The organism is Streptomyces sp. NPDC001717, from assembly GCF_042892775.1.
In the GTDB taxonomy this organism is placed as follows: domain Bacteria; phylum Actinomycetota; class Actinomycetes; order Streptomycetales; family Streptomycetaceae; genus Streptomyces.
The window spans coordinates 71,884-183,300 of the sequence record NZ_JBIAUK010000005.1; the positions used below are offsets into that span (position 1 = coordinate 71,884).

The window sequence follows — 111,417 nt, forward strand, 5'->3', positions numbered from 1 at the left end:
TCCGGCCCCCGGGGGGGCCGGGTCGCTGCGCCCCGGGCGGCCGCGGCGGCGGCGGGGGCGCCCCCCCCGCCGCCGGAGGCAAACCAGCCACTCCGGCGTTCGAGGAGCGGGGGTTCGGGGCCGGCCCCCCGACAGCGGCGCCGCAGACGGGTACGGGCGGGGCCCGGCGGAACCAGGGGCGCGCCGCAGGCTACGGGCGGGCCACCGGGGCCAGGACGGCGGAGGTGAGGGTGGCCAGGTCCGTGGGGGAGAGTTCGACCTCCAGGCCGCGACGGCCCGCCGAGACGCAGATCGTGGCGTGCCCCGAGGCCGAGGCGTCCAGGACCGTCGGAAGGCGGCGCCGCTGCCCCAGCGGGGAGATCCCGCCCCGCACGTAGCCCGTGGTGCGCTCGGCCAGCGCCGGGTCCGCCATCGCGGCCCGCTTGCCGCCCACCGCCGCCGCCAGCGCCTTCAGGTCCAGCGAGCCCGACACCGGGACCACCGCCACCGTCAGCGCCCCGTCCACGTCGGCGACGAGCGTCTTGAAGACCTGTTCCGGCGACACGCCGAGCGCCTGCGCCGCCTCCTCGCCGTACGAGGGGTGCGACGGGTCGTGCTCGTACGCGTGCGTGGTGAAGGACACCCCGGCCGCCGTCAGGGCCACGATCGCCGGGGTGCCGGACGCCTGCTTCGGCTTCTTCGCCATCAGCTCGCCATCAGTTCGGGCTCGTCGGCGAGCGGGTCAGGTCCACCGCCGGGAGCGACGGGAGGTGGCGGATCACCGCGGTCTCGGTACGCAGGAGCTTGAGCTCCTCCGCGAGGCGGGTCGCCGTGTCGGGGGCCTGGAGCAGGCGCTGCTTCGCCGGGATGTCCAGCACCGCCGCCGCTGCCACCAGATAGGAGACCACCGACGGCTCGTCGGGTAGTTCCGCCCCCGTCAGGGACCGCTCGCGGGCGCCCGCCAGCCGCTTCTGGTAGGTGCGGAAGGCCCTCAGCACCCCCTCGGCCAGCGCACCCGCCCCGTCCCCGGCGTCCTCGGGGAGCTCCTCCAGCTCCGCCACCAGGAACGGGCCCGACGCGTCCACCGACAGCAGGCGTACGCGCGTCGTGCCCGTCGCCAGGACCTCGAAGCTGCCGTCCTCCCGCTCCCGGATCGTCGCCGCGTCCGCGATGCAGCCCACCCGGTGGAAGGCCTGGATCGGGTCCGCGCCGAAGCCCGCCGCCGGGCCCCGCTCGGGAACGGCGGTCTGGTCCGGCAGGCCGGGAGCGGTCGGGGCCACCTCGCGGCCGTCGCGGATCGCCACGACGGCGAACCGGCGCGGCTCGTCCGAGCTCCCCTTGAGCAACTCGCGCATCATGGCGCGATAACGCTCCTCGAAGACGTTCAGCGGGAGGACGAGTCCCGGGAACAGCACCGAGTTCAGCGGGAAGAGTGGCAGGCGAACGGTGGTCACGAGGCACAGGGTAATGGCCGCGGGCCCGGCCCCGTCACCCCCGCCTCAGCAGCCGGGAGGCCCCCGCGGCCACCGTGGTGGCCAGGATCCACCCGAGGAGGATCAGCGCCGTGGCCCCCCACTGCCAGCCGCCCGTCACCATCCACTGGTCCTGCTGGCCCAGGTCGATCACCGGGAGCAGCAGGTCCAGGGCGTACAGGGCGGCGTTCCACTGCGGGTGCTCGTCCGCCTTGATCGGCGGCGGGTGCAGCTGCGAGAACAGCAGCGTCCCCGCCGCCCACAGCACCGCCATCCACAGTGCGGCCCGGCCCGGGCGGTAGCCGTAGACCACCGTCCAGTCCTGGAGGTAGCCCCAGGCCCGTTGCCCCGCCGGCAGCGTGGCCCGGCGCCGGCGCTGCTTGGCCAGCAGCACCTCGCGGGCGTCGGCGTCCTCCCCGCCGGCCCGCAACACGGCCGCCAGTCGCTCGTACGGCTCCGGCGAGTACTCGGGCGTCGCCGCCTCCAGCCACTCCAGCCGGCGCGAGAGCGGGAAGTGGCCCCGGGGCGCGAGGTTCTCGTAGACGAAGCCCTCGATCGACACACCGCCCGGGCCCGGCCAGCTCGTGGAGGTGTCCACCAGCTTGACCACCTTGGCCCCCGACACGACCACCCGCCCGCGCTCCGGCCGCTCGCCCACGAAGCGGAACTCGGGCGTCTGGATCCGGCGCAGCGACAGCTCCTGATCGGCGGCGAGCACGAACCGCGCCCCGTAGAAGTCGATGGCGTCACCGAACCGGCCGTCGTCCAACCGCAGCCCGCCGCGGCACTCGAAACGCTGCGCCCGCCGGCCGCGCACCGGCGTCGGCCCCAGCCCGTACGGGGGAGTGGAGGAGAGCGCACCGGTCGCGTAGTCCAGGGCGATCGACGTCAGGTACAAGGTGCGCTCGACGGTCAATTGCGGCGCGTTCAGCGCGTACCGGCCGTTCGGGTTGCGCAGCCGGGCGCCGCGCAGGTTCATCGACACGCCGACCTTCGCGCCGCGCAGGCTCACCTCCCCGTACGTCTCCAGCAGCTCGCCCTGGAAGTCCTGCGCGACCGACATCCCGTCGGCGGCGATCGCCCGCCCCTTGGAGTCGCGCTGCAGCACGGCCTGGCTGATCAGCAGGTCCGTGCCGATCTGCGCGTCCGTCAGCCGGATCCCGCGCGCCACCCGGCAGCGCGGCAGGTGCAGATCGCCCTCCGTGTGCAGGCGCGCCGCCTCCAGCCGCGGTATCGCGCAGTTGACCAGCCGCAGCGTGCCGAACCGGGCCTCGGACAGCTGGATCTCGCTGTCGAAGCGGCAGGACTGGAGTTCCACGTACGGGCCGACCGCACCACCGGACAGATCGAGCCGCCCGACGATCCGCACCCCGCGCAGCTTCAGCGAGGCAACCCGGCCCGGCACCGGTGGCGGCCCGTGGAGCAGCAACAGCGCGACCACCCGGGCGCGGACGCTGCGCTCGGGGCCCCACACGTGGTCGCCGTGCGGGTCGTCCCGGTCGGCGGCGCGGGCGCTCAGATCGCAGACGCTGCCCATGCGGAACGCCTCCCACATGCGTTGCTCGGCGGCGGAAAGATCCGCCGGTGCGTCGTCCGCGCGTGCCTCGGTCATGGCGGCCCCCCTCCGCTCGTACCCCGTGCGGTTCGAAAACCGCTGTGATCAACGCTATCGGGGCCCGTGACGTCCGGGGCGTGTATCAGCCAGTGATACGGGCGAACGGTGGATCGAGACGGTCTGAGAGAATTGGGGGGTGATCTCTCGTATCGACCTGCGCGGTGACGCCCTCCCCGAGGGTGGCGCCCTGCGCGATCTGCTGCCCCGTGCCGAGTTCGACGTGGAAGCTGCCCTGGAGAAGGTGCGGCCCATCTGCGAGGACGTCCATCATCGTGGCACGGCGGCGCTGATCGAGTACGCGCAGAAGTTCGACGGAGTGACGCTGGAGCAGGTCAGGGTGCCCGCCGAGGCCCTCAAGACCGCTCTCGACGAGCTCGACCCGGCCGTCCGCGCAGCCCTCGAGGAGTCGATCCGGCGCGCCCGGATCGTGCACCGGAACCAGCGCCGCACCGAGCACATCACCCAGGTGGTCCCCGGCGGCACCGTGACCGAGAAGTGGGTTCCGGTGGAGCGCGTGGGGCTGTACGCCCCGGGCGGCCGCTCGGTGTACCCGTCCTCCGTCGTCATGAACGTCGTACCGGCCCAGGAGGCGGGTGTCGGCTCGATCGCGCTCGCGTCCCCGCCGCAGAAGGAGTTCGGCGGCCTGCCGCACCCCACGATCCTCGCCGCCTGTGCGCTGCTCGGCGTGGACGAGGTCTACGCCGCCGGCGGGGCCCAGGCCGTCGCGATGTTCGCGTACGGGACCGAGGAGTGCGCACCCGCCAACATGGTGACAGGCCCCGGCAACATCTGGGTCGCCGCCGCCAAGCGCTACTTCACCGGGAAGATCGGCATCGACACCGAGGCCGGCCCGACGGAGATCGCGGTCCTCGCGGACTCCACGGCCGACCCCGTGCACGTCGCCGCCGACCTGATCAGCCAGGCCGAGCACGACCCGCTGGCCGCCGCCGTCCTCGTCACCGACTCCGAGGAGCTCGCCGCCGCCGTCGAGCGCGAGCTGGAGCCGCAGGTCGCCGCGACCAAGCACGTCGAGGACCGGATCAAGCCCGCCCTCGCCGGCAAGCAGTCCGCCATCGTGCTGGTGCGCGACCTGGAGGACGGCCTCAAGGTCGTCGACGCCTACGGCGCCGAGCACCTGGAGATCCAGACCGCCGACGCCGCCGCTTGGGCCGCCCGGGTCCGCAACGCCGGCGCGATCTTCGTCGGCCCCTGGGCCCCGGTCTCCCTCGGCGACTACTGCGCCGGGTCGAACCACGTGCTGCCCACCGGCGGATGCGCCTGCCACTCCTCCGGCCTGTCCGTGCAGTCCTTCCTGCGCGGCATCCACATCGTCGACTACACGCGCGACGCCCTCGCCGAGGTCACCCACCACGTGGTCACCCTCGCCGAGGCCGAGGACCTGCCCGCGCACGGCGCGGCCCTCAAGGCGCGCTTCGGATGGAAGGTTCCCCAGGCGTGACCGGCAACCCCTCTGTGTCCCCTTGGGACGAACTGCCCATCCGCGAAGAGCTCCGCGGCAAGACCCCCTACGGCGCCCCGCAGCTCGACGTACCCGTCCAGCTCAACACCAACGAGAACCCGTACGAGCTGCCCGACGAGCTCGTCCGGCGCATCGCCGAGCGCGTGTCCGACGCCGCCCGCACCCTCAACCGCTACCCCGACCGGGACGCGGTGGAGCTGCGGACCGAGCTGGCCGCCTACCTCACCCGTACGGGCAAGCACCAGGTCGCCCGCGAGAACGTCTGGGCCGCCAACGGATCCAACGAGATCCTCCAGCAGCTGCTCCAGACCTTCGGCGGCCCCGGCCGCACCGCGATCGGCTTCGAGCCCTCGTACTCGATGCACGCCCTGATCGCCCGCGGCACCGGCACCGGCTGGATCTCCGGCCCCCGCCGCGAGGACTTCACGATCGACCTGGAGGCGGCGGAGCAGGCGATCGCCGAGAACGCCCCCGACGTCGTCTTCATCGCCTCGCCGAACAACCCCACGGGCACCGCCGTCGAGGCGGAGACCGTCCTCGCGATCTACGAGGCCGCGCAGGCCGCCAAGCCCTCCGTGGTGATCGTCGACGAAGCCTACGTGGAGTTCAGCCACCGGGACTCGTTGCTGCCGCTCATCGAGGGCCGCCCGAACCTGGTGATCTCCCGGACCATGTCCAAGGCCTTCGGCGCCGCCGGACTGCGCCTGGGCTACCTGGCCGCGCACCCCGCCGTGGTCGACGCCGTCCAGCTGGTGCGCCTGCCGTACCACCTGTCGGCCGTCACCCAGGCCACCGCGCTGGCCGCCCTGGAGCACACCGACACCCTGCTCGGATACGTCGAGCAGCTCAAGGCCGAACGCGACCGACTCGTCGTCGAACTGCGGGCCATCGGCTACGAGGTCACCGAGTCCGACGCGAACTTCATCCAGTTCGGCAGGTTCGAGGACTCCCACACCGCATGGCAGAAGATCCTCGACCAGGGCGTCCTGGTCCGGGACAACGGAGTACCGGGATGGCTGCGGGTCACCGCCGGCACCCCGGCCGAGAACGACGCGTTCCTGGAAGCGGTTCGCGCACTGAAGAAGGAGCAGCACGCATGAGCCGCATCGGACGGGTCGAACGGACCACGAAGGAGACCTCGGTCCTCGTCGAGATAAACCTCGACGGCACCGGCAAGGTCGACGTCTCGACGGGCGTGGGCTTCTACGACCACATGCTCGACCAGCTCGGCCGCCACGGCCTCTTCGACCTCACGGTCAAGACGGACGGCGACCTGCACATCGACAGCCACCACACCATCGAGGACACCGCGCTCGCGCTCGGCGCCGCCTTCAAGCAGGCCCTCGGCGACAAGGTCGGCATCTACCGCTTCGGCAACTGCACCGTGCCGCTGGACGAGTCCCTCGCCCAGGTCACCGTCGACCTGTCGGGCCGCCCCTACCTCGTGCACACCGAGCCCGAGAACATGGCGCCGATGATCGGCGAGTACGACACGACGATGACCCGGCACATCCTGGAGTCCTTCGTCGCGCAGGCCCAGATCGCCCTGCACGTCCACGTCCCGTACGGCCGCAACGCCCACCACATCGTGGAGTGCCAGTTCAAGGCGCTGGCGCGCGCCCTGCGCTACGCGGCCGAGTTCGACCCGCGCGCCGCCGGCATCCTCCCGTCCACGAAGGGTGCCCTCTAGCGTGAACGGGCTCAACACCATCCTGATCGTCGTCGGCCTCTTCCTGGCCGGCGGCGTCTACTCCTTCCAGAAGCAGCAGATGCCCAAGTCGGTCGTCGTCCTGCTCGCCATCGGCTCCGCGATGTGCCTGGCCGCCGGAGTCCTGCGAATCCAAGGGATCTGGGAATGAGCGCAGCCACCAAGAACGTCGTCGTCTTCGACTACGGCTTCGGCAACGTCCGCTCCGCCGAGCGCGCCCTCGCGCGCGTCGGCGCGAACGTCGAGATCACCCGCGACTACGACAAGGCCATGGACGCCGACGGACTCCTCGTCCCCGGCGTCGGCGCCTTCTCCGCCTGCATGCAGGGCCTGAAGGACGTACGCGGCGACTGGATCATCGGCCGCCGGCTCTCCGGCGGCCGCCCGGTCATGGGCATCTGCGTCGGCATGCAGATCCTCTTCGAGCGCGGCATCGAGCACGGCGTCGAGACCGAGGGCCTCGACGAGTGGCCCGGCACGGTCGGCCCGCTCAAGGCGCCCGTCGTCCCCCACATGGGCTGGAACACCGTCGAGGCACCGCAGGACAGCCAACTGTTCGCCGGCCTGGACGCCGACGCCCGGTTCTACTTCGTGCACTCCTACGCGGCGCACGACTGGACCCTGGAAGTCACCAACCCGCTGATCCGCGCCCCCAAGGTCACCTGGGCCACGCACGGCGAGCGGTTCGTCGCGGCGGTGGAGAACGGGGCCCTGTGGGCCACCCAGTTCCACCCCGAGAAGTCCGGAGACGCCGGAGCCCAGCTCCTCACCAACTGGATCGAGACCCTGTGATGACCGCTACGCCGAAGACCCTGGAACTCCTGCCCGCGGTCGACGTCCGCGACGGCCAGGCCGTCCGCCTCGTGCACGGCGTGTCCGGCAGCGAGACCTCCTACGGCTCCCCGCTGGAGGCGGCGCTCGCCTGGCAGCGCTCCGGCGCCGAATGGCTGCACCTGGTCGACCTGGACGCCGCCTTCGGCACCGGCGACAACCGCGCCCTGGTCGCGGAGATCACCCGCGCCATGGACATCAAGGTCGAGCTGTCCGGCGGCATCCGCGACGACGCCTCGCTCGCCGCGGCCCTCGCCACCGGCTGCACCCGCGTCAACCTCGGCACCGCCGCCCTGGAGACCCCCGAGTGGGCCGCCAAGGCCATCGCCGAGCACGGCGACAAGATCGCCATCGGCCTGGACGTCCGCGGCACCACCCTCAAGGGCCGCGGCTGGACCAGCGAGGGCGGCGACCTCTACGAGACCCTCGCCCGCCTGGACTCCGAGGGCTGCGCCCGCTACGTGGTCACCGACATCGGCAAGGACGGCACCCTCACCGGTCCCAACCTGGAGCTGCTGAAGAACGTCTGCGCCGCCACCGACCGGCCCGTCGTCGCCTCCGGGGGCATCTCCTCCCTCGACGACCTGCGGGACCTGTCCTCGCTGGTGCCGCTGGGCGTCGAGGGCGCCATCGTCGGCAAGGCCCTGTACGCGAAGGCCTTCACCCTGGAAGAGGCACTGGAGGTGGTCTCCGCATGAGCAACGCCTCCGCCGTACGCCGGATCTCCTCCGGCGGCCCCTACGAGGACGTGATCGCCTACTCCCGCGCGGTCCAGCTCCCCAACGGCCTCGTGCTCGTCTCCGGCTGCACCGCCGCCGACGCCGGCGGCCCGTACGACCAGGCCGTCAAGGCCTTCGAGGTCGCCTTCAAGGCGCTGGCCGAGGCCGGTCTCGGCCCCGAGGACGTCGTCCGCACCCGGATGTACCTGACGCACGCCCGGGACGTCGACGAGGTGGGCCGCGCCCACAAGACCCTCTTCGACACCGTCCGTCCGGCCGCCACGATGCTCATCGTGTCCGGCTTCGTCGACCCCGCGATGGTCGTCGAGGTCGAGGTCGAGGCCTACAAGGGAGACGCGGCATGACCCTCGCCGTACGAGTGATCCCCTGCCTGGACGTGGACAACGGCCGGGTCGTCAAGGGCGTCAACTTCCAGAACCTGCGCGACGCGGGCGACCCGGTGGAGATGGCCAAGCTGTACGACGCCGAGGGCGCCGACGAGCTGACCTTCCTCGACATCACCGCGTCCTCCGGCAACCGCGAGACCACGTACGACGTGGTGCGGCGCACCGCCGAGCAGGTCTTCATCCCGCTGACCGTGGGCGGCGGCGTCCGCACCGCGGACGACGTGGACAAGCTGCTGCGCGCCGGAGCGGACAAGGTGGGCGTCAACACCGCCGCCATCGCCCGCCCCGAGCTCATCCAGGAGATCGCGGAGCGCTTCGGCAGGCAGGTCCTCGTCCTGTCCGTGGACGCGCGCCGCACCGCCGGCGGCTCCTTCGAGGTCACCACCCACGGCGGCCGCAAGGGCACCGGCATCGACGCGGTCGAGTGGGCGCACCGGGCCGCCGAGCTGGGCGCCGGGGAGATCCTGCTGAACTCGATGGACGCCGACGGCACGAAGGACGGCTACGACACGGAGATGATCGAGGCCGTGCGGGCGCACGTCACGGTCCCGGTGATCGCCTCGGGCGGCGCCGGCCGGCTCGAACACTTCCCGCCGGCGATCGCCGCCGGTGCCGACGCGGTCCTCGCGGCCTCGGTGTTCCACTTCGGGGACCTGCGCATTTCCGAGGTCAAGGGCGCCCTGCGCGACGCCGGCCACCCGGTCCGCTGACACGGTGCGGGCCCGCCCGGTCTCCGGGCGGGCCCGTTTTCCGTCTCCGTCTTCCTCTTCCTCTCCGCCTCAGCCGCCCAGCAGGGCCAGGATCGCGTTCACCGCGTCCCTGACGGGCACGGCGGCGGTACCGATCATCGAGGCGACCCCGGCCACGGCCATCAGGGCGCCGCGGCGCTCCTGCGGGGTGCGGTCCGCGGAGCCGATCGCCCGCAGGGAGTCGTCGACGGTCCGCACGTCGCCCGGGGGAATCCGGTCGCGCAGCCCGTCGAGCAGCCGGACCAGCTCGGCGATGGCCTCCCGCTCGGCGGTGGGCAGTTGAGGGGCGATGGTCGGCGACTGGTTCTTCACGATGCCGGTGTGGTGCGAGCCGCCGTGGATGTTGACGACGTCGCCGTAGTGGTTGCCCTCGGTCATTTCTTCACCCCCGTGTGCCCGACGCCGCCGTAGATGTTCACCGTGTCGCCCACGCGCTGGACCTGGACGGCGAACTCGGCCGTCGGGTTCTCGATGGCGTGGACGATCTGCCCGACCAGCTGTCGCAGCCGCTCCCGGTCGGGCAGCGTCACCAGGGCGGTGGGCGGGCCCGAGGTCTCGACGGACAGGACGTGCTGGGGCGCCGCGAAGACCTTGGTGAGCAACACGATGACGAGGACGATCACCACGACGACGGCGAAGGTCACCAGGCCGCTCGTGCCGTCGTGCCTGTCGTAGCCCGAGCCGCTGAACACCCGCGTGTCGTTGTCCACGAGCAGGAGCAGCACCAGGCCCACCGCCGTGAAGCCGACCCCCTTCAGGAACTGGACGAAGGCCTTCCAACGGTCCGGATGAAGGTCGAAGGTGTACACGCGGGCGATGTTGTGCAGCGGATAGGCCGCGTCGTCGATCCACAGGAGCCGTCTGCTGACCCGCAGCTCCACACTGGAGCCGAGTTGCTTCGGCGGCAGCGGCGGAGCGGGTGGCGCCTGCGGCGGTGACGAGGGCGGTGGCGGTGGGACCGGAGTGGACATGTTTCCCCCGAACGCTGTCGACCGTGGACGGAGCGGGGCTTCATTAAGCACGTCGCGATCCGGCCGGACAAGCCGATTTCGGGCCGAACGGGCCGCTAAATGCCCAGCTGCGCCGTCGTCAGCTTGGCCACCGCCTCCTTGTCGCCGTCCAGGGTCACCGCGGCGGCGGCCTGGCGGCCGAAGCAGAACAGGGTCAGCTCGCCCGGCTCGCCCGTCACGGTCACCACCGGGACCCCCTTGCGGGCCACCGCCGTGCGCCCGTCGGGGCGGCGCAGGACCAGGCCCACCGGGGAGCGGCGGCCGGTCAGGCGGGCCAGCTTCTCCAGGCGGGACCAGAGCGCGTCCGTGAACACCGGGTCCAGCTCGCGCGGGGACCAGTCCGGCTGGGCTCGCCGCACGTCCTCCGCGTGGACGTAGAACTCCACCGCGTTCGCCGCTTCGTCGATCTGCTTCAGCGCGTACGGCGACAGTTTCGGCGGACCCGTCCTGATCAGCTGCACGAGCTCCTCGTACGGCTTGGCCGCGTACTCCGCCATCGCCCTGTCCAGCCGGTCCCGCAGCACCTTCAGCACCAGACCGGCCGCCGCGTCCGGACGCCGCTCGCGGACCACCACGTGCGCCGCCAGGTCCCGGCAGGTCCAGCCGTGGCACAGCGTCGGCGCCTCCGGCCCCGCGGCTTCCAACAGGTCGGCCAGCAGCAGACGTTCGCGCTTCGCATGGGTAGACATGCGCGCCAGCCTACGGCCGGAACTCGCCCCGTGCCTGCCCATCAGTCGGACAGAGATCCATTTCCCGTCCCATCTCGCGGCACAATGGCACGCATGAGTACGTCCTCCCTCGATCCCGCCATCGCCGCACGCCTCAAGCGTTCCGCCGACGGCCTGGTTCCGGCCATCGCCCAGCAGTACGACACCGGAGAGGTGCTCATGCTCGGCTGGATGGACGACGAGGCGCTGCACCGCACCCTGACCACCGGGCGCTGCACGTACTGGTCGCGCAGCCGGCAGGAGTACTGGGTGAAGGGGGACACTTCCGGCCACTTCCAGCACGTGAAGTCGGTCGCCCTCGACTGCGACGCCGACACCGTGCTCGTCAAGGTCGACCAGGTCGGGGCCGCCTGCCACACCGGGGCCCGCACCTGCTTCGACGCCGATGTCCTTCCGCTGGCCGAATAGCCGGATAGGGTCCCACGCCATGGATCTCGACACCTTCCGCAAGCTCGCGGCCGACCGCCGCGTCATTCCCGTGAGCCGCAGGCTGCTGGCCGACGGGGACACCCCGGTCGGGCTGTACCGGAAGCTGGCCGCGGAGCGCCCCGGCACCTTCCTCCTGGAGTCCGCCGAGAACGGCCGCTCCTGGTCGCGGTACTCCTTCGTCGGCGTGCGCAGCGACGCCACCCTGACCGTCCGGGACGGCCAGGCGCACTGGATCGGCACCCCGCCCGTCGGCGTGCCCACCTCCGGCGACCCGCTCGACGCCCTGCGCGCCACCGTCGAGGCCCTGCACACCCCCCGCGACCTCGCGGGCGGAATGCCGCCCTTCACCGGCGGCATGGTCGGCTACCTCGGCTACGACATCGTGCGCCGCCTGGAACGCATCGGCGACCACACCGCCGACGACCTCCGGCTTCCCGAGCTGACCATGCTGCTCACCTCGGACCTGGCGGTGCTCGACCACTGGGACGGCACCGTCCTGCTCATCGCCAACGCCATCAACCACAACGACCTCGACACCGGCGTGGACGAGGCCTACGCGGACGCAGTCGCCCGGCTCGACGCCATGGAGGCCGACCTCGCGCGGCCCGCCCCCTACACCCCGTCCCCGCTGCCCGCCTCCGAGCTGCCCGAGTTCTCCGCGCTGTGGGGCGGCGAGAAGTACCAGGTCGCGGTCGAGGACATCAAGGAGCGGATCCGGGCCGGCGAGGCCTTCCAGGTGGTGCCCTCCCAGCGGTTCGAGACCCCCTGCGAGGCCTCCGCGCTGGACGTGTACCGGGTGCTGCGGGCCACCAACCCGTCCCCGTACATGTACCTCTTCCGCTTCGAGAACGGCTTCGACGTGGTCGGCTCCAGCCCCGAGGCGCTGGTCAAGGTCGAGGACGGGCGGGCCATGGTCCACCCCATCGCCGGCACCCGGCACCGCGGCACCACCCCGCAGGAGGACAACGACCTCGCGGAGGAGCTGCTGGCCGATCCCAAGGAGCGCGCCGAGCACCTGATGCTCGTCGACCTGGGCCGCAACGACCTGGGCCGGGTCTGCGAGCCGGGCTCGGTGGAGGTCGTCGACTTCATGTCGATCGAGCGGTACTCGCACGTCATGCACATCGTGTCCACCGTCACCGGGCGGGTCGCCGAGGGCAAGACCGCCTTCGACGTGCTCACCGCCTGCTTCCCGGCCGGCACCCTCTCCGGTGCGCCCAAGCCGCGGGCCATGCAGATCATCGAGGAGCTGGAGCCCTCCCGCCGCGGCCTGTACGGGGGCTGCGTTGGTTACCTGGACTTCGCCGGGGACTCCGACACGGCCATCGCCATCCGCACCGCGCTGCTGCGCGACGGCACGGCGTACGTCCAGGCCGGCGCCGGGGTCGTCGCCGACTCGGTGCCCGAGCTGGAGGACCTGGAGTGCCGCAACAAGGCCGCAGCGGTGCTGCGCGCGGTCGGAGCGGCGAACCGCCTCCACGGGGCGTGAGGCCGTAGGGGATAGTGGGGTACGTGAGTGCCGTACCCCCGCCCCGAACCGACGCCGCCCCCGAGCCGGAGCACGACCCGGGCGCCGGCCCCGGCCACGACCAGGCGCACGAGCCCCGGTCCGAGGCTCCGGACAGCCGCCGCAGCCGCCGCAGCGTGGCCGTCGCGCTGCTGCTCGGCACGCTCGGCGCCACCGTCGTGCTGCTCGCCTCCGGCCGGGTCTGGGCCCGGGGCACCACCGCCTTCGCCGGTGACTCGCTCCGGCTGACCGCCGACGGGCAGACCGTCACCGGGCTGCCCGCGGCCCTGGCCATCGTCGGGCTGGCCGCCCTCGTCGCCGTCTTCGCGGTGCGCGGCAGGAGCAGGCTCCTGGTCTCCGGACTGCTGGCGCTCAGCGGCCTCGGCGCGGCGCTGTCGGCCGTCCTCGCCGCCGACGGGCGCAGCGCCCTCGACGCGGCGGCCGCCCGAACCACCGCGGACACCGCGGCGAAGGCGGCGGGACTGACCCATACGGCCTGGCCGTACGTCACGGCCGCCGGCGCGGCCCTGATCCTGATCGCGGGCTTGCTGGCCCTGCGCTTCGGCCGGAACTGGCCCGCGATGGGCGGCCGCTACGAGCGTGACGGCAGCCCGCGCGCCCGCAAGGCCGCCGTGGTGGATCCGGACCGGCCGGAGGATCTGTGGAAGGCTCTGGACCGGGGCGAGGACCCGACCTCCGACCAGGGGCGCTGACCGGCCCTTCGACCCCACCCCCGTGAGCGCGGCCCCGGCCGGGTGCGGGACAATGGTCACCGGGCGTTCTACACGGACCGCGCTTTCCACCGACACAGCATCGCGTCAGAGCAACGAGGAGCAACTCATGGCGGGCACTAGCCACGGACACACCCCGGCCGCCTGGACCGGTGTCATCATCGCCTTCATCGGTTTCTGCATCTCCGGTGCCTTCATGGTGCTCGCGAACCCGCTGGGCTTCTGGGCCGGCATCGTCGTCGTCGCGATCGGTGGTGTCGTCGGCATGGCGATGAAGGCCGCGGGCATGGGTGCGCCGAAGGCCGCCCACAAGGACCTCGCCGATGTGATCGCCGCCGCCAAGGTGCCCGCCAAGGTCTGACCGGTACCGGGTAACGGAAGGCGCGGCCCGTCGGGCTGCGCCTTTTGCCTTGCCGCGCCCGTGGTGCCGCGCCTCGTCGTGCCGTGGCCTTGCCGTGCTGCGGCTCGCGCGAAGATCGGAGAGAATCGGCTGGTGGACGTCTCCCGCACTCCCGAAGCCGTACCGCCGCCGTTTCCGCCCGTCCCGCCCGCCCTCCGTACCCCCGCGGTCTCCAGGGCGCGGCGGCTCGCCGTTCCGGCGATCACCCTGGCCGGGGCCGTCGCGGCCTTCGCGTACGTGGGCGTCGTGGATCCCAACGAACCCGGCCACTACCCGGTGTGTCCTCTGTTCCGGCTGACCGGAATCCTGTGCCCCGGTTGTGGCGGTCTGCGGAGCGCACACGCGTTCGCCCATGGCGATCTGATGACAGCATTCGGGGCAAATGCCCTCGCCGTCATCGGCTACTTCGTCTTCGCGGGATTCACGGCCCTGTGGCTGGTTCGCGCCTACCGCGGCGGACCCGTCCCGAGGATCACCCTGAAGCCGCTGCAATGGTGGGGGGTGGGCCTGGCGGCCCTGGTCTTCGCCGTCGTCCGAAATCTTTCCTTCGGCTCCGCACTGGCCCCCTGAGACCCTTACGGAGCCGGGATGAAGCCTCGATTCCGAATGTCCAGTTACTGGGACGGCGTCAACCGCGTGCGGAGTGCAACGCCACCTGCGGATACCATTTGATTGCCGACCTCGCAGTGGTACGTGTCTGCAAGGCGGCCGACCGTCATCGACCCGGAAGGGGGCCGCTCGCGTGAGTGTGCTCGACGAGATCATCGAAGGGGTCCGCGAAGACCTTGCCGAACGGCAGGCCCGCGTGAGCCTCGACGAGCTCAAGGAGCGTGCCGCCAAGGCGCCCCAGGCCAAGGACGGCGTCGCCGCCCTCCGCGGCGACAGCGTCAAGGTGATCTGCGAGGTCAAGCGTTCCAGCCCGTCCAAGGGCGCGCTGGCCGCGATCGCCGATCCGGCCGGGCTCGCCGCCGACTACGAGGCGGGCGGTGCGGCGGTCATCTCCGTCCTCACCGAGCAGCGCCGGTTCGGCGGCTCGCTGGCCGACCTGGAGGCCGTCCGCGCCCGCGTGGACATCCCGATCCTGCGCAAGGACTTCATCGTCACGGCGTACCAGCTCTGGGAGGCCCGTGCCTACGGCGCCGACCTCGCGCTGCTGATCGTCGCGGCCCTGGAGCAGGAGGCGCTCGTCTCCCTCATCGAGCGGGCCGAGTCCATCGGTCTCACCCCGCTCGTCGAGGTCCACGACGAGGAGGAGGTCGAGCGCGCGGTCGCCGCCGGCGCCAAGATCATCGGCGTCAACGCCCGCAACCTCAAGGACCTCAAGGTCGACCGCTCCACCTTCGAGCGCGTCGCCCCCGAGATCCCGGACCACATCGTCAAGATCGCCGAATCCGGCATCCGCGGTCCGCACGACCTCATCGCCTACGCGAACGAGGGCGCCGACGCCGTCCTCGTCGGGGAGTCCCTGGTGACCGGCCGCGACCCGAAGGCGGCCGTGGCCGACCTCGTCGCCGCCGGCGCCCACCCCGCCCTGCGCCACGGCCGGAGCTGACCCGTCCCCATGGCCCACAACCCGCCCGTCGTCACCACGCAGACCGCGCCGCCGGCATCCCGCCGCGGCCCGGTCGGCGTGCCGACGACGCACGCGCCCCTGGCGCGCGGCTGCCGCCCCCGCGGCTGCCGCGCCCCGGCCCGGCGGGTGCACGGGCGGCGGGTCCGGTACGTGATCGGCTCCGAGCCCGGTCAGGTCAACGGCATGCGATGGCGTCCCGGAGACGCGCCGTAACGAGGGCCGCCGCGGCCCGGTACGCGAGACGTGCCGCGCCGCGCCACACCCTCGTACCGCCTGCGCCCCGGGCCGGCCGGCCCCGCGCGCGGTCTCCTCGTCCCGACACACCAGCGGCCCCCGAGTAGGGCACGTGTGTCACGGGCGGGCGGCGCAATACGGTGAACCCACTCGTCGCATTCCGTAGGAGCACCGGCATGTCCAGCCAATACTTCATCCCGGACCCGGAGGGTCACGTTCCGAACGCCGAAGGCTACTTCGGTGACTTCGGAGGCAAGTTCATCCCGGAGGCGCTCGTCGCCGCCGTGGACGAGGTCGCAGTCGAGTACGACAAGGCCAAGAGCGACCCCGCCTTCGCCGCCGAGCTCAACGACCTGATGGTCAACTACACCGGCCGGCCCAGCGCCCTCACCGAGGTGCCCCGGTTCGCCGAGCACGCGGGCGGCGCACGGATCTTCCTCAAGCGCGAGGACCTCAACCACACCGGCTCGCACAAGATCAACAACGTGCTGGGCCAGGCGCTGCTCACCAAGCGCATGGGCAAGACCCGCGTCATCGCCGAGACCGGAGCCGGCCAGCACGGCGTGGCCACCGCCACCGCCTGCGCCCTCTTCGGCCTCGACTGCACCATCTACATGGGCGAGATCGACACCCAGCGCCAGGCCCTCAACGTGGCCCGCATGCGCATGCTGGGCGCCGAGGTCATCGCGGTGAAGTCCGGCTCCCGCACCCTCAAGGACGCCATCAACGAGGCGTTCCGCGACTGGGTCGCCAACGTGGACCAGACCCACTACCTCTTCGGCACGGTCGCCGGCCCGCACCCCTTCCCGGCCATGGTCCGCGACTTCCACCGGGTCATCGGCGTCGAGGCCCGCCGCCAGATCCTGGAGCGCGCCGGCCGGCTGCCCGACGCCGTCGCGGCCTGCGTCGGCGGCGGCTCCAACGCCATCGGCCTCTTCCACGCCTTCATCCCGGACGCCGACGTCCGCCTGGTCGGCTTCGAGCCCGCCGGACACGGCGTCGAGACCGGCGAGCACGCGGCCACGCTGACCGCGGGCGAGCCCGGCATCCTGCACGGCTCCCGCTCCTACGTCCTCCAGGACGAGGAGGGCCAGATCACCGAGCCGTACTCCATCTCGGCCGGCCTGGACTACCCCGGCATCGGCCCGGAGCACTCCTACCTCAAGGACTCCGGCCGCGGCGAGTACCGCGCCGTCACCGACGACGCGGCGATGCAGGCCCTGCGCCTGCTCTCCCGCACCGAGGGCATCATCCCGGCCATCGAGTCGGCCCACGCCCTCGCCGGTGCGCTGGACCTCGGCAAGGAGCTGGGCAAGGACGGCCTGCTGGTCGTCAACCTCTCCGGCCGCGGTGACAAGGACATGGACACGGCAGCCCGCTACTTCGGGCTGTACGACGGCGACAGCGCCGAGGGGGAGTCGAAGTGAGCAACGGCAAGATCCAGCTGCTGAGCGACACGCTCGCCAAGGCCAAGTCCGAGGACCGCGCCGCCCTCGTCGCCTACCTCCCGGCCGGTTTCCCGACCGTCGACGGGGCCATCGAAGCGGTCAAGGCCGTCATCGCGGGCGGCGCCGACGTCGTCGAGATCGGCCTCCCGCACAGCGACCCGGTCCTGGACGGCGCGATCATCCAGACCGCCGACGACATCGCCCTGCGCGGCGGCGTCAAGATCGCCGACGTGCTGCGCACCGTGCGCGAGGCCCACGAGGCGACCGGGGCCCCGATCCTCGTGATGACGTACTGGAACCCCATCGACCGCTACGGCGTCGAGCGGTTCACCGAGGAGCTCGCCGAGGCGGGCGGCGCCGGCTGCATCCTGCCCGACCTGCCGGTCCAGGAGTCCGCGCTGTGGCGCGAGCACGCGGAGAAGCACGGTCTGGCGACCGTCTTCGTCGTGGCCCCCAGCAGCAAGGACGAGCGCCTCGCCACCATCACGGCGGCCGGCTCCGGCTTCGTCTACGCCGCCTCCCTCATGGGAGTCACCGGCACCCGCGAATCCGTCGGCAACCAGGCCCAGGACCTCGTCCGGCGCACCCGCGCCACCACCGAGCTCCCGGTCTGCGTGGGCCTCGGCGTCTCCAACGCCGCCCAGGCCAAGGAGGTCGCCGGCTTCGCCGACGGCGTGATCGTCGGCTCGGCCTTCGTGAAGCTGCTGCTGGACGCACCGGACGAGGCGGCCGGGCTGGCGGCCGTACGGGCGCTGGCGGGCGAGCTCGCGGCAGGCGTGCGCAGGAACTGAAGCGCGGGTTCGATCGGCGAATGGGCACGCCTGAGCGGGTTCTGTAGTCCGATCGGGTGGAAGTGACGGCGGGGAGGCACGCGAGTGCCTCCCCGCTTCGTTTGGCCGAACGTGAGCGAGAAGAACGACGGTGCGAACCGCGATGCGACGAAACGATCGGCCCGGGAGCGACTCCAGATGGAGCGCGAGCGGCAGAAGACCCGGGACAAGCGCCGGCGGACCCTCGTCGTGGCGGCGGCGGTGGTCGGCGTGCTCGGCCTGGCGACCGTCGTCGGCGTGATCGCGGCCAACAGCGGCAAGGGCGACAAGGCCTCCAAGGCGGGCCCGGTGGTCGGCCCCTCCGGGGCCACGGGCAAGGACGCGCTCGCGATCCAGACGGGCAAGGACGGGGCCAAGCACACGCTGACCGTGTGGGAGGACTTCCGCTGCCCCGCCTGCAAGGCCTTCGAGGACAACTACCGCACCACCATCCACGAGCTGCAGGCCAAGGGCCTGCTCAACGTCGAGTACCACCTGGTCACCCTCATCGACGGCAACATGCGCGGCACCGGCTCGTTGAACGCCGCGAACGCGGCGGCCTGCGCGCAGGACGCAGGGAAGTTCGCGGAGTACCACGACGTCCTCTTCCAGAACCAGCCGCAGGAAGTCGACGACGCCTACGCCAAGAACGCCAAGCTCCTCGAACTGGCGGGCAAGGTCGACGGGCTGGACACGCCCGAGTTCCGCGCGTGCGTCGAGAAGGGCACCCACAACAGCTGGGTGGCCAAATCGCACGAGGCCTTCCGCGCCGGAAAGTTCCGGGGCACCCCGACCGTGCTGCTCGACGGCAAGGACATCTTCTCCGACCAGTCCAACCCGATCACTCCGCAGAAGCTGAAGGAGCAGGTGGAGGGCACGGCCGCGGGCTCCGGCGGCGGCGCGGCCAAGGCGTCCCCGTCGGCCTCGGCCTCCGGCTCCTCCTCGCCCTCCCCGTCCGCGGGGGCCAAGGCGAAGAGCTCCTCGAAGACGGGCTCGCCGACGGCCGGCGGGACGCCGAAGGGTTCGGGCACGGGCACCGGAACCGGGGCAGAAGAGGACTGAGTCACCCACCGGGGCATGTGAGGATTTGGTTTCGGCTTGCCGGGCGGGTTGCGGTCCGTACCGCCCGGCAGGGTAGCGTCATGACTGCCATGGACATTGCTTACATCCCCAGCCCGTCGACCGGCGTGGTCCACCTCGGACCGATCCCGCTGCGCGGCTACGCGTTCTGCATCATCATCGGCGTCTTCGTCGCCGTCTGGCTCGGCAACAAGCGGTGGGTCGCGCGCGGCGGCAAGCCGGGCACGGTCGCGGACATCGCCGTGTGGGCGGTGCCGTTCGGCCTCGTCGGCGGTCGCCTCTACCACGTGGTCACCGACTACCAGCTCTACTTCGGCGAGGGCCGCAACTGGGTCGACGCCTTCAAGATCTGGGAAGGCGGCCTCGGCATCTGGGGTGCGATCGCGCTCGGCGCGGTCGGAGCCTGGATCGGCTGCCGGCTGCGCGGCATCCCGCTGCCGGCCTGGGCGGACGCCCTCGCCCCCGGCATCGCACTGGCCCAGGCCTGCGGACGCTGGGGCAACTGGTTCAACCAGGAGCTGTACGGCCGCGCCACCGACGTGCCGTGGGCGCTGGAGATCAGCGAGGGCCCGAACCGGGTCGCCGGCACCTACCACCCGACCTTCCTGTACGAGTCGCTGTGGTGCGTCGGCGTCGCGCTGCTGGTGATCTGGGCCGACCGGCGGTTCAAGCTCGGACACGGGCGGGCGTTCGCGCTGTACGTCGCCGCGTACTGCTCGGGGCGGGTGTGGATCGAGTACATGCGCGTCGACGAGGCGCACCACGTTCTGGGCCTGCGGTTGAACGTGTGGACCTCGATCGTGGTCTTCGTGGCGGCCGTGGTGTACCTGGTGCTGTCGGCGAAGCTGCGGCCGGGGCGGGAGGAGATCGTCGAACCGGACACCGAGGCCTCCGGCGATGCGACCGAGGCGGATGGTGGCGCCGAGTCCGAGGACAAGCCCTCGGGCACTGCTGCCGCCGTCGGCGAGGCCGGGCAGAAGGCGGCCGTGCTGACGAAGAAGGCGCCCGCGGTCGAGGCCGCGCCGGCCCCGGAGGCCGGGAAGAGCTGACCCGTACGGTCCGGAAGGGGCGTCGCACACCGTGCGGCGCCCCTTCCGCGTACCCGGGGCGGGTGCCGGGTGCCGCTGCGCGGAGCGTGTCCCCTACCCGCCCTTCCTCCGTTCCCCGGGGCTCCGCCCCAGACCCCGCGCCTCAGACACCGGCGGGGCTGGATCTCTCAGCCCGTCCGGCGTTGGGAGGGTCCGGGCAGGGCGGTACGGCGGCTAGCGGGGGCGTCCGGCGAGGGCGAGGGTTCGGTGGGCGGCGGCGACCACGGCGGGGTCGATGAAGCGGCCGTCCGGGAGGGCCTGCGCCCCGGGCGCGGCGCGGGCCGCGGTGACGATCTCCTCCGCGGCCGTGACCTCCTCAGGCCCCGGGAGGTACGCCCGCTCGATCACCGGCAGCTGCCGCGGATGGATCGCCGCCCGCCCGAGGAAGCCGAGGGCCCGGCCCCGCGCGCACGAGGCGGCCAGCGCCTCCAGGTCCCGGATGTCCGGGAACACCGACTGCGCCGGGGGCGCCAGCCCCGCCGCGCGGGCCGCGACCACCACCCGCGAGCGCGGCCAGTCCAGCCCCGCCTCCGCGCTCACGCCAAGGTCGGCCCGCAGGTCCGCCTCACCGAGGGAGAGCCCGTGCAGGGCCGGGTGCGCGCGGGCGATCTCGTACGCCCGCTCCACGCCCAGCGCCGATTCCAGCAGCGCGTGCAGGCCGACCCCGCCGGTGCGGTCGGCGACCGCGGTGATCTGTTCCGGGGCGCTGATCTTCGGCAGCCGGAGCCCCGCGAGGCCCCGCAGGCCCGCGAGGGCCGTGAGGTCGGCGCCGCCCCACGGGGAGTCGAGGGCGTTGACCCGGACGTGGACGGGGACCGGGGGCCGCTCGGTGAGCAGTTCGGCCGTGGCGGCGCGGGCGTACTCCTTGCGGGAGACCGCCACCGCGTCCTCCAGATCCACGATCACGGCGTCCGCCCCGCGGCTCAGGGCCTTGGCGACCACCTCCGGGCGGTCGCCGGGTGCGTACAGCCAGGTAAGGATCACAGTGCCCCTTCCTCGCGCAGAGCCTTGACCTCGGCCGCGGAGAGGCCGAGCTCGGTCAGGACGGCGTCGGTGTCCGCGCCGTGCGGGCGGCCGGCCCAGCGGATCGCACCGGGGGTCTCGGACAGTCGGAAGAGGACGTTCTGCATCCGCATCGGGCCCAGCTCCGGGTCCTCGATCTCGGTGAGCGTGTCCAGGGCGGCGAACTGGGGGTCGGCCATCACGTCCCTGACGTCGTAGACCTGGGCTACGGCCGCCTCCGCCTCCTCGAAGGCGGCGACGACCTCCTCCGCCTTGTGGCGGGCGATCCAGCCGCCGACGGCCTCGTCCAGGACCTGCGCGTGGGCGGCCCGCCCGGTGCCGGTGGCGAACCAGGGCTCGGCGATCAGCTCCGGCCGGCCCACCAGCCGCATGACCCGCTCGGCGATCGACTGCGCCGAGGTGGACACCGCCAGCCAGCGGTCGTCGGCGCTGCGGTAGGTGTTGCGGGGGGCGTTGTTCGTGGAGCGGTTTCCGGTGCGCGGCTGTACGTAGCCGAGCTGGTCGTACCAGATCGGCTGCGGGCCGAGCACGGTCAGGATCGGCTCGATGATGGCCAGGTCCACGACCTGCCCGTGCCCGGTGCGGTCGCGGCCCGCGAGGGCCGTCATCACGGCGTACGCGGTGGTCAGCGCGGCGATCGAGTCGGCGAGCCCGAAGGGCGGCAGGGTCGGCGGCCCGTCCGGCTCGCCCGTGATGGCCGCGAAGCCGCTCATCGCCTCGGCGAGCGTGCCGAAACCGGGGCGACGGGCGTACGGGCCCTGCTGGCCGAAGGCCGTCACACGGGCCAGGACCAGGCGGGGGTTGGCCGCCGACAGCTCGGGCCAGCCCAGGCCCCACCGCTCCAGGGTGCCGGGGCGGAAGTTCTCGACGATCACGTCGGCGGTGGCGGCCAGGCGGAGCAGGGTGTCGCGGCCGCCGGGGGTGGACAGGTCGAGGGTGATGGTCCGCTTGTTCCGGCCGAGCAGCTTCCACCACAGGCCGACGCCGTCCTTCGCGGGGCCGTGCCCGCGGGAGGGGTCGGGGCGGCCGGGGTGCTCGACCTTCACGACCTCGGCGCCGAAGTCCCCGAGGAGGGTGGCGGCCAGCGGCCCGGCGAAGAGGGTGGCGAGGTCCAGGACGCGCAGCCCTGCCAGGGGGCCCGGCCCTTGCCGTTGCCCTGGCCGGGCGTCGGTGGGCGAGGACCGCGGCCCCGTCCCGCAATCCGGGCCGACGGCCCCGGTCCGGGTCCCGGGCGCGGACATGGTCGCGGGCCCGGGCGTGGCTTCGGTCTTGGGTGGGGGCGTGGGCGTGGCTTCGGTCTTGGGTGGGGGCGTGGGGTGGTGGTGATCGTGCCCGGTGGGCGGAGGGGCGGCCGGGGGCGTGCCGGCTGCCGTGCCCAGTGCCGCCCGGGGGTTCACGAGGAGGCTCCGTCGGGTTCGGGCCCGGAGGCGCGGCCCGGGTGCGGGTCCGGGTCCGGCCCGGGTGGCGGCCCGTTCTCCGTGTTCCGCCCGGCCAGGGCAAAGGCGTCCGTTTCCGTGCGCGTCGGCATCGAGTCCTGGGCGCCCGGGCGCTGGACGGAGAGGGCGGCTGCGTACGAGGCCCAGCGCAGTGCCTCGGGTACGGGCCTGCCCTCGCCCAGCGCCACCACGAGGGCGCCGACGAAGGTGTCCCCGGCCGCGGTGGTGTCCACTGCGCGGACCCGGGGCGCGGGCACCGTCAGCGGCTCCCGGCCGCGGGCGGCGTACAGGACGCCCGCCACGCCGAGGGTGATCACCACCTCGGGCACGTCGTCCAGCAGGGCCCCGGCCGCCTGGACCGGGTCGGTGAGGCCGGTGAGGGCGGCGGCCTCGTGCTCGTTGGGGACGAGGAGATCGACGGCCGCGAGCAGCTCGGCGGGCAGTGGCTGGACGGGGGCCGGGGTGAGGACCGTACGGACGCCGCGGGCGCGGGCGCACAGCGCGCCGGCGAGGACGGCGGACAGCGGCAGCTCCAGCTGGAGGAGGAGCGATCCGGCGCGGGCGATCCGGGCCTCGTCGCCCGCCTCCAGGCCCGTGACCAGGGCGTTCGCGCCCGGGATGACGATGATGCTGTTGCCGCCCTCGTCGTCCACGGTGATGTGGGCGGTACCGCTGGCTCCCTCGACGGTGCGCAGACCGGCCGTCTCCACCCCCGCCGAGGCGAGCGCGGAGCGCAGTCTTACGCCGAACTCGTCGGCCCCGACCGCGCCGATCATCACCACCTCCCCGCCGGATCGGGCGGCGGCGACGGCCTGGTTGGCGCCCTTGCCGCCGGGGACGGTGCGAAAGGCCCTGCCCGTGACGGTCTCGCCGAGGCGGGGGGCCTTGGGGACGTAGGCGACGAGGTCCATGTTGGTACTGCCGAGCACGGTGATGGCCGTCATGAGCGTGCTGCCTCCTGCGCGGTGAGGTGGGCGAGGGTGTCGAAGCCGATGCCGTCGAAGCCGGGGACGGTGGTGGCGAGGCGGTTCTTGAGGGGGGCCGACCAGCGGTCCGGGACCGAGCCTGCGACGAGGGCGGCGAGGGCGCCGGCGGTGGCCCCGTTGGAGTCGGTGTCCCAGCCGCCGGAGACGGCCCGGCACACGGAGTGGGTGAAGTCCCCGTCGGCGTGGGTCAGGGCGGCGGCGATCAGCGCGGTGTTGGGCACGGCGTGGACCCAGTGGTAGTGCCCGTAGCGGGCGTGCAGCCGGTCCACGACGAGGTCGAAGTCGGCGGCCTCCCCGGCCGCCCGGATGCCGAACCGGACGGCCTCGGCGAGGCGGGAGCGGGGCGGTACGAAGTCCAGCCCGCTCCGCAGCGCGGTGTGCACGTCGGCGCGGCCGGTGGCGGCGGTGGCGGTGGCCGCGGCGACGAAGAGGGCGGCGTAGATCCCGTTCGCGGTGTGCGTGAGGACGGCGTCCCGGTACGCCTGGGCCGCGGCGGCGGCCGGGTCGCCGGGGTTGGTCCAGCCGTGCACGTCGGCGCGGATGAGGGCGCCGATCCATTCGCGGAAGGGGTTGTGGTGGGTGGCGGTGAGCGGGGGTTCCAGGCCGTGGAGGAGGTTGCGGTAGGCGACGCGCTCGGCGGTGAAGGTCCGGCCCGCGGGCAACTCGTCGAGCCAGAGCCGGGCGACGTCGGCGGTGGTGAAGCCCTTGCCGTGCCGCTGGAGCAGGAGCAGGCCGAGGAGCGGGTAGTTGAGGTCGTCGTCCTCGGGCATCCCGTCGATGTTCTCGGCGAGGGAGGTGGGGGCGGAACGGCGGTTCCAGGGGTACGCGGCGAGGACCTCCGGCGGGACGCGGCGGGCGGTGAACCAGTCGCCGAGCGGCCAGTTGCCGGCGGCGCGGGCCAGGGTGCGGATGCCGTGCAGCGGCAGCTTCTCGACGGGCTTGCCGAGCAGACACCCGACGGCCCGGCCGGTCCAGGCTGCCTCCAGCCGGGCCGGGTACCCGGCGGGTGGCTCGGTGGGCGGCTCGGTGGGGTCCGGGGTCAGGCCCCCGGGCCCCGGTGTCGCGGGCGTCGTCCGCCGCGCGGACCGGGCCCCGGGGCCGCCGGGTGGGGCGGCCCCGGGGTCGGGCCAGGTGGTGGCGATGGCTTCCAGGGAGTGCGGTTCGTCCGGAGTCAGGGGGGAGGGGAGGGCGGCCAGGTCGTCCAGGAGGCGGGTGGCCAGGGCGCGGAGCCGCGGCGGGGCCGGGGTGGGGGAGGCGCCGGCCCGGGCGGGGGCCGGGTGGCCGCCCGCCGCCAGCCAGGTCCGGCGGGCGGGTTCCGCGTCCGCGTCCCGGCCGTCCTGCGCGGCCTGCCGCAGCTCGTGCCCGACCAGGTCCTCGGGCTGCGCCCAGGTGAGCCGTACCGGGTCCGGGGCGGGGTCGGGGGCGGGGTGGGTGGAGCGGGCGTGCGGGTGGGTGCGGGCGTGGGCCTGCGGCGCTGTTCCCCTACCCGCCCCTTCCCGAAACCGGGGCTCCGCCCCGGACCCCGGTCCGTGTCCGGACGCCGGTCCGTGTCCGGATGCCGGGGTGGGCCCGGAGCCCTGGTCGTGCCTGGATGCCGGGTCGCGCCCGGGGTGGTGGGCCGGTGGGGGCGGGGTGTCGGAGTCGGTGATCGGCCGGGCCGGCCGGGTGGGGGTGTCGGGATCGGAACCCCGTACGCCTCCGTCCGGGCGGTGCGGCCCGTGGGGGGCCGGTCGGGTCGCCGTTGCGGCGGGCTCCGTCGGGGGCGTGGGGCGGGGCGGGGTCATCGGGGGGCCGTGAGGGTGGCGAAGGCCGATTCGTGGGCGGCGCGGCGGGTGCGGTCGCGGGTGAAGATCTCCCGGGTGACGGCGGCCATCGACGCGGCCGGGGCGTGCAGGTCGAGGCGGCTGGCCTCCGCCACCTGCTTCGCCCAGGCCGGCGGGACCACCGCCTCCCCGCCCAGGGCTCCGGCGATCGCGCCCGCCATGGTGGCGATGGAGTCGCAGTCCCGGCCGTAGTTCACCGCCCCGAGCACGGAGGCCTCGTACGCCCCGTCCGCGATCAGCAGCATGCCGAGCGCGATCGGGAGCTCCTCGATGGAGTGGAGGCGCGAGGGGCGCCGCGCGCCGAGGGAGGGGGCCCGGTAGTCGGGGCCCACCGAGTCGTACGGGGCGACCGCCGCCCGGAGCGGGGCCAGGGCCGACTCGAAGTCACGGTGGCGGGAGGCGGTTTCCGCGACCGCCTCGATGGCGGTACGGGTGCCGTCCTTGGCCAGGGAGAGGGCGGTGTCCAGGACCGTCGAGGCCGTCGCGCCGGGCAGGCAGGCGGCCGCCACCGCCGCCGCGAACACGCCCGCGGCCTCCCTTCCGTACGAGGACTGGTGCGCTCCGGCGATGTCCAGCGCCTCCGCGTACGCCCCGGCCGGATTGCCCGCGTTGGCGATGCCGACCGGCGCCATGTACATCGCCGCACCGCAGTTGACGATGTTGCCGGAGCCCGCCTCGCGGGGGTCGACGTGGGCGTAGTGGAGACGGGTGACGATCCACTTCTCCGCCAGGAAGATCCGCTGGAGGGGCAGGGCCTCCGCCTCCAGTTCCGGGATCCAGCGGGGGTTGGTCATCAGGTCCGGGACCAGGTGCTCGGCGACGGCGTAGGCGTCGAGGTGGTCCCGTACGGCCTCGTAGACGCGGACGAGGGCGTGGGTCATCAGGGTGTCGTCGGTGACGTGCCCGTCGCCCTTGTGGTACGGGGCGATGGGGCGGGCGGTGCGCCAGTCCTCGTGCCACGGGCCGACGATCCCGTGGATGCGGCCGCCGTGCCGTTCCACGATCCGGTCCGGGGTCCAGCCCTCCACCGGGCCGCCGAGCGCGTCGCCCACGGCGGCTCCGACGAGGGCGCCGGTGGCCCGGTCCTCCAACGTGGGGTTCGTCAGCGTCATGTCCTGATCATTCCTTGGTTGTCGGGGTGGGGTGAGGTGAGTTCCGTACGGGCGAGGAGGGCCGCGAGTTCGACGAGGTCGGTGCCGGCCAGGCGGGGCAGGGCGCAGCCGGACAGGGTGCGGCAGGCCTCGCGCCAGGCGGCGGGGATCGAGTCGCCGCCGCCGAGCGCGCCGGTGAGCGCCCCGGCGAGGGCGGGGGCGGAGTCCGCGACGCGGGACAGGCAGGCCGCGGCCGGGACGGCCTCGGTGACCTTGCCGCGGGCGGCGGTCGCGAGGGCGAGGGCGACGGGGACGGTCTCGGCCGCGGCGATCCCGTAGCTGTAGACGTGGTCGACGATCTCGTGTTCGAGGGTGGGGACGATGGCGAAGGCGCCGCCGTCGCTGTGGGCGCGGGCCAGCTTGACCGCGTGGCGGGCGTTGCGGCCGATCTCGGTGGTCCCGGGGAGCTGGCCGAGCGCGGCTTCGACGGCGGCGTCCACGTCGGCGGTGGCCAGCGCGGTCGCGAGGGCGGCGGCCATGGCGCGGGCGCCGTGGACGCCGTCTCCGTCCTGGGTGTAGCGGGCGTCGAACTCGGCGAGGTCCGCGGCCGCGCGGGGGTCGCCGGGGTGGACGACGGCGAGGACGCAGGCGCGTACGCAGGCGGCGTCGTCGAAGTAGTGCGGGTTGTCGTGGCCGGTGGCGGGCGGGCGCAGGCCGGTGGCGAGGTTGCCGAGGCCGGCGCGGACGGAGATCCGGGCGCGGAGGGGGAGTACGGCGGACTCGACCTCGGGAGCGCGTTCCGCGGCGGCGGCGACCTCGCTGGCGAGGGCGTTCCAGGCGAGGTCGATGGCCGCGCGCATGCGCCTCGACCGGCTGAGGTCGGAGAGGAGGACGCCGGCGGCGGTGAGCACGGACTCGGCGACGAAGGCGGCCCACTCGGCGTCGTCGGACGGGCCGAGGCGCAGGGGCTCCGGGGGCTGGTTCAGCGCGATGGGGACGGGGAGGGTGGTGGTGGCGTTCTGCTCGGCGAAGGTGTCGAGCTCGCGGGTGAGGCGCCGGGTCCACTCGGGCATCCGGCTCGCGCGGTGGCGGGCCGCGGGCCACCCGGCCGCGTCGCCTGCGGCGAGCCCGAGGAGGAGGCCCTCGATCCGGCGGGGCCTTGCAGCGGGCGGCTGGTCCGGGGTCGAACCGGGGCTCCGCCCCGGACCCCGCTCCTCAAGCGCCGGAGGGGCTGGATTTTGCCGGCTGCCGGCTGTCAGGTCCGGCTGGTTCGCCCGTAGGGCACATACAGCCCCGCCGGGGGCACCCTCGGCCTCGCCGGCGTTCGAGGCGCGAGCGGTGGACGTGTCCGGAGAGGTGTCGGGGGTGAAAGGGGTCATCGGGAGGCCTCGTATTCCGGGGTGAGGAGGTCCGCGATGTCCAGGACGTGGTAGCCCCGCATCGAGGGGAGGCAGCTGCCGCGAACCGGGCCGATGGCCGAGGACCAGGCGGTGGGGATCGAGGCGGCGCCGGAGAGGGCTCCGGCGAGGGCGCCCGCCACCGCCGCCGTGGTGTCGGCGTCGCGGCCCATGTTGACGGCCGTCAGGACGGATGAGGGGAAGTCGCCGTGGCAGGCGGCGAAGGCCCCGAAGGCCAGGCCCACCGCCTCGGGGGCCAGGTCGGTCCACGGGTAGCCGCCGATGACCACCGCCGAGCGGACCGCCCGTTCGCCGCGCGGGGCGGCCGTCACGGCGCGGCGCAGCGAGCGGGCCGTCCAGGAGTCGGAGGGGATCACGGACAGGGCCGCGGAGATCACCGAGGCGGGGGAGCCGCCCGCCATGGCCGCGGCGACCCCGGCGGCGACCGCCTGGCCGCCGTAGATGCCCTCCCCGTCGTGGCTCACCGAGCCGTCGATGGAGACGAGCCGGGCCGCCTCCGCGGGTCGGCCGGCCGCGAAGACCCCGAACGGGGCGGCGCGCATCGCCAGACCGTCGCTCCACGCGTGGCGGTGCTGCGCCGAGATGGGCGCCGCCAGTCCGCGGCGGAGGTTCTCCAGGGTGCCGCGCTCCGAGAACCCGGCGCCGCGGAACGGGCCTTCGTCGAGGTCCGCGATCCAGTGGTGCCAGGCCCGTTCCACGTGGGAGACGGTCAGCGCCGATCCGTGCCGGGCCAGCAGCAGCCCGGAGAAGATCGCGTACTCGGTGTCGTCCGTGCCCGCCGGGTCGTCCGACACGAAGCCCTCGATCCGGCCCCACTTGGCCCGGATCTCCGACGGCTTCATGTTCTCCGCGGGGGCGCCCAGCGCGTCACCCACCGCCAGTCCCAGAAGAGCGCCCCTGGCCCGTTCGAGGAGGACCTGCGGATTGCATGCAATCAGCTCCATGGCGCGCCTCTCCACTTGATGGGACTCATGATGAGCCCTTGGGGGATTTGTGCCACGGCATGTGGTTTGTCGCTCGTCGCGAAACACCCCGCGAACGATGCCGTCACCCGGTCGCCGACCCTCAAAACCCCAGGTAAGTACGGCCTTCCTTGCTGGCGGGCAACGGAAATCGTGCGTAGTTTCGAGGTGTTCAGGGGGAGCGGGACGTCTCGCGGAGCCCGTTGGCACAAATGGGGAGATATCCGTATGTCCATCATCGACATCGAAGCGCCGCTGCACACCGCCCACCGCGACAACCACACGCACCGCGACGTCAACGGCGGATGGCTGCGCCCGGCCGTCTTCGGCGCCATGGACGGGCTCGTCTCCAACCTCGCGCTGATGACCGGCGTGGCGGGCGGCGCCGTCGCCCCGCACACCGTCGTGATCACCGGCCTGGCGGGCCTCGCGGCCGGCGCGTTCTCGATGGCGGCCGGCGAATACACCTCCGTGGCCTCGCAGCGTGAGCTCGTGCTCGCCGAACTGGACGTGGAACGGCAGCAGTTGCTGGGGCACCCGATCGACGAGATGGAGGAGCTCGCCGAGCTCTACGTCTCCCGGGGCGTCGAGCCGGCCCTCGCCCGCGAGGTGGCCATGCAGCTGTCCCGCGACCCCGAGCAGGCGCTGGAGATCCACGCCCGCGAGGAGCTCGGCATCGACCCCGACGACCTGCCCTCGCCGATCGTCGCCGCGGTCTCCTCCTTCGGCTCCTTCGCGCTGGGCGCGCTGCTCCCCGTACTGCCCTACCTGCTCGGCGCCACCGCCCTGTGGCCCGCGGTCCTGCTGGCGCTGGCCGGTCTCTTCGCCTGCGGCGCGGTCGTCGCGCGGGTCACCGCCCGGTCCTGGTGGTACAGCGGCCTGCGCCAGCTCGTCCTGGGTGGCGCCGCCGCCGGTGTGACGTACATCCTGGGAACCTGGATCGGCGGAGCCATAGGCTGATCAGGCAGGGAGTGAGACACTATGCGGAACGCAGCATAAGTAGTCCGTTACTCGGCGGTTTCGATCCCATGTCCGCCGGGCATCAGACCAGGGCGCCCGGGCAATGATGCCCACTACGCGTCGGGACCTTCTCCCCGTGCAGCGTGCCCAACACCCGAAGGTCCCCTTCTTTCTGCCTCGTGCGATGTCCGCATGCTGGAATGGCATATCCGCTTCGCGGGATTGTCGTCATCATGTAATCTGCACGAAATTTCGCAGAGGGCCAACGTCGTCCCTCGGCTATGCACATATGCCACGACGACGACGGGAGAGCCGATGCGTTCCGCATCCACGCACTCCGCGACCGGCCTCAGCAACACCGCCTGGTCGCCCATGGACGGTCGCCCCGCCCAGCAGGGCATGTACGACCCGCGCAACGAGAAGGACGCCTGTGGCGTCGGATTCGTGGCGAACCTCACCGGCGAGGCCACCCACACCCTCGTTGAGCAGGCCCTGACCGTCCTGCGGAACCTCGAGCACCGCGGCGCCACCGGCTCCGAGCCGGACTCCGGCGACGGCGCGGGCATCCTGTCCCAGGTCCCGGACGCGTTCCTGCGCGAGGTCGCCGGGTTCGAGCTCCCCGAGGCCGGCGCGTACGCCGTCGGCATCGCCTTCCTCCCCGCCGACGGCACCGCACAGGCCGTCGCCGTGGAGCAGATCGAGGCCATCGCCGCCGAGGAGAACCTCACGGTCATCGGCTGGCGCGAGGTCCCGGTCACCCCGGACCTGCTCGGCAACGGCGCCCGGACCACGATGCCGGCCTTCCGCCAGCTCTTCGTGAGCAACGGCAGCACGGGCATCGAGCTGGACCGCAAGGCCTTCGTCCTGCGCAAGCGCGCCGAGCGCGAGGCCGGGGTGTACTTCCCCTCGCTCTCCGCCCGCACCATCGTCTACAAGGGCATGCTGACCACCGGCCAGCTGGAGCCCTTCTTCCCCGACCTCTCCGACCGCCGTTTCGCCTCGGCCGTCGCCCTGGTCCACTCGCGGTTCTCGACGAACACCTTCCCGTCCTGGCCGCTCGCCCACCCGTACCGCTTCGTCGCGCACAACGGCGAGATCAACACGGTCAAGGGCAACCGCAACTGGATGAAGGCCCGCGAGTCCCAGCTGGCGTCCGACGTCTTCGGCGAGGGCGCGCTGGACCGCATCTTCCCGATCTGCACCCCGGACGCCTCCGACTCGGCCTCCTTCGACGAGGTCCTGGAGCTGCTCCACCTCGGTGGCCGCTCGCTCCCGCACAGCGTCCTGATGATGATCCCGGAGGCGTGGGAGAACCACACCTCCATGGACCCGGCCCGCCGCGCGTTCTACCAGTACCACTCCACGATGATGGAGCCCTGGGACGGCCCGGCCTGCGTCACCTTCACCGACGGCACCCAGGTCGGCGCGGTCCTCGACCGCAACGGTCTGCGCCCCGGCCGCTACTGGGTCACCGACGACGGCCTCGTCGTCCTCGGCTCCGAGGTCGGCGTGCTCGACATCGACCCGGCCAAGGTCGTCCGCAAGGGCCGCCTGCAGCCCGGCAAGATGTTCCTCGTCGACACCGCCCAGAAGCGGATCATCGAGGACGACGAGATCAAGGACGAGCTGGCCGCCGCCGCCCCGTACGCGGACTGGCTGGAGACCGGCGAGATCGAGCTGTCGGACCTGCCCGAGCGCGAGCACATCGTGCACACCCACGCCTCGGTCACCCGCCGCCAGCAGACCTTCGGCTACACCGAGGAAGAGCTCCGCGTCATCCTCGCGCCGATGGCCCGCACCGGCGGCGAGCCGCTCGGCTCCATGGGCACGGACTCCCCGATCGCGGCCCTGTCCGAGCGCCCCCGGCTGCTCTTCGACTACTTCACCCAGCTCTTCGCGCAGGTCACCAACCCGCCGCTGGACGCCATCCGCGAGGAGCTCGTCACCTCGCTGCTGTCCTCGATCGGCCCCGAGTCCAACCTCCTGGACCCGACCTCCGCGTCGTGCCGCAGCGTCACGCTGCCCTTCCCGGTGATCGACAACGACGAGCTCGCCAAGCTCATCCACATCAACCACGACGGCGACATGCCGGGCATGAAGGCGGCCACCCTCTCGGGCCTCTACCGGGTCTCGGGCGGCGCCGACGCGCTCGCCGCGCGGATCGCGGAGATCCGCACCGAGGCCGACGCGGCCATCGCCGCCGGCGCCCGCCTGATCGTCCTGTCGGACCGCCACTCGGACGCCGAGCACGCGCCGATCCCCTCGCTGCTGCTCACCTCCGCCGTGCACCACCACCTCATCGCGACCAAGCAGCGCACCCAGGTGGGCCTGCTCGTCGAGGCCGGCGACGTCCGCGAGGTCCACCACGTCGCACTGCTCATCGGCTACGGCGCCGCCGCGGTCAACCCGTACCTCGCCATGGAGTCCGTCGAGGACCTGCTGCGCGCCGGTACGTTCATCGAGGGCATCGAGCCCGAGAAGGCCATCAGGAACCTGATCTACGCGCTCGGCAAGGGCGTCCTGAAGGTCATGTCCAAGATGGGCATCTCCACCGTCGCCTCCTACCGCGGCGCCCAGGTCTTCGAGGCCGTCGGCCTGAACGACGAGTTCGTCGCCGCGTACTTCGCGGGCACCGCCACCAAGATCGGCGGCGCGGGCCTGGACGTCATCGCCAAGGAGGTGGCCGCGCGCCACGCCAAGGCGTACCCGGCCTCCGGCATCGCGGCCACGCACCGCGCGCTGGAGATCGGCGGCGAGTACCAGTGGCGCCGCGAGGGCGAGCCGCACCTGTTCGACCCGGAGACGGTCTTCCGCCTCCAGCACGCCACCCGCAACCGCCGGTACGACATCTTCAAGCAGTACACGGACCGGGTGAACGAGCAGTCCGAGCGCCTGATGACGCTCCGCGGCCTCTTCGGCTTCAAGACGGAGGACCGCCCGTCGATCTCCATCGACGAGGTCGAGTCGGTCGCCGACATCGTCAAGCGCTTCTCCACCGGCGCCATGTCGTACGGCTCCATCTCCAAGGAGGCGCACGAGACCCTCGCCATCGCCATGAACCAGCTGGGCGCCAAGTCCAACACCGGTGAGGGCGGCGAGGACCCGGACCGCCTGTACGACCCGGCACGGCGTTCGTCGATCAAGCAGGTCGCCTCCGGCCGCTTCGGCGTCACCTCCGAGTACCTGGTCAACGCGGACGACATCCAGATCAAGATGGCGCAGGGCGCCAAGCCCGGCGAGGGCGGCCAGCTGCCCGGCCACAAGGTCTACCCGTGGGTCGCCAAGACGCGTCACTCCACCCCGGGCGTCGGCCTGATCTCCCCGCCGCCGCACCACGACATCTACTCCATCGAGGACCTGGCTCAGCTGATCCACGACCTCAAGAACGCCAACCCGGTCGCGCGCATCCACGTGAAGCTCGTCTCCGAGGTCGGCGTGGGCACGGTCGCCGCGGGTGTCTCCAAGGCCCACGCGGACGTCGTCCTGATCTCCGGCCACGACGGCGGAACGGGCGCCTCCCCGCTCACCTCGCTGAAGCACGCGGGCGGTCCCTGGGAGCTCGGCCTCGCCGAGACCCAGCAGACCCTGCTGCTCAACGGGCTGCGCGACCGGATCGTCGTCCAGACCGACGGCCAGCTCAAGACCGGCCGCGACGTGGTCATCGCCGCGCTGCTCGGCGCCGAGGAGTTCGGTTTCGCGACCGCGCCGCTCGTCGTCTCCGGCTGCGTCATGATGCGCGTCTGCCACCTGGACACCTGCCCGGTCGGCATCGCCACGCAGAACCCGGTCCTGCGGAGTCGCTTCTCCGGCAAGCCCGAGTTCGTCGTCAACTTCTTCGAGTTCATCGCGGAGGAGGTGCGCGAGCTCCTCGCCGAGCTGGGCTTCCGCTCCATCGAGGAGGCCGTCGGCCACGCCGAGCTGCTCGACACCACCAAGGCCGTCACGCACTGGAAGGCGCAGGGTCTCGACCTGGAGCCGCTCTTCTACGTGCCCGAGCTGCCCGAGGGCGCGGTCCGCCACGCCCTGATCGAGCAGGACCACGGTCTGGAGAAGGCGCTCGACAACGAGCTCATCGAGCTCGCCGCCGACGCGCTGAACGCCGAGACCGCGGAGGCGGCCCAGCCGGTCCGCGCCCAGGTCGCGATCCGCAACATCAACCGGACCGTCGGCACCATGCTCGGCCACCACGTGACCAAGAAGTTCGGTGGAGCGGGCCTGCCCGACAACACCATCGACCTGACCTTCACGGGCAGCGCCGGCCAGTCCTTCGGAGCCTTCGTGCCGAAGGGCGTGACCCTCCGCCTGGAGGGCGACGCCAACGACTACGTCGGCAAGGGCCTCTCCGGCGGCCGGATCGTGGTCCGCCCGGACCGCGGCGCCGACCACCTCGCCGAGTACTCCACCATCGCCGGCAACACCATCGGCTACGGAGCCACCGGCGGCGAGATGTTCCTGCGCGGCCGCACCGGCGAGCGCTTCTGCGTCCGCAACTCCGGCGCCCTGGTCGTCTCGGAAGGCGTGGGCGACCACGGCTGCGAGTACATGACCGGCGGCACGGCGGTCGTCCTGGGCGAGACGGGCCGCAACTTCGCGGCCGGCATGTCGGGTGGCGTCGCGTACGTCATCGACCTCGACCCGAACAACGTCAACGTCGGCAACGCGGGCGCGGTCGAGGCCCTGTCCGACAGCGACAAGCAGTGGCTGCACGATGTGGTGCGCCGCCACGAGGAGGAGACCGGCTCGACCGTGGCCGCGAAGCTCCTGGCTGACTGGACCGCCGCGGCGGACCGCTTCAGCAAGATCATCCCGACCACGTACAAGGCAGTGCTCGCCGCCAAGGAAGCCGCTGAGCTCGCCGGACTCTCGGAAACCGAGACCACGGAGAAGATGATGGAGGCGGCGACCAATGGCTGACCCGAAGGGCTTCCTCACCACCCCGCGCGAGACCGCCTGCTCCCGTCCCGTCGCCGAACGGCTTCAGGACTGGAACGAGGTCTACGTCCCGGGCTCGCTGCTCCCGATCATCGGCAAGCAGGCCGGCCGCTGCATGGACTGCGGCATCCCGTTCTGCCACAACGGCTGCCCGCTCGGGAACCTGATCCCCGAGTGGAACGACTTCGCGTACCGCGAGGACTGGACCGCCGCCTCGGAGCGCCTGCACGCCACGAACAACTTCCCGGAGTTCACGGGCCGTCTGTGCCCGGCCCCGTGCGAGTCGGCGTGTGTGCTCGGCATCAACCAGCCGGCCGTCACCATCAAGAACGTCGAAGTCTCGATCATCGACAAGGCCTGGGACAACGGCGACGTCACCCCGCGGGCGCCCGAGCGCCTGTCCGGGAAGACCGCCGCCGTCATCGGCTCGGGTCCGGCCGGTCTGGCCGCCGCCCAGCAGCTGACCCGGGCCGGCCACACCGTGGTCGTGTACGAGCGCGCCGACCGCATCGGCGGCCTGCTGCGCTACGGCATCCCCGAGTTCAAGATGGAGAAGGTGCACATCAACCGCCGCATCGAGCAGATGCGCGCGGAGGGCACCAAGTTCCGCACCGGCATCGAGGTCGGCCGCGACATCACCGCCACCGACCTGCGCAAGCGGTTCGACGCGGTCGTCATCGCGGCGGGCGCCACCGTCTCCCGCGACCTCCCGGTCCCGGGCCGCGAGCTCGGCGGCATCCACTTCGCGATGGAGTACCTGCCGCTCGCCAACAAGGTCCAGGAGGGCGACTTCGTGGCGCCCCCCATCACGGCCGAGGGCAAGCACGTGGTCGTCATCGGCGGCGGCGACACCGGCGCGGACTGCGTGGGCACCGCCCACCGCCAGGGCGCGGCCTCGGTCACGCAGCTGGAGATCATGCCGAAGCCGGGCGAGGACCGGAACGCCAACCAGCCGTGGCCGACCTTCCCCATGCTGTACAAGGTCACCTCGGCGCACGAGGAGGGCGGCGAGCGGGTCTACTCCGTCTCCACCACCCACTTCGAGGGTGACGAGGACGGCAACGTCAAGGCGCTGCACCTCGTCGAGGTCGAGTTCATCGACGGCAAGCTGACCCAGAAGCCCGGCACCGAGCGCGTCCTCCCCGCGCAGCTGGTCACCCTGGCGATGGGCTTCACCGGCACCGACCAGGCCAACGGCCTGGTGGAGCAGTTCGGCCTGGAGCTGGACGGCCGCGGCAACGTCTCGCGCGACGCGTCCTACGCGACCAACGTCGACGGCGTCTTCGTCGCCGGTGACGCCGGCCGCGGCCAGTCGCTGATCGTCTGGGCCATCGCGGAGGGCCGCTCGGCCGCCCGCGGCGTGGACCGCTTCCTGACCGGCTCCAGCACCCTCCCGTACCCGGTCAAGCCCACGGACCGCTCGCTGACGGTGTAACACCGTCGCCCCTCCCTCCGGGGAGACCCCTCATACGGTCCGTACAACGACGTACGGAAATCCGACACAGCGCCCGCCATGTCCCCGACCAGGGATGGCGGGCGCTGTGGCGTTCCCGGACCCCGCTCCTCGTTCCCGGAGAGGCCGGCTTTCCCCGGGCCGATGCCTTGACCGTGCGGGTCGGTCCCCGCTGTCCCTCCGGGGCGTCCTCCCCATCGTGCCGCGGCCGCAGGCCGGGCCGTGCGCGAGAAACCGCCACCCCGCCCGGGAGGGCATTCGGCGTGGCCCCTTGACGGCAGTCACACGCGCATAGTCCTATAGTGCTAGGAAGCTAGATGAATAGAGGTGGGCAGTGATCGAGTTTCACCTCGATGCCCGGTCCGGCGTCGCCCCGTACATGCAGCTCGTCCACCAGGTCCGCCAGGCCCTGCGGCTGGGGCTGCTCGCGCAGGGGGACCGGCTTCCCACGGTCAAGGACGTCGCCGCCTCCGTGGCGATCAACCCGAACACCGTGCTCAAGGCGTACCGGGAACTCGAATACGAGGGGCTGGTCGCCAAGAAGCCCGGAGTCGGCACCTTCATCTCCGGGACGCTCGGCGACGACGCCTCGCTGTCCGAACACGAGCCGCTGCGGCAGGAGTTGCAGGGGTGGCTGGAGAAGGCGCGGAGCGCCGGGCTGGACGAGGAGAGCATCGAGGCGCTGTTCCAGAGCACCTTCCGTAATCGCAGTACGCACACGCACGCGAAGACCGAAGAGGGGAAATGACCGCGATATTGGAGGCCCACGCGCTGGGCAAGCGGTACGGCCGCAAACAGGCGTTGAGCGAGTGCACCCTGAGCCTGCCGGCAGGGCGGGTCATCGGCCTGGTCGGCCCCAACGGGGCAGGGAAGTCAACGCTGTTGCAGCTGGCCTGCGGGCTGATCGGGCCGACCTCCGGCACCATCGAGGTGCTCGGCGGACGGCCCGCGTCCGGGCCGGAGCAGCTGGCCAAGGTCGGGTTCGTCGCCCAGGACACGCCCACGTACGCCGGGCTGTCCATCGCCGACCACCTGAAGCTGGGGGCCCGGCTCAACCCGGGATGGGACGCCGCCCTGGCGGAGGAGCGGATCCGACAGCTCGGGCTCGACCCCGCGCAGAAGACCGGGAAGCTGTCCGGCGGACAGCGCGCCCAGGTCGCCCTGACGCTCGCCGTCGCCAAGCGGCCCGAGCTGCTGCTCCTCGACGAGCCGGTCGCCGCCCTGGACCCGCTGGCCAGGCGGGAGTTCCTGCAGAGCCTGATGGAGTACGTGGCCGAACACGGGACCACCGTCGTGCTCTCCTCACACCTGGTCTCCGACCTGGAACGGGTCTGCGACCACCTGGTCTCGCTCGTCGCCTCCCGCGTACAAGTGGCGGGGGACGTCGACGACCTGCTCGCCACGCACTTCCGGCTCACCACGGCCCGGAGGGATGCCGCCGGCCTGCCCGAGGGCATGCGGGTCATCCAGGAGACCCACACCGAGCGGCAGAGCACGTTCATCGTGAGTGCCGACGAGCCGGTCCAGGACCCCTCCTGGGTCCTGGAGCCGATCGGCCTGGAGGACCTCGTCCTCACCTACATGGGTCAGGAGGCCCGGCGATGATCTGGCTGACCTGGCGCCAATACCGAGTCCAGACGCTCGTGACCCTCGCCGCCGTGGCCGGGTTCGCGATATTCCTTCTGGTCACCGGCTTCCAGATGAGGGACCTCTACGACAGCACGGTCGCCCACTGCCAGGGCGAGGCCTGCAAGAGGGCCAAGGACGGGATGCTCTCCGAGTACCAGACCCTCGCCTACGGTGTCACGAGTGCGCTGCTCCTCGTACCCGGCATCCTGGGGATCTTCTGGGGAGCTCCGCTGATCGCCCGCGAACTGGAGACCGGCACCCACCGCCTCGTCCTGAACCAGAGCATCACCCGCGGGCGTTGGCTCATGGTCAAGCTCGTTGCCGTCGGCCTGGTGGTCGTCGTCGTGACGGGACTGCTCACCCTGCTGGTGACCTGGTGGGCGAGTCCGATCGACCGGATCAACGTGGACCGGTTCACCGCGATGCTGTTCGGCGGGCGGTCGATCGCCCCGATCGGCTACGGCGTCTTCGCCTTCACTTTCGGGGTGTGTGCGGGACTGCTGATCCGCCGCACCGTGCCCGCGATGGCCGCCACGCTGGCCGCCTTCGCGGCGATCCAGATCCTCGTCCCGCAGGCGATCCGCCCGTACTACATGGCTCCGGTGCGCGCCGACGTCGCGCTCTCCTCGCTCTCCGTGCAGATGGGGGCCCCGGCGGAGGGCTGGCAAGGGCTGAACGTCCACCTGCTGGGGTCCGGTGACGACACCCGCCTGGAGGTGGGGGTGTCCAGGCCCGGTGACTGGGTCGTCTCCGACCCCGGCCGGGTCCTCGACTCCTCGGGCCGGGAGGTCGGCGGCACCCAAGGTTGTGCGAAACCCAGCATGGAGCCCTTCGAGTGCTTCGCGAAGTCCGATCTGCACATCGAGGTGGCCTACCAGCCCGCCGACCGCTACTGGACGTTCCAGTGGATCGAGACGGGGATCTTCCTCGCACTGTCCGGGGTGCTGGCGGGCGTCTGCGGGTGGTGGCTTCGGCGCCGGGTGGCCTGACCGGGTCCGGGTGAGGGGCGGCCGAAGCCAACGCAACTGGCTTCGGCCGCTTCCCCGACTCTACGGCCGTGAAGTACGGCGAAGGTGTACCGCCATCCTGAACGGTGGTTGTTCCCGGGCCGGTTGGGGGAGACAGGCAGGATGGGGAGGCTGCTGGCAGGGCGGTACGAGCTGGACGACAGGCCGCTGGCGTCCGGTGCGATGGGTGAGGCCTGGGCTGCTTGGGACCCGAAGATGCAGCGGCGCGTCGTGGTGAAACTGGTGCGCCCCCTCCCGGGCCGGCAGCCGAACGTGCCTGCTGTCTTCCGGGAGGCGCGGACCGCAGCGCGTGCCAATCATCCCGGGATCGTGACCGTTCACGACGTCGAGAGCGACACCACCGGTGACTGGTTCCTGGTGATGGAGCTGATCACCGGGCAGGACCTGTCGCGCGTACTCGACTCCGGAGAGACGCTCGCGGTGGCCACCGTGCTGGACTGGTCGGCACAGGTGGCCGACGCCCTGCAGGCGGCCCACGACGAGGGCGTCGTCCATCGCGACCTCAAGCCCTCGAACCTCATGCTCACGGAATCCGGAAGGATCAAGATCCTGGACTTCGGCATCGCCGGGTTCCTCGACAACGCGTCTGCGGACAGCGAACCGATCGGCTCATGGCCGTACATGGCGCCCGAGCGGATCCTCGGCTCGCGCGGGGACGCGCGCACCGATCTGTACGCCCTCGGGTGCGTGCTCTACGAGCTCCTCACCGGACGGCCGCCGTTCGGCGACCTGAGCGGTTTTCCCCTCCTCGCCGCACACAAGGACACGGTGCCCGTCCCCGTCGGAAAGGCGGTCTCCGGGCTCCCTCGGGGCCTTGACGAGTTGGTGGCCGCGCTCCTCGCCAAGGAGCCGGATGATCGCCCCTCGACGGCCGCACACGTACGCGACCGCCTGCGCGAGCTGGCGGCCGAGCCGCCCGCACCGGCCCCGCCCACCCCGGAGCGGGAGCCGCAAGAGACGGCTCCGCCCCGGCCGCCGGACGCCCGCACGCACGACCGCCCCCGTCCCCAGGTCCCCCCGAGCCCCACATTGAAGAACCCCAAGGCGCGGCGCCCTTCGGCCGTCCCCGCCGGGGCCGCCCCGCCGAGTACCCCGCCCGCCCCGGATCGCGCCCGTCGTCGCCGGGTGCTGTCGCTCGTCGTCGGCGTCGTCGTGTGCGCGGTCGCCGTGACGCTCCTCATCGGGTACCTCCAAGACCCGCGCAAGCTGTGGTTCACACCCATCGGGGCGCAGGGGTACTTCGCCGTCTCCGAGCACACCGCGTTCCTGCCCGGCCCCGCGAACGGCACGGTCGAGGCGCGCGACACCGCGAGCGGCGAGCTCAGGTGGACCTATCGGACCGGTGACACGACGGGCTCGGTGAAGGTCGAGGCGGTCGCGGGGGGCTCGGTGTACGTCGTGACCGGCGAGGGCGTCATCCACGCCGTGACCGCCGCCACGGGAGAGCGGCGCTGGACCGAACCGGCCGACGGGAAAGCGGGCGGCTACCGCGCGCTGGCGGTGGCCGGTTCCTCCTTGTACGCCGTTTCGAACGAGGAAATCCGGGCTCTCGACGCCGTGAGCGGGGAGCACCGCTGGTTGCGGTCCGTGAGAGGGGGCGCCCACGTCGCGGCGACCCCGGACACCGTTTATGTCAGCGCCGTGGCCGACCAGCCCGGCGTGGAGTACGACGAGCGGGACGCCGATCTGTACGCCGTGGAAGCCGCCACCGGAACGCTCAAGTGGTCCTACTCCACCGCCAAGCCGATACGCAGCGCTCCCGCCGTGTACGAGGACACCGTCTACATCGGCTCCTGGGACGAGCAACTCCATGCCTTGGACGCCGCCACCGGCGCGTCGAAATGGACCTACGACGCGGGTGAGCCCATCGGATCCACCCCCGCCGTGGCCGACGGCGTCGTCTACGTCATGACCCAGTACGGAACGGTGATCGCGCTGGATGCCCGTACGCACCGCGAAGCATGGCGCCGTAACGCGCGGAAGTACGGAACCGGTGGCCGGGCTCCGCGGGTCGTCGAGGGAGTGGTGTACGTCGCCGATGGTGACGCGAAGCGCATCCGTGCCCTCGACGCGAGGAACGGAGCGGAGAAATGGTCCCGTTCCATCGACACGGCCGGCTCCTTCTCCGACCCGGTCGTCGCCGACGGCGTCCTCTTCGTCGGCGTGATCGCGACGGTGCACTTCACGGCGGGCGATCCGCTCCGGCGCACCCTCATCGCCCTCACCACGCGCCCCTGACTCACTCGTGCGGGTGGCGGCGTGCCGCCGGGTGCGGGTCCGATGCCGGGGCCCCGGAACGGCGCCGCGCCGGTCGATGCGCGCAGCTGGGGCGTGTGCGTCTGGTAACAGTGGGTCACATGCCCACCCGAACGATGCTGAGCGCACTGCTCGGTGCCTCGCTGCTGATCTCCGTACCGACCGCCGGCGCCGCGGACGCCGACACGCGGAGCGTCGAATACCGCGGTCTGCGGATCGCCGTCCCGGCGAACTGGAGGGTCGTCGACCTCGACCGGGAGCCCGCCGCCTGCCTGCGCCTCGACGTCCCCACCCTGTACCTCGGCCACGCCGGCACCCAGGCGAACTGCACCGGCCGGGCCGCCGTCCGCCGCGCCGACACCCTGCACCTCGAACCCCTCGACGGGGCCCCGCAGCGCGCGGACATCCCGACCGTCGCCGACCTGGCCGCGGCCCTGCCGCGTACGGACAGCAACGAGCTGCGGTACGTGCTGCGCCGGGCCGGCGTCGTGGCCACCGTGTCGTACGGGGAAGCGCCCGACACCGTACGGGGGATTCTCGACCGGGCCCGTGCCGCCGTGGTCGAGGGGCGTCCGCCGGCCGTCGTCGTGCCGGCCGTGATCGCCGGCGGGGCGAAGGCCCAGGCGCCCTTCACCGGCGAGGGGTTCGACGCCTGCACCGCACCCACCCAGCGGACCATGGACACCTGGAAGGCCGAATCCCCCTTCGGCGCCGTCGGCATCTACATCGGCGGCCGCGCCCGCGCCTGCGCCCAGCCACAGCTCACCGCCGACTGGGTCACGCGGCAGGCCGGCGCCGGCTGGCACCTGATGCCCATCTGGGTCGGGCCGCAGCCCTGGCACAGCGCCGGCACGGGCCTGTCCACCGACCCCTCCGAGGCCGACGAGCAGGGCCGTGCCGCGGCCGAGGGCGCGGTGGACGCCGCCCGCTCGCTGGGGCTCGGCGCGGGCACGGTGCTCTACAACGACCTGGAGAACTACTCGGACCGCGCCACCTGGGACGCCCCGGTCGTCGCCTACCTGACCTCCTGGACGGTACGGCTGCACGAGCTGGGCTACCGTTCCGGCGCCTACGTCTCGGCGAGCTCCGGCGCCAAGGCGCTGAGCGCGCACCACCACCAGGCCCCCGAAGCCATGCCGGACGTGCTGTGGGTGGCCCGGTGGAACGGCGCGGCGTCCGTGACGGACGCGGACCTCGGGCTGCCCGAGGGCACGAAGCAGTGGTCCGGCCGGCGCCGGGCCCACCAGTTCCGCGGGGACCACGACGCCACCTACGGCGGGGCCACGCTGAACATCGACCGCAACCGGGTGGACGTCGACCCGGCGGTGCTCGGCGGTGCCGGGGGCGGGATCCTGCCGCTCCCGGTGCCGCTTCCGCTCAGCTAGCCGACGCCGACGCCGGGTCCTCGCGCGGCGGTTCGTCGTCGTTGCCCCGGCGCAGGGTGCGCAGGCCGTGCTCCGGGGTCCACGAGCGGATGACCAGTTCGTCGCCCTGCACGGTGACGCGGACGACCTCGGTCAGGTCGGCGTGGAAGAGGTGGAACGGGTGCGGGGTGTCCGTCTCCTCCGCGTACCGGTGCAGCTCGGGCGGGTCCAGCTGTTCCAGCGCGCGGCCGGAGATCCGTACGTCTCCGTCGGGCATCCGGTCGCCCGCGCCCGGGTTCGTGTGGAGGGCGAAGCGCGGGTCGTGCTGGAGGTCCCTGGCCTTCATCGACCCCGGCATCATGCCGAGCCACAGCTCCCCGCCCCGGATGTCGACGTTGAGTCCGGCCACCCGGGGCGATCCGTCCTTGCGCAGGGTGGCCAGGACGTGGTGGGGGTACTTGGCGAAACGGGCCCGGACGGCCGCCGCGAACTCCGGTTCCGCCTTCTCGAAGACTGCCCAGCTGGTGTGCGTCATGCGTCCATCAAAGCGCGGGCGCCGTCCGGCGCAATTCAGGCGCGCACGATCCCCCGCGCTCGGGCCGCCGCCAGCCAGGCCGGGAACTCGCCGACGAGCCGGTCGTACAGCTCCGCGTCCGAGACCTTGCGCGGGTCCTCGCCCGCGTGGAAGTAGCCCGCGTTGTCCACGTCGCGGCGGTCCGGGACGGGCAGTTCGTCGAGGCGGCGCAGGAAGTCGAACTGCGAGCTGCGGGTGTTGCCGAAGCCGACGAACTGCCAGAAGAGGGGGAGACGGGCCGCCTTGCACAGGTACTTCTCGGCGGCGAGCTTGTTGATCGGGCCGCCGTCGGTCTGGAAGACGACGAGGGCGGGTGCCGTGGAGCCGGAGTCCTGGTAGTGGTCGATCACCGCGTCCATGGCCGCGTGGTAGGCCGTCTTGCCCATGTGGCCGAGGCGGGAGGCGATCTCGGTGACCTGGTTCTCGTGGTTCGCGAGGGAGATCTCCTCCACCGCGTCGACATCGGTGGAGAAGAAGACCACGGGTACGCGGGCGTCGTCGTCCAGGTGCGCGGACAGGCCCAGCACCCGGTCGGCGAGGGCCTGCACGCTGCCGTCCGCGTAGTACGGCTTCATCGACCCGGAGTAGTCCAGGACCAGGTAGACGGCTGCGCGGCCGTCCTCCATGCCGTGTTTGCGCAGTGAGACCCCGGCGCTCTTGTAGAGGCTCACGAGCGCCGGAGCCGTTTCTTCGACCTTGCGGAGGTTTATCGCACTGCGCGTCATGCGCCCGAGGTTACGTCAGCTCGCGTCCGCGTAACCGAGTTCGACCGCGATCCGGGCCCGGTGGGCGGCGGGGGAGCCGAAGAGGTGGGCGGAGCCGTGGGCGCGCTTGAAGAACTCGTGGGCCTCGTGCTCCCAGGTGATGCCGATGCCGCCGTGCAGCTGGATCATCTCCCCGGCGACGTACGAGTACGCCTGCGAGCAGGCCGACTTGGCGGCGGCCGCCGGCGCGGGCGGGGCGTCCGCCGCCGCCGCGGCGAGGGCCATGGACCTGGCGGACTCCACGGCCGCGTACATGTCGGCGAGCCGGTGCTTCACGGCCTGGAAGGAGCCGATGGGCCGGCCGAACTGGTGCCGGTCCTTCGCGTAGCGGACCGTGGACTCCAGCGCCCGCGCGGCGGCCCCGGCCTGTTCGGCGGCCAGCGCCGTGCAGGCCAGGTCCCGGACCCGGGCCAGGACTCCGGCGCCGTCGGGCGAGAGCAGTCGGGCCGGGGTCCGCGCGAGGGTGAGCTCGGCGAGGGGACGGGTGCGGTCCATCGTGGCCCGGGCGGTCCAGGCGGCGGGCGGCGCCGTCAGCTCGAACAGCCCCAGGGGAGCGCGGTCGTTGCCGTTGCCGTTGCCGTTGCCCCGGCCCGGGGCGTCGTGCCCGGCGGACGGAGCGGCCATGGTGGCGAAGACCAGCACCAGGCCCGGTTCGGTCGGACCGGCCAGGACGTACTGCTTGGTGCCGGTCAGCAGCCACCCGTCGCCGTCCGGCTCCGCCCGGGTGGCCATGTCGGCCGCCTCCCAGCCCCCGGAGAGCGGGCCGCGCGGCGGGCCCGAGAACCCGTCCGGGTCCCGGGTCGGGGCGGTGCCCGGGTCCCGGGTCGGGCCCGCGAACCCGTCCGGCCCCCCGCGAGGGTGCTCCGCCCAGGCCAGGGCGCCCACCAGGGAGCCCTCCGCCAGGCCCGGGAGGTGGCGGGCGCACGCGTCGTGGTCGCCGGAGGCCAGCAGGGCCTGCACGGTCAGGACCGCCGAGCCCAGGTACGGGACCGGGCTCAGGGAGCGGCCCAGTTCCGACATGACCACGCCGACCTCGGCCGGCCCGCAGCCCAGGCCGCCGTACTCCTCCGGGACCGCCAGTGCGGCCGCGCCCACCTGGGTCGTGAGCGGGGCCCAGGCCTCGTGCCCGGGGTGGCGGGCCAGGACCGCGCGGACCGCGTCCCGGAGTTCCTCCTGCTCGGGCGTCCACACCAGGCCGCTCATGCGCCCTCCCCCCGCGCCGCGCGCCGCAGCTGCGCCTTCAGCAGTTTGCCGCCCGCGTTGCGCGGGAGCTCCGCCACCAGGTGGAAGCGGCGGGGAACCTTGAAGTTGGCCAGCCGTTCCCGGCTCCACGCGGTGAGTTCGGCGGCGGTGACGGGCGGGCCGGCGGTGACCACGTACGCCACACCGACCTCGCCCAGCCGCTCGTCAGGGGCGCCGACCACGGCCGCGTCGGTGACGGCCGGATGGGTCAGCAGCACGTTCTCCACCTCCGCCGGATAGGCGTTGAAGCCGCCGACCACGTACATGTCCTTCAGTCGGTCGGTGATCGAGAGGTAGCCGCGGTCGTCGAGGACGCCGATGTCCCCGGTGCGCAGCCAGCCGCCGGGCAGCACGGCCTCCGCGGTGGCCGCCGGGTCGTCGAGGTAGCCGGGGGTGACGTGATAGCCGCGCACCTGCACCTCGCCGGGTTGCCCGGTCGGCAGCACCTCGCCCAGTGGGGAGGCGATCCGTACCTCGGTGTCGGGCAGCGGCAGGCCGACGGTGTGGGCGACCGTACGGGCGTCGGCGTCGGTGGGGCAGACGGAGACGACCCCGCCGGACTCCGTGAGCCCGTACGCCGTGAACACGTCGGGGGCGCCCAGGACGGTGCGGATCTCCTCGACGAGGGCCGTCGGCACGGAGGCCGCCCCGGTGCCGGCCAGGCGCAGCGCCGACAGGTCGTGCGCGGCGAGTTCGGGGTGCCGGATCAGGCCGTGGAAGACGGTCGGCGGGCCCATCAGGCAGGTCACGCGTTCGGCGGCCATCCGGGCCAGGATGCGGTCGGTGTCGTAGACCGCCTCCGGGAGCATCGTCACCCCGCGCAGCAGGCAGGCGAGGATCCCGGCCTTGTAGCCGAAGGTGTGGAAGAAGGGGTTGACCAGCAGGTAGCGGTCCCCGGGGCGCAGGGTGACCAGCTCGGACCAGGAGGCGTACAGCCGCAGGGTCTGGCCGTGGGTGGTCATGACGCCCTTGGAGCGGCCGGTGGTGCCGGAGGTGTAGAGGATGTCGCTGAGATCGCCCGGGCGGATGCGGTCGGCTCGGGCGAGTCGTTCCGCCTCGGTGACGGACTCCCCGGCGGCCAGGTACGCCTCCCAGGAATCGGGGCCGCTCCCGCCGCGCAGGGCGACGGTGGAGCCGAGCGCCCCGAGGTCCTCGCCGGAGGCGTGCAGGTCGTGGACGTAGTCCGTGCCGAGGAAGCCGCGCTCGGTGAAGAGCACGCGGGCGCCGCTGCGCCGGATGACGTCGGCCGCCTCGGCGGGCTTGTAGCGGGTGTTGACCGGTACGAGGACCGCTCCCGCGCCGACCGCGCCGAGGGCGGCGGTGATCCACTGGCGGCTGTTGGGCGCCCAGATCGCCACCCGGTCGCCGTGCCGGATGCCGTGCGCGATGGCCGCGCGGGCGGCGGCGGCGATCTCGGCGGCGAGCCGGGTGAAGGTCCAGCGGACCTCTCCGTCGGCGAGCGCCTCCCGGTCGCCGTGGGCGGCGGCCGCGTACTCCGGCAGCCGGGCCAGCGTGGCGGGCGGGGGCGGCCCACCGGGCGTGGGCGGCTCAACGGGCGTTGGCGGCGCGGCGGGTGGCGGTGGCATCGGACGAACCCTCCCTACTTGACGAGCGAGCGTGGGCGGTATCCAATCACAGGTGTTTCGGTTAGGCATATACCTAGTAGAAATATTTGGAGGCTCCCATGGGGACCCCGGAGACACTCAAGTCGGTCCTGGCCAGCTTCTGCACCGGCGTCGCCGTCATCACGGCGTGCGAGGGCGACGGCCGCCCCGTCGGGATGGCCGTGCAGTCCTTCTCGTCGGTTTCGCTGGATCCGCCGCTGGTCTGCTTCTGCCCCGCCCGCACCTCGACCACCTGGCCGAGCATCCGGGCCGCCGGCGCCTTCGCCGTCAACATCCTCGCCGCCGACCAGCAGGAGCTGTGCCGCGGCTTCGCGGTCACGGGCGGCGACAAGTTCGCCGGGGTCCCCTGGCGGGCCGGGGGCAACGGCGCGCCCCTCCTCGACGGCGTGCTCGCGAGCATCGAGTGCGACCTGGAGGACGTGCTGGACGGCGGCGACCACGAGATCGCGCTCGGCAGGGTCACCGCCCTGACCGCGCACCGCGCGGGCGAGCCGCCGCTGCTCTACTTCCGGCGCTCCTACGGGCGCTTGCCGCGCTCGCCCCGCCCGGCGGCCAGTGCCTCGATGTCCTCCAGCATGGCGGCCGCGAGGTCGCGCTCGGAGGCGTAGTACCGCTCGGCCCACTTGAGCGTGAGCGTCGGGTACGCCCAGGCCGACTCGTCCTGCGCGCCCTCCACGTCGGCCACGGCCCGGCGGCGCATCTTCTCCGCGAACTCCTGGTGCCGGACCAGGACTTCCCGCATCTGCTCCGGCTCCAGCAGGTGGCCCAGCCACAGCCGCAGCATCGGTCCGTGCTTGAGGACCGGCGGATCGACCGGGGCCTCGCGGGCCCATTCCCGTACGGCCGTCATGCCTTCGTCGGTGATCCGGTACACCCGCTTGTCGCGGGTGCCGGTGTCCTGGCTGACCATGCGCGAGGAGGCGTAGCCGGCCTTCTCCAGGCGCTTGAGCTCGCTGTAGATCTGGCTGAAGGACGGGCTCCAGTAGAAGAAGCGCAGCGACCAGTCCGACCACTTCTTCAGGTCGTAGCCGGAGAGCTCCTCCCCGAAGGAGAGCAGCCCGAGCACCGCCCAGCTGGTCGCCGGGAGCGTGCGCGCCTTCGACTCGTCGGTCGTCTCGTCTGCCTTCTCTTCTGCCACGCAGCGCAGTCTACGACCGGTCCCCGTGCCGGCCTTCCCCCCGAGGGGTATGACTGCTAGAAGTATTCCTATTCGAAATACCGAATCCCCCGGATGGAGGGACCTCCCCGTGAAGTTCTCGATGATCTTCGAGGCTCAGCTCGTCGACCCGACCCCGGAGCGCGAGCGCCAGGTCATCCACGACTGCGTCGAACAGGCCGTCCTCGCCGAGGAGATGGGCTTCGACCGGGTCTGGGCCGTCGAACACCACTCCCTGACCCAGTACGCCCACATGAGCGCCTCCGAGATCTTCCTCACCTGGGTGGCCGCCCGGACGCGGAAGATCCGCATCGGCCACGGCGTCGTCACGATGCCCTTCGGCTACCAGCACCCCGTACGCGTCGCCGAACGCGCCGCCATGCTCGACGTGCTCTCCGGCGGCCGCGTCGACATCGGCGCCGGGCGCGGCGCCACCCGCCAGGAGATGTCCATGTACGGGGTGAAACCCGAGGACACCTACCCGCAGATGGAGGAGGGCTTGCGGATCTTCGCCGCCGCCTGGCGGGAGCCGGAGTTCGAGTGGCACGGCTCCATCGACATCGGCCCCGGCGCGATCCTGCCCCGCCCGGTCCAGGACCCGCACCCGCCGCTCTTCATGGCGTGCTCCAAGCACGACACCCTCAAGCTCGCCGCCGAACTCGGCATCGGCGCCCTGGTGATGGGCTTCGCGGGCGCCGACGACGTCCGCGCGATGCGCAAGGTCTACGACGAGGCCATCGCGACCCGCACCGGCGAACGGCTCGTCTCGACCGAGGTCAACGACCACCTGTCCGCCCTCTGTCCGACCATCGTCCTCGACGACGCCGAGCGCGCCCTGCGGCTCGGCACGCGCGGCCAGCGCTTCTTCGCCGAATCCATCGCCCACTGGTACGGCAACGCCCCCGCACCGACCGGCTACGCGGAGGACGAGGACCACGTCGCGGCCCTCGCGCAGGGCCGCGAGGAACTCGTCGCCAAGCTCCACGAGGCCAGCATCCCGGCCCGCCCCGTCGACACCGGCACCTACAACGCGGAGCACGCCTACGGCAGCGCCGAGACCGCCATCGCCTACGTCGAGCAGCTGCGCGAGATCGGCGTCGACGAGGTGATGTGCCTGATCCAGATGGGTACGGTCCCGCAGGAAGCCTGCCTGGAGACCATCCGCCAGTGGGGCGAGAAGGTCATCCCGCACTTCCGCGCGATGGAATCGGAGCGCTAGGCCATGGGCATCTCCCTGGAAGGCAAGGTCGTCCTCGTCACCGGAGCCGGACGCGGCCAGGGCGCCGCCGAGGCACGCCTGTTCGCCGAGGCCGGCGCGCGGGTCGTCGTCACGGACGTACGGGAGGAGGAGGGCCGGGAGGTCGCCGCCTCGCTCGGCGACCAGGGCCTGTACGTACGGCACGACGTGACCGACGCCGAGAGCTGGGCCGGCGTCGTCGAAGCCGCGGTGGCGGCGTTCGGGACGGTCTCCGCGCTGGTCAACAACGCGGCCCTGTGGCGCACGGCCCACGTCGAGAAGCAGTCCCCGGAGGAGTTCGAGACCCTCCTGCGGGTCAACCTCCTCGGGCCGTTCCTCGGCATCCAGGCGGTGGCGCCCGTGCTGCGGGCCGGTGGCGGAGGCTCGATCGTCAACATCTCCTCCACGGCCGGACTGGTCGGGATCCCGGGCCACGCCGCCTACGGCTCCACCAAGTTCGGGCTGCGCGGACTGACCCGGTCGGCGGCGCTGGACCTGGCCGGCGACCGGATCCGGGTCAACTCGGTGCATCCGGGGGCCATCGACACCCCGATGGTGGCGCAGGCCGTCGCGGGCCGCGACTGGTCGCACGTGCCGCTCGGGCGGATGGGGCGGCCGGAGGAGGTCGGGGAGCTGGTGCTCTTCCTCTGCTCGGACGCGTCCTCGTACGTCACGGGCACGGAGTTCACCGTCGACGGCGGGATGACGACCGCGTGAGCGCGACCGTGAACCACCCGCTGTCGGCGGCGGCCAGGCGGCTGTGCGACGCGATGGCGGCCGGGTTCCCGGGGCCGGGCGACGCGGCGGCCCTGCGGGCGGCCGCCGTGCCCGGGCCGCCGGGCCCGGCCGTGGCCTCGGTGCGCGACACGGTGGCGGGCGGGGTCCCGGTCCGCGTCTACGACCCCGAGCCGGGCGCGGAAGGCCGCCCCCTGGTCGTGTACTTCCACGGCGGGGGCTGGGTGATGTGCGGGCTCGACACCCACGACGCTCTGTGCCGCACCCTGGCGGCGGCCTCGGGCGCGGTGGTCGTCTCGGCGGACTACCGGCTGGCCCCGGAACATCCCTGGCCGGCGGCGCCCGACGACGCGCTGACCGTACTGCTGTGGGCCCGGACGGAAGCGGCGGCGCTCGGCTGCGACGCGGAGCGGGTGGTGCTCGCGGGTGACTCCAGCGGGGGCAACCTGGCCGCCGTGACCGCCCTGCGCGCGCCCGGACTCGCGGCGGGCCAACTGCTGTTCTATCCGCCGCTGGACGCGTCGATGGGCTCGGCCTCGGTGGAGACGTACGCGGAGGGCTACTTCCACACCGCCGCCCACATGGCCTGGTACTGGGACCAGTACGGCGGCGACCCGGCGCACCCGCACGTCTCGCCGCTCCACGCGGCCGACCTGTCGGGCCTGCCGCCCGCGCTGATCGTCCTCGCGGACTGCGACGTGCTGCGCGACGAAGGCCTCGCGTACGGGCGCCGGCTGGCGGAGGCGGGCGTGGACTGCACGGTCCAGCTCCACCCGGGCGTCTTCCACGGCTTCCTGGGGCTGCCGCTGCCGGCCGGCGCCGCCGCGCTGCGGGCGGCTGCGGCGTGGGTGGCCGCGGTGGGATGGGGGGGCGGGGCGGCCGGATTCGAACCGGCGTCCTCCTCCATGCTGTGTAGGCGCACTACCTCTGTGCTACGACCCCGCCCTTGGGGTCGATCTTAGGCCCGGGCTCGGCGGGTCCGCGCGGGATTATCCCGGGCATGATGTGTCCATGGCTGAAGCGATACGAAGACTGCCGGGGGCGCTGCTGCGCAACTGCCTGCTCCTGGCAACGGAGTTCGCGGCGATCTGGCTGCTGCAGGGCCCCGAGGGAGCGTGGGTCCCGGTCCTGCTGGCCGTCTTCGTCATCGGAGCCGCCGTACCGCACGGCACGGACGCGGAGTTCGTGGCCCGCACCGCGGTCGCCTTCACAGCGGTGGCGATCGCGGTGATGGGCGGGGTCACCTGGGACCACCACACCCTCCACGACCGGGGCCGGGAGGAAACGGCGGTGGTGGCCTCGCGGACCATGGTGGAGGACGGCTCCGGCTACTCGCCGTCCCTGCGCCTGCGCACGGAGGCCGGCCGCGACCTGTCCGGCCCGGTGTCCCTGGACCTCGCCGTCGGGGCCCGCCTCGAGGTGACGACGGACCCGGACGGCCCGGCATGGTCCCTCGGCCCCCGCCCGCCCGAGCCCCTCTGGCAGGCAGCGGCCACGGCCGCCCTCCTCCTGTTCCAGACCGCGCTCGTGGGTCGGCTCTCCCTGCGCCGCCCCCGCCACTGAAACCCGCTGGTCAACGCCACGACCGGACCCCTAGGGTCGCGGCATGTCCACCACGACCACCCTCTGGCGCCCCACCGGCCCCGTCGAGCTCGACCTCGTCCGCGCCCTCGACTGGCGGGCCTGGCCACCGCGCCTGCCCGACCAGCCGATCTTCTACCCGGTCATGAACGAGGACTACGCGATCCGCATCGCCCGCGACTGGAACGTCAAGCACTCCGGCGTCGGCTTCGTGACCCGATTCGAGGTCGACTCGGAGTTCCTCACCCGCTACCCGGTCCAGCAGGCCGGAGGCCGGACCATCCTGGAGCTGTGGGTGCCGGCGGAGGAACTCGACGAGTTCAACCGGCACATCGTCGGCCGCATCGAGGTCGTGCACGAGTTCCGCCCGGAGGGCTGAGCCCCGGGTCAGTCCTTGATGGTGTACGAGCAGCCCTTCGTGGTCGTCACACCGTCGCTCTGCGCGACGACCTTGCCGTCGACCTTGATGACGCAGGGCGCCTGCTGCAGCTTGCCGTCGGCGCCCGTGATCGTGCCCGGGACGGCGTTCACCAGGTAGCCCACCTTCCGCTCCGCGGCGGTGAGTTCGGCGGTGCCCGACTTCGTCCACGGCAGCGTCTGCATCTCGAAACCGCTGCCGATGCCGCTGTACATGACCGCCGTCTTGCCCGTGCCGCCGACCTCCAGGGTCACCTCGTGCGTCGCACCGCCGCCCTTCGCCGCCGGTGCGGAGGACGCGGGGGCGGCACTCGTGGAGGCGGCGGCGGGCTTCCCGTCGTCGGCCGCCGGCTTCGGGGCGTCGCTTCCACAGCCGGTGAGCAGTACCGCAGCCGCCGCCGCGCACAGCGTCATCATCCCGGTGGTCGTGCTTCGCATGTTCCCTGTACCTCGTTCTGCGTCGTTCGTCGTACGTCCGTTCATCAGGGACGTCCTCACATCCACCGTCGGTTCCGTACGTTGGCCTCATGACGAAACGAGCCCGCTCCTTCGACGCCGCCGCCGCGCTCTACGGTGCGAACCGTCCCGGCTACCCGCCCGCCCTCTTCGACGCCGTCGAGGAACTCGCCGGGCGCAGACTCGCCGGGGCGCGCGTGGCCGACGTGGGAGCCGGGACCGGGATCGCCACCGCGCTGCTGCGGGAACGCGGGGCCGAGGTGCTCGCCGTGGAGCCCGGGGACGGGATGGCGGCAGAGTTCCGGCGGGCGAACCCGGGGATCCCGGTCGTGCGCGGGGACGGGGACCGGCTGCCGCTGGCGGGCGCCGCGTTCGACTTCCTCACGTACGCGCAGGCCTGGCACTGGACCGACGCCGCCCGGTCGGTCCCCGAGGCCCGCCGCGTGCTGCGCCCCGGCGGCGCGCTCGCGCTCTGGTGGAACGACCTGGACACGGGCGTCCCGTGGATCGCCGAGCAGGACGAACGGCTCCGCGCCTTCTTCGGGGTGAGCGGGCTGCCGACCCGGGAGTCCCTGGGAGGGCTGGACGTCACCGCCCGCGAGGTGCGGTGGTCCCGGCGGATCCCCCTCGCCATGCACCTCGCCAACACCGCCAGCCACTCCGCCTTCCTGCTGCTCGGCGAGGAGCGCACGCGCGCCTTCCTCGACGCCGAACACGCCCGGCTGGCACCCCTGTTCCCGGACGGCACCGTCGAGGAGCGTTACGTCGTCACGCTGAACGTCGCCGTCATGTGAGACGGCCGCCGGTATTCGGTGGACGGCCCGGGTGCGGGTCCGCCAGGTTGTGCCGCATGAATCCCATCCTGCGGCTCTTCTTCCTCGCCAACGAGGGCCTCGCCTTCTTCCTGGAACTCGCGGCCCTCGCCGCCCTGGCCCGGTGGGGCTGGACCCGGGACATCGGCCGGGTCTGGTCCATAGGCCTCGCGGTGGCGGCCCCGCTCGCCGCCGCCGTGCTCTGGGGCATGTTCGCCGCCCCCAAGGCCACCTTCGACGTCCCGCTCGCCGTCCAGATCGCCGTCAAGGTGCTGGTGTTCGGGTCCGCCACCCTCGCGCTGTACGCGGTCGGGTGGCGGACCGGGGCCCTGTGGTTCGGCGGGATCGTCCTGCTGAACAACGCCCTGGCGGTCTACTACCGCAGCCGCGGCTGAAGGACCTCCGTCCGGCAGGCCGACGGCGTGCCCCAGGCGTCCCGCAGCGGGCGGGCCTTGCGCAGCCACAGCGAGAGGTCCAGCTCCTGCGTGTAGCCCACGGCGCCGTGGAGTTGGAGCGCGGTCATGGCGGCCGCGTACCCCGCCTCGCCCGCCGTCAGCTTGGCCGCCGCGACGTCCGCCGGGGACAGGGACAGGGCCGCCGCCCACAGCAGCGGCCGGGCGAACTCCAGGCCCAGCAGGGTGTCCGCCAGGCGGTGCTTGACCGCCTGGAAGGAGCCGATCGGGGTCCCGAACTGGGTGCGCTGCTTCGCGTACTCCACCGTCCGCGCCAGCAGCGCCTCGCCGACGCCCAGGCACTGCGCCGCCGTCAGCAGCCGCGCCCACCGGCCGGCCGCCCGCGCCGCCGCCGTGACGGCCGGTCCCGCGGCGAGCAGTTCACCGCCCGGCGCCGGGATCGAGAGCCTGCGGGCCGGGTCCAGGGAGGCCACCGGCTCCCCGCCCTGCGCCAGGCGCAGTTCGCCCGCCTCGGACACGGTGAAGCAGTACGTCGCCGCGTCCGCGTCCAGGGCGTACGGGCTCCCGCCGGGCAGGGTCAGCGTCGCCGAGGTCTCGCCCCCCGCCAGCCCGGGCAGGAACCGCTTCGCGAGCCCCTCGTCCCCGAGCTCGGAAAGCAGTACGGACACCGCCGCGCTCTCCACCACCGGCCCCGGCACCCCCGCCCGGCCCAGCTCCACGAAGCCCAGAGCCAGCTCCAGCGGCAGCAGGCCCGCGCCGTCGTACTCCTCGGCCGCGGCCAGCGCGAACAGGCCCGTCTCCGCGAGCCGGGACCACACCGCCCGCCCCGGGCCGTGCTCGCCGTCCGCCCAGGCCCGCACCGCCGCCGGCACCTCGGCCGCCCCCAGCAGGGAGCGCAGCGTACGGGCGAAGTCGGACTGCTCGTCGGTCAGCAGGAAACGCATCAGCGGCGGCCCTTCGGGAGGCCGAGCAGCCGCTCGGCGATGATGTCGCGCTGGATCTCGTTCGTGCCCGCGTAGATCGGTCCGGCCAGGGAGAAGACCCACGGCTCGGCCCACTCGCCCTCCGCCAGCTCCGCGTCCGCGCCGAGCAGGTCCAGTGCCGTCTCGTGCAGGGCGATGTCGTACTGGGACCAGAACACCTTGTTCAGGCTGGACTCGGCGCCTATGGTCTCGCCCACCGCGAAGCGGGAGGCGTTGGCCCAGGTGAACAGTTCGTAGGCGCGCGCCCCGACCACCGCGTCCGCGACCCGGTCCCGCAGCGCCGTGTCGGAGGGGTCCCCGGCCGCCTCCCACAGCTCCCGCAGCCGGCCGGCGGCCGCCAGGAACCGGCCGGGGGAGCGCAGGGTGAGGCCGCGCTCGTTGCCCGTGGTCGACATCGCGATCCGCCAGCCCTGCCCCGGCTCGCCGATCACGTCCTCGTCCGGTACGAAGACCCGGTCCAGGAAGAGCTCCGCGAAGGCCGGCTTCCCGTCGAGGCGGCCGATGGGCCGCACCGTCACCCCCGGCGCGCGCAGGTCGAACATCAGGTACGTGAGGCCCTGGTGCGGCTTCGGGGCGTCCGGGTCGGTGCGGAAGATGCCGAAGGCCCGGTCGGCGAAGGCGGCCCGCGAGGACCAGGTCTTCTGCCCGGACAACAGCCAGCCGCCCTCCGTGCGCACCGCCCGCGACTTCAGCGAGGCCAGGTCCGAGCCCGACTCCGTCTCGGACCAGGCCTGCGCCCAGATCACCTCGCCGCTCGCCATGGAGGGCAGCACCCGCGCCCGCTGCTCGGCGGTCGCGTGGTCGAAGAGGGTCGGCGCGAGGAGGTTGATGCCGTTCTGGGAGACCCGGCCGGGCGCGCCCGCCGCCCAGTACTCCTCCTCGAACACCAACCACTTCACGATGTCGACGCCCCGGCCCCCGTACTCCGTCGGCCAGGACACCACCGACCATCGGTCCGCGTGCAGCCGTGCCTCCCACTCCCGGTGCGCGGCGAAGCCCTCCTCCGTCTCCAGGGAGGGCAGGGGGACGGCGGGCACGTGGGCGCGGAGCCAGGCCCGGGCCTCGGCCCGGAAGGCCTCCACATCGGGTGCGTGGTCGAGGTTCATCAGGTGTTCGCCTCCTTCATGGCGGCCACGTTCATGCCGCCGAGCGAGTCCGCCGCGGTCTCCGCGTTGTGGGCGTGCGCGAGGTGGTGCAGGCCGAAGACCGAGTCCATGCCGGTGTGCAGGCCCTGGAGGTCCTCGGCCTGGTTGACGGCCCGCTTGGTCAGGGCCAGGCCGAAGCCGGGCATCTCGGCGACGCGCAGGGCGAGGCGGGCGGTCTCGTCGGCCAGGTCGGCCCGCTCCACCACCCGGTTGACCATGCCGATCTCGTACGCCCGGCGGGCCGGCATGCGGTCGCCCGTGTAGAGGAACTCCTTCGCGATCCGCGGGGGCATGGCCCACGGGTGCGCGAAGTACTCGACGCCGGGTATGCCCATCCGTACGACCGGGTCCTGGAAGAAGGCGTCCTCGCTCGCGACGATCAGGTCGCAGACCCAGGCCAGCATCAGCCCGCCCGCCACGCAGGCCCCCTGCACCGAGGCGATCACCGGCTTCGGCAGCTCCCGCCAGCGCCGGCACATCCCCAGGTACACCTCCGACTCGCGGGCGAAGCGGGATTCGGCGCCCCGGCGCTGCGAGTGGTCCCACCACAGCCCGGCCCGCCGGTCGAAGGGCAGGTGGGCGTCGCGTTCCGGGGTGCCGATGTCGTGGCCCGCGGAGAAGTGCTCGCCGGCCCCGCCCAGGACGACCGCCTTCACCTCGGGATCGTCGGCCGCCCGGTAGAAGGCGTCGTCGAGGGCGTACGTCATCGCGCTGTTCTGCGCGTTGCGGTAACGGGGGCGGTTCATGGTCACGTACGCGACCGGGCCGCGGCGCTCGTAGAGCACGGGGGAGTGGTGGGTGTCGAGGGTGTCGTCGGGCATCAACCTGGATCCTTCCCTAACAAGTGTTTGGTAGGTTAACGTACGGCCATGAGCAGCGTCGAGGAGTTCCGCACCGAGGTTCGGAGTTGGCTACGGGCCCACCTCACCGGCGAGTTCGCCGCCCTCAAGGGCCGCGGCGGACCGGGCCGGGAACACGAGGCCTTCACCGAACGCCTTGCCTGGGAACGGCACATGGCCGCCCACGGCTGGACCTGCCTCGGCTGGCCCGTCGAACACGGCGGCCGCGGCGCGAGCACCGAGGAACAGATCGCCTTCCACGAGGAGTACGCCCTCGCGGACGCCCCCGCCCGCGTCAACCACATCGGCGAACAGCTCCTCGGCCCCACCCTCATCGACCACGGCACCGAGGAGCAGAAGCGCCGCTTCCTGCCACCCATCCGGGCCGTCGAAGAGCTGTGGTGCCAGGGCTACAGCGAACCCGACGCCGGCTCCGACCTCGCGGGCGTCCGCACCCGCGCCGCCCTCGAGGACGGGCAGTGGGTGGTGGACGGCCAGAAGACCTGGACCTCCCTCGCCCACGAGGCCCAGTGGTGCTTCGTCCTCGCCCGCACCGAACCGGGCACGCGCCGCCACGCCGGCCTGTCCTACCTCCTGGTCCCCATGGACCAGCCCGGCGTCGAGGTCCGACCCATCGTCCAGCTCACCGGAACCTCCGAGTTCAACGAGGTCTTCTTCGACGGCGCCCGCACCGATGCCACCCACGTCGTCGGCGCCCCCGGCGACGGCTGGAACATCGCCATGGCCACCCTCGGCTACGAACGAGGCGTCTCCACCCTCGGCCAGCAGGTCGGCTTCCGCCGCGAACTCGAAACCCTCGCCGAACTCGCCCGCACCAACGGCGCCATCGCCGACCCGTTGATCCGCGACCGCCTCGTCCAGGCCTGGATCGGCCTGGAAACCATGCGCGCCACCGCCCTGCGCCCCGCGGCGCCCTCCGTGGCCAAGCTGTACTGGGCCCGCTGGCACCGCGACCTCGGCGAACTCGCCATGGACATCTGCGGGGCCCCCTCGCTGCTCGCGACCGGGGCGCACGGGGACCCGTACGACCTCGACGACCTGCAGCGGCTCTTCCTCTTCTCCCGCGCCGACACCATTTACGCGGGCTCGGACGAGATCCAGCGCACCCTCATCGCCGAGCGGATCCTCGGCCTTCCCAAGGAGGTACGGGCTTGAACACCCCCACCTACGTCCCCGGGCACGACCTGCTGAAGGACCGCACCGCCGTCATCACCGCGGCCGCCGGAGCCGGCATCGGCGGCGCCACCGCCCGCCGCTTCCTGGAGGAAGGCGCCCGCATCCTCATCAGCGACGCCCACGCCCGCCGCCTCAAGGAGACCGAGGACGCCCTCGCCGCCGAGTTCGGCGCCGACCGCATCACCTCCCTCCCGTGCGACGTCACGGACGAGGAGCAGGTCCAGGCCCTCTTCGCGCTCGCCGAACAGACCCACGGCGGCCTCGACGTCGTCGTCAACAACGCCGGACTCGGCGGCACCGCGAACCTCGTCGACATGACCGACGAACAGTGGGGCCGCGTTCTCGACGTCACCCTGAACGGCACCTTCCGCTGCACCCGCGCCGCCCTGCGCTCCTTCAAGGCCGCCGGCGCCGCGGGCGGGGTCATCGTCAACAACGCCTCCGTCATCGGCTGGCGCGCCCAGACCGGCCAGGCCCACTACGCCGCCGCCAAGGCCGGCGTGATGGCCCTGACCCGCTGCGCCGCCCTGGAGGCCGCCGAGTTCGGCGTACGGATCAACGCGGTCGCCCCGAGCCTGGCCATGCACCCGCACCTCGTGAAGGTCACCAGCGAGGAACTCCTGGCGGAACTCACCTCCCGCGAGGCCTTCGGCCGGTACGCCGAGCCCTGGGAGGTCGCCAACGTCATCGTCTTCCTGGCCTGCGGCTACTCCTCGTACATGACGGGCGAGACCGTCTCGGTCAGCAGCCAGCACGCGTAGCCGCAGAATGGGCCCGTGCCAACGAACAAGAAGAAGCCGCAGGTGACCGCCTCACCCGAGCGGCGCCGGGAACTCCTCGACACCGCCGCCGAGGTCTTCGCGGCGCAGGGCTACAACGCCACCACCGTCCGCAAGATCGCCGACGCCGCCGGCATGCTCGCCGGCAGCCTCTACTACCACTTCGATTCCAAGGAATCGATGCTCGACGAGATCCTCTCCGCCTTCCTGAACGAGCTGTGGGAGGGGTACGACACCGTCCTCGCGGCCGGTCTCGGACCCAGGGAGACCATCGAGGCCCTCGTCACCGAGTCCTTCCGGGAGATCGACCGGCACCGTGCCGCGGTCGCCATCTACCAGAAGGAATCCCGCACCCTCTCCGCGCAGCCCCGCTTCCACTACCTGTCCGACTCGCAAGTGAAGTTCGAGAAGGCCTGGCTGGGGACGCTGGAACGCGGGGTCGCGGCCAAGGTCTTCCGCGCCGACCTCGACATCCGCCTCACCTACCGCTTCGTGCGCGACACGGTGTGGGTGGCGGCGTCCTGGTACCGGCCGGGCGGACAGCACAGTCCCGAGGAGATCGCCCGCCAGTACCTGTCGATGGTGCTGGACGGGATCGCCCTACGCACCTGACCCATCAGCAGAGGAGTCCCGATGCCCGAGGCCTACATAGTCGAAGCGGTACGCACCCCCGTGGGGCGTCGCAAGGGCGGCCTGTCCGCCGTCCACCCCGCCGACCTGGGCGCACACGTCCTGAAGGCGCTGGTCGAACGGTCCGGGGTGGACCCGGCCGCCGTGGAGGACGTGGTGTTCGGCTGCCTCGACACCGTCGGGCCGCAGGCGGGCGACATCGCCCGGACCGCATGGCTGGCGGCCGGCCTGCCGGAGGAGGTTCCGGGCGTGACGGTGGACCGCCAGTGCGGGTCCTCGCAGCAGGCCGTGCACTTCGCGGCGCAGGGCGTCCTGTCCGGCACCCAGGACCTGGTGGTCGCGGGCGGCACCCAGAACATGTCGATGATCCCGATCGCCTTCGCCTCGCGGCAGGCGGCGGAACCGCTGGGCTTCACGGAAGGCCCGTACCTGGGCTCGGAGGGCTGGCGGGCCCGCTACGGCGACGCGCCGGTCAACCAGTTCCACGGCGCGCAGCTGATCGCGGAGAAGTGGGGCATCACCCGCCGCGACATGGAGGAGTTCGCGCTGCGCTCCCACCAGCGGGCGCTGCGGGCCATCGACGAGGGTCGGTTCTCGCGCGAGACCGTGCCGTACGGGGACGTCACGGTGGACGAGGGTCCGCGGCGGGACACCACGCTGGAGAAGATGGCGACGCTGAAGCCGGTCGTCGAGGGCGGCACCATCACCGCGGCCGTCTCCTCCCAGGTCTCCGACGGCGCGGCGGCGATGCTGATCGCCTCCGAGCGGGCGGTCCGCGAGCACGGCCTGCGGCCGCGCGCCCGGATCCACCACCTCTCGGTGCGGGGCGAGGACCCGATCCGCATGCTGTCGGCACCGATCCCGGCGACGGCGTACGCGCTGAAGAAGACCGGCATGTCCCTGGCCGACATCGACCTCGTCGAGATCAACGAGGCGTTCGCGCCGGTGGTCCTGGCCTGGCTGAAGGAAACCGGAGCCGACCCGGAGAGGGTCAACGTCAACGGCGGAGCCATCGCGCTCGGCCACCCGCTGGGGGCGACGGGGGTCAAGCTGATGACCACCCTCCTGCACGAACTGGAGCGCACGGGTGGCCGCTTCGGCCTGCAGACGATGTGCGAGGGCGGCGGCCAGGCGAACGTCACCATCATCGAGCGGCTGTAGTTCGCCGGGCGCGGCTCCGTTGCCGGGTGCGGCGCCTTTCCGGGGCGCCGCACCGGCGGCGGAGCCGGGCAAGACGGTCAAGGGCGGAGGTCACAGCCTCGCGGCGACGCGGCCCGAGCGGGGTGTGCTAGCTTAGGGGTGTTGCAGTTGTGGTACCCATGAACTTTATGTGCGCCTGACGGGAATGTCCTCAGGCGCTTTTATTGTTTTTCCCGGAATCTCCGGGTGGGGCCCTTGCCGCCTACTCAGGAGATTCAAAATGGCACTTGGCACCGTGAAGTGGTTCAACTCGGAAAAGGGCTTCGGCTTCATCGAGCAGGACGGTGGCGGTCCGGACGTGTTCGCCCACTACTCGAACATCGCCACCCAGGGCTTCCGTGAGCTCACCGAGGGCCAGCGCGTGTCCTTCGACGTCACCCAGGGCCAGAAGGGCCCCCAGGCGGAGAACATCATCCCCGCCTGATTTCTTCAGCTTGCCGGGGTCCGCACCGTGAGGTGCGGACCCCGGCTTGTCTGCTGTCTCGACCTTTGTTTGCACCTGCCGGTTCCAGGACGGTGCCGGTTTCAGGAGGGCTTTCTCGCATGACCAGCTCCAGCTCCGCACGACCCAGCCGCCGCCCCACCCGGGGTCGAGGTGCGGCCCAGGGACGTCCGAAGGCTGGTGCGGGCCGCCAGAAGTCCGCCCCCGCTCCCCGGCCCCAGGAATTCACCATGCCCGAGCCGATCGCCCCGGCGCTGCCGCCGGTCGCCGCGTTCGAGGACATGGACATGCCCGAGGCGCTGCTGAAGACCCTCGCCGCCCAGGGCGTCACCGAGCCGTTCCCGATCCAGGCCGCGACGCTGCCGAACTCGCTCGCCGGCCGCGACCTGCTCGGCCGCGGCCGTACCGGCTCCGGCAAGACCCTGGCCTTCGGCCTGGCGCTGCTGGCCCGGACCGCGGGCCGCCGCGCGCAGCCCAAGGCGCCGCTCGCGATGGTCCTCGTACCGACCCGCGAGCTCGCCCAGCAGGTGACCGACTCCCTGGCCCCCTACGCCACGGCCGTCAACCTGCGCATCGCGACCGTCGTCGGCGGCATGTCGATCAACCGGCAGTCGGGCGCGCTGCGCCGCGGCGCCGAGGTGCTCGTCGCCACCCCCGGCCGCCTGAAGGACCTCATCGACCGCGGTGACGCCGACCTCTCGCAGGTGTCGATCACCGTCCTCGACGAGGCCGACCAGATGACCGACATGGGCTTCATGCCGCAGGTCACCGCGCTGCTCAAGCAGGTCGAGGAGGGCGGCCAGACCATGCTGTTCTCGGCGACCCTCGACAAGAACATCGACAAGCTCGTCAAGATGTTCCTGACCGACCCCGTCGGCCACTCCGTCGACCCGTCGGCCGGTGCCGTCACGACGATGGAGCACCACGTCCTCTACGTGATGGACGAGACCGACAAGAAGGCCGTGGCGACGCGCATAGCCGCCCGCGACGGCCGGGTGATCATGTTCGTGGACACCAAGCGCGGTGTCGACCGCATGGTCAAGAAGCTCCTCGCGGAGGGCGTACGGGCCTCCGGCCTGCACGGCGGCCGCTCGCAGCCGCAGCGCAACCGCACCCTCGACTGGTTCAAGACGGGCGAGGTCACCGCGCTGATCGCCACCAACGTGGCCGCCCGCGGCATCCACATCGACGACCTCGACCTCGTCGTCAACGTGGACCCGCCGACCGACCACAAGGACTACCTGCACCGCGGCGGCCGTACCGCCCGCGCCGGCGAGTCCGGCAGCGTGGTCACCCTGGTCCTGCCCGACCAGAAGCGGGACATGACCCGCCTGATGTCGGACGCCGGGATCTCCCCGCGCACCGCGCAGATCAAGTCCTCCGACGAGGAGCTCGCCCGCCTGACCGGCGCCAAGGAGCCCTCGGGCGTCCCCGTGGTGCTGGAGGTCCCGCAGCAGCCCGCCGCGCCCAAGGCGCGCACGGGCTCCGGGTCCGGCTCCGGTTCGCGCCGCCGCTCGGGCGGGCCGCGCAACGGCTCCGCCACGGGTTCCGCCCCGGCGGCCGGCGGTCGTGGCCGCCGCTCCTCCGGCGCCGGCTCCGGGCAGGCCCCGGCGGCCTCCGGTTCGGGTCAGGCCCGCCGCGGACAGGGCGGCGCCGGCGGCGCGGCCACCGGCTCGGGCGAGCGCGGCCGGCGCTCCGGCGGTGCCGCCTCGGGCGGCGCGGCCGCCGCGTCCGCGCGCAGCCGGGTCGGCACGGGCGGGCAGGGCCGCCGCCGCGCGGTCTGACCGTACGCACGCGTACGAAGGAACGAACGATGCCGGGCGGTGCGTGGAGCACCGCCCGGCATCGTGCTGTCGCGCTCCGTCAGCGGACCATCTTGTTCTGCAGCTTCGCCAGCGTCCGCAGGTCCAGGCCGAGCCCGTCCTTCAGATAGCCGTAGAAGCCGCCGTAATCGGCCTCCATCTGCGCCGTCGCCGCGTCCAGGTAGTCCTGGCGGACCTCCTGGAGCGGGATCAGCAGATCGGGGTTCTGCATCCGGCCGGACTGCTTGATGCCCGCCCGCACCTGCGCGTCGTACGCGGCGCGGAAGGTGTTCGACGCCAGGTAGTCGCGCTCGGCGGTGGCCTCGGGGACGGCCAGGGCGCGCAGCAGGACGTAACTCATCCAGCCGGTCCGGTCCTTGCCGGAGGTGCAGTGGTAGAGGAGCGGCCCCTGCTTGCCGTCCGCGATCTCCCGCACGGTCTGCGCGAACTGCGCCCGGTTCTCGGGGTTCGTCACGAAGCTGCGGTAGATGTCGCGCATGTAGGCCTCGGCGCGTCCGCCGCCGAGGATCTGCTCCTGCCTGACCGGGTCCCCGCTGCCGATCGCACCCATCAGGGTGCCGTAGAGGCCCAGGTCGCTGACCGGGCGCGAGGTGGGGGAGAGCCCGGCGGGCAGCCTGTCGGCGCCGTCGTACTGGAGCTCCATGGGGATGCGGAAATCGACGGCCTTCGTGAGGCCGAGACCGGAGACGGTGGTGACGTCGGCGGCCGTCAGCTTGCCCAGTGCGTCGGAGCGGTAGACCAGGCCCTGGCGGACCTGACCGCCGGTCCAGGTGCGGTAGCCCCCCAGGTCGCGGAAGTTGACCGCGCCCTGGAGGGTGATCTGACGGATCGTTTCGTCCTGCTGGTGGTGGTGCCGGGCACTGGGCCCGGCTCCGGGCGCCGCCGCCGCGTACGCGGAGGCGGGCAGGGTCCCGATGACGAGTGCGGCGGCGGTCGCCGCGGTCGCCAGGCGGATTCGGGCACGGCTCATGTGTGCGACTCCTGTGACGGAGAAGGGGGATCACCCTGGTGGTGGCAGGGTGTGGAGCGAGTGCAGTTCTTCGAGTGCCTGTCGTGCTTCGGCCATGACGCGGGAGACGAGCTCCGCACAGGACGGCAGATCGTCGATCACCCCCGCGACCTGGCCCGATGCCATGACTCCGAGGTCCGTACGGCCCTCGACCATGGACGCCTTGAGGAGCATCGGGGTGTTCGCGGCGAGCAGGACCTGGCTCCAGGACAGGTCCTTGCCGTGTTTCATCGCCAGACCGTCGCGCACCATCTGCGACCAGCTCAGGCCGGACAGCTTCTTGAAGCCGGCGGCGTGCCGGACGGCCCGGGCCAGCGCCCGGGTGCGGCCCGCCCGCTCCAGGGAGTCGACCAGCTCGGTCCGCAGCATCCGGTGCGGCAGCCCGTCGACGGCCGTGGTGACGGTGACGTCCTTGACCGTGGCCTTCAGGTACTCGGCCTTCACCGCGTCCGGGACGGTGGAATCGGAGGTCAACAGGAACCGGGTGCCCATCGCGATGCCCGCCGCCCCGAAGGCCAGCGCCGCGACCAGGCCGCGCCCGTCACGGAACCCGCCCGCCGCGACCACCGGGATGTCCACGGCGGACACCACCTGCGGGAGGAGCACCGTCGTCGCCACGTCCCCGGTGTGACCGCCGCCCTCCCCGCCCTGCACGATCACCGCGTCGGCGCCCCAGGCGGCCACCTTCTCGGCGTGCCGGCGGGCACCGATCGACGGGATGACGACGACGCCCGCGTCCTTCAGCCGCGCGATCAGCTCCTTGGAGGGCGCGAGGGCGAACGAGGCGACCCGTACGCCCTCGTCGATGATCAGCTGCGCCCGCTCGGCCGCGTCCCCGGCGTCCGCCCGCAGGTTCACCCCGAACGGAGTCCCCTCCGGGACACGGGACTTGACCTCGTGGATCGCCGAGCGCAGCTGCTCGATGGTCATCGTCGCCGAGGCCAGCACGCCCAGGGCCCCCGCGTTCGCCGCACCCGACACCAGGCGGGGGCCGGCCACCCAGCCCATGCCCGTCTGCACGATCGGGTGCTCGACGCCGACGAGCTTGGTGAATGCCGTTTCGATCGAACCCATCGGATCAGCCCCGGACTTCCCGGTCCCGCAACCCCTTGGGGTCGATGACCTCGCGGATCAGCCGCAGCTCCTCGTCGGTCGGCTCCCGGGTGAAGGGGACGTCGTCGGCGACGGCCAAGTCGAAGCCGGTGGCCTCCCGCACCTGGTCGACGGTGACCCCCGGGTGCACCGAGGCCAGGCGCATCGAATGGCCGGGGCCGGTGAAGTCGAAGACGCCGAGGTCGCTGACCACACGCGGCAGCCGGTGGTAGCGGGTGGCCGACGGACCGGCCGCCTCGGCACGGTCGTAGCCGACGCCGCTGACCATGTCGACGCGCTCCACGAAGACCCGGGTGGAATGCTTGGGCACCCAGTAGCTCACCGGGTTGTTGAGGGTGTTGACCGGCGCCCCGCGCACTCCGAGGAGCTGGCGGGCCGGCTGCGCCCAGTCGCCGATGCAGGAGATGTTCTGGTTGCCGAAGCGGTCGATCTGGCTGGCGCCCATCATCACGTGCCGCTTGCCGCCGGTGACCATCGTCAGGTGCCGCCGGTACGGGAGCCAGCCCTCGGCCGTGCCGTCGAGCCCGACGAGCATGGCCTCGCCGTCGGTCAGCAGCAGGTCGGGGGAGAAGGTCCGCTTCGCGAGGCGGGCGCCGAAGGAGGGGATCAGCCCCATCGGGCTGGCGAGCACCTCGCCGTTGCCGCGCCAGGCCTCGGCGCAGGCGATCACGCAGTACTCGGGCCGGGTGGGCGGGAGAAGGGGGGAACGAGTGGTCACTTCTGCTCCTCGTGCCAGGTCCGGACGGCGGACTGGTAGTCGTGCTCGCTCGCCCCGGACAGGAAGCGGTCGGCGAACTCGGGCCAGGGGGTGGTCGCGTACAGCTTCTGGAAGGCCTCGTCGCGGTCGTAGTCGGGGACGCAGGAGGTGAAGTGCGCTCCGTTCGGCGTCTCCACGACCCCGGTGACGCAGTGGCGGCTGACGAGGAGGGACTGCGGGGGGCCGGACTTGGCGAGTTCGGCGCTCTCCACGATCTGCTCGCAGGAGACATACGCGGCGTCCGCGGCCTCGCAGAAGAGGTCGTCGAAGTACGGGTCCGGCCCCAGGTACTGGGCGTTGCCGAGGCGGTCGGCGCGGTTGAGGTGGACGAGGGCGGCGTCCATCCGCAGGGCGGGGACGGCGACGAGCTCCTCGCCGTCGGCGTAGGGGGAGGTGACGGTGCGCAGCTCCGGGTTGACCCGCATCACGTCGGAGCCGAGGCCGGCCCGGACGGGGAGGAAGGGCAGCCGGTTCGCGGCGGCGTGCAGGCCCCACATGAACATGGCCTCGTCGAGCTCGGTGAGGGCGAAGGCGCCGCGCTCGCGGGCGGCCCGGAAGTGGGGCTCCAGGGGAATGGAGTCGAGGGTGGCGAAGGGGGCGACGAGTTTGCGGATCCGGCCGGCGGCGGCCAGCAGCCCGACGTCGGGCCCCCCGTACGAGATCACGGTGAGATCGGTGATCTCGGAGCGGAGCAGTGCCCGCACCAGGGCCATGGGCTTGCGCCGCGACCCCCAGCCGCCGATGCCGATGGTCATCCCGCTGCGGAGCCGCCCGACGACCTCGTCCGGGCTCATGGTCTTGTCGGTCATGCGCTCTTCCCCTCTTCCTTCCCGAAGGTGTCCCGCACCCGGTCGGCGACCCCGCTGAGGTTGGCCTCGAAGGTGAAGCCCTGCTCGAAGCGGTAGCTGCGGCGCACGTCCACCGGGTCGATCCCGTTGATGGCGGCCTTGGCCAGCCGGATGAGGTAGCCGTCCTTCTTCGCGATCTCGGCGGCCAGTTCCAGGGCGGTCGCGCGCAGTTCGCCCGGGGGGACCACCTTCCAGACCGAGCCGTGCGCGTGCAGTTCGGCGGCGGTCGCGGTGCGCGAGGTGTAGTACAGGGCGCGCATCAGGTGCTGCGGGACGAGCCGGGCCAGGTGCGTGGCGGCGCCGAGCGCGCCCCGGTCCAGTTCGGGCAGGCCGAAGGTGGCGTCGTCGCTCGCCACGATCGCGTCCGCGTTGCCGACGAGGCCGATGCCGCCGCCCAGGCAGAACCCGTTCACGGCCGCGACGACCGGCACCTCGCACTCGTACACGGCGGCGAAGGCCTCGTAGCAGCCCCGGTTGGCGCCGATGAGGGCGGCGTGGCCGGTGTCGCGCTGCATCTCCTTGATGTCGACGCCGGCGTTGAAGCCGCGGCCCTCGGCGGCCAGGACCACGCACCGGATCTCGGGGTCGCGGCCGGCGGCGCGCAGGGCGTCGGCGAGGTCGTACCAGCCCTGCACGGGCAGTGCGTTGACGGGCGGGAAGTCGACTGTGACGAGTGCGATGCCCTTGTCCGGGCTGGAGGTGGAGACACCCATGAGCGGATCAGCTACCTTTCCACCAAACATTTGTTAGGTGAGGAAGGTAGCAGCCTATGGAGCTCGACGGGAGGGTTGTCGTCGTCACCGGCGGAACCAGGGGCGTCGGCGCCGGAATCACCCGGTCGTTCCTCGCGGCCGGCGCACAGGTCGTGGTCTGCGCCCGGCGTCCGCCGGAGGAACCCGTGGCGGCGGGCGGCCGTGAGGCGACGTTCGTACCGCTGGACCTGCGCGATCCCGCCGCCGTCGAGGAGTTCTTCGCCGGGGTCGCCGACCGCCACGGACGGCTCGACTGCCTGGTCAACAACGCCGGCGGGACCCCGTACCGACTGCTGGAGGAGGGCGGGGCCGAGCGCCACGCCCGGGTCGTCGAACTCAACCTGATCGCCCCGATGACGGCCTCGATCGCCGCCCACCCGTGGCTGCGGCGTACGAGGGGCTCGGTCGTGATGATCGGCAGCGTCAGCGGGACCAGACCCTCACCGGGCACGGCGGCGTACGGCGCGGCCAAGGCGGGCCTGGAGAACCTGGCCCGTTCCATGGCCGTCGAGTGGGCGCCCGAGGTTCGGGTGAACTCGCTGGTCCTGGGCATGGTGCGGACCGAGCTGTCCCACGTGCACTACGGCGACGAGGCCGGGATCGCGGCGGTCGGCGCGACCGTACCGCTGGGACGACTGGCGGAACCCTCCGACGTGGGGGAGGCCGCGGTGTTCCTGGCCTCGGACCGGGCCGGATACGTGAGCGGGGCGAGCCTGCTGGTGCACGGGGGCGGGGAGCGCCCCGCGTTCTTGGATGCGGCAACTGTGAACAAGGAGAGCTGACATGACGGGTCTTGCCGAAGGTCGAGTGGTCATCGTGACGGGCGCCGGGCGGGGGCTGGGTCGCGCCCACGCCCTGGCCTTCGCGGCGGAAGGGGCGAAGGTCGTCGTCAACGACCTCGGGGTGGGGCTGGACGGGGTGCCGGGGCCGGACTCCCCGGCGGCGCAGGTCGTCGAGGAGATCCGCGCCCTCGGCGGCGAGGCGGTGGCACACGGCGGGGACATCGCGACCGGCGAGGGCGCGGCCTCGCTGGTGGCGGCGGCGGTCGACACCTTCGGGCGGCTCGACACCCTGGTCAACAACGCCGGGTTCCTGCGCGACCGGATGCTCGTCAACCTGGACGAGGACGACTGGGACGCGGTCATGCGGGTGCACCTGAAGGGGCACTTCCTGCCGCTGCGGTCGGCGGCGGCGTGGTGGCGGGCGGAGGCCAAGGCCGGCCGTCCGGTGGCGGCGCGGGTGGTCAACACCTCCTCGGGGGCCGGGCTGCTGGGCTCGGTCGGCCAGGGCAACTACAGCGCGGCGAAGGCGGGGATCCTGGGCCTGACGATGGTCGCGGCGGCGGAGATGGGCCGGTACGGGGTCCAGGTCAACGCGATCGCCCCGGCGGCGCGGACCCGGATGACGGAGCAGACCTTCGCGGACACCATGGCCGCGCCGGGCGCCGGCTCCTTCGACGCGATGGCTCCCGAGAACGTGTCCCCGCTGGTGGTGTGGCTGGGTTCCGATGCCTCGGCCGGTGTGACGGGGCGGGTCTTCGAGGCGGAGGGGGGCCGCATCACGGTGATGGAGGGCTGGCGCCGCGGTCCCGCCGTGGACCGGGGCGGGCGGTGGACTCCCGCCGAGGCGGGCGAGGCGGCGGCGAAGCTGCTGGCTGCGGCGGAGGTTCCGTTGCCGGTGTACGGGGCGGCGGGCTAGTCCCTGCGGGGCCGCTCCCGGGGCCGCTCCCGGGGGCGCTGCCCCGTGCCCCCGCGCCTCAGACGCCGGCGGGGCTGGGGGTTTGCCCGGTCGGGGCCTCGAATCCTCAGGTCCTGCGCGGCGTCCCGGCGGGGCGTCTCCTCGTCCTGCGGGGATGTTCCGCCGTGCCCCGGGCTCCCGAACCGCACCCCCCAGCCCCGCCGGCGTTTGAGGCGCGGGGCCCGGGGCGGAGCCCCGGCTGCGGCGCCGCACCCGCCCGCGGAGCCCGGCGGCAGCGGAGCGGCTATCCCGCTCAGCGGGAACACGGCCTCCCACCCGCCCCCGCCCCCCGCCTACCGTCTGCCGCACCACACACCACCGCAGCCGGGAGGACCCCATGCTCAACGACCGGCACCGGCGCGAAGCCGCCGAGGTGCTGCGCGCGGCGGAGCGGCGGCGGGCCCCCGTCCGGCCGCTGACCGAGCTGTACGAAGGCATCGACGCGCAGGACGCCTACGAGATCCAGCTCCTGGGCATCCGCCACCGCACCGAGAACGAGGGTGCCCGGATCACCGGGCACAAGGTCGGCCTCTCATCCCCCGTCATGCAGGCCATGATGGGCGTCGACGAACCCGACTACGGCCACCTCCTCGACGCCATGGAACTGCGCGAGGACACCCCCGTGCCCATCGCCGCCTACTGCGCGCCGCGCATCGAGGTCGAGGTCGGCTTCGTCCTCGGCGCCGACCTGCCCGGCGAGGGCTGCACCGAGGCCGACGTCCTGGCCGCCACCGAACGCGTCGTCCCCGCCCTGGAGCTGATCGACAGCCGCATCGCGGACTGGCGGATCTCCATCGCGGACACCATCGCCGACAACGCCTCCTCCGCCGGATACGTCATCGGCGAGGGCCGCGACCCGCGCGAACTCGACCTGAAGGCCGTCGAGGCCCGCCTCACCAGCCACGGCGACACCCTCGCCACCGGCCGCTCCGACGCCGTGCTCGGCGACCCCGCCACCGCCGTCGCCTGGCTGGCCCGCACCGTCGCCCGCTTCGGCGTCCCCCTGCGCAAGGGCCACCTCATCCTGCCCGGCTCCTGCACGCGCGCCGTGGACGTGACCGCCGGACGCACCTACACCGCCGATTTCACCGGGCTCGGCTCGGTGTCCCTCTCCTTCTCCTGAGCTCCTGAGGTGACCGTGACCAAGACGAAAGCGACCGCCGCCATCGTCGGCTCCGGCAACATCGGAACCGACCTGCTCCACAAACTCCTGCGCTCCCCGCACATCGAGCCCCGCTGGATGGTCGGAGTCGACCCCGACAGCGAAGGCCTCGCCCGCGCCCGGCGCGCCGGAATCGAAGCCACCCACGAGGGCGTCGACCGGCTCCTGGCCCAGGACGAACTCCCCGACCTCGTCTTCGAGGCCACCTCCGCCTACGTGCACCGCGCCAACGCCCCGCGCTACGCCGAACTCGGCATCAAGGCGATCGACCTGACCCCCGCCGCCATCGGCCCCGCCGTCGTCCCGCCCGCGAACCTCACCGCGCACCTGGACCGGCCCAACGTCAACATGATCACCTGTGGCGGGCAGGCCACCATCCCCATGGTGTACGCCGTCTCGCGCGTGGTGCCCGTCGCCTACGCGGAGATCGTCGCCTCGGTCGCCTCCGTATCGGCAGGCCCCGGAACCCGCGCCAACATCGACGAGTTCACCCGCACCACCGCCCGCGGCATCGAGGAGATCGGCGGCGCCGCCCGCGGCAAGGCCATCATCATCCTCAACCCCGCCGAGCCCCCCGTGATGATGCGCGACACCGTCTTCTGCGCGATCCCGCCCGACGCCGACCGGGCCGCCATCGCCGCCTCCGTCAAACAGATCGCCGCCGAGGTCGCCACGTACGTACCCGGCTACCGGCTGCGCACCGAGCCGCAGTTCGACGAGGCCTCCGCGATGAACGGCCACATGGCCCGCGTCGCGATCTTCCTGGAGGTGGAGGGCGCGGGCGACTACCTGCCGCCGTACGCCGGGAACCTCGACATCATGACCGCCGCCGCCACCAAGGTCGGCGAGGAGTTCGCGAAGGGGATCACCGCGTGAACACGTACTCCGACAGCCTTGACATCCGGATCACCGACTCCTCCCTGCGCGACGGCTCCCACGCCAAGCGCCACCAGTTCACGGGCGAGGACGTACGGTCGATCGTCACCGCCCTCGACGGCGCGGGCGTCCCCGTCATCGAGGTCACCCACGGGGACGGGCTGGGCGGCTCCTCCTTCAACTACGGCTTCTCCAAGACCCCCGAGCAGGAACTGATCAGGATCGCGGCCGAGACGGCGCGGAACGCGAAGATCGCCTTCCTGATGCTGCCGGGGCTGGGCGTGAAGGACGACATCCGCGCCGCCCACGCCGGCGGCGGGGAGATCTGCCGGATCGCCACCCACTGCACCGAGGCCGACATCTCCGTCCAGCACTTCGGTCTCGCCCGCGAGATGGGCCTGGAGACCGTCGGGTTCCTGATGATGGCCCACTCCACCACCCCCGAGGACCTCGCCCGCCAGGCCCGGATCATGGCCGACGCCGGCTGCCAGTGCGTGTACGTCGTCGACTCCGCCGGAGCCATGGTCATGGACGAGGTCACCGACCGGGTCGCCGCCCTCGTCGCCGAACTCGGAGCCGACGCGCAGGTGGGCTTCCACGGCCACGAGAACCTGGGCCTCGGCGTCGGCAACTCGGTCGCCGCCGTGCGCGCCGGGGCGCTCCAGATCGACGGCTCGACCCGTCGGCTCGGCGCGGGTGCCGGGAACACACCCGTCGAGGCCTTCGCCGCCGTCTGCCGGAAGATGGGCATCCGCACCGGCATCGACGTACTGAAGATCATCGACGCGGCCGAGGACGTGGTCCGGCCCGTCATGGACGACGAATGCCGACTCGACCGGATGGCCCTGCTCATGGGGCACGCCGGCGTCTACTCCAGCTTCCTCAAGCACGCCTACCGGCAGGCCGAGCGCTACGGCGTCTCCGGCGCCGAGATCCTGCTGCGCGCCGGTGAACGCCGCCTGGTGGGCGGCCAGGAGGACCAGCTGATCGACATCGCCGTCGAACTCGCCGAGCGCTAGGGCCTGTCGTCATTCAGCCCCGCCGCCGCTCATGGCATGCGCGGCCGGGCGGAATCCAGCCCCGCCGGCGTTTGAGGCGCGGGGTCTGGGGCGGAGCCCCAGGAGACGGCGCTCCAGCCGACCTCGCACCGCGGGCCCCCCCCCCCCCCCCCCCCCCCCCCCCGCCCCCCGCGCCCCCGCCGCCCCCCCCCCCCCCCCCGCCCCCCCCGGGGCCCGGGGCCCGCCCCCCCCCCCCCCGGGGGGGCCCCCGCGGGGGGGGGGGGCGCCCCCCCCCGCGGGGGGGGGCGGGGCGGGGGGGGCCGCCCCCCCCCCCCCCGAGACGGCGCTCCAGCCGACCTCGCACCGCTCCCCCCTCCGCCCCCCCTCCGCCCTCCCCCCCTCCGCCCTCCGCCCCCTCCGCCCCTCCGCCCCCTCCGTACCTCGAACGCCTCGCTTACCCCGACGAAGTGGAGAGCCCCATGACCTCAATCGAAGACGCGCCCCGAGTGATAGAGGCGGCGGCCGTGCCGACCCGCTTCGCCCGCGGCTGGCACTGCCTCGGACTCGCCGCCTCGTTCCGGGACGGAAAGCCCCACGAGGTCGAGGCGTTCGGCACCAAGCTCGTCGTCTTCCAGAGCCAGGGCACCGGCGAACTGCACGTCCTGAACGCCCACTGCCCCCACATGGGCGGCAACCTCGCCCACGGCACCATCAAGGGCGACACCCTCGCCTGCCCCTTCCACGACTGGCGCTGGTCCGGCAACGGCCGCTGCGCCGACATCCCGTACGCCCGTCGCGTCCCGGCCCGCGCCCGGACCCGCGCGTGGGCCACCCTGGAGCGCAACGCCCAGCTCTACGTCTGGAACGACCCGGAGGGCAACCCGCCGCCCGAGGGCGTCACCATCCCCGAGATCGAGGGCGTCGGCAACCCCGAATGGAGCGAGTGGAGCTGGAACTCCCTGCGCGTGGAGAACTCCAACTGCCGGGAGATCGTCGACAACGTCGTCGACATGGCGCACTTCTACTACGTGCACTACGCCTTCCCGCACTACTTCAAGAACGTCTTCGACGGGCACGTCGCCACCCAGTACATGGAGTCCACCCCGCGCGGAGACGTCGACCTCGGCACCCTCTCCACCGGCGGCGGCCTGCGCTCCGACGCCTCCTACCACGGCCCCTCGTACATGATCGACAAGCTGTGGAGCGACGTCGGCGGGGGAGTCGAGCTGGAATCCGTCCTGATCAACTGCCACTACCCGATCGACGAGAACAGCTTCATGCTCATGTACGGGGCGATCGTCAAGAAGCTCCCCGGCATGACCGACGAACAGGCCGCCGACGCCGCCCGCCTCACCTCCGAAGGCCTCGCGGTCGGCTTCGAGCAGGACGTCGAGATCTGGAAGAACAAGGCCCGCATCGACAACCCCCTCCTGACGGAGGAGGACGGTCCGGTCTACCAGCTGCGCCGCTGGTACGAGCAGTTCTACGTGGACGCCGCCGACGTCAAGGACGAGATGGTGCGCCGCTTCGAGTTCGAGATCGACACCACCCGCGCGACCGCCGCCTGGAAGGCCGAGGTCGCCGAGAACCTGGCCCGCCGCGCGGCCGAGGCCGGCTGATGCGCCCCGTCACGTGCGGGGAGTGCGGCACCGCCGTCCTGTGCGAGAAGTTCAGCCCCGCGCACACCCAGGTCCAGTGGACCGACGAGGCCGCCGCCACCTGCCCCCGCATCGCCGCCCGGGTGGCCGCCGGGGAACTCAGCGCCCGCGTCCGCTCCTGTACGGCGCTGCGCGCGAGCATCGAGACGGCCGTCCGCGAGGGCCGCCTGGAGGTGCCCGCCGATGTCCGATGACGATGCCCCGCCGGGAGCCGGCGGCCCCGTGCGGGTCCGGGTGCGCGAGCGGGTGCGGGAGACCGCGGACGCGGTGTCCCTGGTGCTCGACTGCGACCTGCCCTACGCCCCCGGCCAGTTCCTCACCGTGCGGATACCCGGCGGCGCGGCCCGCTGCTACTCGCTGGCCAGCTCCCCGCACACCGGTGAACCGATGCGGATCACCGCCAAGCGGGTCCCCGGCGGACTCGGCTCCGGCTGGATCTGCCAGGAGGTCGCCGCCGGGGACGAACTGGAGGTCCTGCCGCCCGCCGGTACCTTCACCCCCGGCCCCGGCGGCCTGGACCGGGACCTGCTGCTGCTCGCCGGCGGCAGCGGGATCACCCCGGTGCTCTCCCTCGCCAAATCGGCCCTCGCCACCGGCCGGGCCCGGATCACCCTGGTGTACGCCAACCGGGACCCCGAGTCGGTGATCTTCCGCGACGAGCTGTGGGGGCTGGCCGAGGCGCACCCCGGCAGGCTGACCGTCGTCCACTGGCTGGAGTGCCTGCAGGGACTGCCGACCGCCGTCCGGCTCGGCCCGCTCGTGGCCCCGTACGCCGACCGCGACGCCTACCTGTGCGGGCCGGGCCCGCTGATGGACGCCGCCGAGAGCGCGCTGCGCGCCGCCGGTGCGCTCCCGCGCGCGATACACCGGGAGCGGTACTTCTCGCTGAGCGGCGACGTCTTCGGCCCGCGGCCGCGGACCCCGGATGCGGGGGAGGGCGCCGCCACCGCCGAGGTGGAGCTCGACGGCACCACGCACACCGTGCCCTGGCCCGAGGGGACCGTGCTGCTCGACGCGCTGCTCGCCGCAGGCGTCCCCGCGCCGTACTCGTGCCGGGAAGGGGCGTGCAGCGCCTGCTGCTGCCGAGTCGTCGAAGGGAAGGTCACCATGGCCCGCAACGAGGTCCTGGACGCGGAGGACCTGGCCGAGGGCTACGTCCTGGCCTGCCAGGCCCTGCCGGAGGGCGACCGGGTCCGGGTCACCTACGAGACGTGAGGGGCCCGGAAAAGGAACGGGCCCGGCCCCCTGGCGAGGGGTCGGGTCCGGGTCCTTGTTCGTGCGATGGGATATGACTACCCGCTACATCCACTCGCTGAACCGCAGCCAGCCCATCATGTTGTCCATCGCCTGCGCCGAGACGGCCGGCTCCGCCTCCGGCCGCGGCCCCGCGGCCGCCCGCCCCGCCCGCCCGGGCCCGTACAGCTCCCGCCACACCGCCCGCGCGCAGGCGCTCACCGCCGGCGCCAGCCGGGCCAGCTCGCGCTCCCCGCGGCCGGTGGAGACCGAAACGGCGGCCACCGCGCGTCCCGCGCCCCGCAGCGGCACCGCCACGCACGAAATGCCGCGGAAGCTCTCCTCCCGGTCGTACGCCACCCCGCGCTCACGCGTCGCGGCCAGCTCGGCGCGCAGCGCGAGGGGCCGGATCAGGGTCCGGGGCGTACGCGGTCGCAGCCCGTGCCCGAGGACGTTCTCCAGCTCCGTCGGGTCGCTGAAGGCGAGGATCGCCTTGCCGGCGGCGGTGCAGTACGCGGGCATCCGGCCGCCGACCCGGGAGGGCACGGCCGTGGCCTCGGAGCCGCCGATCCGCTCCAGGCAGACCACCTCGGCCCCGTCCAGCACCGACAGGTGCACCACCTGCCCGGTCTGCTCGTGCAGCGCGTGCAGCAGCGGGAGGGCGGCCCGGCGCAGCCGGTTGTGGTGGGAGGCGAGCGCGCCGAGTTCCAGCATGCGCATGCCCATCCGGTAGTCGCGGCCCTCGCGGTCCAGCCAGCGCAGCCGCACCAGCTGGTCGAGGATCCGGTGGGCGGAGGAGCGTGGGAGCCCGGAGCGGCGGACGACCTCGGTGAGCGAGAGCCGCGGCTGCGGGCCTTCGAAGGCGCCCAGCACCCTCGCGGCCTTCTCCAGCAGCGACAGCGGTGCGAGCTCGGTCTCCATGACCTGGTCGAGCACGAGAAACCCCCTGCGTGAGGCGTTGGGCCGACCCTGCCACGGGCCCCCGGGCGGAGGGAAGGACCCGGAGCGATGTATTTCATTCAGTAATACTTCGGGTAGCCAGATAGGAGCTCCAGAAGAACCCGGGGAGAACCCCCGGAGCCGGCCGGCCCCGACCCACGGGCGTCCCCGGGCGGCACCCGAGCGACCTACGGGCGACCCACGGGCGATCCCGGGCGACCCACGGGCGATCCCGGGCGAGCCACGGGCGATCCCGGGCCGTCCCACGGGCGATCCCAGGCGCACCCGGACGGCATCCGGGGTGGTTCCAGGGCGGCACCCCGGCGAGGGGACCCGGCTTCCCACTCACCGGGAACCGCCCGTTCCACGCCCCCGACCCCCGGGCGTACGTTCACCGCACCTCGAAGCCGTCGACGCTGTCGACCCCCCGTCGGCCCCCGCGTCGACCCCGAGAAGTCGACCTTGAGCGGTCGACCCCGAGAAAGGGACACCATGAGCGACGAAGACGTCCTCGACGCAGTCCGCGCCCTCGCCCCGGCCCTGCGCGAACGCGCCGCCGAAGCGGAGGCCCAGCGCAAGGTCCCCGAGGCGAGCATCAAGGAGCTCGCCGACACCGGCTTCTTCCGCCTCCTCCAGCCCAGGGCCCACGGAGGCCGCGCCGCGAACCCCGCTGTCTTCTACGACGCGGTCAAGGAGATCGCCAAGGCCTGCGGTTCCACCGGCTGGGTCGCCTCCGTCGTCGGCGTCCACCCCTGGCACGTCGCCCTCTACGACCCCCGCGCTCAGGAAGAGGTCTGGGGCACCGACCCCGACACCCGCATCTGCTCCTCCTACGCCCCCACCGGCAAGGTCACCCCCGTCGACGGAGGCTTCGCCGTCAGCGGCCGCTGGCACTTCTCCTCCGGCTGCGACCACGCCGACTGGGCCCTCCTCGGCGGGCTCGTCACCGACGCCGACGGCCGGCCCGTGGACATGCGCACCTTCCTCGTCCCGCGCTCCCAGTACCGCATCGACGACGTCTGGGACACCGTCGGCCTGCGCGGCTCCGGCTCCAACGACATCACCCTGGACCAGGTGTTCGTCCCCGAACACCGCGCGCTCAGCTTCGGCCCCGTCACCGCGCTGAAGGTCCCCGGCCACGCCGCCAACCCCGAGCCCCTCTACCGGCTCCCGTACGCCTCCGTCTTCACCACCACCATCTCCACCCCGATCGTCGGCATCGCCGAAGGCGCGTACGAGGCGTACGTCGCCGCCACCCGCGAGCGGTTCCGCATCTCCTACGGCCAGCAGGTCGCCGAGGACCCCTTCGCACAGGTCCGCATCGCCCGCGCCGCGAGCGACATCGACGCCTCCTGGCTCCAGCTGCGGCGCAACATCGCCGACCTGTACGCCCTCGCCGAGCGCGGCGAGGAACTGCCGATGGAGCTGCGCACCCGGGCCCGCCGCGACCAGGTCCTGGCCACCGAACGCTGCGTCGCCGCCGTCGACCTCCTCATGGAGAACGCGGGCGGCAGCGCCATGCGCACCGGCCCGAACCCCGTCCAACGGGCCTGGCGCGACGCCCACACCGGGCGCGGCCACGCCGCCAACGACCCCGAGCGGGCCCTCGTCCTCTTCGGCCAGGGCGCCCTCGGCCTCGACATCCAGGACACCATGCTGTGACGATCACCTACGAGAACACCTCGCGCACCGCCAAGGCCGGCGGCCTGACCCTCCACTACCACGAGGCCGGCCCCCAGGACGGACCCGTCCTGATCCTCCTGCACGGCGGCGGCCCCGGCGCCTCCGCCTGGTCCAACTTCGGCCGCAACCTGCCCCACTTCGCGCAGGACTTCCGCACCCTCCTCGTCGACCAGCCCTGCTTCGGCAAGTCCGACAAGCCCGCACTCGACAAGGACTTCTTCGCCTTCGCCGCCGACGCCATCGCCGCCCTCACGGACGAACTGGGCATCGAAAAGGCCCACTTCATCGGCAACTCGCTCGGCGGCGGCACCGCCACCCGCATGGCCCTCGACCACCCCGGCAAGGTCGACAAGCTCCTGCTCATGGGCCCCGGCGGGATCTCCCTGAACCTCTTCTCCGCCGACCCGACCGAAGGCATCAAGCGGCTCTTCGAGTTCTCCGGCAGCGCCGAACCCACCCGCGCGCAGATGCGCGCCTTCCTCACCACCCTCGTGTACGACCCGGCGATCGTCACCGACGAACTCGTCGAGGAGCGCTACACCCAGGCCACGGACCCCGAGGCCGCCCTCGGCAACGCCCGGATGGGCGCCGCCTTCGCCAGATGGCCCCAGGACACCCAGCTCTGGCGCGAAGCCCACCGCATCACCTGCCCCGTGCTCCTGACCTGGGGCCGCGAGGACCGCGTCAACCCCATCGACGGGGCCTTCGTCGCCCTCAAGGCCATCCCCGACGCCCGCCTCCACGTCTTCCCGCACTGCGGCCACTGGGCGCAGACCGAGGCCGCCGCCGAGTTCAACCGCCTCGCCACCGACTTCTTCCTGTACTAAAGGAGCCCGCACATGGACATCCGCGCACTCGGATACCTCCGCATCGAGACCGCCGACCTCGCCGCCTGGCGCGGCTACGTCCTCGACGTCCTCGGCATGACCGAGGCCCAGGGCTCCACGGACGCGCAGCTGAACGTCCGCATCGACGACCGCATCCACCGCTTCCAGTTCGTCGCCGGCGCCCAGGACCGCCTCCTCGCCGCCGGCTTCGAAGTCGCGAACGCCAAGGCGCTGGCCGAGGCCGCCGCCGAGCTGGAGGCCGCCGGATACGCCGTCAAGCCCGGCGACGCCACCACCCTCGCCGACCGCCGCGTCCAGGGCCTGGTCCACTGCGAGGACCCCAGCGGCAACCCGCTGGAGCTCTACTGGGGCCAGGCCCAGGACCACACCCCGCTCGCCTCCCCGTACGGCAACCGCTTCGTCACCGGCGAACTCGGCCTCGGCCACGTCGTCCTCCCCGCCCCCGACACCGAGACCACCCTCGACTTCTACGAGAACCTCCTCGGCTTCCAGCTGCGCGACTCCATGAAGCTGCCCCCGGTCGCGGTCCCCACCGGCGCCCCCGGCAAGGACTTCCACTGGATGCACTTCCTCAGCCCCAACCGCCGCCACCACAGCCTCGGCCTCTACCCGGGCGCGCTGCCCCCCGGCATCGTCCACTTCATGGTCGAACTGGAGCGCCTCGACGACGTCGGCTACTGCCTGGACCGCATGAACGCGGCGGGCATCCCCATCGCCTCCACCCTCGGCCGGCACTCCAACGACCACATGGTCTCCTTCTACGCCCAGGCCCCCGGCGGCTTCCAGGTCGAATACGGCTGGGACGGGCTGATCGTCGACCCCGCCACCTGGACGGCGAAGGAGATCACCGCGGACAGCTTCTGGGGCCACCAGTGGAACGGCTGACCGCGACCACCCCCGTCGACCCGGCCTCCTTCCGCGAGGTCCTCGGCACCTTCGCCTCCGGGATCACCGTCGTCGCGGCCGTCGGGGACGACGGCCGCCCGGCGGGCCTGGCCTGCCAGTCCTTCGCCTCCCTCTCCCTGGACCCGCCGCTCGTCCTGCTGTGCGTCGGCAAGTCCTCCTCCAGCTGGCCCGCCGTGCGGGCCGCCGGCCGGTTCGGGGTCAGCATCCTCGCCGAGGAACAGCGCGAGGTATGCCAGGCCCTCGGCCGGCGCGGCGGCGAGAAGTTCGACGGCGTCGAGTGGGAACTGTCCGAGCACGGGGCCGTCCGCATCACCGGAGCGCTCGCCACCGTCGACTGCGCCCTCGAAGAGGTCCACGAAGCCGGCGACCACTGGCTGGTCACCGCCCGGATCCTCGAACCGGCCGCCCGCGAGGGCGGATCACCCCTGCTCTACTTCCGCAGCGACTACGCCACCGGAGCCTTCGAATGACCGACCAGCCCGCACGCGAGCCCGAGCGCGAGCGCGAGTACGAGCACGAGTACGACGTGGTCGTGGTGGGATCCGGCGCGGCCGGCCTCGCCGCCGCCGTCACCGCCCGGCTGCGCGGCCTCAGCGCCCTCGTCGTCGAGAAGACCGACAAGTACGGCGGCTCCACCGCCCTGTCCGGCGGCGCGATCTGGGTCCCCGGCAACTTCCACCTCGACAGGGCCGGCCTCGCCGACACCCACGACAAGGCCCGCGCCTACCTCGACGCCACCGTCGGCGACCGGGTCCCCGCCGCCCGCAAGGAGGCCTACCTCGCCCACGGGCCGCGCATGGTCGAGGAGTTCCACGAGCGCACCGCGATCCGCTTCATGTACACCCCCGGCTACTCGGACTACTTCCCCGAGGCCCAAGGCGGCATGGCACAGGGCCGCTCCATCGAACCGCGCATCGTCGACTTCAAGCAGCTGGGCGCGCTGCGCCACGACATGCGCCGCGCCGGCCTGCCCACGTACGGGCTGACCATGACCTCGTACGACTTCCGCTTCCTCAACATGGTCAGCCGCACCCGGGCCGGCAAGAAGGTCTCCCTCAAGGTCGGGGCGCGCGCCGTGAAGGCCCTGCTCACCGGCCGCAGCCTGCTCTCCCTCGGCGAGGCGCTCGTCGCCCGCATGCGGCTGTCCCTGCACCGGCTCGGCGGCGACCTGTGGCTGTCGGCGCCCCTGACCGGCCTGGTCACCGACGCCTCCGGCCGGGTGACGGGCGTACGGATCACCCGCGACGGGCGCGAGACGACCGTACGGGCCCGGGGCGGGGTGGTGCTCGCCTCCGGCGGCTTCTCCCACGACCAACAGCTGCGCGACAAGCACCTGCCGCACCCCACCTCCACGGCCTGGACGCACGCCTCCGAGGGTCAGACCGGCGACGCGCTGCGGCTCGGCGAGGAACTGGGCGCCGCCACCGACCTGCTCGACAAGGTGTGGGGCGCGCCCTCGGTGTGCCCGCCCGGCGAGAAGCCGTTCTTCCTCGTCGCCGACCGGGGCATCCCGGGGATGGTCATCGTCAACGAGGCGGGGGAGCGGTACGCGAACGAGGCCGCGCCCTACCACGCGTTCGTGGACCGGATGTACGCCGCCGACCGCCCGGAGGCCAGGACCGTGCCCTCCTGGCTGGTCCTGGACGCCCGCTCCAAGGCCCGGTACATCTTCGCCGGCCTCTTCCCCGGGCAGCCCTTCCCCAAGAAGTGGTCGGCGAGCGGCTTCCTGAAGCGGGCCGACACCGTGGACGAACTGGCCCGGCAGATCTCGGCGCCCGGGCTGCCCGCCGCGATCCGCCGCTTCAACGGCTTCGCCGAGCGGGGCGTCGACGAGGACTTCGGGCGCGGGGACAGCGTCTACGACCGCTACTACGGCGACCCGACCCTGCCGAACCCCAACCTGGCACCGATCGACAAGGGCCCCTTCTACGCCGTCCCCGTCCACCCCGGCGACATCGGCACCAAGGGCGGCCTGGTCACCGACGGCGACGGCCGTGTGCTGCGCGAGGACGGCACCGCCATCGCGGGCCTGTACGCCTCCGGGAACTGCTCGGCGGCGGTGATGGGCGAGACCTACCCCGGCCCGGGCGCGACGATCGGCCCCGCCATGGCGTTCAGCTGGGCGGCGGTCAACGCCATCTCGGGGGAGCGGCCGGACCCGACCCGCTGACGTGCGGCGGGCCGGGCAGGGCGGCGGCAGGACTAGGAGAGCTTGCCGCCGTAGTCCGGGAGCTTGACGGTCAGTTCGGCGTGCCCGCCGACGAGGTCGCTCGTGTTGTTGCCGATGTTGGCGATGATCGTGTAGCCACGGGCCTCGATCTCCGCGCGCTTGCCCGTCTTGTAGGCGCTGACCTCGTCGAACAGGGCGGGCAGGTCACGGACGTAGAGGCCCGAGACGGGGTAGCCGACGGCCCGCAGGTTGCGCTCGGTGAGGGAGTACACGATCCCCGGGCGGGCGGTGACGAAGAAGATGGCCACCCCGCGGTCGTTCGCGTACCGGGTCAGCTCGCGGACCTTGGCGATCGCCGGGGTCGGGAACGTCCAGAACCAGTGGAAGTCCGTCTCCAGCGAGCTGTTGTCGATGTCGAGGACGATCGCGGGCTTCTCGCCGGCCGGGGAGGCCGCGATGCGCTGCTCGATCGCCGGGCGGACCGCGTCGATGACGCCCGCCACGTCCCGCTGCCAGGTGGCGTAGTCGATGCCGAGGATCGCCGCGTTCCCGCCGGGCGCGGACGCGGTACGGCTCGTCACCGCGGCGGGCGCGGGCGCGGCCTGGGCGGCGCCGGCCGGAACCAGGGCCATGACGGCGGCGGCCGCGGCCAGGGCGGCGGTGGTGGCGGCGGTACGGGTGCTGCGCATGTGGGGGACGCTCCTCGGTCACGCATTGGCATGTACGTGCCCAGCCTTGACCGGATCCTGCCCCATGTCTACTGGTCGGTAGGAAACTTTTCGTGGCCGCCCGGTGAATCCGAGGACCTTTCGACCCCCGCCCGACCCGGTCGCTAGGTCTCGCAGTCCAGCACCGTCCGGCACAGCCCGCACCGCGCGCGGAGTCGCCCCCGCACCGGCACCCTCACCCGCTGCTCGCACACCGGGCACGGGAAGCTCACCCGCAACCCGCCGCCGTCCACCGCCCCCTCGAAGCGGTACGCCGCACCCGCGCCCGGCACCGAAACCGCCCCGGCGCGGCGGTCCCTGGCGTAGCGCAGCCGGGCCACCGGCCCCGCCGTGGACAGGGGTGCCCGGCGGCGGTCCCGCTCGGCCACGGCGCGACCGCGCACGTACGCCTCGTACGCCTGCGGGCTGGTGAACCACGACGAGGGGTCCTCGCCGAACAGGGCCGCCCGCTTGGCCAGGACGAACCCGAACTCCTCCGGCGTGAGGTAGCCGAACCGCTGCCACGTCAACGCGTCCTCGCGGTAGGCGTCCAGCAGCAGCCAGCCCGCCCCGAGGAAGGCGGCGGCGGTGTCGGTCAGGATCTCGTTCTCCGCGGTGTCCGCGAAGCGCAGGCCCAGCCGGTGCAGCAGTACGTGCGCCACCTCGTGGGAGAGCGCCGCCGCCAAGTCCCGCCGATGCGTGCGGAACCGGTCGTTGACCTCGACGAAGTACTCCGGACCGGCCGCCAGTTCCACCGTCGCCGCGTCCCGCATCGGCCGGAAGCCCACCACCATGCGCGCGTCCGGCAGCCGCAGCGCGCGCACCATCGCCGAGGCCACCCGGTGTGCGCCCAGGTGCAGGTCCTCGGAGGCGTCGAAGGCAGCGTCGGCGGGGGAGAAGCTCGTCGCGTAGGCGCGGATCCCGTCGGCCGAAAGCCTCCGGAACAGCGCGGCGATCGAGGCGCGCACCACGGGCAGGTGCGGAAATCCGTGCTCGACCGGACTGTCCGGCCTCCGGTCGTGCGTCATCGGACACCCTCCGCCGCAAGCCCTCCGGCCACCGCCCCCGGTTGGCCGAAAACCCCTTCTTGATGCCCGCCGGGCGACGGGTGTGTCATGACCCCGTCATCCCTTTGATGGCCCGCACCGCCCAACCCCCCACGAAAGGCGATGTGTTGACAATGACCACCCTTGCGCGATTCCTCAAGCGCACCCTCGCCGCCGGAGCCGTCGCCCTCGCCGCCGTCAGCCTCCAGCCCGGCACCGCCACCGCCTCCCCGACCCCCGTCGTCGGCGGCACCCGCGCCGCACAAGGCGAATTCCCCTTCATGGTCCGCCTCTCCATGGGCTGCGGCGGCGCCCTCTACACCCAGCAGATCGTCCTCACCGCCGCCCACTGCGTGAACGGATCCGGCAACAACACCTCCATCACCGCCACCGCCGGCGTCGTCGACCTCCAGAGCGGCAGCGCCATCAAGGTCAAGTCCACCAAGGTCCTCCAGGCCCCCGGCTACAACGGCCAGGGCAAGGACTGGGCCCTCATCAAGCTCGCCAAGCCCATCAACCAGCCCACCCTCAAGATCGCCGAGACCAAGGCCTTCGACAACGGCACCTTCACCGTCGCCGGCTGGGGCGCCACCCGCGAAGGCGGCGGCCAGCAGCGCTACCTCATGAAGGCCACCGTCCCCTTCGTCTCCGACGCCTCCTGCCAGGCCGCGTACGGCAGCTCCCTCGTCCCCGCCGAGGAGATCTGCGCCGGCTTCGACCAGGGCGGCGTCGACACCTGCCAGGGCGACTCCGGCGGCCCCATGTTCCGCCGCGACAACAACAACGCCTGGATCCAGGTCGGCATCGTCAGCTGGGGCGAAGGCTGCGCCCGCGCCGGCTACCCCGGCGTCTACACCGAGGTCTCCACCTTCGCGGCCGCCATCAAGGCCGCAGCAGCCACCCTCTAGCAGCAGGACCCCGTCCTTCCGGCCCGTCCCCATAGGGCCGGAAGGACGAAACCCCGCTTGCGCCCCGCCACCGCCCCCGTTCCCATGGGAAAGATCCATCGGATCCATCGGCAGCGGGCGACAGAGACAGTGGGGCAGGCGGCTCATGGCGATCAGCGTGGTCATCGCGGACGACCAGGAGATGGTCAGGACCGGCTTCCGGATGATCCTCGAAAGCCAACCCGACATCGAGGTCCTCGCCGACGTCGTCGACGGCGAGGCCGCCCTCACAGCCGTCGAGGAACACCGGCCGGACGTCCTCCTCCTCGACATCCGCATGCCGAAGCTCGACGGCCTCGAAGTCACCCGGCGCCTCTCCGGCCGCGACCGGCCACGCATCGTCATCGTCACCACCTTCGACCTCGACGAATACGTCCACGCGGCGCTCCACGGCGGAGCATCCGGCTTCCTCCTGAAAGACGCGAGCCCGGCCATGCTGGTTGAAGCGGTCCGCGCGGCAGCGGTCGGCGACTCCCTCGTCTCACCCGCCATCACCGTCCGCCTCCTACGGGACATGGCCCCCCGCACCCCCGCCCACCAGGCCCGCCGCCCCGCGGAACCCCTCACCGAACGGGAACGCGACGTCGTACGCTGCCTCGCCCGCGGCCTGACCAACGCGGAGATCGCAGGCGAGCTCTACGTCTCCCTGTCCACGGTCAAGACCCACCTCGCCAACGTCCAGGCCAAACTCGACGCCCGCAACCGCGTCGAAATCGCCGCCTGGGCCTGGGAATCCGGCCTGGCCACCCCTACGCCATGACGCCGCGGCGCGAAATCCAGCCCCTCCGGCGTTTGAGGAGCGGGGTCCGGGGCGGAGCCCCGATCCTTGAGCCGCACGCGGCACGCGACACCGGCCACATCCAGCCCCGCCGGCGCTTGAGGCGCGGGGCACGGGGCGGAGCCCCGGGAAGCCGCGGCGCAGCCGCAACGCACCCGCACGCGCCCACCCCCACGGCCCCCCGCACCGCCACCCGCATCCCGGACGGAGTCCCCGGGGCAGGGGGCCACCCGTGAGCCCGCTCAGCGGATGGGCCCGCCGCCACCCGCAAGCCGCCACCACGGCCCGCCTCACCCTCTCCCTCGTCCTCCTCGCCCTCGTCACCTTCGAGGGCGTCGTACTCGCCCGCCAACCCAGCCTCCCGCACGCCACCGTCTGGGTGTCCGGCATCCTCGTCTGCCTCAGCGCCGCGCCCTGGCCCCGCATCCCCCTCCTCACCCGCGCCTGGTTCGCCGCCGCCGTCACCTGGACCGCCACCCTCGCCCTGATGTTCGGCAACCACCCCCTCGTCGTCTGGGGCGGCGGCGAGGCCCTCGCCCTCCTCGTCCTCCTCTCCCAGGTCCTGCGCCGCGCCCCCGCCCGCACCGCCGCCGTCCTCGGCCCCCTCCTCGGCCTCGGCTGCATGGCCGTACCCGTACGGGACACCGACCCCGGCCGCTTCACCCTCCTCTTCTCCGTCCTGACCGTCGTCATCAGCACCTACTCGCTCCTCCTGCGCCTCCAGTCCGTCCAGCGCCTGCGCGACCTCCAGGCCGTCCGCACCGCCGAACGCCTGGAGCTCGCCCGCGAGCTCCACGACCTCGTCGCCCACCACGTCACCGGCATCGTCGTCGAGGCCCGGGCCGCCCGCTTCACCCACGTCTCCGCCGAACGCGCCGCCGAGATCTTCGGCCGCATCGAGACCGCCGGCGACGCAGCCCTCGGCTCCATGCGCCGCGTCGTCAAGGTCCTCCGCGAGAACGACACCCCCAAAGCCGGCACGACGGCCACCACCAGCCCCGTCGCCGGCCTCGCCGACATCCGCGAACTCACCGAACGCTTCTCCGCCACCGGCCCGCCCGTCACCCTCTCCATCGAGGAAGGACTGGAAAACCGCCTCCCCGGCCACGTCGCCGCCACCGCCCACCGCATCGTCCTGGAAGCCCTCACCAACACCGGCAAGCACGCCGCCACCGCCACCGCCGTCCGCGTCGCCCTGCGCAGCGTCCCCGGAGGCCTGGAAGTACGGATCGCCGACGACGGCGGCCACCCCGCCAAACTGTCCGAAAACGCCCGCGGCGGAGGCTACGGACTCGCCGGAATGGCCGAACGCGCCCAAGCCCTCGGCGGCACCCTCACCGCCGGACCCACCCCCGAGGGCGGCTGGAGCGTCACCGCACTCCTGCCACTGTGACACCAAGATCACGACCGCGTCTCACAACCCGGCTGCCCGGGGCCGCGGCCGCCCCCGGCACGTATTCTCGGGAACCATGAACAACAGTGCCATCGACGAGAGCGTCGCCGCCGAACTCGCCCGCCTGCGGGACAGCATCGACAACATCGACGCGGCCGTGGTCCACATGCTCGCCGAGCGTTTCAAGTGCACCCAGCAGGTCGGCCACCTCAAGGCCCGCCACCAGCTGCCCCCGGCCGACCCGGGCCGCGAATCCGCCCAGATCGCCCGCCTGCGCCAGCTCGCCGAGAACGCCAAACTGGACCCGGCCTTCGCCGAGAAGCTCCTCAACTTCATCATCGCCGAGGTCATCCGCCACCACGAGACCATCGCCGCCGGCGAGGACGAGGCGTAGGGCCCGTCTTTCGGACCAGGCCGCAGCACAACCGACGAGCAACCGACTGGGGTCCGACTGCCCACTGCGGCAGCATGGGCCCCATGTCCGCACTGACGCGCAACGAAGCGCAACTCCGAGCCCGGCTCCTCGACGTCCACCACTACGCCGTCGCCCTCGACCTCACGGTCGGCGACGAAACCTTCGACTCCAGCGTCCACATCCGCTTCACCGCACGCACCGCGGGCGACACCTTCGTCGAGCTCAAGCCGGAAACCCTCACATCCGCCCTCCTGGACGGCGAACCCCTCCCCGTCACCGCGCTCCAGGACAATCGGCTCCCCCTCGACGGCCTCACCGAAGGCCCCCACGAACTGCGCATCGACACCCGCATGCGCTACTCCCGCACCGGCGAAGGCCTCCACCGCTTCACCGACCCCGCCGACGGCGAGACGTACGTCTACAGCCAGATGTTCATGGACGACGTCCAACGCGTCTTCCCGGCCTTCGACCAGCCCGACCTCAAGGCCGTCTTCGAGTTCACCGTCACCGCCCCCGCCCACTGGACGGTCCTCGCCAACGGAATCACCACCCGCACCACCGAACGCGACGGCAGCGACACCGAAACGGAAGCCGCCACCGCCACCTGGCACTCCGCCCCCACCCCCCTCATCTCCACCTACCTCGCCGCCGTCGCCGCCGGCCCCTGGCACAGCGTCCACACCCGGCACGCCGGCCTGCCCTTCGGCATCCACTGCCGCCGCTCCCTCGCCCCCCACCTCGACGCCGACGCCGACGAGATCCTCTCCGTCACCACGGCCTGCTTCGACCGCTACCAGGAGAAGTTCACCGAGCCCTACCCCTTCGACTCCTACGACCAGGCCTTCGTACCCGAGTTCAACGCCGGAGCCATGGAGAACCCCGGACTCGTCACCTTCCGCGACGAGTTCATCTACCGCTCGGCCGTCACCGACACCGAGCGCCAGTCCCGCGCCATGGTCATCGCCCACGAGATGGCCCACATGTGGTTCGGCGACCTCGTCACCCTCGCCTGGTTCGACGACATCTGGCTCAACGAATCCTTCGCCGAATACATGGGCTACCAGACCCTCACCGAAGCGACCCGCTTCACCGACACCTGGACCGAATTCGGCGTCACCCGCAAACCCTGGGGCTACGACGCCGACCAGCGCCCCTCCACCCACCCCGTCGCCCCCACCCCCGACGACGTCCCCGACACCGCCTCCGCCCTCCTCAACTTCGACGGCATCTCCTACGCCAAGGGCGCCTCCGCCCTGCGCCAACTCGTCGCCTGGCTCGGCGAGAAGGACTTCCTCGCCGGCATCAACACCCACTTCACCCGCCACAAGTTCGCCAACGCCTCCCTCGCCGACTTCGTCGACTCCCTCGCAGCCCACACCGAACGCGACGTCCACGCCTGGGCCGACATCTGGCTGCGCACCACCGGCATCGACACCCTCACCCCCCAGATCCAGGAAGACCCCCGCGGCACCGGCGCCCCCGGCTGGACCCTCACCATCGACCGCGACGGCACCCGCCCCCACCACGTCGCCGTCGGCGTCTACGACCGCGACCCCGCCGACGGCCGCCTCCTCGACCGCACCGAACTCCTCCACCTCGACGTCCCCTCCGACGAAGTCCTCTCCGTCAGCGGCCCACGCCCCGCACTCCTCGTCGTCAACGACAACGACCTCACCTACGCCAAGGTCCGCCTCGACGAAACCTCCGTCGAAACCGTCCTGCGCGGCCTCTCCGGCATCCCCGGCCCACTCACCCGCGCCGTCGTCTGGAACTCCCTGCGCGACATGGTCCGCGACGGCGAACTCGACCCGCAGGACTACCTCACCACCGCCGAAGCACACCTGCCCGAGGAACACGACCTCGCCATCGTCCAAGGCGTCCTCACCTTCGCCCGCACCCAGATCGCCGTCCGCTACCTCCCGCCCGAACAGCGCACCGCGGCCCTCAACACCCTCACCGACATCGCCCGCGACCTGCTGCGCCGCACCGAGGACGGCTCCGCGCCGGGCCTGCGACTGACCGCCGTACGCTCCCTCGTCGACAGCGCCACCCAGCCCGACACCATCGCCGCCTGGCTGGCCGACGACACCGTCCCCGGCGGCCCCGAACTCGACCCCGAACTGCGCTGGCGCATCCTCGCCCGACTCTGCGTACTCGGCGCCGTCGACGAATCCGCCATCGACGCCGCGCTGGCCGCCGACCCCAGCGCCACCGGCGAGGAAGGCGCCGCCCGCTGCCGCGCCGCCCTGCCCACCCCCGAGGCGAAGGCCGCCGCCTGGCAGCGCCTCTTCCACGACGACACCCTGTCCAACTACCTCTTCAGCGCCACCGCCCAAGGCTTCTGGCAGCCCGAACAGGTCGACCTCGTACGGGACTACGTCCCCCGCTTCTACCCCGAGGCGGTAGCCCTCGGAGCCCGCCGCGGCCCCGCCATCGCCGAAGCCGCCGGCCGCTGGGCCTTCCCCGTCTACGCCATCGACGAAGCCAACCTCACGTCCGGCCACACCTGCCTGACGGACCCGGACATCCTCCCCCTCCTCCGCCGCAAACTGATCGACCAACTGGACGACCTGGCCCGCGCCCTCCGCGTCCGCGGCGCCTGACCCACGGAGCCCCGGGAAACGGAGAAAGGGCGGGGCGGGGAGCAGCTCCGCGCAGCGGCCCCCCGCCCCCCGCCCCCCGAACGCGCACAAAACCCGGAAAAACCCCGGCAGGGTTACCCCATTCGGGTCTGATCGTTGTACCCACCGGGCACCCGCCGCCACCGCGGCACCGCCCCGCGCCACGTGCCCCCACGAAGGGCCGGCCCCCCAGCCGCCGCCCCGTTCCACTCCCGTGAGGACACCGACATGACCGCGCCGCCACCCGCACGACGACCCGGAACCCCACCGCTCGCCGGCGGAGCCACCGGCGCCGAGTCACTGCGCCCCCTCCTCGACACCGTCCTCACCGCCCTCCACACCGGCGCCCGCGACCGCGGCGGCCCCCTCCCACCCGGCGGCCCCGACACCGTCACCGCCCGCGTCCAAGCCGCCCTCGGCACCGCGGGCGACGCACGCGACGTACTGCCCGACAAGGGAACCGGCCCCCACGAAGCCCTCGCCACCCTCGTCCACGCCCTCGCCGCCGGCGCCGCCGACCCCGCCGACCCCCTCTGCGCAGCCCACCTGCACTGCCCGCCCCTCGCCGTCGCGGCCGCCGCCGACCTCGCCGCCGCCGCCCTCAACCCCTCCCTCGACTCCTGGGACCAGGCCCCCGCCGCCTCCGCGATCGAAGCCCTCCTCACCCGCACCCTCGCCGCAGAGTTCTACGACACCCCCCACGCCGACGCCCTCGTCACCACCGGCGGCACCGAAGCCAACCAGCTCGGCATCCTCCTCGCCCGCGAACGCCACGGCCCCGCCCTCACCGTCCTGCACGGCGCCAACGCCCACCACTCCGTCCCCCGCGCCGCCTGGCTCCTCGGCCTCCCACCCGCCGTCGCCATCCCCACCCCCACCGGCACCCTCGACCCCGACCACCTCGCCGAGGCCCTCGCCACCACCACCGGCCCCACCCTCGTCACCGCCACCGCCGGCACCACCGACGCCGGACTCATCGACCCCCTCCACCGCATCGCCGACCTCTGCGACCACCACGGCGCCGACCTCCACATCGACGCCGCCTACGGCGGCCCCCTCGCCCTCAGCCCCCGCCACCGCCACAAACTCGCCGGAATCGACCGCGCCCACTCCCTCACCGTCGACCTCCACAAACTCGGCTGGCAGCCCGTCGCCGCAGGACTCCTCCTCGTCCCCGACACCGCCCTGCTCACCCCCCTCGCCCACCAGGCCGACTACCTCAACGCCACCGACGACACCGAAGCGGGCCTCCCCGACCTCCTCGGCCGCTCCCTGCGCACCACCCGCCGCCCCGACGCCCTCAAGATCGCCACCACCCTGCGCGCCCTGGGCCGCGACGGCCTCGTCGACCTCATCGACCACACCTGCGAACTCGCCCACCGACTCGCCGAACGCCTCGACGCCCACCCCGGCTTCGAACTCCACGCACCCCCCACCATCACCACCGTCCTCTTCAGACCCGCCCACACCACCGACGACGACGTCGCCGCACTGCGCCGCACCCTCCTCCACGAAGGCCGCGCCGTCCTCGGCCGCACCCACACGGGCGGACGCCTCTGGCTCAAAGCGACCCTGCTCAACCCCCACACCACGGCGAGGGACCTGGACACCCTCATCACCCTCCTGGAAGGCAGCACCCACCGATGACCGCCCAGCTCGATGCACCCCACGACCTCGTCGGAATCGGCATCGGACCCTTCAACCTCTCCCTCGCCGCCCTCGCCCACGGCCTCCCGCACCAAGGAGCGGGCGAACTCTCCACCGTCTTCTACGACCAACGCCGAGACTTCCGCTGGCACCCCGGACTCCTCATCGACGGAGCCACCCTCCAAGTCCCCTTCCTCGCCGACCTCGTCACCCTCGCCGACCCCACCAGCCCCTGGACCTTCCTCAACTACCTCAAGCACAAGGAACGTCTCTTCCCCTTCTACTTCGCCGAGCAGTTCCACACCCAGCGCGCCGAATACGACGCCTACTGCCGCTGGGTCGCCGAACGCATCCCCGGCCTCCACTTCGGCCACCAGGTCGACGCCGTCCGCTGGAACCCCGAACGCGACCTCTTCGAAGTCGACTTCACCCAACTCGACGCCGACGGCGAAGCCGAAGCACTCGGCCGCACCCACACCCGCAACCTCGCCCTCGGCATCGGCACCGCCCCCTACGTCCCCGAACCCCTGCGCCCCCTCGTCGACGCCCCCACCGTCCCCGTCATCCACAGCGCCGACTACCTCGACAACCGCCAACGCATCCTCGGCGCCGACCACGTCACCGTCATCGGATCCGGCCAGTCCGGCGCCGAAGTCTTCCTCGACCTCCTCCGCGCCCGCCCCACCGGCCGCGAACGCCTCACCTGGCTCGCCCGCACCCCCTCCTTCGCCCCCATGGAGTACTCCAAACTCGGCCTCGAACACTTCACCCCCGACTACACCCGCTACTTCCACGCCCTCCCCGAACCCGTACGCGACCACCTCGTCCCCGCCCAATGGCAACTCCACAAGGGCATCGACGCCGCCACCATCGCCGCCATCCACGAAGAGCTCTACCGCCGCACCCTCCACGGCGGCTGGCCCGACGCCGTCCTCACCCCCGGAGTCAGCGTCCGCACCGCCGGCCGCGTCGCCACCACCAAGGTCGAACTCCACCTCGAACACATCGAACAGGGCAGCCGCTCACGCCTCACCACCGACGCCGTCGTCCTCGCCACCGGCTACCGGGAACGCCCCCTCACCGCGCTCCTCGCAGGCCTCGACCCCTACCTGCGCAAGGACTCCTCCGGCCGCCCCCGCATCGACGAACGCCACCGCATGGTCCTCGACCCCAGCGTCACCGGCAGCGTCTTCGTACAGAACGGCGAACGCCACACCCACGGCGTCGGCGCCCCCGACCTCGGCCTCGCCGCATGGCGCAGCGCCGCCATCCTCAACACCCTCACCGGCAAAGAGCCCTACCCCCAACCCACCCGCACCGCCTTCACCACCTTCGGCCTCGAACAACGCGAACACAGCCGCCCCCGCCCCACCGTCGAACTCCTCCCCCTGGTCGACCACCCCTGACCACCGGCCCGCCCACCGCCCGGCACCAGAGCCCGTCGTCGAACCGTCGTCCGCGGACGACGACGGGAGTTCGACGACAGGGCCCTAGGGTCGACGCATGCAGCGAACCAGTGCCGACGGGGTCACCGTCCTGTGGACACCCGCCCCCACCCCCGGTCCCCTCACCGCACAGCTCTCCTTCGGCACCGGCGTCCGAGACGAAACCGCCCCCACCCTCGGCGTCACCCGCGTCATCGAAGGCCTCGTCATGTCCGAGGCCGGCAACCGACCGCACCCGTACGGCAGCAACCTCCGCGACGACGTCATCGAGTTCACCGCCAAGGGCACCCCCGAGGACGTCACCGGCTTCCTGCTCACCATCTGCCACGCCCTCTCCGACCTCCCCCTGCACCACACCGAACACGTCACCGCCGCCCTCGCCGGCCTCCCCGCCCAAAACGCCGCCAACCACCCGGCCGCCCCCCTGCGCGCCCGCTACGGCCCCCACGCCGCCGGCCTCATCACCTACGAGCACCCCGGCTCGTACGCGACCCTCACCCCCGAAACGGTCCGCGCCCACGCCGCCGCCCACCTCACCCGCGGCAACGCCGTCCTGGCCCTCGACGGCCCCCCGCCCCCGGGACTCGCCCTGCCCCTGCCCGACGGCCCACCACCCCGGCGAACCACCCCCCGCACCCGCCCCCACGTATCCGGGACCTGGCAACGCCGGCCCCTCGACACCGTCTCCCTCCTGCTGACCTGCGACGCCTCCGACGCCGCCGCCACCATGGCCCAACTCGTCCTGCGCAGACGCGTCGACCGCGCCGTGCACCGCACCGCCCACACCGGCGCCCACTGGTTCCTCCGCGACCAGAACACCCTCGACCTCGTCCTCGCCGTCCACCCCCGCCCCGGCAGGGCCCGGGAGACCGCCGTGACGCTCTGGCAGGAAACCCTCAGACTCACCCGCAAAGGCCCCGCACAAGCCGAACTCGACGCCCTCACCGACGCCATCCGCTCCGAAGCCGGACCCCTCTGGGGCAGCAGACGCCCCTTCGAACGAGCCGTCCTCGCCGAACACTTCGCCATCCCCTACCTCGACGACGACACCCTCATCAAGAGCCACGCCACCGTCACCCCACAAGCCGTCCGCACCTACCTGGAGCACGCCCTCCCCGACTCCGTCCTCGTCGTCCCCCAGCAGACCCAACTCCACCTACGGACCCCCAACGGCTCACTCCTGCCCAACTCGGACTGTTGGCGCCCCCACGGACAGCACCCCCCGACCCCCGGCACCCGCCACCGCATGAACCCCCTGCGCCGCGCCGTCACCCGCCGCAGCCACCAGGGCGAGTACGTCCTCACCCCCTGGGGCATCGTCATCCGCGACGCCCACCGCGACGAACACGACATCCGCTTCGACGAGACAGCCCTCGTACGCCACGAAGGCCCCGGCCGCACCGTCCTCACCGGCTGCGGCTGCCAGATGCACCTCCACCCCGACCAGGTCACACACGGCCAACGCCTCATCGCCGCCCTCGACGCCGCCGTCCCCGCCCACCTCGTCCACACCACCGGCTGAAACCGCACGGGGCCGGAGCCCGCCACAGCGAACCCCGACCCCGTACAGATGCCACCCGCGACTAGAAGACCGGCACACCGGCCCGCGTCAGCCGCCAGTCCACCGACGCGAACTGCGCCGGATCCACCGTCCCCTTCGCCTTCACCCACCCGATGATCGTGTTCCGGATCTCGTCCGAGTTCGCCCACAACTGCTTCGCACCCGGCACGTGCGGGAAGTTCCCACCACCCGAAGCCCGATAGTTGTTCACCGCCAGCACGAACCGCGCCGCCGGATCCAACGGCTTCCCACCGAACGTCAGGTTCACGATCCGCGAACCCTTCGGCTGCGCGATGTCGATGTCGTACGACAGCCCGTACACCGCGTCATAGTTGTAGTCCGGAGTCGCCTCGGCATTGGTCAGCTTCGCCGGATCCACCACATCACCCGGCGCCGTCTGGACGTAGTACTTGGCCGAGTACTCCAGATAGTCCTTCAGCTGCGCACCCGTCATCAGACGCGCCTCCAGCGTGTTCTCGAACGGGTACAGGCCGGCAGCATCCTTGATCGTCACCTGCCCGGCCGGAATCGAAGCCGTCCGCGAGAAGCACGACGCCTGCGACAGCACCGGCAGCGCCGCGTACTCCCCGCCGGCCAGCGCCGCCTTCACCGTCTCCGCCTGCACGTGGTTGATCAGATCGATGATCGGGACGTCCTTGAACGGGCCCTCCGCCGACGACATCGCCGCCGTCGACGTACCGATCACCTGATTCACGTACGCCACGACCTTGCGGTGCTCGTCCTCCAGCAGCCCCGTGATCTTCGGGTCCTCCGCGACCGTGTTCGAGTTCAGCACCTTCGCCGAGACCTTCTCCACCGACCAGCGGCCCCGCGACCACGACAGCTCGAAGTCGAACAGCGTCAGCCGCTGCCCCCACTTCAGCGGCTCCGACAGCACCACGTCCTTGCCGGTCGCCTTGTTCTTCACCCGGTACTCGGGAATCTCCGTGTGCGCGTGCCCCACCAGGATCGCGTCGATCCCCGGCACCTGCTCCGCCACCAGACCCGCCGCGTTCTCGACGTACGGCAACTGGTCACCGTACGAAGACGTCCCGCTGGACCCCGAATGCGCCGACACGATCACCACGTCCGCACCCATCGACCGCAGCCGCGGCACGTACTTCGCCGCCTGCTCCTCCAGACCCGGGAACGTCATCTTCCCCTGCACGTTCGCCTTGTCCCAGATCGCGATCCCCGGATTCGTCAACCCCAGCACCGCCACCTTCACGTCCCGCCCGTGCGGCGTCCGCAACCGGTGCATGCTGTACGGCGCGAACGCCGGCCGCAACGTCTTCGCATCCAGCGCGTTCGCCCCCAACAGCGGGAAACGACACTGCTCCTCGAACTTCCGCAGCACCGGAATCCCGTAATTGAACTCGTGGTTCCCCAGCGCCGCCGCGTCGTACCCGATCGCGTTCATCGCCTGCGCCATCGGGTGCACCGGACCCCGCCGCGCCGTGATCGGATCCACCTTCGCGTAGTAGTACGACAACTGCGTGCCCTGGATCGTGTCACCCGCGTCGATCAGCAGCGTGTTGCAGCGCCCCTTCTCCGCACGCACCTGCTCCACCAGCGTCGAGATCTTCGCCAGACCGACGTCGTTGTGCGCCTTGTCGTCGAACTCCTTGTCCGTGAAGTAGTCCCAGTTGAAGACATTCCCGTGCAAGTCGGTCGTGCCCATCACCGTGAACGCGTACGTACGCGCACCGGCCGAACCCGCCGGCGCAGCCGACTCGGCAGCGGCGGCAGGGGAGCTCGTGGCCCCCGCCAACGCCACGGCCGCACCCGTCGCAGCCGTGGTCCCCAGAAAAGTCCTGCGGTCGAACGCCATGCCATCTCCCCTTTTGAGGCGTGAACAACGCGCGTAGATTCTGACCCACAGGTAACAAGCCGCAACACCCCCACCAGGTTTCGATCCGATGACCACACCCCCACGGGCCACGGTGCGACAGTGAAACCATGACCCAGGACGCACCCCACCAGCCCTACGGAACCCCCGAAGTCCCCCGCGTGGCCGTCCGCGGCGAAGCCCACCTCGAAGTCGACCCCGAAATCGCCCGCATCGGCATCACCGTCAGCGCCCGCGGCACCGACCGACGCACCGCCCTCGAAGACCTCACCCGCCGCAACAACACCGTCCTCGACCTCATCAAGAGCTACGGCGACCCCGTCGAAAAACTCGAAACCGGCTCCTTCTCCATCACCCCCGAACTCACCCGCCACGGCCGCGCCGAACGCATCCGCGCCTACCACGGCCGCGTCCACATCACCGCGGAACTCAGCGACTTCACCACCCTCGGCGAACTCACCACCCGCCTCGCCGACCTCGAACTCACCCAGATCGACGGCCCCTGGTGGGCCCTGCGCCCCACCTCACCCGCCCACGGCGAAGCCCGCCGCCAAGCCGTGCTCGAAGCCGTCCAACGCGCCCGCGAATACGCCGAAGCCCTCGGCGCCCGCCTCGCCGCCCTCGTCGAACTCGCCGACCTCGGCGCCGAGAACGCCACCCCCTACCAGGCCGCCCCCGGAACCGGCATGCGCACCATGGCCTTCAGCGCCGCCGAAGACGCCGGCCCCCCACCCCTCGACCTCGAACCCCAGCGCCAGACCGTCCACGCACAGGTCAACGCCCGCTTCACCATGACCCCGCCACAACTCTGAAGCCACCGCCCCGAAACCACCGGAAAACACCCCGTGGGGGTGCTCATCAGAGCACCCCCATGCACATTCAACAAATGTCAACAACCTTTTGCCCAAAGGTTGTTGAGTGTCCACCCGGAAGCGATTACCTACTCCTAAGTAGGGGAATACGCTCGCCCCATGCGCCGAGCGAAAATCGTATGTACCCTGGGCCCCGCAACCGACTCATACGACCAGATCAAAGCCCTGGTCGAAGCCGGAATGGACATCGCCCGCTTCAACCTCAGCCACGGCACCTACGCCGAACACGAGGAGCGCTACCAGCGCGTACGCAAGGCCTCCGACGAGACCGGCCGCAGCGTCGGCATCCTCGCCGACCTTCAAGGCCCGAAGATCCGCCTCGGCCGCTTCCACGAAGGCCCCGTACTCCTTGAACGCGGCGACAACTTCACGATCACCGTCGAAGACCACCAAGGCGACCGCCACACCTGCGGCACCACCTACAAAGGCCTCGCCGCAGACGTCACCACCGGCGAACGCATCCTCGTCGACGACGGCCGCGTCACCCTCGAAGTCACCGCAGTCGACGGCCCCCGCGTCCACACCACCGTCATCGAAGGCGGCATGGTCTCCGACCACAAAGGCCTCAACCTCCCCGGCGTAGCCGTCTCCGTCCCCGCCCTCTCCGACAAGGACATCGAAGACCTCCGCTGGGCCCTGCGCATCGGCGCCGACGTCATCGCCCTCTCCTTCGTCCGCAGCGGCCGCGACATCGAAGACGTCCACCGCATCATGGACGAAGAAGACCGCCGCCTCCCCGTCATCGCCAAGATCGAAAAGCCCCAGGCCGTCGACAACATCGACGACATCGTCGCCGCCTTCGACGGCATCATGGTCGCCCGCGGCGACCTCGGCGTCGAAATGCCCCTGGAACAAGTCCCCATCGTCCAAAAGCGCGCCGTCAAACTCGCCAAGCGCAACGCCAAACCCGTCATCGTCGCCACCCAGATGCTCGACTCGATGATCGACAACTCCCGACCCACCCGCGCCGAAGCCTCCGACGTCGCCAACGCCATCATCGACGGCACCGACGCCGTCATGCTCTCCGGCGAAACCAGCGTCGGCAAATACCCCATCGAAACCGTCAAGACCATGTCCCGCATCGTCGAAGCCGCCGAAGAGGACATCCTCGCCAAGGGCCTCCCGCCCCTCACCGACCGCAACAAGCCCCGCACCCAAGGCGGAGCCGTCGCCCGAGCCGCCGCCGAAATGGGCGACTTCCTCGACGCCAAATTCCTCGTCGCCTTCACCCAGAGCGGCGACACCGTCCGCCGACTCTCCCGCTACCGCTCACCCATCCCCCTCCTCGCCTTCACCCCCGACCCCGCCACCCGCTCCCAACTCAACCTCACCTGGGGCGTCGAAACCTTCCTCGGCCCCCACGTCGACTCCACCGACGCCATGGTCGCCCAAGTCGAAGAAGAACTCCTCCGCATCGGCCGCTGCGCCCCCGGAGACACCGTCGTCATCACCGCCGGCTCACCCCCCGGCGTCAGCGGCTCCACCAACATGGTCCGCATCCACCACATCGGCGACCCCGTCCGCTGACCCGACGGCACGAACGACACGCCACGAACGACACGGCACGACACGCACCGCGTCGGGCAACACGGCCCGACGCGGCAGGCACCCGCCCGAAGGCCCGATCACGTCCTACGATCGAGCCCATGCCGACCACACCCTCCCCAACTCCCCTCCCGCAAGGCCGAGGTGGAGCCGCACCACGCCACAAAGACGGCCCCCTCGCCGGCAACGGCCGGAAAGCCAGAGGCCTGGCCTGGGCTGCGGTCGCCCTCGGCCCGGGCCTCACCGCACTCGTCACCATGAGCGTGCTCGTCGTCACCAACGGGCAACCGGCAGCACTCGTCCTCGCCGCCCTGATGGGCGTCACGGCGCTGATCCTCAACATCATCAGCACCTACACGACGGAGCGCGGCTACCTGATGTGGCGCCTCCCACGACACGGCATCACCGTGACGGCGGTGCGCACCAGGCCCGGCGGCACATCAGGGACGTACCGGTTCACGGACCACAGCGGCGCATCCCACCTCCGCCACCGGCAGGCATACGCCCGAGAGATCGAGATCAGCTACGACCCCGACGACCCCGACACCAACGTCGGCGTCCACCCCGTCCCCGTACGCGTACTCGTCGCCCTCTCGTCCCTGCTCCTGTGGGGCGCCACGACCGGCCTCATATGGCTGATGATCCACATCGGCCGCACCATCTGACAGCCGGCCCTACCAGCCGAACCGCCGGTCCACCACCGCCTCGAACTCCTCGAAACTCAACACCGCATCCCCATTCGCATCCGCCGCATCGAACAACGCCGACGACGCATCCGCATCCCCCACCGCCCACAACGGCAGATCCCCCTGCGCCGCCAACGTCGGCCCCTTCGACCGCAACGCCGTGATCACCTCCACACGGGTCAGCTCCCCGTCATGATTCAGATCCAGCGCATCGAACAGCTTCCGGGCCTTCTCACTCATCACGCATCCCCTTCCGAACCGGCCATCACCTCAACCTAACCTCAGTCCCGTGAACACAGCCCCCACGCCGAACGAACTCACACACGAGCGCGACGCCCTCATCAACTTCCGCGACCACCTCACCTCCGGGTGGCACCACGGATACCGATGGGTCGACCACAAACACTTCCGACTCCCACCCACCCCCGCCACCGACCGGGAACTCCTCACCGCCCTCATCGCACACGAACAGTTCCGCGACACCTACATCGGCGCCGGAGTCATACCCGAAGAACCCCGACACGGCCCGTACTGGATCACCGCCATCACCCCCGACCAGTACGAACCGCTCCCCGCGCACACCTGCGAGCGCATCATCAGGGACTGGTCGGTCCCCGCCTGCACCGAATCGCCCGCACTCGAATCCGACCTCCAACGAGAGATCTTCGACCCCATGACGGCGGCCGACCGCGTCTACCACCTCGGCGAACTCGGCGACGAGAACACCCACGACTGGGGCCGCATCCACGAGTACTTCCACGAATTCGTCGTCATCGACCGAACCGCCGGACACCTCACCCTGATCGTCGCCGCCGACGACTAGAACCCCGCCCCACGCTCCCGCAGATCCACATCCGCAGGCCCGGCCGAGAACCCCCGCACCGTCTCCGCCCGAGCCGCCGCCGGCGCCACACCACAGAACGCCGCCTCCAGCGTCCCGCCCAGCGCCGTGTTCGCCGCACCCCGGTTCGACGTGTTCGCCATCGCCGCCAGACTCCGCCGACCGTCCCGCGTGGAGAACGCGTACGTGTAGAACCCCTGCACCGTCCCCGTGTGCCCGTACACCGACGTCCCGCACGACAGGTCGTACCGACGCAGCCCCAGCCCGTAGAACCGGGTCCCCGCCGCATCCACCGGCGTCACCGTCACCATCAGGTCCAACATCCGAGCCGGCAACAGCCGCCCACCCAACAACGCCGACGTGAACGCGTTCAGGTCCGCAACCGTCGAGATCACCGCCCCCGCCGACTGCGCCCACGAAACCGTCTGCTCCGTCGAATCCACCAGGGCCCCGCCCTCCTCGTCCGGATGCAGATAACCCCGCACGTGCCGCCCCGCGATCTTCGTCCCCGGATGCACGTACGAGGTGTCGCGCAGCCCCAGCGGCCTGAACACCCGCGCGGCGTACGCCTCGCCCACCGGCCGCCCGGTCACCTTCTCGATCAACATCCCGAGCACGACGAAATTGGTGTTCGAGTACGCGTACGCCACCCCCGGCTCGGTCGTCCGCGGCTCCCGCAGCGACAGCTCCACCAGCTCCCGGTACCCGAACACCCGCTTCCGCACCGCCTCGAATCCCGGCACGGTCTTCTCGAACATCGCGTCCGTGTAGTCGGCCAGCCCACTGCGGTGGCTCAGCAGGTGCCGCACCGTGATCCGCCGGTCGGGCAGCACCCCCGGCAGATACGTCACCACCGGCTCGTCCAGCCGCACCTTCCCCTCGCCGACCAGCTGCAGCACGACGACGGCGGAGAACGTCTTGGTGACGCTGCCGATCCGGAACCGCGCCCGAGGATCCATGGCCGCCCCCGTACGCCGGTCCCGCACCCCGACCACCTCGGTCCGCACCCCACCGGGCTCACTGAACCGTGCCATGGCCCCGGGGGCGCCGGCGGTCATCGCGGCTTGCAGGGCCTGTGTCACGGGGGAGGTGTCGGCTGCGTAGGCGGTCGGAATGCTCCCGGCCCACACGGCGGCGAGCAGGGCGGCGGTCACGGCGAGACGTGGTCGGTTCATGCGCCGACCGTAGGGCGCGGGTGAGCGTCTCTAGTGCTTCGGCCCGACGTGTTCGTCCATAAGGGCGACGGATGCCTTGCGGGCGACTGACACGTTGTACGGATCGCTGCCGCGGGCGGTGACGGTCCACTCCACGCCGACCTTGGTGAGGGTGTCGGTGCAGAGCTTCCGGATGTCGTCGGACTTGTTGGTGAAGAAGTACCGCGGGTACTCGTAGCGCTTGCCGTTGCGGACGGTCCAGTTGATGATCCGACACCCGTCGGAGTGGATCAGCCCTCCGATGAACTCCCAGGGGTGGGCATCGACGATCTCCTGTTGCCAAGGTTCCAGCGCGATCTTTCGTTCGTGCTTCGTGCCGGGCCCGTGCTGCGGGAACATGCAGGTCCAGTGCCGTCCGTAGCTGGTGACGGCGACACAGCCCTGCTTCTGCAGCAGGTAGACCTTGTCGGTAGGCCGCACCGCCAGGATCGCTGCGCGGCACTGTTCGATGAGGTTTGGATAGGCGTCGGCGCACGCGATGCGGAGGTGGTGGCCGCCGCGCGGGTGCGGACTGATGCATCCGTCACCGAGATATAGGCCGAGAAGGTAGGAGTAGGCGGCCGTGTCGACCGGGCGCGAGCAGACTGACTCCTGGTTGAGGCGGGGGAGCGGGTCGATGCGGACCTGCCAGGCCCGGATGGCAGCTCGGGATATCCCCGTTTCCTTGCTGACCGAGTTCAAGCTCCGGCCGTCGACCAGGAGTGCGAGGGTCCGCTTACGGACATCGACGTCGTACATGCGATCGACGTTGGAGCATGCCTTCCGGGCGTGTCTCCCATTTCGACGCACGTCCCCGAAATGAGTGAAGGTCACGCATTCCTGCGTGACCTTGGAAAAGAAGGAAAAGTGCCCCGGGTCGGACTCGAACCGACACTGAATGGGTTTTGAATCCATCGCCTGCTGCCAATTGGGCTACCGGGGCCCCGCGAATCGAAGGTTAACCCCGACCCGCTGCGAGTCCACCTTACCGTAGCTAGGTAGGCTCGGGGGAGCAGTAACGCCCCGCATCAAGGAGCCCCCGTGACCGCCGAGCACGAGTCGACGCCCGCCCCCGACGCCGACCAGTCGCACGTCCCTCCGCTGACGACCCGCGTCGTCATCGCCGAGGACGAGGCGCTCATCCGTCTCGACCTCAAGGAGATGCTCGAAGAAGAGGGCTACGCCGTGGTCGGCGAGGCCGGTGACGGACAGACGGCCGTCGAACTCGCCCGCGAGCACCGCCCCGACCTCGTGATCCTCGACGTGAAGATGCCCGTACTGGACGGCATCTCCGCAGCAGAGAAGATCGCGGAGGAGTCCATCGCCCCCGTGCTGATGCTCACCGCGTTCTCGCAGCGCGACCTCGTCGAGCGGGCCCGGGACGCCGGTGCGATGGCGTACCTCGTGAAGCCGTTCAGCAAGAGCGACGTCGTGCCCGCCATCGAGATGGCCGTGTCCCGCTTCGCGGAGCTGAAGGCGCTGGAGAAGGAGGTCGCGGACCTCTCGCAGCGCCTGGAGACCCGCAAGCTCGTCGACCGCGCCAAGAGCATCCTGCAGACCCAGTACGGCCTGACGGAGCCCGCCGCGTTCCGGTGGATCCAGAAGTCCTCCATGGACCGTCGCATGTCGATGCAGCAGGTCGCCGAGGTGGTCATCGAGGACGCCGAGGCGAAGAAGAAGGACAGCGGGAGCTGAAGGAAGCGGTACCAAGACGTGAGGCCCGTCTCCCCCCGAGGGGAGACGGGCCTCACGCGTATCCGAGCGGGGAGGGTCAGTCCTCGCCGAGGTAGGCCTTGCGGACGTCCTCGTTGACGAGGAGGTCGCGGCCTTCGCCGGTCAGGACGACCTTGCCGATCTCCATGACGTGACCCTGGTCGGCCAGGGACAGCGCGGCCTGGGCGTTCTGCTCGACCAGGAGGATGGTCGTGCCGGTGGCCTTGAGCTCGGCGATCGTCGCCATGATCTTCTGCATCATGAGCGGCGAGAGGCCCATGGAGGGCTCGTCGAGCATGAGCAGCTTGGGCTGGGACATGAGCGCGCGGCCCATGGCGAGCATCTGCTGCTCGCCGCCCGAGAGGGTGCCGGCGGCCTGCTTGCGACGCTCTCCCAGGATGGGGAAGAGGTCGTAGGCGCGCTGGACGTCCTTCTGGATGCCGTCCTTGTCGCTGCGGAGGAAGGCGCCGAGGAGGAGGTTGTCCTCGATCGTCATGCGCGGGAAGATGTGCCGCCCCTCGGGGGAGTGGGCGAGTCCGAGCTGGACGATGTCGTGCGCGGCGACCTTCTTGAGCGACTTGCCCTGGAACTTGATCTGGCCGCCCTTGGGCTTGATCAGGCCGGACAGGGTGCGCAGGGTGGTGGTCTTGCCGGCGCCGTTGGTGCCGATGAGGGTGACGATCTCGCCCTCGTTGACGGTGAAGGAGATGCCCTTGACGGCTTCGATCTTGCCGTAGGCGACGCGGAGGTCTTCGACCTCGAGGAGTGCGGTCACTTGGCTTCTCCGTCCGTGCTGGTGGTGCTGTCCGCCTCGGCGGTGTCGGCGGCGGGCTCGGCCTCGGTGGCCTCGTCTGCCTCGGCCTCGTCGGCGGTGGCCTCGTCGGAGGTGGCCTCGACCTCCGCCTCGGTGGCCTCGACGGCATCCGCGGCTGCGGCTTCGGCGGCCTCGACCACTGCGGCTTCTTCGGCGCCGGGGGCGCCTTCGAAGGGTTCGCCGAGGTAGGCGGCGATGACGCGCTCGTCGCCCTGGACTTCGGCGGCGGTGCCTTCGATGAGCTTTTCGCCCTGGACGAGGCAGGCGACGCGGTCGCAGAGGTTGAAGATGAAGCGCATGTCGTGCTCGATGACGAGGACGGCGATGCCCTTGTCCCGGATGGCGAAGATGAGTTCTTCGGCGGCCCGGGTCTCCTGCGGGTTCATGCCGGCGGTGGGCTCGTCCAGGAGGATGAGGCCGGGGTCGCTGGCGAGGGCGCGGGCGATCTCCAGCTTGCGCTGTTCGCCGTAGGGGAGGTTGCGCGCGAGGTGGTCGGCCTTGTGGTCCAGGCCGATGAAGGCGAGGAGTTCCATGGCCTTCTCGCGGCTGGCCTCTTCGGCGCGCTTGAAGCCGGGGAGGCGCAGGAGGGCCGACCAGAGGCCTTCCTTGGTGCGCGTGTGGCGGCCGACGAGGACGTTTTCCAGGACCGTCATGTTGTTGAAGAGACGGATGTTCTGGAAGGTGCGGGCGATGCCGGCCGCGGTGACCTTGAAGGACTTGGGGGGCAGGACCGTGCCCTTGTACCGGACTTCGCCCTCGGTGGGGATGTAGAGGCCGGTGAGGCAGTTGAAGAAGGTGGTCTTGCCGGCGCCGTTGGGGCCGATGAGGCCGACGATCTCGCCGCTGCGGACGGTCAGGTCGACGTTCTTGACGGCGGTGAGGCCGCCGAAGCGCATCGTGACGCCGCGTGCGTCCAGGACGGTCTCCGCCGCGACGGCGGTGGTGGTGGTCGTCATGGGTCAGGCCCCTGCCTTGCTGAGGACTGTGGGCGCTTCGAGGTCCTTGTGGAGCTCGAGCTGGTTGCGCCGGTTGGGGATGATGCCTTCGGGGCGCAGGCGCATCAGGATGATGAGAGCGACGCCGAAGGCGAGGAGCTGGTAGTCGCCGAGGAACTGCATCTTGTTCGGGATGAGGAAGAGCAGTGAGCCGCCGACGAGGGGTCCGCTGATGGTGCCCATGCCGCCGAGGACGACCGCGGCGAGGAGGAAGGCGGAGTTCGGGGGGACGGCGTTGGCGAACACGTACTGGTCGGGGGTGACCGTGTAGTTGACGTGTGCCTGGACGGCTCCGGCGAGGCCGGCGAGGGTGGCGCCGAGGGCGAAGGCGATGAGCTTGACGCGGAAGCCGTTGATGCCCATGGCTTCGGCGGCGGTCTCGTCTTCGCGGATGGCGACCCAGGCGCGGCCGATGCGGGATTCGGCGCTGCGGCGGAAGACCATGATCACGATGAGGGTGACCAGGAGCATCAGCAGGAAGTAGTTGGCGAAGCGGCCGATGGTGAATCCGGCGATGGTGTGGCTGGCGCCGAAGTCGAATCCGAAGAGGTCGACGTTGGGGATGCCGGCGATGCCGTTGGGGCCGTTGGTGATGTCGGGGCCGGAGGTGCCGTCGAGGTTGTTCATCGAGATGCGGAAGATCTCTCCGAAGCCCAGGGTGACGATGGCGAGGTAGTCGCCGCGCAGTCGCAGGGTGGGGGCGCCGATGAGGACGCCGAAGATCATGGATGCGCCGGCGCCGATGAGGAGTGCGGCCCAGAAGGGGAGGTGCACGCCGAAGGGGGAGTTGGGGGAGCCGGAGACCATGGCCGCGGTGTAGGCGCCGACTCCGAGGAAGGCGACGTAGCCGAGGTCGAGGAGGCCGGTGAGGCCGACGACGATGTTCAGGCCGAGGGCGACGGTGGCGAAGACGAGGATGTTGACGCCGAGGGTCGCGTACTGGTCGTCGGTCTGGGTGAGCGGGAAGGCGGCGGCCGCGGCGAAGGCGCCGACGAGGGCGACGTTGCGGTGCTTGGCGGTGAGCGCGGTGAAGCGGGCCACCAGGCCGGCCTTGTTGAGGGCGGCGAAGCCGAAGCAGGCGGTGATCAGGAAGCCGATGAAGAGTTCCTGGTACGGGGTGGTGATGCCGTAGGTGAAGACGCCGAGGGTGAGGGCGAGGACGGCGGCGATCAGGAGGATCTCGGTCCAGGCCGGGAGGGGCTTGGCGGGCCGGGGGGTGTCGGCGGCGAGGGCGGCCTTGACGGTCGTCCAGCGGTTGCCGAGGTGGTGCTTGCGCTGTTCCCAGGCGCTGTCGTCGGGGTCGGGGCCTTCGAGGACGGGGTGCTCGAAGGGGAGTGCGAGGGCGCCGACGAGGGCGAGGAGGGAGGTGGCCGCGACGGCGAAGCCGCCGGGCTCGAGGTTGACGACGCCGCCGAGGGTGGTGGTGATCGAGATGACCGTGTACCAGGCGGTGGCGAAGGCGGCGAGCGCGGCGAGCTTGATGGCCGCGTCGGTGCCGGCGGGGGCGAGCCAGCCGAGGCCCTTGACTCCGTAGGAGGCGAGGCCGAAGAGGGTGGTGAGGACGCCGCCGATGAAGACGAGCCACTGGAGGCCGCCGGGGTAACCGACGACGGTGAGGTTGCCGGGGTAGGCGGCGGTCCAGGTCCAGGAGAGGAAGCAGGAGATGACGGTGAGGGCGCCGCCTGCGGTGGCGAGGGCGCGGGCCGTCTTCTCGGGGAGGGCTATGAGGCCTCGGACGGGGGTGGTGGTCACGTTGGACGTGGTGTCTGCGGTGGTGGTCGTCATCTTTCTCACGCCCTGTCCGCCACGCGCTCGCCCAGCAGGCCCTGTGGCCGGAAGAGGAGCACGAGGATGAGGAGTACGAACGCCCAGGTGTTGCCCCAGGACTGGCCGCCGAGCTGCTGCATGCCGGGTACGTCGGCGACGTAGGCGGTGGTCAGCGTTTCGGCGAGGCCGAGGACGATGCCGCCGATCATGGCGCCGTAGATGTTTCCGATGCCGCCGAGGACGGCTGCGGTGAAGGCCTTGAGGCCGAGGAGGAAGCCCATCTTGAAGTTGACTTCGCCGTACTTGAGGCCGTAGGCGACGGCTCCGATGGCGGCGAAGGCGGCGCCGAGGGCGAACGCGACCGTGATGATGCGGTCGGTGTTGATGCCCATGAGCTTGGCGGTGTCCGGGTCCTGCGCGGTGGCCTGCATGCCGCGGCCGGTGCGGGTCTTCTTGACGAAGAAGCCGAGGAAGGCCATGGAGACGGGGGCGGCGAGGAGGAGGAAGACGTCACCGGTCTGGATGGTGATGCTGCCGATGTGGAACGGTCCGCCGGGGATCTCGGGGAAGACGATGGAGGACTTCGCGTCGGGGTACCAGGCCCACACCGCCTGCTGGAGGGCGAGGGAGAGGCCGATGGCGGTGATGAGCGGGGCGAGGCGGGGGGCTGAGCGCAGTGGCCGGTAGGCGAAGCGTTCGGCGCCTACGGCTATGAGGGTGGCGACGAGGATCGCGCCTATGAGCATGAGGGGCAGGGCGATCCACATGGTGGTGCCACCGGGGAGCATCAGCCAGACCGTGAGGGCTCCGAACCCGCCGGTCATGAAGATCTCGCCGTGGGCGAAGTTGATGAGCTGGACGATGCCATAGACCATCGTGTAGCCGATGGCGACGAGCCCGTACATGGATCCCAGTAGCAGGCCGTTGACCAGCTGTTGCGGCAGTTCGTGCACCGCAGGTCCTCCGAGTCTTTCGACGGATGTGACACCGCGCGGGGCGCATTGTGCGCGCCCCGCGCGGCAATGAGGGGTGGGGCTAGCGAGTCAGCGAGCTAGCCGCCGGTGATGGTCAGCCGCCGAAGGTGCCGGACTCGACGGACTTCCAGTCGGTGCCCTCGACCTTGTAGACGGTGAGCTGCTTGTTGGTGGCGTCGCCGTACTCGTCGAAGGAGACCTTGCCGGTCACGCCCTCGAAGGAGACGCCCTGGACGGCTTCGAGGACCTTGGCGCGGGCGTCGCTGGGGAGCTTGCCGTTGTTGGCGTCGACGACCTTCTTGACGGCCTCGATGACGGCCCAGGCGGAGTCGTAGGAGTAGCCGCCGTAGGCCGCGAACGGGTCCTTGTAGCCGGCCTTCTTGTAGTTGTCGACGAAGTCCTTGGCGGAGGGCAGGCTCTCGACGGGGGCGCCGACGGAGGTGGCGAGGTCGCCCGCGGCGCTGTCGCCGCCCGCGAGCTCGACGTACTTCTTGTCGTAGATGCCGTCGCCGCCGACGAGCGGGATGTTGGCGCCGCTGGCCTTGATCTGCTTGCTGAGCGGGCCGGCCGCGGGGTACTCGCCGCCGTAGTAGACGACGTCGGCGCCGGAGCTCTTGACCTGGGTCACGATCGCCGAGAAGTCCTTGGACTCGGGGTCGATGTGGCCCTCGCCGGCGACGGCGCCGCCGAGCTTGGTGAACTCGCCCTTGAAGGTTCCGGCGAGGCCGGCGCCGTAGGTCTTCTTGTCATCGATGATGAAGACCTTCTTCTTGCCCGCCTTGTTGAAGAGGTACTGCGCCGCGAACGGGCCCTGGATGGCGTCCGTGGTGGCGGTGCGGAAGTAGCTCTTGTAGGTGCGGACCTTGGTGCCCTCGGCCCACTTGGGGCCCTGGGTCAGGGACGGGCTGGTGTTGGCCGGGGAGATCTGGGCCAGCTTGGCGTCGTCGAAGACCTTCTGCATGGACTCGGAGACCGAGGAGTTCAGCGGGCCGACGACGCCGAGGACGTCCTTGTTGGCCGTGAGCTTGGTGGCGTTCTGCTGGCCGGAGGAGGCCTGCGCCTGGTCGTCGAGGGCTTCGATCTTGAAGGTGATGCCCTTGACGTAGCCCTTCTCGTTGGCCTGCTTGGCCGCGAGGTCGGCGGAGTTCTTGATGCCGAGGCCGAGGGCCGAGAGGTCGCCCGTCAGGGGGGCGTCGACGCCGATGACGACCGTGGTGCCGCCGCCGTCGGCGGTGGCTCCGCCCTTGGCGTCGCGGGAGCCGCAGGCGGTGAGAGTGAGGGCGCCCGCAGCGAGGGCGGCGGTCACGGCGATGAGCTGACGATGACGCACGATCAGTCCTTTCCTGGCGCCGCGTCCCCCGTGGGACGCGTCGAGTCGAACGCGGGGAACCGAACTGAAGGAAATCCGGCGGTCGCGGTAACTGGCGGTGACTCTAGGCGGCGGATCGCGGGTTATGGAGGGCTGAGGCCAATGATGTGACTCTCTTGTTATGCCACGGCGTAATGCATAGCGGATGTCTGCGGGTGGAACGGGGGAATTCAGGCCGTTTCGTCTTGTCCACATTCTGAGACAGGTGAGGATCAAACCTCGGTTTAGCTGCTGTCTTGCCAGGACTCTGGCGGTTTTTGGTCATGACGACGGGGTGGGGGTCTCGTCTCGATCTTCGGGACACGCCCTGGTCAGAGCCGCGGAAAGATCCCTGGCATAACGGTCACCGGGGATGTAACTGTGATCCTCTTTCTGGAATCCATTACTGAGGGTTACTTCAAGGAAAGGGAGTCCGGAATTCCGTGCCACATGCACGCAGTCTTCCGTTCGGAAGAGCACCGCGAGGTCGCGCGCCTCTCCGGGACCGACCGTGACCGGCAGCGGTGGCCGGATCGTCACGCTCAGCGCTCGTGACGGCTGGCCGATCCGATCCACCGTGACGGGGTTGCCGGCCCTGTTCCGTACACGGACGGTGAGCGCGAACGCGCTGCCGTCGGGGGTCGGTTCCAGTGGCTCCATGTAGGTGAGGGCCACGGATTGCGACGGGGCGGGCGGCGGCGGGGCCGCGACCGGCGCCGGCCTCGTGGCGTACCAGCGGGCCGCGCCGGCGGCCAGCACGGCCGCGGCCGCCGCGGCGAGAAAGGCCCGGCGGTGGCGGGCGTACCGCTCGCCGAGCCAGGCTGATCCGCGGGTGGCGGGCGTACGGGGCGACGCGGGCGGGCGTTCGAGGCCCTCGGTGCCGTCGCCGGGCTCGACGGGCCCTATGCCGCCGCTCACCAGGGGCCGCCGGTCGGGGTGCCCGTGCGGTAGCGGTCGGCGCAGCGGCTCGCGGCCTCGCGGGCGGTGAACTCGGCCGCGGCGGCGGGGCCGTTGGTGCGCTGCTCGGCCCTGGCTCCGTCGAGGACGGTGCGCAGGATCTCGTTCTGGCCGCCGGACAGGCCCATGGCCTGGTAGTCGAGGCCGACGGTGTCCCGGCCTTGGTCGGCGTCGAGGATCACTCCGGCCCAGTGGGTGATCAGGGCGGTGCACAGGTCCTGGGGGGAGGTGGTGTGCGCGGTGGGGGTCTCGGAGGCGGAGGGGCTCGGTCCGCACGAAAGGAGCGCGGCGGCCAGGAGCGTCGTCGCCGCGCAGGCGGTCGTGCCGCGCCGCGGCGCCGGTCCCGATCCCATGCGGGAACGCTAGACCGGCGCCGGTGGCTGCACAACTGCTCGTATCGGCCGGGTTGTTAAGAGTCCGTGTCGCGCAGCAGGCAGGTGAGGCGGGCGGTGCAGACCCGGCGGTCCTCCTCGTCGCTGATGACGATCTCGTAGGTGGTGGTGGAGCGGCCGCGGTGGATGGGGGTGGCGACGCCGGTGACGGTGCCGGAGCGCACTCCGCGGTGGTGGGTGCAGTTGAGGTCGACGCCGACGGCGATCTTGTCGATGCCGCCGTGCATCATGGCGCCGACGGAGCCGAGGGTCTCGGCGAGGACGGCGGAGGCGCCGCCGTGGAGGAGTCCGTAGGGCTGGGTGTTGCCCTTGACGGGCATGGTGGCCACGACGCGTTCGGCGGAGGCCTCCAGGATGCGGATCTCCATGCGTTGGCCGAGGGCGCCCGCGGAGAACAGTGCGGGCAGGTCGATGCCCTTGGCGGCGTACTGGTCGAGTACGTCCTGGGGGAACTTCACTGCGTGGTCGTGACCCATGGGCCGGCTCCGTTCGTCAACGCTCGTTAACCTGATGGTCCTGGGGTCGTTCTATCAGGCCGGGTCAGGGGTGGATCGGGCCGGTTCGAAGCGGATGACGACGGACTTGCTCGCGGGGGTGTTGCTGGTGTCCGCGGTGGAGTCGAGGGGGACCAGTACGTTCGTCTCGGGGTAGTAGGCGGCGGCGCAGCCGCGGGCGGTGGGGTAGTGCACGACGCGGAAGCCGGGTGCGCGCCGTTCGACGCCGTCCTTCCATTCGCCGACGAGGTCGGTGTAGGAGCCGTCGGCGAGTCCGAGTGCGGCGGCGTCGGCGGGGTGGACCATGACGACGCGGCGGCCTCCGGTGATGCCGCGGTAGCGGTCGTCGAGGCCGTAGACGGTGGTGTTGTACTGGTCGTGGCTGCGCAGGGTCTGCAGGAGCAGTCGGCCCTCGGGGACGCGGGGGTATTCGACGGGTGCGGCGGTGAAGTTGGCCTTGCCGGTCTTGGTGGGGAAGCGGCGTTCGTCGCGGGGGGCGTGGGGGAGCCGGAAGCCGCCGGGGTGGGCGATGCGGGTGTTGAAGTCCTCGAAGCCGGCGATGACGCGGGCGATCCGGTCGCGGATGGAGGCGTAGTCCTTCTCGAACTCCTCCCACGGGGTCTTGGAGGTGTCGCCGAGGACGGCGCGGGCCATGCGGGCGACGATCGCGGGTTCGGAGAGCAGGTGGGGGCTCGCGGGGGCGAGGTTGCCGCGGGAGGCGTGGACCATGCCCATGGAGTCCTCGACGGTGACGAACTGCTTGCCGGAGGCCTGGACGTCCTTGTCGGTGCGGCCGAGGGTCGGCAGGATCAGGGCGCGCCTGCCGGTGACGGCGTGGGAGCGGTTGAGCTTGGTGGAGACGTGGACGGTCAGGGAGGCGCGGCGGATCGCGGCTTCGGTGACGTCGGTGTCGGGGGTGGCGCCGACGAAGTTGCCGCCCATGGCGAAGAGGACCTTGGCCCGGCCGTCGCGCAGGGCCTGGATGGAGCGGACGACGTCGTAGCCGTGTGCGCGCGGCGAGGTGATGCCGAATTCGAGGTCGAGGGCGTCGAGGAAGGCGGGGGCGGGGCGTTCGAAGATGCCCATGGTGCGGTCGCCCTGGACGTTGGAGTGGCCGCGGACGGGGCAGACGCCGGCGCCGGGGCGGCCGATGTTGCCGCGCAGGAGGAGGAGGTTGACGACCTCGCGGATGGTGGCGACGCCGTGCTTGTGCTGGGTGAGGCCCATGGCCCAGCAGACGATGGTGCGCTCGGAGGCCAGGATCATGGCGAGGGCGCGTTCGATCTCGGGGCGGGTCAGGCCGGTGGCGGTGAGGGTTTC

General features: G+C 71.9%; 109 protein-coding genes, 2 tRNA genes and 1 pseudogene (1 of these 112 only partly in view). 67 read left to right on the top strand and 45 right to left on the bottom strand.

Translation table 11 applies throughout. From position 1 onward, the window contains the following. Window positions 1–190: 190 nt before the first annotated feature. The 3 genes from ybaK to ACFYZL_RS11620 are packed head-to-tail and all read right to left on the bottom strand — an operon-like array spanning window position 191 to window position 3,063. Window positions 191–685 carry a Cys-tRNA(Pro) deacylase gene (gene ybaK, locus ACFYZL_RS11610; RefSeq protein ID WP_384595712.1) on the bottom strand — a complete coding sequence of 165 codons (495 nt, stop codon included), beginning with the start codon at window positions 683–685 and terminating at the stop codon, window positions 191–193. Between the two features lie 10 nt (window positions 686–695). Next, window positions 696–1,433: an LON peptidase substrate-binding domain-containing protein gene (locus ACFYZL_RS11615; protein ID WP_376658702.1), complete on the bottom strand. Its 738-nt coding sequence runs from the start codon at window positions 1,431–1,433 to the stop codon at window positions 696–698. Window positions 1,434–1,467: 34 nt separating this feature from the next. Continuing rightward, window positions 1,468–3,063 (bottom strand): oxidoreductase, encoded by a 1,596-nt coding sequence (locus ACFYZL_RS11620; protein WP_388678253.1) that lies wholly within the window; start codon window positions 3,061–3,063, stop codon window positions 1,468–1,470. Between the two features lie 139 nt (window positions 3,064–3,202). Between ACFYZL_RS11620 and hisD the strand changes: the two genes are divergently transcribed. Genes hisD through hisF form a run of 8 tightly spaced genes read left to right on the top strand, consistent with a single transcriptional unit; the run spans window position 3,203 to window position 8,921 of the window. Then, a complete protein-coding gene (gene hisD / locus ACFYZL_RS11625; RefSeq protein ID WP_384753158.1) occupies window positions 3,203–4,525 on the top strand; it encodes a histidinol dehydrogenase in 1,323 nt (440 codons plus the stop codon). Beyond that, complete coding sequence (locus tag ACFYZL_RS11630; RefSeq protein WP_384753155.1) at window positions 4,522–5,646, top strand: histidinol-phosphate transaminase; 1,125 nt, start codon at window positions 4,522–4,524, stop codon at window positions 5,644–5,646. Before hisD ends, ACFYZL_RS11630 begins: the two co-directional genes overlap by 4 nt. Beyond that, window positions 5,643–6,236 carry an imidazoleglycerol-phosphate dehydratase HisB gene (gene hisB, locus ACFYZL_RS11635; protein WP_030707279.1) on the top strand — a complete coding sequence of 198 codons (594 nt, stop codon included), beginning with the start codon at window positions 5,643–5,645 and terminating at the stop codon, window positions 6,234–6,236. The genes ACFYZL_RS11630 and hisB overlap by 4 nt, the downstream gene beginning before the upstream one ends. A gap of 1 nt (window position 6,237) precedes the next feature. Beyond that, window positions 6,238–6,405, top strand: a complete 168-nt coding sequence (locus tag ACFYZL_RS11640) for a hypothetical protein (RefSeq protein WP_362590272.1) — start codon at window positions 6,238–6,240, stop codon at window positions 6,403–6,405. Beyond that, a complete protein-coding gene (gene hisH, locus ACFYZL_RS11645; RefSeq protein WP_384753153.1) occupies window positions 6,402–7,046 on the top strand; it encodes an imidazole glycerol phosphate synthase subunit HisH in 645 nt (214 codons plus the stop codon). The genes ACFYZL_RS11640 and hisH overlap by 4 nt, the downstream gene beginning before the upstream one ends. Further along, the gene (priA, locus tag ACFYZL_RS11650; RefSeq protein ID WP_384753150.1) at window positions 7,046–7,783 is read left to right on the top strand and encodes a bifunctional 1-(5-phosphoribosyl)-5-((5-phosphoribosylamino)methylideneamino)imidazole-4-carboxamide isomerase/phosphoribosylanthranilate isomerase PriA; all 738 of its coding nucleotides are present in this window, start codon (window positions 7,046–7,048) and stop codon (window positions 7,781–7,783) included. The genes hisH and priA overlap by 1 nt, the downstream gene beginning before the upstream one ends. Further along, complete coding sequence (locus tag ACFYZL_RS11655) at window positions 7,780–8,169, top strand: RidA family protein (RefSeq protein WP_384753146.1); 390 nt, start codon at window positions 7,780–7,782, stop codon at window positions 8,167–8,169. The genes priA and ACFYZL_RS11655 overlap by 4 nt, the downstream gene beginning before the upstream one ends. Further along, window positions 8,166–8,921 carry an imidazole glycerol phosphate synthase subunit HisF gene (hisF, locus tag ACFYZL_RS11660; protein ID WP_384753143.1) on the top strand — a complete coding sequence of 252 codons (756 nt, stop codon included), beginning with the start codon at window positions 8,166–8,168 and terminating at the stop codon, window positions 8,919–8,921. The genes ACFYZL_RS11655 and hisF overlap by 4 nt, the downstream gene beginning before the upstream one ends. Before the next feature lie 69 nt (window positions 8,922–8,990). Here hisF and ACFYZL_RS11665 read toward each other — a convergent pair whose 3' ends face one another. The 3 genes from ACFYZL_RS11665 to ACFYZL_RS11675 all read right to left on the bottom strand — a co-directional run bounded on the left by ACFYZL_RS11665 (window position 8,991) and on the right by ACFYZL_RS11675 (window position 10,659). Beyond that, on the bottom strand, window positions 8,991–9,338 hold the full coding sequence (locus tag ACFYZL_RS11665) for a hypothetical protein (protein ID WP_384753141.1): 348 nt from the start codon (window positions 9,336–9,338) through the stop codon (window positions 8,991–8,993). Continuing rightward, window positions 9,335–9,931 (bottom strand): DUF6232 family protein, encoded by a 597-nt coding sequence (locus tag ACFYZL_RS11670; protein ID WP_388678261.1) that lies wholly within the window; start codon window positions 9,929–9,931, stop codon window positions 9,335–9,337. Before ACFYZL_RS11670 ends, ACFYZL_RS11665 begins: the two co-directional genes overlap by 4 nt. Before the next feature lie 95 nt (window positions 9,932–10,026). Then, entirely contained in the window at window positions 10,027–10,659 is a 633-nt protein-coding gene (locus tag ACFYZL_RS11675; RefSeq protein ID WP_384753135.1) for a TIGR03085 family metal-binding protein, read from the bottom strand. A gap of 84 nt (window positions 10,660–10,743) precedes the next feature. On the opposite strand from ACFYZL_RS11675, the gene hisI reads away from it, so the two are divergent. The 11 genes from hisI (at window position 10,744) to lgt (ending at window position 19,958) form a co-directional block, all read left to right on the top strand. After that, the gene (gene hisI / locus ACFYZL_RS11680) at window positions 10,744–11,106 is read left to right on the top strand and encodes a phosphoribosyl-AMP cyclohydrolase (protein ID WP_384595537.1); all 363 of its coding nucleotides are present in this window, start codon (window positions 10,744–10,746) and stop codon (window positions 11,104–11,106) included. Between the two features lie 19 nt (window positions 11,107–11,125). Next, entirely contained in the window at window positions 11,126–12,616 is a 1,491-nt protein-coding gene (locus ACFYZL_RS11685) for an anthranilate synthase component I (protein WP_388678265.1), read from the top strand. Between the two features lie 14 nt (window positions 12,617–12,630). After that, window positions 12,631–13,347: a TIGR02234 family membrane protein gene (locus ACFYZL_RS11690; RefSeq protein ID WP_388678268.1), complete on the top strand. Its 717-nt coding sequence runs from the start codon at window positions 12,631–12,633 to the stop codon at window positions 13,345–13,347. Window positions 13,348–13,474: 127 nt separating this feature from the next. Further along, a complete protein-coding gene (locus ACFYZL_RS11695; RefSeq protein ID WP_384595546.1) occupies window positions 13,475–13,726 on the top strand; it encodes an HGxxPAAW family protein in 252 nt (83 codons plus the stop codon). A gap of 132 nt (window positions 13,727–13,858) precedes the next feature. Next, window positions 13,859–14,335, top strand: a complete 477-nt coding sequence (locus ACFYZL_RS11700) for a DUF2752 domain-containing protein (RefSeq protein WP_384753126.1) — start codon at window positions 13,859–13,861, stop codon at window positions 14,333–14,335. Between the two features lie 172 nt (window positions 14,336–14,507). Continuing rightward, complete coding sequence (gene trpC / locus ACFYZL_RS11705; protein WP_384595552.1) at window positions 14,508–15,317, top strand: indole-3-glycerol phosphate synthase TrpC; 810 nt, start codon at window positions 14,508–14,510, stop codon at window positions 15,315–15,317. A gap of 9 nt (window positions 15,318–15,326) precedes the next feature. Then, window positions 15,327–15,551: a tryptophan biosynthesis modulator TrpM gene (gene trpM, locus ACFYZL_RS11710; RefSeq protein ID WP_384595555.1), complete on the top strand. Its 225-nt coding sequence runs from the start codon at window positions 15,327–15,329 to the stop codon at window positions 15,549–15,551. A gap of 197 nt (window positions 15,552–15,748) precedes the next feature. After that, on the top strand, window positions 15,749–16,999 hold the full coding sequence (gene trpB / locus ACFYZL_RS11715) for a tryptophan synthase subunit beta (protein WP_384753122.1): 1,251 nt from the start codon (window positions 15,749–15,751) through the stop codon (window positions 16,997–16,999). After that, window positions 16,996–17,811, top strand: a complete 816-nt coding sequence (gene trpA / locus ACFYZL_RS11720) for a tryptophan synthase subunit alpha (RefSeq protein WP_388678274.1) — start codon at window positions 16,996–16,998, stop codon at window positions 17,809–17,811. Before trpB ends, trpA begins: the two co-directional genes overlap by 4 nt. A 177-nt stretch (window positions 17,812–17,988) precedes the next feature. Further along, entirely contained in the window at window positions 17,989–18,891 is a 903-nt protein-coding gene (locus ACFYZL_RS11725) for a DsbA family protein (RefSeq protein ID WP_388678601.1), read from the top strand. A gap of 89 nt (window positions 18,892–18,980) precedes the next feature. Beyond that, the gene (gene lgt, locus ACFYZL_RS11730) at window positions 18,981–19,958 is read left to right on the top strand and encodes a prolipoprotein diacylglyceryl transferase (RefSeq protein ID WP_384753164.1); all 978 of its coding nucleotides are present in this window, start codon (window positions 18,981–18,983) and stop codon (window positions 19,956–19,958) included. 213 nt (window positions 19,959–20,171) lie between these two features. Here the strand turns inward: lgt and ACFYZL_RS11735 are convergent, their stop codons facing one another. The 7 genes from ACFYZL_RS11735 to ACFYZL_RS11765 form a co-directional block, all read right to left on the bottom strand. After that, a complete protein-coding gene (locus tag ACFYZL_RS11735; RefSeq protein ID WP_384758857.1) occupies window positions 20,172–20,981 on the bottom strand; it encodes an HpcH/HpaI aldolase/citrate lyase family protein in 810 nt (269 codons plus the stop codon). Beyond that, the gene (locus ACFYZL_RS11740; protein ID WP_388678603.1) at window positions 20,978–22,261 is read right to left on the bottom strand and encodes a CaiB/BaiF CoA transferase family protein; all 1,284 of its coding nucleotides are present in this window, start codon (window positions 22,259–22,261) and stop codon (window positions 20,978–20,980) included. The genes ACFYZL_RS11735 and ACFYZL_RS11740 overlap by 4 nt, the downstream gene beginning before the upstream one ends. A 152-nt stretch (window positions 22,262–22,413) precedes the next feature. Next, on the bottom strand, window positions 22,414–23,400 hold the full coding sequence (rbsK, locus tag ACFYZL_RS11745) for a ribokinase (RefSeq protein ID WP_388678279.1): 987 nt from the start codon (window positions 23,398–23,400) through the stop codon (window positions 22,414–22,416). Next, on the bottom strand, window positions 23,397–24,812 hold the full coding sequence (locus ACFYZL_RS11750; RefSeq protein ID WP_388678605.1) for an ADP-ribosylglycohydrolase family protein: 1,416 nt from the start codon (window positions 24,810–24,812) through the stop codon (window positions 23,397–23,399). Before ACFYZL_RS11750 ends, rbsK begins: the two co-directional genes overlap by 4 nt. A 410-nt stretch (window positions 24,813–25,222) precedes the next feature. Continuing rightward, window positions 25,223–26,377, bottom strand: coding sequence for an ADP-ribosylglycohydrolase family protein (locus tag ACFYZL_RS11755; protein ID WP_388678282.1), 1,155 nt, complete (start codon window positions 26,375–26,377; stop codon window positions 25,223–25,225). Then, window positions 26,374–27,735 (bottom strand): ADP-ribosylglycohydrolase family protein, encoded by a 1,362-nt coding sequence (locus ACFYZL_RS11760; RefSeq protein WP_384748257.1) that lies wholly within the window; start codon window positions 27,733–27,735, stop codon window positions 26,374–26,376. Before ACFYZL_RS11760 ends, ACFYZL_RS11755 begins: the two co-directional genes overlap by 4 nt. Then, window positions 27,732–28,718 (bottom strand): ADP-ribosylglycohydrolase family protein, encoded by a 987-nt coding sequence (locus tag ACFYZL_RS11765; protein WP_384748260.1) that lies wholly within the window; start codon window positions 28,716–28,718, stop codon window positions 27,732–27,734. Before ACFYZL_RS11765 ends, ACFYZL_RS11760 begins: the two co-directional genes overlap by 4 nt. Window positions 28,719–28,964: 246 nt before the next feature. Here ACFYZL_RS11765 and ACFYZL_RS11770 point away from each other — a divergent pair, with 246 nt between their 5' ends. From ACFYZL_RS11770 to ACFYZL_RS11805, 8 genes are all read left to right on the top strand, one after another. Beyond that, window positions 28,965–29,696: a VIT1/CCC1 transporter family protein gene (locus tag ACFYZL_RS11770; protein WP_384748263.1), complete on the top strand. Its 732-nt coding sequence runs from the start codon at window positions 28,965–28,967 to the stop codon at window positions 29,694–29,696. Between the two features lie 315 nt (window positions 29,697–30,011). Further along, window positions 30,012–34,610, top strand: a complete 4,599-nt coding sequence (gltB, locus tag ACFYZL_RS11775) for a glutamate synthase large subunit (protein ID WP_384748266.1) — start codon at window positions 30,012–30,014, stop codon at window positions 34,608–34,610. Continuing rightward, on the top strand, window positions 34,603–36,063 hold the full coding sequence (locus ACFYZL_RS11780; RefSeq protein WP_384748269.1) for a glutamate synthase subunit beta: 1,461 nt from the start codon (window positions 34,603–34,605) through the stop codon (window positions 36,061–36,063). Before gltB ends, ACFYZL_RS11780 begins: the two co-directional genes overlap by 8 nt. 352 nt (window positions 36,064–36,415) lie before the next feature. Continuing rightward, window positions 36,416–36,829, top strand: coding sequence for a GntR family transcriptional regulator (locus tag ACFYZL_RS11785; protein WP_384748272.1), 414 nt, complete (start codon window positions 36,416–36,418; stop codon window positions 36,827–36,829). Beyond that, entirely contained in the window at window positions 36,826–37,686 is an 861-nt protein-coding gene (locus ACFYZL_RS11790) for an ABC transporter ATP-binding protein (protein ID WP_384748275.1), read from the top strand. Before ACFYZL_RS11785 ends, ACFYZL_RS11790 begins: the two co-directional genes overlap by 4 nt. Next, window positions 37,683–38,699 carry an ABC transporter permease subunit gene (locus ACFYZL_RS11795; RefSeq protein ID WP_388678289.1) on the top strand — a complete coding sequence of 339 codons (1,017 nt, stop codon included), beginning with the start codon at window positions 37,683–37,685 and terminating at the stop codon, window positions 38,697–38,699. Before ACFYZL_RS11790 ends, ACFYZL_RS11795 begins: the two co-directional genes overlap by 4 nt. Window positions 38,700–38,840: 141 nt before the next feature. Continuing rightward, on the top strand, window positions 38,841–40,976 hold the full coding sequence (locus ACFYZL_RS11800) for a PQQ-binding-like beta-propeller repeat protein (RefSeq protein ID WP_388678292.1): 2,136 nt from the start codon (window positions 38,841–38,843) through the stop codon (window positions 40,974–40,976). 119 nt (window positions 40,977–41,095) lie between these two features. After that, complete coding sequence (locus ACFYZL_RS11805) at window positions 41,096–42,379, top strand: DUF1906 domain-containing protein (protein WP_388678295.1); 1,284 nt, start codon at window positions 41,096–41,098, stop codon at window positions 42,377–42,379. Here the strand turns inward: ACFYZL_RS11805 and ACFYZL_RS11810 are convergent. From ACFYZL_RS11810 to ACFYZL_RS11825, 4 genes are read right to left on the bottom strand one after another with little or no spacing between them, the layout of a single operon-like run. Beyond that, window positions 42,372–42,893 (bottom strand): pyridoxamine 5'-phosphate oxidase family protein, encoded by a 522-nt coding sequence (locus tag ACFYZL_RS11810; protein WP_384748287.1) that lies wholly within the window; start codon window positions 42,891–42,893, stop codon window positions 42,372–42,374. The two genes, ACFYZL_RS11805 and ACFYZL_RS11810, sit on opposite strands and share 8 nt — an antisense overlap. 35 nt (window positions 42,894–42,928) lie before the next feature. Next, on the bottom strand, window positions 42,929–43,657 hold the full coding sequence (locus tag ACFYZL_RS11815; RefSeq protein WP_384748290.1) for a VWA domain-containing protein: 729 nt from the start codon (window positions 43,655–43,657) through the stop codon (window positions 42,929–42,931). A 15-nt stretch (window positions 43,658–43,672) separates the two neighbouring features. Next, window positions 43,673–44,899 (bottom strand): acyl-CoA dehydrogenase family protein, encoded by a 1,227-nt coding sequence (locus ACFYZL_RS11820; protein ID WP_388678299.1) that lies wholly within the window; start codon window positions 44,897–44,899, stop codon window positions 43,673–43,675. Further along, window positions 44,896–46,524, bottom strand: a complete 1,629-nt coding sequence (locus ACFYZL_RS11825; RefSeq protein ID WP_388678302.1) for a FadD3 family acyl-CoA ligase — start codon at window positions 46,522–46,524, stop codon at window positions 44,896–44,898. Before ACFYZL_RS11825 ends, ACFYZL_RS11820 begins: the two co-directional genes overlap by 4 nt. A 98-nt stretch (window positions 46,525–46,622) precedes the next feature. Here ACFYZL_RS11825 and ACFYZL_RS11830 point away from each other — a divergent pair, with 98 nt between their 5' ends. Beyond that, complete coding sequence (locus ACFYZL_RS11830; RefSeq protein ID WP_388678305.1) at window positions 46,623–47,171, top strand: flavin reductase family protein; 549 nt, start codon at window positions 46,623–46,625, stop codon at window positions 47,169–47,171. Here ACFYZL_RS11830 and ACFYZL_RS11835 read toward each other — a convergent pair. Further along, on the bottom strand, window positions 47,081–47,701 hold the full coding sequence (locus ACFYZL_RS11835; protein WP_388678308.1) for a helix-turn-helix transcriptional regulator: 621 nt from the start codon (window positions 47,699–47,701) through the stop codon (window positions 47,081–47,083). The two genes, ACFYZL_RS11830 and ACFYZL_RS11835, sit on opposite strands and share 91 nt — an antisense overlap. Window positions 47,702–47,810: 109 nt before the next feature. Here ACFYZL_RS11835 and ACFYZL_RS11840 point away from each other — a divergent pair, with 109 nt between their 5' ends. The 3 genes and pseudogenes from ACFYZL_RS11840 to ACFYZL_RS11850 form a co-directional block, all read left to right on the top strand. After that, a complete protein-coding gene (locus tag ACFYZL_RS11840; protein WP_388678311.1) occupies window positions 47,811–48,938 on the top strand; it encodes an LLM class flavin-dependent oxidoreductase in 1,128 nt (375 codons plus the stop codon). Between the two features lie 3 nt (window positions 48,939–48,941). Further along, window positions 48,942–49,673, top strand: a complete 732-nt coding sequence (locus tag ACFYZL_RS11845; RefSeq protein ID WP_384748305.1) for an SDR family NAD(P)-dependent oxidoreductase — start codon at window positions 48,942–48,944, stop codon at window positions 49,671–49,673. Between the two features lie 53 nt (window positions 49,674–49,726). Continuing rightward, window positions 49,727–50,428 (top strand): annotated as a pseudogene (locus tag ACFYZL_RS11850) (alpha/beta hydrolase); the annotation flags it as partial. Window positions 50,429–50,560: 132 nt separating this feature from the next. Here the strand turns inward: ACFYZL_RS11850 and ACFYZL_RS11855 are convergent. After that, a tRNA-Ala gene (locus ACFYZL_RS11855) sits at window positions 50,561–50,635 on the bottom strand. A 67-nt stretch (window positions 50,636–50,702) separates the two neighbouring features. Between ACFYZL_RS11855 and ACFYZL_RS11860 the strand changes: the two genes are divergently transcribed. Both ACFYZL_RS11860 and ACFYZL_RS11865 read left to right on the top strand, forming a co-directional pair. After that, entirely contained in the window at window positions 50,703–51,254 is a 552-nt protein-coding gene (locus ACFYZL_RS11860; protein WP_384748310.1) for a hypothetical protein, read from the top strand. A 43-nt stretch (window positions 51,255–51,297) separates the two neighbouring features. Beyond that, window positions 51,298–51,651, top strand: coding sequence for a hypothetical protein (locus ACFYZL_RS11865; RefSeq protein WP_384748313.1), 354 nt, complete (start codon window positions 51,298–51,300; stop codon window positions 51,649–51,651). Between the two features lie 8 nt (window positions 51,652–51,659). On the opposite strand, the gene ACFYZL_RS11870 is transcribed toward ACFYZL_RS11865, so the two are convergent. Then, window positions 51,660–52,127 (bottom strand): hypothetical protein, encoded by a 468-nt coding sequence (locus tag ACFYZL_RS11870; protein ID WP_384748316.1) that lies wholly within the window; start codon window positions 52,125–52,127, stop codon window positions 51,660–51,662. Window positions 52,128–52,216: 89 nt separating this feature from the next. On the opposite strand from ACFYZL_RS11870, the gene ACFYZL_RS11875 reads away from it, so the two are divergent. Both ACFYZL_RS11875 and ACFYZL_RS11880 read left to right on the top strand, forming a co-directional pair. After that, entirely contained in the window at window positions 52,217–52,939 is a 723-nt protein-coding gene (locus ACFYZL_RS11875; protein ID WP_388678316.1) for a class I SAM-dependent methyltransferase, read from the top strand. A gap of 56 nt (window positions 52,940–52,995) precedes the next feature. Further along, window positions 52,996–53,352: a YrdB family protein gene (locus ACFYZL_RS11880; protein WP_388678319.1), complete on the top strand. Its 357-nt coding sequence runs from the start codon at window positions 52,996–52,998 to the stop codon at window positions 53,350–53,352. On the opposite strand, the gene ACFYZL_RS11885 is transcribed toward ACFYZL_RS11880, so the two are convergent. The 3 genes from ACFYZL_RS11885 to ACFYZL_RS11895 are packed head-to-tail and all read right to left on the bottom strand — an operon-like array spanning window position 53,334 to window position 56,319. Further along, window positions 53,334–54,314 (bottom strand): acyl-CoA dehydrogenase family protein, encoded by a 981-nt coding sequence (locus tag ACFYZL_RS11885; RefSeq protein WP_384748324.1) that lies wholly within the window; start codon window positions 54,312–54,314, stop codon window positions 53,334–53,336. The two genes, ACFYZL_RS11880 and ACFYZL_RS11885, sit on opposite strands and share 19 nt — an antisense overlap. After that, complete coding sequence (locus ACFYZL_RS11890; protein ID WP_388678323.1) at window positions 54,314–55,459, bottom strand: acyl-CoA dehydrogenase family protein; 1,146 nt, start codon at window positions 55,457–55,459, stop codon at window positions 54,314–54,316. The genes ACFYZL_RS11885 and ACFYZL_RS11890 overlap by 1 nt, the downstream gene beginning before the upstream one ends. Next, the gene (locus ACFYZL_RS11895) at window positions 55,459–56,319 is read right to left on the bottom strand and encodes an enoyl-CoA hydratase (RefSeq protein WP_384748329.1); all 861 of its coding nucleotides are present in this window, start codon (window positions 56,317–56,319) and stop codon (window positions 55,459–55,461) included. The genes ACFYZL_RS11890 and ACFYZL_RS11895 overlap by 1 nt, the downstream gene beginning before the upstream one ends. 48 nt (window positions 56,320–56,367) lie before the next feature. Here ACFYZL_RS11895 and ACFYZL_RS11900 point away from each other — a divergent pair, with 48 nt between their 5' ends. The 6 genes from ACFYZL_RS11900 (at window position 56,368) to ACFYZL_RS11925 (ending at window position 62,369) form a co-directional block, all read left to right on the top strand. Then, the gene (locus tag ACFYZL_RS11900) at window positions 56,368–57,513 is read left to right on the top strand and encodes an acyl-CoA dehydrogenase family protein (RefSeq protein WP_384748332.1); all 1,146 of its coding nucleotides are present in this window, start codon (window positions 56,368–56,370) and stop codon (window positions 57,511–57,513) included. Then, window positions 57,510–58,295, top strand: a complete 786-nt coding sequence (locus ACFYZL_RS11905; protein ID WP_384748335.1) for an SDR family oxidoreductase — start codon at window positions 57,510–57,512, stop codon at window positions 58,293–58,295. The genes ACFYZL_RS11900 and ACFYZL_RS11905 overlap by 4 nt, the downstream gene beginning before the upstream one ends. A 15-nt stretch (window positions 58,296–58,310) precedes the next feature. Then, entirely contained in the window at window positions 58,311–58,925 is a 615-nt protein-coding gene (locus ACFYZL_RS11910; protein ID WP_376660222.1) for a TetR/AcrR family transcriptional regulator, read from the top strand. 21 nt (window positions 58,926–58,946) lie between these two features. Next, complete coding sequence (locus ACFYZL_RS11915; RefSeq protein ID WP_384748338.1) at window positions 58,947–60,104, top strand: acetyl-CoA C-acetyltransferase; 1,158 nt, start codon at window positions 58,947–58,949, stop codon at window positions 60,102–60,104. Window positions 60,105–60,363: 259 nt separating this feature from the next. Continuing rightward, window positions 60,364–60,567 (top strand): cold-shock protein, encoded by a 204-nt coding sequence (locus tag ACFYZL_RS11920; protein ID WP_030028954.1) that lies wholly within the window; start codon window positions 60,364–60,366, stop codon window positions 60,565–60,567. Between the two features lie 119 nt (window positions 60,568–60,686). Continuing rightward, the gene (locus tag ACFYZL_RS11925; protein ID WP_388678330.1) at window positions 60,687–62,369 is read left to right on the top strand and encodes a DEAD/DEAH box helicase; all 1,683 of its coding nucleotides are present in this window, start codon (window positions 60,687–60,689) and stop codon (window positions 62,367–62,369) included. A gap of 79 nt (window positions 62,370–62,448) precedes the next feature. On the opposite strand, the gene ACFYZL_RS11930 is transcribed toward ACFYZL_RS11925, so the two are convergent. Genes ACFYZL_RS11930 through ACFYZL_RS11950 form a run of 5 tightly spaced genes read right to left on the bottom strand, consistent with a single transcriptional unit; the run spans window position 62,449 to window position 66,848 of the window. Beyond that, window positions 62,449–63,378, bottom strand: coding sequence for a tyrosine-protein phosphatase (locus ACFYZL_RS11930; RefSeq protein ID WP_384758341.1), 930 nt, complete (start codon window positions 63,376–63,378; stop codon window positions 62,449–62,451). Window positions 63,379–63,408: 30 nt separating this feature from the next. After that, window positions 63,409–64,482, bottom strand: coding sequence for an NAD(P)H-dependent flavin oxidoreductase (locus tag ACFYZL_RS11935; RefSeq protein ID WP_384758356.1), 1,074 nt, complete (start codon window positions 64,480–64,482; stop codon window positions 63,409–63,411). Window positions 64,483–64,495: 13 nt separating this feature from the next. Then, window positions 64,496–65,248 carry a CoA-transferase subunit beta gene (locus tag ACFYZL_RS11940; RefSeq protein WP_388678333.1) on the bottom strand — a complete coding sequence of 251 codons (753 nt, stop codon included), beginning with the start codon at window positions 65,246–65,248 and terminating at the stop codon, window positions 64,496–64,498. Continuing rightward, on the bottom strand, window positions 65,245–66,096 hold the full coding sequence (locus ACFYZL_RS11945; RefSeq protein WP_384758346.1) for a CoA transferase subunit A: 852 nt from the start codon (window positions 66,094–66,096) through the stop codon (window positions 65,245–65,247). Before ACFYZL_RS11945 ends, ACFYZL_RS11940 begins: the two co-directional genes overlap by 4 nt. Beyond that, entirely contained in the window at window positions 66,093–66,848 is a 756-nt protein-coding gene (locus ACFYZL_RS11950; protein WP_384581993.1) for an enoyl-CoA hydratase family protein, read from the bottom strand. Before ACFYZL_RS11950 ends, ACFYZL_RS11945 begins: the two co-directional genes overlap by 4 nt. Before the next feature lie 56 nt (window positions 66,849–66,904). On the opposite strand from ACFYZL_RS11950, the gene ACFYZL_RS11955 reads away from it, so the two are divergent. From ACFYZL_RS11955 to ACFYZL_RS11990, 8 genes are all read left to right on the top strand, one after another. Then, window positions 66,905–67,669: an SDR family oxidoreductase gene (locus tag ACFYZL_RS11955; RefSeq protein ID WP_388678338.1), complete on the top strand. Its 765-nt coding sequence runs from the start codon at window positions 66,905–66,907 to the stop codon at window positions 67,667–67,669. A gap of 1 nt (window position 67,670) precedes the next feature. Beyond that, window positions 67,671–68,585: an SDR family oxidoreductase gene (locus tag ACFYZL_RS11960; RefSeq protein ID WP_384758353.1), complete on the top strand. Its 915-nt coding sequence runs from the start codon at window positions 67,671–67,673 to the stop codon at window positions 68,583–68,585. Between the two features lie 376 nt (window positions 68,586–68,961). Beyond that, on the top strand, window positions 68,962–69,747 hold the full coding sequence (locus ACFYZL_RS11965; RefSeq protein WP_384759082.1) for a 2-keto-4-pentenoate hydratase: 786 nt from the start codon (window positions 68,962–68,964) through the stop codon (window positions 69,745–69,747). Window positions 69,748–69,762: 15 nt separating this feature from the next. After that, on the top strand, window positions 69,763–70,662 hold the full coding sequence (locus ACFYZL_RS11970) for an acetaldehyde dehydrogenase (acetylating) (protein ID WP_384759085.1): 900 nt from the start codon (window positions 69,763–69,765) through the stop codon (window positions 70,660–70,662). Further along, window positions 70,659–71,681: a 4-hydroxy-2-oxovalerate aldolase gene (dmpG, locus tag ACFYZL_RS11975; RefSeq protein WP_384759088.1), complete on the top strand. Its 1,023-nt coding sequence runs from the start codon at window positions 70,659–70,661 to the stop codon at window positions 71,679–71,681. The genes ACFYZL_RS11970 and dmpG overlap by 4 nt, the downstream gene beginning before the upstream one ends. Window positions 71,682–72,139: 458 nt before the next feature. Further along, the gene (locus ACFYZL_RS11980) at window positions 72,140–73,279 is read left to right on the top strand and encodes a Rieske 2Fe-2S domain-containing protein (protein WP_388678343.1); all 1,140 of its coding nucleotides are present in this window, start codon (window positions 72,140–72,142) and stop codon (window positions 73,277–73,279) included. Continuing rightward, a complete protein-coding gene (locus ACFYZL_RS11985; protein ID WP_384746549.1) occupies window positions 73,279–73,512 on the top strand; it encodes a hypothetical protein in 234 nt (77 codons plus the stop codon). Before ACFYZL_RS11980 ends, ACFYZL_RS11985 begins: the two co-directional genes overlap by 1 nt. Continuing rightward, window positions 73,502–74,533 (top strand): 2Fe-2S iron-sulfur cluster-binding protein, encoded by a 1,032-nt coding sequence (locus ACFYZL_RS11990; RefSeq protein ID WP_388678346.1) that lies wholly within the window; start codon window positions 73,502–73,504, stop codon window positions 74,531–74,533. Before ACFYZL_RS11985 ends, ACFYZL_RS11990 begins: the two co-directional genes overlap by 11 nt. 84 nt (window positions 74,534–74,617) lie before the next feature. On the opposite strand, the gene ACFYZL_RS11995 is transcribed toward ACFYZL_RS11990, so the two are convergent. Next, on the bottom strand, window positions 74,618–75,487 hold the full coding sequence (locus ACFYZL_RS11995; protein ID WP_385128917.1) for an IclR family transcriptional regulator: 870 nt from the start codon (window positions 75,485–75,487) through the stop codon (window positions 74,618–74,620). 495 nt (window positions 75,488–75,982) lie between these two features. On the opposite strand from ACFYZL_RS11995, the gene hsaA reads away from it, so the two are divergent. From hsaA to ACFYZL_RS12020, 5 genes are read left to right on the top strand one after another with little or no spacing between them, the layout of a single operon-like run. Further along, a complete protein-coding gene (hsaA, locus tag ACFYZL_RS12000; protein ID WP_384746546.1) occupies window positions 75,983–77,152 on the top strand; it encodes a 3-hydroxy-9,10-secoandrosta-1,3,5(10)-triene-9,17-dione monooxygenase oxygenase subunit in 1,170 nt (389 codons plus the stop codon). Then, window positions 77,149–78,000: a 4,5:9,10-diseco-3-hydroxy-5,9,17-trioxoandrosta-1(10),2-diene-4-oate hydrolase gene (gene hsaD, locus ACFYZL_RS12005; protein WP_388678351.1), complete on the top strand. Its 852-nt coding sequence runs from the start codon at window positions 77,149–77,151 to the stop codon at window positions 77,998–78,000. The genes hsaA and hsaD overlap by 4 nt, the downstream gene beginning before the upstream one ends. Window positions 78,001–78,012: 12 nt before the next feature. Beyond that, the gene (locus tag ACFYZL_RS12010) at window positions 78,013–78,906 is read left to right on the top strand and encodes a VOC family protein (protein ID WP_388678354.1); all 894 of its coding nucleotides are present in this window, start codon (window positions 78,013–78,015) and stop codon (window positions 78,904–78,906) included. After that, window positions 78,894–79,397, top strand: coding sequence for a flavin reductase family protein (locus ACFYZL_RS12015; protein ID WP_384746543.1), 504 nt, complete (start codon window positions 78,894–78,896; stop codon window positions 79,395–79,397). Before ACFYZL_RS12010 ends, ACFYZL_RS12015 begins: the two co-directional genes overlap by 13 nt. Further along, window positions 79,394–81,097 carry an FAD-dependent oxidoreductase gene (locus tag ACFYZL_RS12020; RefSeq protein ID WP_388678357.1) on the top strand — a complete coding sequence of 568 codons (1,704 nt, stop codon included), beginning with the start codon at window positions 79,394–79,396 and terminating at the stop codon, window positions 81,095–81,097. Before ACFYZL_RS12015 ends, ACFYZL_RS12020 begins: the two co-directional genes overlap by 4 nt. A gap of 32 nt (window positions 81,098–81,129) precedes the next feature. Here the strand turns inward: ACFYZL_RS12020 and ACFYZL_RS12025 are convergent, their stop codons facing one another. Further along, window positions 81,130–81,786 (bottom strand): HAD family acid phosphatase, encoded by a 657-nt coding sequence (locus tag ACFYZL_RS12025; RefSeq protein ID WP_384746541.1) that lies wholly within the window; start codon window positions 81,784–81,786, stop codon window positions 81,130–81,132. Window positions 81,787–81,929: 143 nt separating this feature from the next. Beyond that, window positions 81,930–82,832, bottom strand: a complete 903-nt coding sequence (locus ACFYZL_RS12030; protein ID WP_388678360.1) for a hypothetical protein — start codon at window positions 82,830–82,832, stop codon at window positions 81,930–81,932. Window positions 82,833–82,984: 152 nt separating this feature from the next. On the opposite strand from ACFYZL_RS12030, the gene ACFYZL_RS12035 reads away from it, so the two are divergent. The 8 genes from ACFYZL_RS12035 to ACFYZL_RS12070 all read left to right on the top strand — a co-directional run bounded on the left by ACFYZL_RS12035 (window position 82,985) and on the right by ACFYZL_RS12070 (window position 93,618). After that, window positions 82,985–83,758 carry a serine protease gene (locus ACFYZL_RS12035; RefSeq protein WP_384746539.1) on the top strand — a complete coding sequence of 258 codons (774 nt, stop codon included), beginning with the start codon at window positions 82,985–82,987 and terminating at the stop codon, window positions 83,756–83,758. Window positions 83,759–83,903: 145 nt separating this feature from the next. Beyond that, entirely contained in the window at window positions 83,904–84,557 is a 654-nt protein-coding gene (locus ACFYZL_RS12040) for a response regulator (protein ID WP_384746538.1), read from the top strand. Between the two features lie 250 nt (window positions 84,558–84,807). Beyond that, window positions 84,808–85,968 carry a sensor histidine kinase gene (locus ACFYZL_RS12045; protein WP_388678364.1) on the top strand — a complete coding sequence of 387 codons (1,161 nt, stop codon included), beginning with the start codon at window positions 84,808–84,810 and terminating at the stop codon, window positions 85,966–85,968. A 76-nt stretch (window positions 85,969–86,044) separates the two neighbouring features. Beyond that, on the top strand, window positions 86,045–86,362 hold the full coding sequence (locus ACFYZL_RS12050) for a chorismate mutase (RefSeq protein WP_384746536.1): 318 nt from the start codon (window positions 86,045–86,047) through the stop codon (window positions 86,360–86,362). An 83-nt stretch (window positions 86,363–86,445) separates the two neighbouring features. After that, entirely contained in the window at window positions 86,446–88,986 is a 2,541-nt protein-coding gene (pepN, locus tag ACFYZL_RS12055) for an aminopeptidase N (RefSeq protein WP_388678367.1), read from the top strand. A gap of 246 nt (window positions 88,987–89,232) precedes the next feature. Next, a complete protein-coding gene (locus ACFYZL_RS12060) occupies window positions 89,233–90,651 on the top strand; it encodes a pyridoxal phosphate-dependent decarboxylase family protein (protein WP_384746534.1) in 1,419 nt (472 codons plus the stop codon). Continuing rightward, a complete protein-coding gene (locus ACFYZL_RS12065) occupies window positions 90,648–92,057 on the top strand; it encodes a lysine N(6)-hydroxylase/L-ornithine N(5)-oxygenase family protein (RefSeq protein WP_388678370.1) in 1,410 nt (469 codons plus the stop codon). The genes ACFYZL_RS12060 and ACFYZL_RS12065 overlap by 4 nt, the downstream gene beginning before the upstream one ends. 97 nt (window positions 92,058–92,154) lie before the next feature. Further along, a complete protein-coding gene (locus tag ACFYZL_RS12070; protein WP_388678373.1) occupies window positions 92,155–93,618 on the top strand; it encodes a hypothetical protein in 1,464 nt (487 codons plus the stop codon). Between the two features lie 61 nt (window positions 93,619–93,679). On the opposite strand, the gene ACFYZL_RS12075 is transcribed toward ACFYZL_RS12070, so the two are convergent. Beyond that, window positions 93,680–95,488: a bifunctional metallophosphatase/5'-nucleotidase gene (locus ACFYZL_RS12075; protein ID WP_384746552.1), complete on the bottom strand. Its 1,809-nt coding sequence runs from the start codon at window positions 95,486–95,488 to the stop codon at window positions 93,680–93,682. 128 nt (window positions 95,489–95,616) lie between these two features. On the opposite strand from ACFYZL_RS12075, the gene ACFYZL_RS12080 reads away from it, so the two are divergent. The 3 genes from ACFYZL_RS12080 to ACFYZL_RS12090 all read left to right on the top strand — a co-directional run bounded on the left by ACFYZL_RS12080 (window position 95,617) and on the right by ACFYZL_RS12090 (window position 98,588). Next, on the top strand, window positions 95,617–96,318 hold the full coding sequence (locus ACFYZL_RS12080) for an SIMPL domain-containing protein (protein ID WP_384746531.1): 702 nt from the start codon (window positions 95,617–95,619) through the stop codon (window positions 96,316–96,318). A 159-nt stretch (window positions 96,319–96,477) separates the two neighbouring features. Continuing rightward, complete coding sequence (gene pyk, locus ACFYZL_RS12085) at window positions 96,478–97,905, top strand: pyruvate kinase (RefSeq protein ID WP_384746530.1); 1,428 nt, start codon at window positions 96,478–96,480, stop codon at window positions 97,903–97,905. Between the two features lie 119 nt (window positions 97,906–98,024). After that, window positions 98,025–98,588, top strand: coding sequence for a hypothetical protein (locus tag ACFYZL_RS12090; protein WP_388678376.1), 564 nt, complete (start codon window positions 98,025–98,027; stop codon window positions 98,586–98,588). A 9-nt stretch (window positions 98,589–98,597) separates the two neighbouring features. Here ACFYZL_RS12090 and ACFYZL_RS12095 read toward each other — a convergent pair whose 3' ends face one another. Further along, the gene (locus tag ACFYZL_RS12095; protein ID WP_384746528.1) at window positions 98,598–98,849 is read right to left on the bottom strand and encodes an EF-hand domain-containing protein; all 252 of its coding nucleotides are present in this window, start codon (window positions 98,847–98,849) and stop codon (window positions 98,598–98,600) included. A 49-nt stretch (window positions 98,850–98,898) separates the two neighbouring features. On the opposite strand from ACFYZL_RS12095, the gene ACFYZL_RS12100 reads away from it, so the two are divergent. Further along, entirely contained in the window at window positions 98,899–99,432 is a 534-nt protein-coding gene (locus ACFYZL_RS12100) for a hypothetical protein (RefSeq protein ID WP_384746527.1), read from the top strand. Here the strand turns inward: ACFYZL_RS12100 and ACFYZL_RS12105 are convergent. The 3 genes from ACFYZL_RS12105 to ACFYZL_RS12115 all read right to left on the bottom strand — a co-directional run bounded on the left by ACFYZL_RS12105 (window position 99,429) and on the right by ACFYZL_RS12115 (window position 101,586). Next, window positions 99,429–100,625: a serine hydrolase domain-containing protein gene (locus tag ACFYZL_RS12105; protein WP_388678381.1), complete on the bottom strand. Its 1,197-nt coding sequence runs from the start codon at window positions 100,623–100,625 to the stop codon at window positions 99,429–99,431. The two genes, ACFYZL_RS12100 and ACFYZL_RS12105, sit on opposite strands and share 4 nt — an antisense overlap. Before the next feature lie 30 nt (window positions 100,626–100,655). Next, window positions 100,656–101,402 (bottom strand): transcriptional regulator, encoded by a 747-nt coding sequence (locus ACFYZL_RS12110; RefSeq protein WP_388678384.1) that lies wholly within the window; start codon window positions 101,400–101,402, stop codon window positions 100,656–100,658. A 109-nt stretch (window positions 101,403–101,511) separates the two neighbouring features. After that, window positions 101,512–101,586: transfer RNA gene (locus tag ACFYZL_RS12115), tRNA-Leu, on the bottom strand. Window positions 101,587–101,684: 98 nt separating this feature from the next. Between ACFYZL_RS12115 and ACFYZL_RS12120 the strand changes: the two genes are divergently transcribed. Next, a complete protein-coding gene (locus tag ACFYZL_RS12120) occupies window positions 101,685–102,338 on the top strand; it encodes an ANTAR domain-containing response regulator (RefSeq protein ID WP_384746525.1) in 654 nt (217 codons plus the stop codon). A 76-nt stretch (window positions 102,339–102,414) separates the two neighbouring features. On the opposite strand, the gene ACFYZL_RS12125 is transcribed toward ACFYZL_RS12120, so the two are convergent. The 9 genes from ACFYZL_RS12125 to ACFYZL_RS12165 form a co-directional block, all read right to left on the bottom strand. Beyond that, window positions 102,415–103,131: an ABC transporter ATP-binding protein gene (locus tag ACFYZL_RS12125; RefSeq protein WP_384746524.1), complete on the bottom strand. Its 717-nt coding sequence runs from the start codon at window positions 103,129–103,131 to the stop codon at window positions 102,415–102,417. Beyond that, window positions 103,128–104,126 carry an ABC transporter ATP-binding protein gene (locus ACFYZL_RS12130; protein WP_384746523.1) on the bottom strand — a complete coding sequence of 333 codons (999 nt, stop codon included), beginning with the start codon at window positions 104,124–104,126 and terminating at the stop codon, window positions 103,128–103,130. Before ACFYZL_RS12130 ends, ACFYZL_RS12125 begins: the two co-directional genes overlap by 4 nt. A gap of 3 nt (window positions 104,127–104,129) precedes the next feature. Further along, window positions 104,130–105,950, bottom strand: coding sequence for a branched-chain amino acid ABC transporter permease (locus ACFYZL_RS12135; protein ID WP_388678389.1), 1,821 nt, complete (start codon window positions 105,948–105,950; stop codon window positions 104,130–104,132). A gap of 5 nt (window positions 105,951–105,955) precedes the next feature. Beyond that, window positions 105,956–106,885, bottom strand: a complete 930-nt coding sequence (locus ACFYZL_RS12140; RefSeq protein ID WP_384746521.1) for a branched-chain amino acid ABC transporter permease — start codon at window positions 106,883–106,885, stop codon at window positions 105,956–105,958. 115 nt (window positions 106,886–107,000) lie between these two features. Continuing rightward, window positions 107,001–108,236, bottom strand: coding sequence for a branched-chain amino acid ABC transporter substrate-binding protein (locus ACFYZL_RS12145; RefSeq protein WP_384746520.1), 1,236 nt, complete (start codon window positions 108,234–108,236; stop codon window positions 107,001–107,003). A 300-nt stretch (window positions 108,237–108,536) separates the two neighbouring features. Further along, window positions 108,537–109,172 carry a Tat pathway signal sequence domain protein gene (locus tag ACFYZL_RS12150; RefSeq protein ID WP_388678392.1) on the bottom strand — a complete coding sequence of 212 codons (636 nt, stop codon included), beginning with the start codon at window positions 109,170–109,172 and terminating at the stop codon, window positions 108,537–108,539. After that, the gene (locus ACFYZL_RS12155; RefSeq protein ID WP_388678395.1) at window positions 109,169–109,564 is read right to left on the bottom strand and encodes a hypothetical protein; all 396 of its coding nucleotides are present in this window, start codon (window positions 109,562–109,564) and stop codon (window positions 109,169–109,171) included. The genes ACFYZL_RS12150 and ACFYZL_RS12155 overlap by 4 nt, the downstream gene beginning before the upstream one ends. Before the next feature lie 56 nt (window positions 109,565–109,620). Then, entirely contained in the window at window positions 109,621–110,079 is a 459-nt protein-coding gene (locus tag ACFYZL_RS12160) for a PaaI family thioesterase (protein WP_388678398.1), read from the bottom strand. 54 nt (window positions 110,080–110,133) lie between these two features. Continuing rightward, window positions 110,134–111,417: the 3' portion of an FdhF/YdeP family oxidoreductase gene (locus tag ACFYZL_RS12165; protein WP_384746516.1), read on the bottom strand. Its footprint extends 1,008 nt past the window's final position; the window shows 1,284 of its 2,292 coding nt (coding positions 1,009–2,292); the start codon falls outside the window, past its right edge; the stop codon is at window positions 110,134–110,136.

Excerpts from the sequence above, each read along its gene's own strand:
- ACFYZL_RS11880 (WP_388678319.1), top strand. The coding sequence starts at position 52,996 with ATGAATCCCATCCTGCGGCTCTTCTTCCTCGCCAACGAGGGCCTCGCC.
- ACFYZL_RS11980 (WP_388678343.1), top strand. The coding sequence starts at position 72,140 with ATGACCTCAATCGAAGACGCGCCCCGAGTGATAGAGGCGGCGGCCGTG.
- ACFYZL_RS11820 (WP_388678299.1), bottom strand. The coding sequence starts at position 44,899 with ATGAGCGGCCTGGTGTGGACGCCCGAGCAGGAGGAACTCCGGGACGCG.
- ACFYZL_RS11865 (WP_384748313.1), top strand. The coding sequence starts at position 51,298 with ATGTCCACCACGACCACCCTCTGGCGCCCCACCGGCCCCGTCGAGCTC.
- ACFYZL_RS11945 (WP_384758346.1), bottom strand. The coding sequence starts at position 66,096 with ATGACCGACAAGACCATGAGCCCGGACGAGGTCGTCGGGCGGCTCCGC.
- ACFYZL_RS11780 (WP_384748269.1), top strand. The coding sequence starts at position 34,603 with ATGGCTGACCCGAAGGGCTTCCTCACCACCCCGCGCGAGACCGCCTGC.
- gltB (WP_384748266.1), top strand. The coding sequence starts at position 30,012 with ATGCGTTCCGCATCCACGCACTCCGCGACCGGCCTCAGCAACACCGCC.
- ACFYZL_RS11675 (WP_384753135.1), bottom strand. The coding sequence starts at position 10,659 with ATGTCTACCCATGCGAAGCGCGAACGTCTGCTGCTGGCCGACCTGTTG.
- ACFYZL_RS11755 (WP_388678282.1), bottom strand. The coding sequence starts at position 26,377 with ATGACGCTGACGAACCCCACGTTGGAGGACCGGGCCACCGGCGCCCTC.
- ACFYZL_RS11915 (WP_384748338.1), top strand. The coding sequence starts at position 58,947 with ATGCCCGAGGCCTACATAGTCGAAGCGGTACGCACCCCCGTGGGGCGT.
- ACFYZL_RS11955 (WP_388678338.1), top strand. The coding sequence starts at position 66,905 with ATGGAGCTCGACGGGAGGGTTGTCGTCGTCACCGGCGGAACCAGGGGC.
- ACFYZL_RS11810 (WP_384748287.1), bottom strand. The coding sequence starts at position 42,893 with ATGACGCACACCAGCTGGGCAGTCTTCGAGAAGGCGGAACCGGAGTTC.
- ACFYZL_RS11620 (WP_388678253.1), bottom strand. The coding sequence starts at position 3,063 with ATGACCGAGGCACGCGCGGACGACGCACCGGCGGATCTTTCCGCCGCC.
- ACFYZL_RS11770 (WP_384748263.1), top strand. The coding sequence starts at position 28,965 with ATGTCCATCATCGACATCGAAGCGCCGCTGCACACCGCCCACCGCGAC.
- ACFYZL_RS11795 (WP_388678289.1), top strand. The coding sequence starts at position 37,683 with ATGATCTGGCTGACCTGGCGCCAATACCGAGTCCAGACGCTCGTGACC.
- ACFYZL_RS12160 (WP_388678398.1), bottom strand. The coding sequence starts at position 110,079 with ATGGGTCACGACCACGCAGTGAAGTTCCCCCAGGACGTACTCGACCAG.
- ACFYZL_RS12110 (WP_388678384.1), bottom strand. The coding sequence starts at position 101,402 with ATGTACGACGTCGATGTCCGTAAGCGGACCCTCGCACTCCTGGTCGAC.
- ACFYZL_RS11665 (WP_384753141.1), bottom strand. The coding sequence starts at position 9,338 with ATGACCGAGGGCAACCACTACGGCGACGTCGTCAACATCCACGGCGGC.
- ACFYZL_RS12070 (WP_388678373.1), top strand. The coding sequence starts at position 92,155 with ATGCAGCGAACCAGTGCCGACGGGGTCACCGTCCTGTGGACACCCGCC.
- ACFYZL_RS12130 (WP_384746523.1), bottom strand. The coding sequence starts at position 104,126 with ATGACGACCACCACCACCGCCGTCGCGGCGGAGACCGTCCTGGACGCA.
- hsaA (WP_384746546.1), top strand. The coding sequence starts at position 75,983 with ATGAGCGACGAAGACGTCCTCGACGCAGTCCGCGCCCTCGCCCCGGCC.
- ACFYZL_RS12075 (WP_384746552.1), bottom strand. The coding sequence starts at position 95,488 with ATGGCGTTCGACCGCAGGACTTTTCTGGGGACCACGGCTGCGACGGGT.
- ACFYZL_RS11725 (WP_388678601.1), top strand. The coding sequence starts at position 17,989 with ATGGAGCGCGAGCGGCAGAAGACCCGGGACAAGCGCCGGCGGACCCTC.
- hisF (WP_384753143.1), top strand. The coding sequence starts at position 8,166 with ATGACCCTCGCCGTACGAGTGATCCCCTGCCTGGACGTGGACAACGGC.
- rbsK (WP_388678279.1), bottom strand. The coding sequence starts at position 23,400 with ATGACGGCCATCACCGTGCTCGGCAGTACCAACATGGACCTCGTCGCC.
- ACFYZL_RS12010 (WP_388678354.1), top strand. The coding sequence starts at position 78,013 with ATGGACATCCGCGCACTCGGATACCTCCGCATCGAGACCGCCGACCTC.
- pyk (WP_384746530.1), top strand. The coding sequence starts at position 96,478 with ATGCGCCGAGCGAAAATCGTATGTACCCTGGGCCCCGCAACCGACTCA.
- ACFYZL_RS12030 (WP_388678360.1), bottom strand. The coding sequence starts at position 82,832 with ATGACGCACGACCGGAGGCCGGACAGTCCGGTCGAGCACGGATTTCCG.
- ACFYZL_RS12090 (WP_388678376.1), top strand. The coding sequence starts at position 98,025 with ATGCCGACCACACCCTCCCCAACTCCCCTCCCGCAAGGCCGAGGTGGA.
- ACFYZL_RS12040 (WP_384746538.1), top strand. The coding sequence starts at position 83,904 with ATGGCGATCAGCGTGGTCATCGCGGACGACCAGGAGATGGTCAGGACC.
- trpB (WP_384753122.1), top strand. The coding sequence starts at position 15,749 with ATGTCCAGCCAATACTTCATCCCGGACCCGGAGGGTCACGTTCCGAAC.
- ACFYZL_RS11920 (WP_030028954.1), top strand. The coding sequence starts at position 60,364 with ATGGCACTTGGCACCGTGAAGTGGTTCAACTCGGAAAAGGGCTTCGGC.
- ACFYZL_RS12080 (WP_384746531.1), top strand. The coding sequence starts at position 95,617 with ATGACCCAGGACGCACCCCACCAGCCCTACGGAACCCCCGAAGTCCCC.
- ACFYZL_RS11890 (WP_388678323.1), bottom strand. The coding sequence starts at position 55,459 with ATGAACCTCGACCACGCACCCGATGTGGAGGCCTTCCGGGCCGAGGCC.
- ACFYZL_RS11900 (WP_384748332.1), top strand. The coding sequence starts at position 56,368 with ATGAGCAGCGTCGAGGAGTTCCGCACCGAGGTTCGGAGTTGGCTACGG.
- ACFYZL_RS11765 (WP_384748260.1), bottom strand. The coding sequence starts at position 28,718 with ATGGAGCTGATTGCATGCAATCCGCAGGTCCTCCTCGAACGGGCCAGG.
- ACFYZL_RS11805 (WP_388678295.1), top strand. The coding sequence starts at position 41,096 with ATGCCCACCCGAACGATGCTGAGCGCACTGCTCGGTGCCTCGCTGCTG.
- trpM (WP_384595555.1), top strand. The coding sequence starts at position 15,327 with ATGGCCCACAACCCGCCCGTCGTCACCACGCAGACCGCGCCGCCGGCA.
- ACFYZL_RS11965 (WP_384759082.1), top strand. The coding sequence starts at position 68,962 with ATGCTCAACGACCGGCACCGGCGCGAAGCCGCCGAGGTGCTGCGCGCG.
- ACFYZL_RS11685 (WP_388678265.1), top strand. The coding sequence starts at position 11,126 with ATGGATCTCGACACCTTCCGCAAGCTCGCGGCCGACCGCCGCGTCATT.
- ACFYZL_RS12155 (WP_388678395.1), bottom strand. The coding sequence starts at position 109,564 with ATGGGATCGGGACCGGCGCCGCGGCGCGGCACGACCGCCTGCGCGGCG.
- ACFYZL_RS12035 (WP_384746539.1), top strand. The coding sequence starts at position 82,985 with ATGACCACCCTTGCGCGATTCCTCAAGCGCACCCTCGCCGCCGGAGCC.
- ACFYZL_RS11930 (WP_384758341.1), bottom strand. The coding sequence starts at position 63,378 with ATGAGCCGTGCCCGAATCCGCCTGGCGACCGCGGCGACCGCCGCCGCA.
- ACFYZL_RS11895 (WP_384748329.1), bottom strand. The coding sequence starts at position 56,319 with ATGCCCGACGACACCCTCGACACCCACCACTCCCCCGTGCTCTACGAG.
- hisH (WP_384753153.1), top strand. The coding sequence starts at position 6,402 with ATGAGCGCAGCCACCAAGAACGTCGTCGTCTTCGACTACGGCTTCGGC.
- ACFYZL_RS12050 (WP_384746536.1), top strand. The coding sequence starts at position 86,045 with ATGAACAACAGTGCCATCGACGAGAGCGTCGCCGCCGAACTCGCCCGC.
- ACFYZL_RS11985 (WP_384746549.1), top strand. The coding sequence starts at position 73,279 with ATGCGCCCCGTCACGTGCGGGGAGTGCGGCACCGCCGTCCTGTGCGAG.
- ACFYZL_RS11950 (WP_384581993.1), bottom strand. The coding sequence starts at position 66,848 with ATGGGTGTCTCCACCTCCAGCCCGGACAAGGGCATCGCACTCGTCACA.
- ACFYZL_RS11760 (WP_384748257.1), bottom strand. The coding sequence starts at position 27,735 with ATGACCCCTTTCACCCCCGACACCTCTCCGGACACGTCCACCGCTCGC.
- ACFYZL_RS11875 (WP_388678316.1), top strand. The coding sequence starts at position 52,217 with ATGACGAAACGAGCCCGCTCCTTCGACGCCGCCGCCGCGCTCTACGGT.
- ACFYZL_RS12060 (WP_384746534.1), top strand. The coding sequence starts at position 89,233 with ATGACCGCGCCGCCACCCGCACGACGACCCGGAACCCCACCGCTCGCC.
- lgt (WP_384753164.1), top strand. The coding sequence starts at position 18,981 with ATGGACATTGCTTACATCCCCAGCCCGTCGACCGGCGTGGTCCACCTC.
- ybaK (WP_384595712.1), bottom strand. The coding sequence starts at position 685 with ATGGCGAAGAAGCCGAAGCAGGCGTCCGGCACCCCGGCGATCGTGGCC.
- ACFYZL_RS11990 (WP_388678346.1), top strand. The coding sequence starts at position 73,502 with ATGTCCGATGACGATGCCCCGCCGGGAGCCGGCGGCCCCGTGCGGGTC.
- priA (WP_384753150.1), top strand. The coding sequence starts at position 7,046 with ATGACCGCTACGCCGAAGACCCTGGAACTCCTGCCCGCGGTCGACGTC.
- pepN (WP_388678367.1), top strand. The coding sequence starts at position 86,446 with ATGTCCGCACTGACGCGCAACGAAGCGCAACTCCGAGCCCGGCTCCTC.
- hisI (WP_384595537.1), top strand. The coding sequence starts at position 10,744 with ATGGCACGCATGAGTACGTCCTCCCTCGATCCCGCCATCGCCGCACGC.
- hisB (WP_030707279.1), top strand. The coding sequence starts at position 5,643 with ATGAGCCGCATCGGACGGGTCGAACGGACCACGAAGGAGACCTCGGTC.
- ACFYZL_RS12135 (WP_388678389.1), bottom strand. The coding sequence starts at position 105,950 with ATGACGACCACCACCGCAGACACCACGTCCAACGTGACCACCACCCCC.
- ACFYZL_RS11825 (WP_388678302.1), bottom strand. The coding sequence starts at position 46,524 with ATGCCACCGCCACCCGCCGCGCCGCCAACGCCCGTTGAGCCGCCCACG.
- ACFYZL_RS11960 (WP_384758353.1), top strand. The coding sequence starts at position 67,671 with ATGACGGGTCTTGCCGAAGGTCGAGTGGTCATCGTGACGGGCGCCGGG.
- ACFYZL_RS11800 (WP_388678292.1), top strand. The coding sequence starts at position 38,841 with ATGGGGAGGCTGCTGGCAGGGCGGTACGAGCTGGACGACAGGCCGCTG.
- ACFYZL_RS11740 (WP_388678603.1), bottom strand. The coding sequence starts at position 22,261 with ATGTCCGCGCCCGGGACCCGGACCGGGGCCGTCGGCCCGGATTGCGGG.
- ACFYZL_RS11845 (WP_384748305.1), top strand. The coding sequence starts at position 48,942 with ATGGGCATCTCCCTGGAAGGCAAGGTCGTCCTCGTCACCGGAGCCGGA.
- ACFYZL_RS12095 (WP_384746528.1), bottom strand. The coding sequence starts at position 98,849 with ATGAGTGAGAAGGCCCGGAAGCTGTTCGATGCGCTGGATCTGAATCAT.
- ACFYZL_RS11815 (WP_384748290.1), bottom strand. The coding sequence starts at position 43,657 with ATGACGCGCAGTGCGATAAACCTCCGCAAGGTCGAAGAAACGGCTCCG.
- ACFYZL_RS11655 (WP_384753146.1), top strand. The coding sequence starts at position 7,780 with ATGAGCAACGCCTCCGCCGTACGCCGGATCTCCTCCGGCGGCCCCTAC.
- ACFYZL_RS12105 (WP_388678381.1), bottom strand. The coding sequence starts at position 100,625 with ATGAACCGACCACGTCTCGCCGTGACCGCCGCCCTGCTCGCCGCCGTG.
- ACFYZL_RS11860 (WP_384748310.1), top strand. The coding sequence starts at position 50,703 with ATGGCTGAAGCGATACGAAGACTGCCGGGGGCGCTGCTGCGCAACTGC.
- ACFYZL_RS11790 (WP_384748275.1), top strand. The coding sequence starts at position 36,826 with ATGACCGCGATATTGGAGGCCCACGCGCTGGGCAAGCGGTACGGCCGC.
- ACFYZL_RS11830 (WP_388678305.1), top strand. The coding sequence starts at position 46,623 with ATGGGGACCCCGGAGACACTCAAGTCGGTCCTGGCCAGCTTCTGCACC.
- ACFYZL_RS11695 (WP_384595546.1), top strand. The coding sequence starts at position 13,475 with ATGGCGGGCACTAGCCACGGACACACCCCGGCCGCCTGGACCGGTGTC.
- ACFYZL_RS11885 (WP_384748324.1), bottom strand. The coding sequence starts at position 54,314 with ATGCGTTTCCTGCTGACCGACGAGCAGTCCGACTTCGCCCGTACGCTG.
- ACFYZL_RS12025 (WP_384746541.1), bottom strand. The coding sequence starts at position 81,786 with ATGCGCAGCACCCGTACCGCCGCCACCACCGCCGCCCTGGCCGCGGCC.
- ACFYZL_RS11670 (WP_388678261.1), bottom strand. The coding sequence starts at position 9,931 with ATGTCCACTCCGGTCCCACCGCCACCGCCCTCGTCACCGCCGCAGGCG.
- ACFYZL_RS11925 (WP_388678330.1), top strand. The coding sequence starts at position 60,687 with ATGACCAGCTCCAGCTCCGCACGACCCAGCCGCCGCCCCACCCGGGGT.
- ACFYZL_RS12065 (WP_388678370.1), top strand. The coding sequence starts at position 90,648 with ATGACCGCCCAGCTCGATGCACCCCACGACCTCGTCGGAATCGGCATC.
- ACFYZL_RS11870 (WP_384748316.1), bottom strand. The coding sequence starts at position 52,127 with ATGCGAAGCACGACCACCGGGATGATGACGCTGTGCGCGGCGGCGGCT.
- ACFYZL_RS12020 (WP_388678357.1), top strand. The coding sequence starts at position 79,394 with ATGACCGACCAGCCCGCACGCGAGCCCGAGCGCGAGCGCGAGTACGAG.